This is a genomic window from uncultured Shewanella sp. (assembly GCF_947497935.1).
GTDB lineage: Bacteria > Pseudomonadota > Gammaproteobacteria > Enterobacterales > Shewanellaceae > Shewanella.
Genome location: NZ_CANMIO010000004.1, coordinates 57,672 through 173,014, shown reverse-complemented (window position 1 = coordinate 173,014; position 115,343 = coordinate 57,672). Strand labels below are relative to the sequence as shown.

At 45.8% G+C, this 115,343-nt stretch carries 92 protein-coding genes and 1 riboswitch (2 of these 93 cut by a window edge); of the genes, 50 read left to right on the top strand and 42 right to left on the bottom strand.

Annotation, left to right across the window (positions count from 1 at the left end):
* Positions 1-405, top strand: the end of a protein-coding gene (gene mrcB, locus Q1A86_RS06285) for a penicillin-binding protein 1B (protein WP_299804278.1). Its footprint begins 1,956 nt before the window's first position; 405 of the gene's 2,361 nt are visible here — the last part of the coding sequence; its start codon lies off the left edge, out of view; it ends in the stop codon at positions 403-405.
* A gap of 117 nt (positions 406-522) precedes the next feature.
* Positions 523-1,026 carry a hypothetical protein gene (locus Q1A86_RS06280; RefSeq protein ID WP_299804276.1) on the top strand — a complete coding sequence of 168 codons (504 nt, stop codon included), beginning with the start codon at positions 523-525 and terminating at the stop codon, positions 1,024-1,026.
* A 111-nt stretch (positions 1,027-1,137) separates the two neighbouring features.
* Here the strand turns inward: Q1A86_RS06280 and Q1A86_RS06275 are convergent, their stop codons facing one another.
* The 7 genes from Q1A86_RS06275 to Q1A86_RS06245 form a co-directional block, all read right to left on the bottom strand.
* A complete protein-coding gene (locus Q1A86_RS06275) occupies positions 1,138-2,319 on the bottom strand; it encodes a sugar transporter (RefSeq protein WP_299804274.1) in 1,182 nt (393 codons plus the stop codon).
* Positions 2,320-2,926: 607 nt separating this feature from the next.
* Positions 2,927-3,352, bottom strand: coding sequence for a GNAT family N-acetyltransferase (locus Q1A86_RS06270; protein WP_299804271.1), 426 nt, complete (start codon positions 3,350-3,352; stop codon positions 2,927-2,929).
* A 414-nt stretch (positions 3,353-3,766) separates the two neighbouring features.
* A complete protein-coding gene (locus Q1A86_RS06265; RefSeq protein ID WP_299804268.1) occupies positions 3,767-4,534 on the bottom strand; it encodes a PepSY-associated TM helix domain-containing protein in 768 nt (255 codons plus the stop codon).
* 445 nt (positions 4,535-4,979) lie between these two features.
* Complete coding sequence (locus Q1A86_RS06260) at positions 4,980-5,735, bottom strand: hypothetical protein (RefSeq protein WP_299804266.1); 756 nt, start codon at positions 5,733-5,735, stop codon at positions 4,980-4,982.
* Between the two features lie 288 nt (positions 5,736-6,023).
* The gene (locus Q1A86_RS06255) at positions 6,024-6,494 is read right to left on the bottom strand and encodes an FMN-binding protein (protein WP_299804656.1); all 471 of its coding nucleotides are present in this window, start codon (positions 6,492-6,494) and stop codon (positions 6,024-6,026) included.
* Positions 6,495-6,701: 207 nt separating this feature from the next.
* Positions 6,702-7,880 carry a porin gene (locus Q1A86_RS06250; RefSeq protein WP_299804264.1) on the bottom strand — a complete coding sequence of 393 codons (1,179 nt, stop codon included), beginning with the start codon at positions 7,878-7,880 and terminating at the stop codon, positions 6,702-6,704.
* A gap of 288 nt (positions 7,881-8,168) precedes the next feature.
* On the bottom strand, positions 8,169-10,358 hold the full coding sequence (locus Q1A86_RS06245; protein WP_299804261.1) for a TonB-dependent receptor: 2,190 nt from the start codon (positions 10,356-10,358) through the stop codon (positions 8,169-8,171).
* Positions 10,359-10,595: 237 nt separating this feature from the next.
* On the opposite strand from Q1A86_RS06245, the gene Q1A86_RS06240 reads away from it, so the two are divergent.
* From Q1A86_RS06240 to Q1A86_RS06210, 7 genes are all read left to right on the top strand, one after another.
* Positions 10,596-11,300 (top strand): DUF3581 domain-containing protein, encoded by a 705-nt coding sequence (locus Q1A86_RS06240; RefSeq protein WP_299804654.1) that lies wholly within the window; start codon positions 10,596-10,598, stop codon positions 11,298-11,300.
* A gap of 378 nt (positions 11,301-11,678) precedes the next feature.
* Positions 11,679-11,824: riboswitch (glycine riboswitch) on the top strand.
* Between the two features lie 209 nt (positions 11,825-12,033).
* Positions 12,034-13,404 (top strand): sodium:alanine symporter family protein, encoded by a 1,371-nt coding sequence (locus tag Q1A86_RS06235; RefSeq protein WP_299804258.1) that lies wholly within the window; start codon positions 12,034-12,036, stop codon positions 13,402-13,404.
* A gap of 442 nt (positions 13,405-13,846) precedes the next feature.
* Positions 13,847-17,521 carry an ATP-binding protein gene (locus Q1A86_RS06230; protein ID WP_299804255.1) on the top strand — a complete coding sequence of 1,225 codons (3,675 nt, stop codon included), beginning with the start codon at positions 13,847-13,849 and terminating at the stop codon, positions 17,519-17,521.
* Positions 17,521-18,174 carry a hypothetical protein gene (locus Q1A86_RS06225; protein WP_299804252.1) on the top strand — a complete coding sequence of 218 codons (654 nt, stop codon included), beginning with the start codon at positions 17,521-17,523 and terminating at the stop codon, positions 18,172-18,174. The genes Q1A86_RS06230 and Q1A86_RS06225 overlap by 1 nt, the downstream gene beginning before the upstream one ends.
* A gap of 1 nt (position 18,175) precedes the next feature.
* Positions 18,176-19,396, top strand: a complete 1,221-nt coding sequence (locus tag Q1A86_RS06220) for a phosphoenolpyruvate carboxylase (protein WP_299804249.1) — start codon at positions 18,176-18,178, stop codon at positions 19,394-19,396.
* A gap of 457 nt (positions 19,397-19,853) precedes the next feature.
* Positions 19,854-21,104, top strand: coding sequence for a dicarboxylate/amino acid:cation symporter (locus Q1A86_RS06215; RefSeq protein ID WP_299804246.1), 1,251 nt, complete (start codon positions 19,854-19,856; stop codon positions 21,102-21,104).
* 778 nt (positions 21,105-21,882) lie between these two features.
* Positions 21,883-22,581: a hypothetical protein gene (locus Q1A86_RS06210; RefSeq protein WP_299804243.1), complete on the top strand. Its 699-nt coding sequence runs from the start codon at positions 21,883-21,885 to the stop codon at positions 22,579-22,581.
* A 328-nt stretch (positions 22,582-22,909) separates the two neighbouring features.
* Here the strand turns inward: Q1A86_RS06210 and Q1A86_RS06205 are convergent, their stop codons facing one another.
* Together Q1A86_RS06205 and Q1A86_RS06200 are read right to left on the bottom strand one after the other, a co-directional pair.
* Positions 22,910-24,292: a sigma 54-interacting transcriptional regulator gene (locus tag Q1A86_RS06205; RefSeq protein ID WP_299804241.1), complete on the bottom strand. Its 1,383-nt coding sequence runs from the start codon at positions 24,290-24,292 to the stop codon at positions 22,910-22,912.
* 39 nt (positions 24,293-24,331) lie between these two features.
* Positions 24,332-26,350, bottom strand: a complete 2,019-nt coding sequence (locus Q1A86_RS06200; RefSeq protein WP_299804238.1) for a transporter substrate-binding domain-containing protein — start codon at positions 26,348-26,350, stop codon at positions 24,332-24,334.
* Positions 26,351-26,757: 407 nt separating this feature from the next.
* On the opposite strand from Q1A86_RS06200, the gene Q1A86_RS06195 reads away from it, so the two are divergent.
* Positions 26,758-28,548 carry a flavocytochrome c gene (locus Q1A86_RS06195; RefSeq protein ID WP_299804235.1) on the top strand — a complete coding sequence of 597 codons (1,791 nt, stop codon included), beginning with the start codon at positions 26,758-26,760 and terminating at the stop codon, positions 28,546-28,548.
* Positions 28,549-28,782: 234 nt separating this feature from the next.
* Here Q1A86_RS06195 and Q1A86_RS06190 read toward each other — a convergent pair whose 3' ends face one another.
* The 4 genes from Q1A86_RS06190 to dsdC form a co-directional block, all read right to left on the bottom strand.
* Positions 28,783-29,538 carry a leucine-rich repeat domain-containing protein gene (locus Q1A86_RS06190; RefSeq protein ID WP_299804233.1) on the bottom strand — a complete coding sequence of 252 codons (756 nt, stop codon included), beginning with the start codon at positions 29,536-29,538 and terminating at the stop codon, positions 28,783-28,785.
* Between the two features lie 186 nt (positions 29,539-29,724).
* Positions 29,725-29,994 carry a hypothetical protein gene (locus Q1A86_RS06185; protein WP_012156666.1) on the bottom strand — a complete coding sequence of 90 codons (270 nt, stop codon included), beginning with the start codon at positions 29,992-29,994 and terminating at the stop codon, positions 29,725-29,727.
* A gap of 312 nt (positions 29,995-30,306) precedes the next feature.
* Positions 30,307-31,641 (bottom strand): cell division protein ZapE, encoded by a 1,335-nt coding sequence (gene zapE / locus Q1A86_RS06180; RefSeq protein ID WP_299804225.1) that lies wholly within the window; start codon positions 31,639-31,641, stop codon positions 30,307-30,309.
* An 89-nt stretch (positions 31,642-31,730) separates the two neighbouring features.
* Positions 31,731-32,705: a DNA-binding transcriptional regulator DsdC gene (dsdC, locus tag Q1A86_RS06175; RefSeq protein ID WP_299804223.1), complete on the bottom strand. Its 975-nt coding sequence runs from the start codon at positions 32,703-32,705 to the stop codon at positions 31,731-31,733.
* Positions 32,706-32,925: 220 nt separating this feature from the next.
* Here dsdC and dsdX point away from each other — a divergent pair, with 220 nt between their 5' ends.
* Both dsdX and Q1A86_RS06165 read left to right on the top strand, forming a co-directional pair.
* Positions 32,926-34,263 (top strand): D-serine transporter DsdX, encoded by a 1,338-nt coding sequence (dsdX, locus tag Q1A86_RS06170; RefSeq protein WP_220758831.1) that lies wholly within the window; start codon positions 32,926-32,928, stop codon positions 34,261-34,263.
* 21 nt (positions 34,264-34,284) lie between these two features.
* Positions 34,285-35,607 (top strand): D-serine ammonia-lyase, encoded by a 1,323-nt coding sequence (locus Q1A86_RS06165; protein ID WP_299804218.1) that lies wholly within the window; start codon positions 34,285-34,287, stop codon positions 35,605-35,607.
* A 196-nt stretch (positions 35,608-35,803) separates the two neighbouring features.
* On the opposite strand, the gene Q1A86_RS06160 is transcribed toward Q1A86_RS06165, so the two are convergent.
* The 6 genes from Q1A86_RS06160 to Q1A86_RS06135 all read right to left on the bottom strand — a co-directional run bounded on the left by Q1A86_RS06160 (position 35,804) and on the right by Q1A86_RS06135 (position 45,177).
* The gene (locus tag Q1A86_RS06160) at positions 35,804-36,547 is read right to left on the bottom strand and encodes a hypothetical protein (protein ID WP_299804215.1); all 744 of its coding nucleotides are present in this window, start codon (positions 36,545-36,547) and stop codon (positions 35,804-35,806) included.
* 10 nt (positions 36,548-36,557) lie between these two features.
* The gene (gene parM, locus Q1A86_RS06155) at positions 36,558-37,571 is read right to left on the bottom strand and encodes a plasmid segregation protein ParM domain-containing protein (protein ID WP_299804213.1); all 1,014 of its coding nucleotides are present in this window, start codon (positions 37,569-37,571) and stop codon (positions 36,558-36,560) included.
* Between the two features lie 155 nt (positions 37,572-37,726).
* On the bottom strand, positions 37,727-39,412 hold the full coding sequence (locus tag Q1A86_RS06150; protein WP_299804651.1) for a pitrilysin family protein: 1,686 nt from the start codon (positions 39,410-39,412) through the stop codon (positions 37,727-37,729).
* The gene (locus Q1A86_RS06145) at positions 39,412-40,848 is read right to left on the bottom strand and encodes a pitrilysin family protein (RefSeq protein ID WP_299804210.1); all 1,437 of its coding nucleotides are present in this window, start codon (positions 40,846-40,848) and stop codon (positions 39,412-39,414) included. Before Q1A86_RS06145 ends, Q1A86_RS06150 begins: the two co-directional genes overlap by 1 nt.
* A gap of 96 nt (positions 40,849-40,944) precedes the next feature.
* Entirely contained in the window at positions 40,945-42,525 is a 1,581-nt protein-coding gene (gene norR / locus Q1A86_RS06140; protein WP_299804207.1) for a nitric oxide reductase transcriptional regulator NorR, read from the bottom strand.
* 360 nt (positions 42,526-42,885) lie between these two features.
* Positions 42,886-45,177, bottom strand: coding sequence for a nitric-oxide reductase large subunit (locus tag Q1A86_RS06135; protein WP_299804205.1), 2,292 nt, complete (start codon positions 45,175-45,177; stop codon positions 42,886-42,888).
* Between the two features lie 705 nt (positions 45,178-45,882).
* On the opposite strand from Q1A86_RS06135, the gene Q1A86_RS06130 reads away from it, so the two are divergent.
* Positions 45,883-47,229: a S41 family peptidase gene (locus Q1A86_RS06130; RefSeq protein ID WP_299804202.1), complete on the top strand. Its 1,347-nt coding sequence runs from the start codon at positions 45,883-45,885 to the stop codon at positions 47,227-47,229.
* A gap of 547 nt (positions 47,230-47,776) precedes the next feature.
* Here the strand turns inward: Q1A86_RS06130 and Q1A86_RS06125 are convergent.
* Positions 47,777-48,703, bottom strand: coding sequence for an LpxL/LpxP family Kdo(2)-lipid IV(A) lauroyl/palmitoleoyl acyltransferase (locus Q1A86_RS06125; RefSeq protein ID WP_299804199.1), 927 nt, complete (start codon positions 48,701-48,703; stop codon positions 47,777-47,779).
* A gap of 99 nt (positions 48,704-48,802) precedes the next feature.
* Here Q1A86_RS06125 and hldE point away from each other — a divergent pair, with 99 nt between their 5' ends.
* The 3 genes from hldE to Q1A86_RS06110 all read left to right on the top strand — a co-directional run bounded on the left by hldE (position 48,803) and on the right by Q1A86_RS06110 (position 51,808).
* Entirely contained in the window at positions 48,803-50,233 is a 1,431-nt protein-coding gene (hldE, locus tag Q1A86_RS06120; protein ID WP_299804197.1) for a bifunctional D-glycero-beta-D-manno-heptose-7-phosphate kinase/D-glycero-beta-D-manno-heptose 1-phosphate adenylyltransferase HldE, read from the top strand.
* A gap of 106 nt (positions 50,234-50,339) precedes the next feature.
* Positions 50,340-51,200, top strand: coding sequence for a hypothetical protein (locus tag Q1A86_RS06115; RefSeq protein WP_299804194.1), 861 nt, complete (start codon positions 50,340-50,342; stop codon positions 51,198-51,200).
* A 134-nt stretch (positions 51,201-51,334) separates the two neighbouring features.
* Complete coding sequence (locus Q1A86_RS06110; protein WP_299804191.1) at positions 51,335-51,808, top strand: TetR family transcriptional regulator; 474 nt, start codon at positions 51,335-51,337, stop codon at positions 51,806-51,808.
* A 69-nt stretch (positions 51,809-51,877) separates the two neighbouring features.
* Here the strand turns inward: Q1A86_RS06110 and Q1A86_RS06105 are convergent, their stop codons facing one another.
* The 4 genes from Q1A86_RS06105 to Q1A86_RS06090 all read right to left on the bottom strand — a co-directional run bounded on the left by Q1A86_RS06105 (position 51,878) and on the right by Q1A86_RS06090 (position 56,305).
* Entirely contained in the window at positions 51,878-53,278 is a 1,401-nt protein-coding gene (locus tag Q1A86_RS06105) for a MipA/OmpV family protein (protein WP_299804188.1), read from the bottom strand.
* Positions 53,279-53,438: 160 nt separating this feature from the next.
* Positions 53,439-54,821: an NAD(P)(+) transhydrogenase (Re/Si-specific) subunit beta gene (locus tag Q1A86_RS06100; RefSeq protein ID WP_299804185.1), complete on the bottom strand. Its 1,383-nt coding sequence runs from the start codon at positions 54,819-54,821 to the stop codon at positions 53,439-53,441.
* Between the two features lie 6 nt (positions 54,822-54,827).
* Positions 54,828-55,103: an NAD(P) transhydrogenase subunit alpha gene (locus Q1A86_RS06095; RefSeq protein WP_012153916.1), complete on the bottom strand. Its 276-nt coding sequence runs from the start codon at positions 55,101-55,103 to the stop codon at positions 54,828-54,830.
* On the bottom strand, positions 55,103-56,305 hold the full coding sequence (locus tag Q1A86_RS06090; RefSeq protein WP_299804177.1) for a Re/Si-specific NAD(P)(+) transhydrogenase subunit alpha: 1,203 nt from the start codon (positions 56,303-56,305) through the stop codon (positions 55,103-55,105). The genes Q1A86_RS06095 and Q1A86_RS06090 overlap by 1 nt, the downstream gene beginning before the upstream one ends.
* A 344-nt stretch (positions 56,306-56,649) precedes the next feature.
* Here Q1A86_RS06090 and Q1A86_RS06085 point away from each other — a divergent pair, with 344 nt between their 5' ends.
* The 6 genes from Q1A86_RS06085 to Q1A86_RS06060 all read left to right on the top strand — a co-directional run bounded on the left by Q1A86_RS06085 (position 56,650) and on the right by Q1A86_RS06060 (position 64,631).
* Positions 56,650-58,446 carry an assimilatory sulfite reductase (NADPH) flavoprotein subunit gene (locus tag Q1A86_RS06085; protein WP_299804174.1) on the top strand — a complete coding sequence of 599 codons (1,797 nt, stop codon included), beginning with the start codon at positions 56,650-56,652 and terminating at the stop codon, positions 58,444-58,446.
* Between the two features lie 90 nt (positions 58,447-58,536).
* Positions 58,537-60,234 (top strand): assimilatory sulfite reductase (NADPH) hemoprotein subunit, encoded by a 1,698-nt coding sequence (cysI, locus tag Q1A86_RS06080; RefSeq protein ID WP_299804172.1) that lies wholly within the window; start codon positions 58,537-58,539, stop codon positions 60,232-60,234.
* A complete protein-coding gene (locus Q1A86_RS06075; protein WP_299804170.1) occupies positions 60,227-60,982 on the top strand; it encodes a phosphoadenylyl-sulfate reductase in 756 nt (251 codons plus the stop codon). The genes cysI and Q1A86_RS06075 overlap by 8 nt, the downstream gene beginning before the upstream one ends.
* Before the next feature lie 675 nt (positions 60,983-61,657).
* Positions 61,658-63,382 (top strand): hypothetical protein, encoded by a 1,725-nt coding sequence (locus tag Q1A86_RS06070; protein ID WP_299804167.1) that lies wholly within the window; start codon positions 61,658-61,660, stop codon positions 63,380-63,382.
* 114 nt (positions 63,383-63,496) lie between these two features.
* Positions 63,497-63,922, top strand: coding sequence for a DUF3010 family protein (locus tag Q1A86_RS06065; protein ID WP_299804164.1), 426 nt, complete (start codon positions 63,497-63,499; stop codon positions 63,920-63,922).
* A 157-nt stretch (positions 63,923-64,079) separates the two neighbouring features.
* Positions 64,080-64,631 (top strand): redoxin domain-containing protein, encoded by a 552-nt coding sequence (locus Q1A86_RS06060; protein ID WP_299804162.1) that lies wholly within the window; start codon positions 64,080-64,082, stop codon positions 64,629-64,631.
* Positions 64,632-65,355: 724 nt separating this feature from the next.
* On the opposite strand, the gene Q1A86_RS06055 is transcribed toward Q1A86_RS06060, so the two are convergent.
* From Q1A86_RS06055 to Q1A86_RS06045, 3 genes are all read right to left on the bottom strand, one after another.
* On the bottom strand, positions 65,356-66,216 hold the full coding sequence (locus Q1A86_RS06055) for a PA4780 family RIO1-like protein kinase (RefSeq protein ID WP_299804159.1): 861 nt from the start codon (positions 66,214-66,216) through the stop codon (positions 65,356-65,358).
* A gap of 115 nt (positions 66,217-66,331) precedes the next feature.
* Positions 66,332-67,813: a hypothetical protein gene (locus Q1A86_RS06050; protein WP_299804157.1), complete on the bottom strand. Its 1,482-nt coding sequence runs from the start codon at positions 67,811-67,813 to the stop codon at positions 66,332-66,334.
* A 94-nt stretch (positions 67,814-67,907) separates the two neighbouring features.
* Complete coding sequence (locus Q1A86_RS06045) at positions 67,908-68,873, bottom strand: phospholipase A (RefSeq protein ID WP_299804154.1); 966 nt, start codon at positions 68,871-68,873, stop codon at positions 67,908-67,910.
* Between the two features lie 412 nt (positions 68,874-69,285).
* Between Q1A86_RS06045 and cobA the strand changes: the two genes are divergently transcribed.
* From cobA to cysC, 5 genes are all read left to right on the top strand, one after another.
* Positions 69,286-70,101: a uroporphyrinogen-III C-methyltransferase gene (gene cobA / locus Q1A86_RS06040; RefSeq protein WP_299804151.1), complete on the top strand. Its 816-nt coding sequence runs from the start codon at positions 69,286-69,288 to the stop codon at positions 70,099-70,101.
* A 160-nt stretch (positions 70,102-70,261) separates the two neighbouring features.
* Entirely contained in the window at positions 70,262-71,170 is a 909-nt protein-coding gene (cysD, locus tag Q1A86_RS06035; protein WP_299804149.1) for a sulfate adenylyltransferase subunit CysD, read from the top strand.
* Positions 71,171-71,212: 42 nt separating this feature from the next.
* Positions 71,213-72,652: a sulfate adenylyltransferase subunit CysN gene (gene cysN, locus Q1A86_RS06030; protein ID WP_299804147.1), complete on the top strand. Its 1,440-nt coding sequence runs from the start codon at positions 71,213-71,215 to the stop codon at positions 72,650-72,652.
* 2 nt (positions 72,653-72,654) lie between these two features.
* Positions 72,655-74,379: an SLC13 family permease gene (locus Q1A86_RS06025; RefSeq protein ID WP_299804144.1), complete on the top strand. Its 1,725-nt coding sequence runs from the start codon at positions 72,655-72,657 to the stop codon at positions 74,377-74,379.
* 98 nt (positions 74,380-74,477) lie between these two features.
* On the top strand, positions 74,478-75,095 hold the full coding sequence (cysC, locus tag Q1A86_RS06020; protein ID WP_220758802.1) for an adenylyl-sulfate kinase: 618 nt from the start codon (positions 74,478-74,480) through the stop codon (positions 75,093-75,095).
* Positions 75,096-75,203: 108 nt separating this feature from the next.
* Here the strand turns inward: cysC and Q1A86_RS06015 are convergent, their stop codons facing one another.
* On the bottom strand, positions 75,204-76,016 hold the full coding sequence (locus Q1A86_RS06015) for a TIGR03899 family protein (RefSeq protein ID WP_299804649.1): 813 nt from the start codon (positions 76,014-76,016) through the stop codon (positions 75,204-75,206).
* Positions 76,017-76,140: 124 nt separating this feature from the next.
* A complete protein-coding gene (locus Q1A86_RS06010; RefSeq protein WP_299804137.1) occupies positions 76,141-77,331 on the bottom strand; it encodes an MFS transporter in 1,191 nt (396 codons plus the stop codon).
* 360 nt (positions 77,332-77,691) lie between these two features.
* Between Q1A86_RS06010 and Q1A86_RS06005 the strand changes: the two genes are divergently transcribed.
* The 7 genes from Q1A86_RS06005 to Q1A86_RS05975 all read left to right on the top strand — a co-directional run bounded on the left by Q1A86_RS06005 (position 77,692) and on the right by Q1A86_RS05975 (position 86,120).
* Complete coding sequence (locus Q1A86_RS06005; protein WP_299804135.1) at positions 77,692-79,119, top strand: hypothetical protein; 1,428 nt, start codon at positions 77,692-77,694, stop codon at positions 79,117-79,119.
* Between the two features lie 28 nt (positions 79,120-79,147).
* Entirely contained in the window at positions 79,148-80,299 is a 1,152-nt protein-coding gene (locus Q1A86_RS06000) for an imelysin family protein (protein WP_299804132.1), read from the top strand.
* Between the two features lie 123 nt (positions 80,300-80,422).
* On the top strand, positions 80,423-82,072 hold the full coding sequence (locus tag Q1A86_RS05995; protein ID WP_299804129.1) for a di-heme oxidoredictase family protein: 1,650 nt from the start codon (positions 80,423-80,425) through the stop codon (positions 82,070-82,072).
* Positions 82,073-82,290: 218 nt separating this feature from the next.
* Positions 82,291-82,824, top strand: coding sequence for a menaquinone-dependent protoporphyrinogen IX dehydrogenase (gene hemG / locus Q1A86_RS05990; protein WP_299804127.1), 534 nt, complete (start codon positions 82,291-82,293; stop codon positions 82,822-82,824).
* 14 nt (positions 82,825-82,838) lie between these two features.
* A complete protein-coding gene (locus Q1A86_RS05985; RefSeq protein ID WP_299804125.1) occupies positions 82,839-83,369 on the top strand; it encodes a cytochrome b/b6 domain-containing protein in 531 nt (176 codons plus the stop codon).
* 400 nt (positions 83,370-83,769) lie between these two features.
* The gene (locus Q1A86_RS05980; RefSeq protein ID WP_299804123.1) at positions 83,770-84,747 is read left to right on the top strand and encodes a transposase; all 978 of its coding nucleotides are present in this window, start codon (positions 83,770-83,772) and stop codon (positions 84,745-84,747) included.
* A 359-nt stretch (positions 84,748-85,106) separates the two neighbouring features.
* Entirely contained in the window at positions 85,107-86,120 is a 1,014-nt protein-coding gene (locus tag Q1A86_RS05975; protein WP_299804121.1) for a glycosyltransferase, read from the top strand.
* A gap of 74 nt (positions 86,121-86,194) precedes the next feature.
* On the opposite strand, the gene Q1A86_RS05970 is transcribed toward Q1A86_RS05975, so the two are convergent.
* On the bottom strand, positions 86,195-86,851 hold the full coding sequence (locus tag Q1A86_RS05970) for a thiol:disulfide interchange protein DsbA/DsbL (RefSeq protein ID WP_299804118.1): 657 nt from the start codon (positions 86,849-86,851) through the stop codon (positions 86,195-86,197).
* Between the two features lie 469 nt (positions 86,852-87,320).
* Here Q1A86_RS05970 and Q1A86_RS05965 point away from each other — a divergent pair, with 469 nt between their 5' ends.
* The gene (locus Q1A86_RS05965) at positions 87,321-88,151 is read left to right on the top strand and encodes a hypothetical protein (RefSeq protein ID WP_299804116.1); all 831 of its coding nucleotides are present in this window, start codon (positions 87,321-87,323) and stop codon (positions 88,149-88,151) included.
* A 170-nt stretch (positions 88,152-88,321) separates the two neighbouring features.
* On the opposite strand, the gene Q1A86_RS05960 is transcribed toward Q1A86_RS05965, so the two are convergent.
* The 3 genes from Q1A86_RS05960 to Q1A86_RS05950 form a co-directional block, all read right to left on the bottom strand.
* Positions 88,322-89,713, bottom strand: a complete 1,392-nt coding sequence (locus Q1A86_RS05960) for a DUF4397 domain-containing protein (protein ID WP_299804115.1) — start codon at positions 89,711-89,713, stop codon at positions 88,322-88,324.
* 183 nt (positions 89,714-89,896) lie between these two features.
* Complete coding sequence (locus Q1A86_RS05955) at positions 89,897-90,415, bottom strand: hypothetical protein (RefSeq protein ID WP_299804113.1); 519 nt, start codon at positions 90,413-90,415, stop codon at positions 89,897-89,899.
* A gap of 60 nt (positions 90,416-90,475) precedes the next feature.
* Positions 90,476-91,228 carry a helix-turn-helix domain-containing protein gene (locus Q1A86_RS05950; RefSeq protein WP_299804110.1) on the bottom strand — a complete coding sequence of 251 codons (753 nt, stop codon included), beginning with the start codon at positions 91,226-91,228 and terminating at the stop codon, positions 90,476-90,478.
* Between the two features lie 452 nt (positions 91,229-91,680).
* Here Q1A86_RS05950 and Q1A86_RS05945 point away from each other — a divergent pair, with 452 nt between their 5' ends.
* Positions 91,681-92,502 carry a cytochrome C gene (locus Q1A86_RS05945; RefSeq protein ID WP_299804107.1) on the top strand — a complete coding sequence of 274 codons (822 nt, stop codon included), beginning with the start codon at positions 91,681-91,683 and terminating at the stop codon, positions 92,500-92,502.
* A 10-nt stretch (positions 92,503-92,512) separates the two neighbouring features.
* A complete protein-coding gene (locus Q1A86_RS05940; protein WP_299804105.1) occupies positions 92,513-93,046 on the top strand; it encodes a hypothetical protein in 534 nt (177 codons plus the stop codon).
* Between the two features lie 190 nt (positions 93,047-93,236).
* Here the strand turns inward: Q1A86_RS05940 and Q1A86_RS05935 are convergent, their stop codons facing one another.
* Complete coding sequence (locus Q1A86_RS05935; protein WP_299804103.1) at positions 93,237-94,517, bottom strand: hypothetical protein; 1,281 nt, start codon at positions 94,515-94,517, stop codon at positions 93,237-93,239.
* Between the two features lie 223 nt (positions 94,518-94,740).
* Here Q1A86_RS05935 and Q1A86_RS05930 point away from each other — a divergent pair, with 223 nt between their 5' ends.
* The 3 genes from Q1A86_RS05930 (at position 94,741) to Q1A86_RS05920 (ending at position 96,890) form a co-directional block, all read left to right on the top strand.
* Positions 94,741-95,340, top strand: a complete 600-nt coding sequence (locus tag Q1A86_RS05930; protein WP_299804101.1) for a hypothetical protein — start codon at positions 94,741-94,743, stop codon at positions 95,338-95,340.
* 95 nt (positions 95,341-95,435) lie between these two features.
* Complete coding sequence (locus tag Q1A86_RS05925) at positions 95,436-96,311, top strand: 3'-5' exonuclease (RefSeq protein WP_299804100.1); 876 nt, start codon at positions 95,436-95,438, stop codon at positions 96,309-96,311.
* A gap of 51 nt (positions 96,312-96,362) precedes the next feature.
* Positions 96,363-96,890, top strand: a complete 528-nt coding sequence (locus Q1A86_RS05920; RefSeq protein ID WP_299804098.1) for a DUF3465 domain-containing protein — start codon at positions 96,363-96,365, stop codon at positions 96,888-96,890.
* A gap of 45 nt (positions 96,891-96,935) precedes the next feature.
* Here Q1A86_RS05920 and Q1A86_RS05915 read toward each other — a convergent pair whose 3' ends face one another.
* Positions 96,936-97,145, bottom strand: coding sequence for a ribosome alternative rescue factor ArfA (locus Q1A86_RS05915; protein WP_299804646.1), 210 nt, complete (start codon positions 97,143-97,145; stop codon positions 96,936-96,938).
* Between the two features lie 204 nt (positions 97,146-97,349).
* Positions 97,350-98,447 carry a permease gene (locus Q1A86_RS05910; protein ID WP_299804097.1) on the bottom strand — a complete coding sequence of 366 codons (1,098 nt, stop codon included), beginning with the start codon at positions 98,445-98,447 and terminating at the stop codon, positions 97,350-97,352.
* 209 nt (positions 98,448-98,656) lie between these two features.
* On the opposite strand from Q1A86_RS05910, the gene Q1A86_RS05905 reads away from it, so the two are divergent.
* Positions 98,657-99,601, top strand: a complete 945-nt coding sequence (locus Q1A86_RS05905) for a hypothetical protein (protein WP_299804096.1) — start codon at positions 98,657-98,659, stop codon at positions 99,599-99,601.
* Positions 99,602-99,967: 366 nt separating this feature from the next.
* Positions 99,968-101,350: a Na+/H+ antiporter NhaC family protein gene (locus Q1A86_RS05900; RefSeq protein ID WP_299804094.1), complete on the top strand. Its 1,383-nt coding sequence runs from the start codon at positions 99,968-99,970 to the stop codon at positions 101,348-101,350.
* A gap of 41 nt (positions 101,351-101,391) precedes the next feature.
* Here Q1A86_RS05900 and Q1A86_RS05895 read toward each other — a convergent pair whose 3' ends face one another.
* Positions 101,392-101,532, bottom strand: a complete 141-nt coding sequence (locus Q1A86_RS05895) for a hypothetical protein (protein WP_299804093.1) — start codon at positions 101,530-101,532, stop codon at positions 101,392-101,394.
* A gap of 181 nt (positions 101,533-101,713) precedes the next feature.
* Here Q1A86_RS05895 and Q1A86_RS05890 point away from each other — a divergent pair, with 181 nt between their 5' ends.
* Positions 101,714-104,548 (top strand): TonB-dependent receptor, encoded by a 2,835-nt coding sequence (locus Q1A86_RS05890; RefSeq protein WP_299804092.1) that lies wholly within the window; start codon positions 101,714-101,716, stop codon positions 104,546-104,548.
* A gap of 116 nt (positions 104,549-104,664) precedes the next feature.
* Complete coding sequence (locus Q1A86_RS05885) at positions 104,665-104,991, top strand: GNAT family N-acetyltransferase (protein WP_299804090.1); 327 nt, start codon at positions 104,665-104,667, stop codon at positions 104,989-104,991.
* Between the two features lie 167 nt (positions 104,992-105,158).
* On the opposite strand, the gene Q1A86_RS05880 is transcribed toward Q1A86_RS05885, so the two are convergent.
* Complete coding sequence (locus Q1A86_RS05880; protein WP_299804089.1) at positions 105,159-106,025, bottom strand: LysR family transcriptional regulator; 867 nt, start codon at positions 106,023-106,025, stop codon at positions 105,159-105,161.
* 100 nt (positions 106,026-106,125) lie between these two features.
* On the opposite strand from Q1A86_RS05880, the gene Q1A86_RS05875 reads away from it, so the two are divergent.
* Together Q1A86_RS05875 and Q1A86_RS05870 are read left to right on the top strand one after the other, a co-directional pair.
* Positions 106,126-107,193: an HlyD family secretion protein gene (locus tag Q1A86_RS05875; protein ID WP_299804086.1), complete on the top strand. Its 1,068-nt coding sequence runs from the start codon at positions 106,126-106,128 to the stop codon at positions 107,191-107,193.
* A 52-nt stretch (positions 107,194-107,245) separates the two neighbouring features.
* Positions 107,246-108,304 carry a DUF2955 domain-containing protein gene (locus tag Q1A86_RS05870; RefSeq protein WP_299804085.1) on the top strand — a complete coding sequence of 353 codons (1,059 nt, stop codon included), beginning with the start codon at positions 107,246-107,248 and terminating at the stop codon, positions 108,302-108,304.
* Positions 108,305-108,426: 122 nt separating this feature from the next.
* Here the strand turns inward: Q1A86_RS05870 and Q1A86_RS05865 are convergent, their stop codons facing one another.
* A complete protein-coding gene (locus tag Q1A86_RS05865; protein ID WP_299804084.1) occupies positions 108,427-109,677 on the bottom strand; it encodes an MFS transporter in 1,251 nt (416 codons plus the stop codon).
* 100 nt (positions 109,678-109,777) lie between these two features.
* Between Q1A86_RS05865 and Q1A86_RS05860 the strand changes: the two genes are divergently transcribed.
* The gene (locus tag Q1A86_RS05860) at positions 109,778-110,566 is read left to right on the top strand and encodes a helix-turn-helix domain-containing protein (RefSeq protein WP_299804081.1); all 789 of its coding nucleotides are present in this window, start codon (positions 109,778-109,780) and stop codon (positions 110,564-110,566) included.
* A 139-nt stretch (positions 110,567-110,705) separates the two neighbouring features.
* Positions 110,706-111,233, top strand: a complete 528-nt coding sequence (locus Q1A86_RS05855; protein ID WP_299804078.1) for a hypothetical protein — start codon at positions 110,706-110,708, stop codon at positions 111,231-111,233.
* Positions 111,234-111,305: 72 nt separating this feature from the next.
* Here Q1A86_RS05855 and Q1A86_RS05850 read toward each other — a convergent pair whose 3' ends face one another.
* The gene (locus Q1A86_RS05850) at positions 111,306-111,683 is read right to left on the bottom strand and encodes a DUF2541 family protein (protein WP_299804077.1); all 378 of its coding nucleotides are present in this window, start codon (positions 111,681-111,683) and stop codon (positions 111,306-111,308) included.
* A 419-nt stretch (positions 111,684-112,102) separates the two neighbouring features.
* On the opposite strand from Q1A86_RS05850, the gene Q1A86_RS05845 reads away from it, so the two are divergent.
* Positions 112,103-113,404 (top strand): NAD(P)/FAD-dependent oxidoreductase, encoded by a 1,302-nt coding sequence (locus tag Q1A86_RS05845; RefSeq protein ID WP_299804074.1) that lies wholly within the window; start codon positions 112,103-112,105, stop codon positions 113,402-113,404.
* A 101-nt stretch (positions 113,405-113,505) separates the two neighbouring features.
* Here Q1A86_RS05845 and Q1A86_RS05840 read toward each other — a convergent pair whose 3' ends face one another.
* Positions 113,506-113,802, bottom strand: coding sequence for a DNA polymerase III subunit epsilon (locus Q1A86_RS05840; RefSeq protein WP_299804072.1), 297 nt, complete (start codon positions 113,800-113,802; stop codon positions 113,506-113,508).
* Positions 113,803-114,028: 226 nt separating this feature from the next.
* Positions 114,029-115,075 carry a GGDEF domain-containing protein gene (locus tag Q1A86_RS05835; RefSeq protein ID WP_299804070.1) on the bottom strand — a complete coding sequence of 349 codons (1,047 nt, stop codon included), beginning with the start codon at positions 115,073-115,075 and terminating at the stop codon, positions 114,029-114,031.
* A gap of 29 nt (positions 115,076-115,104) precedes the next feature.
* Between Q1A86_RS05835 and Q1A86_RS05830 the strand changes: the two genes are divergently transcribed.
* Positions 115,105-115,343: the 5' portion of a hypothetical protein gene (locus Q1A86_RS05830; RefSeq protein WP_299804067.1), read on the top strand. It continues 46 nt past the right edge of the window; only the first 239 of its 285 coding nucleotides appear in the window; the start codon lies at positions 115,105-115,107; the stop codon falls past the right edge of the window.

Here is a 115,343-nt window from a genome sequence, read left to right as displayed (position 1 = left end):
GAATCTGGCACGGCTAGACGCCTAGGTAGCTCATATCCATACGTGACCTTGGCGGGTAAGACGGGTACCAGTAATGACTCGCGAGACTCCTGGTTTGCAGGCTTCGATGAGCGGAACGTGGCGGCTATCTGGGTTGGCCGAGATGATAACGGCAAGACAGGGCTCTACGGCAGCAGTGGCGCGATGGCTGTTTATCAAGCCTTCCTTAACAACCGAGCGCCTCTTAGTTTACGAATGGCGCCAGTCGATGGCGTAGTCCAAGGCTACTTTGAGCGCGATACGGGTAAAGCGCAGGAGCCACAATGTGCCAATGTGGTCAAGGTGCCAGCCCTGAGAGAAAGCTATCAGCCAGCGGTTAACTGCGGTGAACCGCTACCTTGGTGGAAGAAGTTGATTGGTGGTTAACCTAAACGCGAGAGCAGAAAGCGCTCTGCCTCTCGCGTTAGTATTTGAGTGATAAATCTTTTAAATGGGTTACTGCTAGGTAATAGACTGTTCGTTTCAAACTGGAGCTTTAAGTGTATGGCTAAGCCCTTTCTTCCCGATACGTTCGAACCGCCACGGTGTTTTGAGTCGAGTGACTTTTACTTCAGAGAGTTAGAAGAGCGAGTCGCTGAACAAGATTTTGAAGCAGTAGCTTCTAGTCAAAAACGTCTACAAGGCATATTTGGTCCAACTTCAGATTGGCCCAGAAGCGATTTTACACTGGCTGAAAACAGATTGAGCCTACAGGTGCATAAACGTGAATTTGAATCTCGCGAGGCATTTGCCTACTCGGTGTTTAACAAAGCGAAAGATAAGTGCCTAGGCTCGATATACATAGATCCCAGTCAGTCTGCTAACTATGATAGCGAAGTATATCTATGGATGAGAGACGACAGCATCCACTTAGATGCGTTACTTTATCAGACTGTTATCGATTGGCTTGTTGAAAGTTGGCCTTTCGCCAAAGTGACATTTCCCGGAAGAGCTATCTCATGGGGCGAGTGGCATAAAGAGCTATACTCGCAGCGAGACTCTCAATAAAGAGAGCTTTCGCTGCTAACCTAGTTAATCCACTTTAGCTCAAAGAATCGCTGCTCAAACAATAGCAGCTTAATGCATAGCGGCTTTAAAAGTGGCCACTGTGTGAATAGATTAAATGGTATTCGTGACCGTCAGTGCCGCTCGGCGCGCCTGCAGCAAGAAGAACAGCGGCACCAAGGCGAGGACAATTAACAGCATTGCCCAGTTGCCATTTTGAATCACGCCATAGCGCGCGGCTATGATACTGCCTAGCAGGGCACCACCACCAATTCCCACATTAAATAGGCCTGAGTAGATAGCCATGGCCACATCGGTCGCATCTGGCGCAAGTTTTAAGGCTTTAGACTGCAAAGATAGACACATCAACATCATTCCCGTGCCCCATAAAATACACAGTGGCAGCAATAGCCAAATCTGGCTCGCTACGAATGGCAACATGGCCATGCAACAGCCTAAAATGGCGATAGCTAGGATTAACAGTTGTTGAGCATATTTGCCTTGATAGCGACTAAATAGCCCACTGCCGATTAAGCCTGCAGCACCAAAGGTTAGCAGGATCATGGTGGTGATATTCGCCGAGTAGCCAAAGTGTTCCTGCAGTAACGGTTCTAAATAGGTGTAAACGCTGTAGTGCGCGGTTACCAATACGATAGTAAGCAGATACAACCAGAGTAGGGCCTTGTTACGAGCCAATGAGGGAAGGCTGCGCCAGCTTCCTCCATGGGTTGCTGGAAGGCTTGGCAGGCCACGCCAAAGTAGTAACATCATGGCTAAGGTCAGTAAGCCTATGATGGCGAAGATACTGCGCCAACCCACGAGTTGGCCTATCACTCGGCCTAATGGAATACCGAGCACAAGAGCCAGTACGCAACCTGTGGCGAATATGCTTAGCGCCTTTGCGCCTTGACTGCCAGGGGCTAAACGTACCACCAGTGCTGGAGCTATAGCCCAAAATAGCGCGTGAGTTAATGCGATACCTGTACGGCCTGCGAGCAAGATCTCATAGGTCGGTGACCAAACGCAGATCCCGTGACTGATAATGAAAACAGCCATTAACCCTAGCAGAAGTTTCTTGCGCTCGAAGCGAGCAAACAATAGCACGGCAGGCAAGGACGCAAGCGCGACCACGGCGGCATAAACCGACAGCATAGGACCTACAGCCACTGCGCTCATATTAAAGCTTTGGCCAAGGGCGGCTAAGATGCCGACCGGTACAAATTCTGTCGAAACAAAAACGAATGCGGTGAGTGCCAGTAAAAAGACAGGAGCCCAAGCAATAAGGCGCTGTTTCATTGCGTTTTACATCCAAGATCAAAAGGGCGGCAAGTCTACGCCCAAATCGCATTTTTGGCGAGATAGGAAGTGATAGCTAGCATGAAAAATGTTTAATTTGTGAGCAGGGAGGCAGTTTTAAAAGAAGGGGCTAGATCCTAGGGCGCTTCGCTTCGAGGACGGGCTAAAGCCCTGCTAGAAAAAGAAAAAGAAAAAGCAAAAAATCACTACCTTTTGGTTTGCCATGCTTTTCCCGTCTGGGCTTTTCCCTGAAACAGATTCTAGCCTGTGACGGCATAAATGCCGACCTACAATGATACCGCCTTAGCTTGTACCGTCTTTTTTCACTAGAACCTAGAACCTAGAACGCTTCGCTGCTAGAGCGGACTTTAAACATCAGCTTCTAGGACGCTTCGCTTCGAGGACGGGCTAAAGCTCTGCTAGAAAAAGCAAAAGAAAAAACAAAGAATCACTACTTTATGCCGCTTTCCGCTTTATCTCTAAGCGCAGCGATCGGTAAGTGACGCAGTCACGTTCCCTAGGCCGTTCGGCTCTGCTAGTACCGTCTCAGTTTATCCCGTCTTTGCTCTTCCTAGGACCTAGGGCCTGCTTTTCCTAGGTCCTGCTCTTAAAACCTCTTCAATAAAAAATAGCGCTCAGGGCTTTTCGCAGTGCTGGGGACCGTGGCGATAATCTCGAAACCAAGCTTCTGGTAAAACACCGGAGCCTGAAAGGAGAGGGTATCGACTTGCGCCATAGTACAGCCGCGGCTTTTAGCTTCAATTTCTGCAAGTTGCATTAATTCTCTACCTAGGCCTGTGCCTCGGGCGGTTTCATCAATCCAGACAACGTTAATTAAGAAGTTGTCGTAAATGGTACGCCCTGCAACGCCACCAATAAGTTCGCCACTGGTATTTTTGTCACCGTTATGGGCAACGACCGCGAGAGGTTTTGAGGTTTCAGGCCCCATATGGGCAAAGTTGTGTTGTCTAACAGCCTCGACCAAGGCATCAAATACGGACGGAGCTTCTTCGTGGATCACATCTATGTTCATCTTAGCTTCCATGTTTTATTGTTTTATCGACCCATATCCGGCTTTACTCGGCTTTCTCGGTCTTGGCCTGCGTCGCCTTTACGTTTCCTCAGAGCTAAAAGCTAAAAGCTAAAAGCCTAGAGCACTCGTAACCTCGCTGCGAGGACGCTTCGCGGCTAGAGCGGACTGCGTCCTGCTATACAATCAAAGGTGTGTAAGTGATGTAGGTTGGGCTTTAAACATCAGGTCCTAGCTTCTAGGACGCTTCGCTTCAAGGACGGGCTACGCCCTGCTAGGAAAAGCAAAAGCAAAAGCAAAAAATCACTACCTTTCTTGCTTTTCCGTCTCAGCTTTCTCGTCTTTATCCAGCTGTTACCGTCTTTGCTTATTCCGTCTTTGCTTTTCCTGCCTTTCCTAGAACCTAGGACCTCTTTTTTAAACCTTCTTTTTTCTTTTTGCCGGTTTTTGCTGTAACCAGATATAGCATCCTGTAAACGCCATAATCAATAAACTTAAGGCAACCAGATCCATCAGCCAAGGGCCTAGGGAACCAAAGACGCGGCCGCTGTGAAGATCGAGTAATACTCGTTCCCAGCTCAGATGACTGGCTCTTATCTGTTGAGCAAATTCGGCGGTTTTAGTGCTTTCTACAGGCTTAATCCAGTCTATGGCGGCATAAGGTTGAGTGGCAGTCCATTCGATAAGATCGCTATCGGCGAGATATAAGCCAGTCGCGGTTTTAAGCCAAAGCTGGTCGGTTTGGCCAATGGCTTCTATGTCACTCGGTAGCCCTGTGGCAAGGCTTTGAGTCTCGAACAGCTCGCCCTGAGGAGAGAGAAGGTAGAGGTGATGGCTGTCGATGGCGACTATCATCTCATTATGTGTGACTGCGGCTAAAATAGGACCGCTAGCCTCTAAGGCTAATTTATCATTTAGCCAAAGCTGGTTGGCTGTACTGAGCAGTGTCTGAGGGCTGTTTTGATAAAGAGCTACATCGGTTGGCGCTTTAATGCCATAGTAATCCAGTAACCACGCCTGCTTAACATGGGCAGTATCGAGAGACAGATGATTACTGTGATTAATTAACACACCAGTTATGGCGATAAAAATCACTAACAAGGTTGAGACAATACCGATGCGGCGATGCCAAGGTCGTAGTTGACGCAGTAATTTTACTCTAAGGTTTGGGTGTTTACGGGTCATTTGGGCTCTATTGACCTTCTAGTTGTTTGAATAGGTTGTCATAGCGTTGCTTAACACTCATTGTTTAAGGCTAATCGCTGAATTCATCGTTTAGGAATACCAGTTAAGACGTTAAATGCGAATGCAGCTCATTTACTTTACAGCAACAGATGCGACTACTGAACAGTTAAATGTTATTGCTAACGGGATTGTTTCGTTTTCGACGTGTTTTACTTCTCAAAAAAGAGCATAAAGCAGTGGGGGGAGGGCGGATGGCGTAGATCTGGATGGAGCTGAAGCGAATAGGCCAGTCTAAGTGCGGCCTATTCAAAAGCTGAATGATGGAAATATAAGCTATTACGTTATTCAGTCTGCTAGTTAGAACCAGCTTTCTTCAATCGCGGTTGCAAAAGTGGCAGAGTAATCAGCAAAAATGGCATAGCGCTGTGTCTTCTATGCCTGCTAGTTAAAACCAGCTTTCTTCTATCGCGGTTGCGAAAGTTGTAGAGTAATTAGTAAAGATTGCGCGATGACCTGCAGTAAACATCTCAAATGAGGCATCGGCAGGTTCGGTTAAACTACTACTGGTGACATTGACGATTAACTCCGGGAATAACATGGTGCTGGCAGCATTCATTAAGTCTTGTGCGCCAGTCAATGAGTAATCATTATTGCTCATTGATGCGGTTGATATCTTGGATAGCTTTGAGTCGGATAAGCGGGTCGTTACCGATACATTTTCCAGCTTTGCAATTGACTCGTCAGCATCATTGGCGAGATCTGCAGTGGTAAAATCGGCGGGCTCTTGCCAAGTGTACTGAAAGCCATCGTTGAATTGATAAGTTCGGCTGTTTTCAAACTTAATCGTGGCTGTGGCGTTGTCTGCAGGTAGCTGAAAAATAACTCGACTCGAGCTAGTGCTTTTGGCGTAGTTATTTTTGTGGATCACATCATTGAAAGTATATTCAACTCTCACTTCTTGCTGATTGGTTATTTCATTAAACTTGCTAATGCAGTTTGCGCGGATTTTATCTGTTGCGGTACATAAGCGGATGATGCTGGCTTCAGATAAACCCAGTTGTAGGGCGTGAGTCCTGAAGTTATCGTCAACGATTACCTCATCGTTGCCATCATCTGGGTGTAAAATGTTCTCGATATATTCACAACCACTGAGATTGAGGCATAACAAGCCTGCTACTATTAGTTTGATTTTTGCATTCATTAATCGACGACTCTGACAACAAACGATAACGACAATCTAGCATTGTTTTTATTGGTGCTAATAGTGATATTTTCATTGATGTGGCATTAGCATTACGATGATATTTTTCTGGGCTGTAAGATGATAAATATCAGTAAGCATTAATGTAAACCTGCAAGGCTAAAACTGTAAAACCTGTGGCTGTCGGCAGATTCAATGCTTAATCATTAGTGGTTAATCATTAGTGGTTAATCATTAGTGATTAGTCATCCCTTGTCATTAGTGATTAGTCATCCCTTGTCATTAGTCTTAGTTGCTCGCAGTGATCTGCTGATCTAAATACAGAGCAATGCGTGACAGTTTTGTCAGCGCTCTTACCGAAAGGGTCGCACCTGTAATACCGTCGATATGGGTATCGAGCTTGAGCTCTGGGGTGAGCTTGGCTGATTTAAACTGGTCGGTAAAAAAGTCATGTCTGACTTCATCGCCGCGACTTTCTCTATAAACCAATACCTTAGTCTGAGAGATTGCTTTATCTTTTACGTGGATCCCTACAGTTATAGGGGCTTCTTTGCCGATCTCATCCATGATCCATACGCTTTCGTTATCTTGCTGCCAATAACGTAGGCGCATCTTTCTAAAACTATGGGCGAGAATCGATTCTATAACCTCTTTGGTCTCATCATCAATCCATAAAACCTTAGATTTTGGGGGAGCAGTGTTAAAGGCCTGAGTGATAAACTCTTCAGGCGTTTGATAGGTTCCGCGAGCATTCGCCATGCTACTAAATAGCGAAAAACTCAGCAGGGTGATGATGGCAATGGCTAGCTTCATAGCGGTAACTTCATACTGTTAATGTGATAGTGGTAATGTTATGACACGAGCCCTGTTGACTCGGGAAATAAATGAGTGCCCACTGGGCACTCACCTTTATGCTAATTAGTACTAACGCTTGTACTAACGCTTATGTAAAGCTCTTACTTTAGCTTAGAACTGGTAACCCACGCCTAAGTTAAAGCCGTCTGAGTCTTTAGCACCGCCCACTTTTTCATAGTCGGCTTTAAATACCACGTTCTCATGCAACCAGTAGTTGATACCTACGTTAGTTTGCTCAATTTTAGTGTCATCGCTGTTACCAGCGTTGTTGTCATACTCGTTGTAGCGAGCGAATAGACCAAAGCTTTCGTTGAAACGGTATGATGGCTCGATGTACCAACCATTTTGCTCATCACGACCCAATGCTTCAGCTTCTTTACCATCGATATCCCACTGAGCGTATAGTGCTTTAACCGTGAAACCTTGGATTGAGTAAATTGCGTGTGCCGTTAGCAAGGTTGCTGATGCCGTATCGACGCCCGCTTTGCTTTGAGTCAAATCTGACTGGTATTGTGCTGTCGCGGCTAGCTCTAAACCTGTCACGCCTGTGTATTTAACACGGGCGGTATAGGCAAGATCTGACGCATCAGCTTTAGCCACTTTTTGACGGCCGCCACGGATATTATAAGTATCATCAACCTTTAGGCCAGAAGTGATAGCACCGTCAAACGCTAGGCCTGGAGAGGCTTTCACATTAAGTGCGGCACCTGCTTCCCACCAAGTTGCTGGCAAGATGTTTTTCTCAACCGGGTTACGCTCTACACCGTAGAAAGTTGGTGGCTCGTGAGTTTCGTTAATAATACCGACTGGTACTAGGAATAGACCCGCCTTACCGGTAAACATCTCATTGAAATCATGCTCGATATAAGCTTGTTCTAGCTCGACTTCACCTGGCTTATCGTCACCAGAAAGTGCGTGCTCAATTTCTACCTCAGAGAAGAAACGCGTGTTTTCGGTAAACTCATGACCGAAGAACAGCACGAAACGGTGAAAATCGATGGCTTTCTTATCTTTGCCAGACTTGTTATCAGTAATGTTGTTGTAGTGAAGCTCACCATAACCACCGATAGTCGTCGCACTCTTAGACTCACTCGCCGATTCTTCAACAACGTCTGCGGTCTTCTCAACACGCATTTCAGTTTCATCAAGACGCTTCTCTAGGTCTTGAAGTACTTTTTGTTGTTGCTCAATAATTTTCCGTAGCTCTGCAGTATCATCAGCTGCGACAGCCCCTTGAGACGCGAACATGCCAACTAGCGCAGTGGCAAGTAAGGTTTTTTTCATCATCATTCTTTCCCTGTTGTTATTTAAGGGTTATTAAATTTGACCGAATTCTAACAATTGAGTGCGATAATGCAAATCGTTATCATTCACTTTCTTGATTGAGATCAAAAAGTGTAAATCGCTTGTGAATTTTGCTGTGAACTTAGCGTGTTGCTGTTGCGGATGTTAAGTTGTTGTTTTTAAGTGGAAGATTGGTAATAATGCGAAAAAAGGTGAGCTAGATGCTCACCTTTTTATTGCGATAAAAAAATTTAATTTTATTTTAAGGTTTGCTTAGTATAAAACTCATTTTGTTTAAAATTTATACGAATAACCGAGCGATACCGTCAATGGCTTACCTACAAAGTTAGAACCGTAGACTCGTGAGGTGACATATTTTTTATCGAATAGGTTCTCTGCAGTCAGGTAAAGCTCCTGTGCTTCACTGATAAAGTAACGACCCGATAGATCGACGATAGTTTTGGCCTCGATTAAGTATTCGGCTGCAATTTCACCTTGGCCCGCTTGAGTACGTATATCGCCAGTGTAGCGGGCTGCAAAAGTGAGTTCCCAACTACCTGTCTCTATCCCTGCCGATGCAAAAAGCATGTTTTCAGGGATATAGGGAAGGTTATCGCCCTTTGTCACATCACCCCAAGGATCGAAATCTGATGCGAAGTTATTTGCAAACTCGGCATCTGTATAGGTATAGGCCAGCTTTACTGGGAAGCTGATATCGTTTTGGGTGTTAAAGCTATAGCCTAGGCTTAACTCCAATCCTTTAACATCTACCTCGCCACCATTATATTGGTTACCGATATCTTCATCATCGCAGCCTTTAGACGCAGTGCATTCTCCATGCATGTTGCTGTAATCACTGTAGAAGAAAATAGCCTCAGAGCTAAACTCACCGCGGTTGTAACGGGCGCCAGCCTCATAGTTCCAGCTCTCTTCTTCCTTTTTATCTGCATTGCCTGGAGAGGCAGGGGCAAAGCCTTTTTGAACTCCCGCCAGTACGAGTAACTCGTTGCTTACCTGATAGGTAGCAGAGAGTGAGGGTAAGAATGCTGAGAAACTGTTATCGATATCTTTGTTTGGTTGACCGTCACGCCCTGGGTTTTCTTTACCCCAGTCTGTACGATTGGTCTTAACATCTTCATAGCGAAGTCCTGCGGTAATGTTGAAATCGCCTAACTGGATCTTATCCTGAACGTAGAGCGCGATGGCTTTGGCGCTATCGATACGGTTAGAGTCACTGCCGGGAATGCCGCTTTCGGTCAATGTCATGACTTGATTGGAGCCGAGATCATAATGATCGGCCCATTGGAACCTATCCATCTCATCTTCATGGTAACGTGCACCAAAGGCCAGATCGTGGTTATCGAAATACCAGTTCAGCTCTGTCTGAATCCCCTGAGAAATATAGCTGCGGTTATTTGCTTTAACGCGTACATCCATTGGTGCTGTTGATGGGTCTTTATCGAAGTCAGATGCGGCCTCGACGCCACCTTTACTTAATTTGAGTCCATCCACTTTATCGGCTTTATACCAGTTGCGGGCAAAATCGTTGTAATAGGCGGTGGTGCCTAGGGTGAGGTTATCGCTAAAGTCGATTATATGGTTGATCTGTAGCTGTTTATGCTCTGTATTCATCACATCTTTTTGCGAGGCCGAGTAGCGAGCATAAGGTGTCGTCTCAAAATCGGCATCAGTTAATCCCATGTAGGTTTCATTTGATACTTCATCTGAATATTTAAGCTTAAACTCTAATATCTGAGCATACTTGGCGTCGTCTGCAGAACGAATGCTCACTTTTGCCAATGCATCGTTCTTCTCAAAGCCGGTGTCGCCACCCACTGCGTTGATATCTTTAAAGCCGTCGGCTTGATAGCGATAAAGGTCGACAACAGCCCCGACTCGCTCACCTTGACCGCCAGCATAGGCATGTAGCTTACCAAAACCATCTTGGCCCGCCGCGATATCTAGCTTACCCGCCAATTCTTCTTCGGGGATCTGGCGTGAGAGCATATTGATCACCCCACCTGTAGTTCTTGGCCCATATTTGACGGTGGAGCTTCCTTTTAGGATCTCAACTGACTGCATTCTTCCTGGAGTTGGGAAGTAATAGGCGGCAGGAGATGCATAGGGAGCGGGTGCTGCTAATACGCCGTCTTCCATTATGGTTATTTTTTCTGAGCGATTCTGACCTGTACCACGCATACCTAAGTTAGGCCTTAAGCCGTAGCCATCCTCCTCTTGAACGTAGACACCCGGAATGCTCGACAATGTGCGCATGATATCTGTGTACTTGAAGGTATCTAGTTCTGCTTGATTGATCAGGTGTGCACTACCTGGCACGGTATTGAGTGGGTTTTGCTTACCAAAGATACTTATCTGTTCCATAGTCGGTTGGGAGTCGGTCTCCTGTGCCATTACCTGAGGAGAAAGCGCTGTGAGTAGTGCCGTTGAGAGTAAGCTTAAAGAACGGGTTTTACGGTGTGACATAGGAGCTCCGTATTGGCTATAACTTCGAATACCCATTAAATGTTAATGGGATTGATTATCATTTACGTAAATCCTATTCTTGTACTCTTAAAATTAACTTAATGGCGTAGTTATTTACATTTGTTAACGTCAACTTCGTGCAGGCGTGCTACGGGGCAAGTCATCGGGTGAGTCAAAACTCAATCTTGGTATAAACTGTCGGGTCATTTTTAAGGCTAACAAGATGTTTGAGTGAATATGTTTCTAAGTTATTATTTTAAAAAAGAAAACCAGTCTGTATCTATCACTCCTACCCAAGCGAGTGATTTTGCTAAAGGCGTTGCCCAAGACTTCAACCCTATCCACGATGTGGCAGCCAAGCGTTTTTGTGTGCCTGGAGATCTACTTTTTGCCCTCGTTCTCAACGAGTATGGCTTAAGCCAGAAAATGACTTTTAACTTCGCAGGCATGGTCGGTGATGGTGTCAAACTGCAGTTTCCTGACTCGGTTGCAGAAGACTTTGATATTCGTGATGACAAAGATAAGTGTTATCTCGAGGTGCATCGCAGCGGTGATGTGCGTCATTGTGAGACTCAAATCGAGTCGTTTATTCGCAAGTATGTGGCTTTCTCTGGTCTCAATTTCATGCATATCTTAGTGCCTATGATGAAGCAGCATCAAATGATGATTAATCCAGCGCGTCCGTTAGTGATCTATGAGAGCATGTCATTTGATTTAACTACGCTGGACTTTACCGAAGTGAGCTTGAAGTTAGTTGAGCAAGACTTACAGATTGAAGGCAAGCGTGGCGATGTGACCCTGACCTTTGAGCTACTCAGTGGCGATACAGTTGTTGGTACTGGGGTCAAAACCTTGGTCATGAGTGGATTGCGCCCTTATGAAGAAGAGTCTGCCCAGCAGATGTGCGAAACTTATGAGAGCCGTAGAGTCGCCTTCGTGTAGCCAGCACTAAAGTAATGAACGTCTTATAAGCCACTTAAGTGAATAGCTTAAGTGGTTTTTAGTTTCATAGCGTGTCATTTGAACTTTGGTGTGCTGGGTGTTGTTGCTGTAATTAACACCGATTTGATTTGAATTTAAGCAAACGGTTTTTCGGTATGAAAAATGTGACTTGGTTCACTTGAGGCAAACTCTAAGATGGCGCATTCTATCTGTCCCTATCACTTGCTAGCCCTAATGGTTAGATAAGGATTGGGGATCCGTTCGGATGAAGGTAGCAGGAGAGTGGGGAGTAACCCCACACCGACGAGGCAACTTTGTTAGGCTTTAAGCTGAACAAAGCACTCTTTCAGGTGCCACATAGTGGTGAGGACTGTTACTGGACGAGCCTCTGGAGAGACTGTGAGCAGATAAGCGTTCGTAAGCTTAGCCGTCACACAGCGCCGAAGGCGAAAGTGTAAACTCAGCTATTAAACCCAGCTATGAGATTACGCGAAACGCTCAGGCAAAAGGACAGAGGAGAGGATGACTGTGTCAGTTATTTTAACGATAACTGCATAAAGTCACTGTCGTTTGTCGCTGCGCCTTTTCTACCTAACTCACCTTCAGTGAAGTTAGCTAGACTCTATCGCTCGTTGCAATCGGCTAGTGCCAGCAACAGCCATTTCTTTTCCTCCTCCGATTATTAATAACTCTTATTTAAAAGAGTCTTGTTGTTTAATACTCGAGGAATACCATGAACTTTCACGCGCTTTTAGCCGATATCAATGCCATTGTTTGGGGACCTATTACCCTGTGCTTATTGGTTGGAACCGGCCTCTATCTCACCCTTAGACTTAAACTTATCCAAGTCTTTAAATTACCTATGGCCTTAGGTTTACTGTTTAAACCTGCAAGCGGTAAGGGCGATCTGTCTTCTTTTGCGGCGCTTTGTACCGCGCTGTCGGCGACTATCGGTACCGGTAATATTGTCGGTGTGGCAACAGCAATTAAAATCGGTGGACCAGGCGCGTTATTTTGGATGTGGCTCGCGGCCTTTTTCGGTATGGCGACCAAGTACGCCGAATGTATGCTAGCGGTAAAATACCGCACCACCGATGCTAAAGGTAATATTGCTGGTGGCCCTATGTACTATATCGAACGCGGCCTAGGCCTTAAGTGGTTGGCTAAGATCTTCGCTATCTTCGGTGTGGGTGTCGCGTTTTTCGGTATTGGCACCTTTGCTCAGGTTAATGCCATTAGTGATGCCATGACTATTGCCTTTGAGATCCCATCTTGGGTGACGGCTATCGTACTAACCTTAATGGTGGCGGCAGTAACATTAGGCGGCGTGAAGCGCATTGCTAACGTGGCGCAAAAACTAGTGCCAACCATGGCGCTCGGTTATGTACTCGCTTGCATGTGGGTACTGTTTACTTTCTCTGATCAGATCATGCCAGCATTTGAGTTGGTACTGCACTCCGCCTTTACCCCTATCTCTGCAGCCGGTGGCTTCTTAGGTGCAACGGTTGCTCAAGCATTGCAAATTGGTATTGCCCGCGGTGTGTTCTCCAATGAGTCGGGTCTGGGTAGCGCGCCAATTGCGGCTGCTGCCGCTAAGACTAATGAGCCGGTTGAGCAAGGTCTTGTGAGCATGACGGGAACCTTCTTTGACACGATTTTGATTTGTACCATGACGGGACTAGTGCTCATTATAACTGGTGTCTGGAGCGGTGATACCGCAGGTGCCGCTATGACTAGCGCGGCATTTGCTGCCAGTGGCTCAGCGATTGTTGGCCAATATGTAGTGACGATTGCGCTAGTGTGTTTCGCCTTCACCACTATTTTAGGTTGGCATTATTACGGTGAGCGCTGCTGGTATTACCTAACGGGTAACCGTCTGGGTGATAATGGCATTAAAGTCTACCAATTCATTTTCTTAGGTTTGATTGCTGGTGGTGCCTTCATTCACTTAGATCTGATCTGGATGTTGGCCGATACCGTTAACGGTTTGATGGCGATCCCTAACCTGATAGCGATTATTGGTCTAAGACACGTGATATTGAAAGAGACCCGCAAGTATTTTGCTAAGCAGCAGGCGCTAGCGACTAAAAGCTCACTTGCATAGACAGCTTAAGCACGGAACGGTTTAGTTTAATCGGCTCGCTTTTAATTAAAGTCGGCTAGGTTAAAGATAAGCCCGCCTCATCAATAGTGAGGCGGGCTTTTTATTTGGCGCTTTATTCGAGAAGGCTAAAGTTTTTAGATGATGCTGTCGCCTGTTAACTGTCACCTATTAACTGCCGATTGATTGAGCATCTATCTGCCTAAAAATGGCGTATGATCTCGCTTCTGTTATTTGGTCACAGAAACCGCCGCTTTAGTCACTTTGGCATAATTGCCAAGCGCTGTGCTTTCCTTTAATTTAGTGACCATCAAAATTTTTTATAGCTCTAATATTAGGCCTGACATTAGACCTAACATTAGACCTAACATTAGACCTGACAATTTTAGCTTAATGTAAGCCCAATGCGCTTACCGTTACGGCTCTGTTTGGATTAAGGAATGCAATGCCAAGCTTAAATCGCATCATACTTATCGATACTCATCTACCAGGCGTGGTAGAACTGGCCCTGGATGGCCACACCAATATTTGCGGAACAAACGCATCGGGTAAAACCACACTGCAACGTCTGGTACCGGTTTTTTATGGTGAATATCCGAGCCGAGTGGTGCCATCAACCCGTGACAGTTTTGAGCGCTGGTACCTTCCCCATGATTCAAGCTATATCATCTATGAATACATCAAGTCTGATGGTCTAGCCTATCAAGCGGTACTGGCATCGGCTGGTGACGGTAAAGGGGTAAACTACCGTTTTATCGCCAAAGGTTTTGAGCTAGAGGATTACATCAAGACGAAGCAGGGCGATAGCATTCAGTGCTTCACCATGGCAGAACTTGGGCGTGAGATGAAGCGTGCCGGTGTGGCAGTAACTAACCTGCTTAACACTCGTGAATATCGCGCCATTATCCAGAATGACCGCGCACTATTGAGCACGGGCAGCAACCGCAATGAGCTGCGTAACTATGCGCGTCAGTTCTCCTTGTGCGAAGCTGAGCATTCACTGCGTCATATCGAAAAACTCGCCAAAGCCGTGCACTCGAAAGAGGGCAAGATGGAAACCATCAAGTCGATGATCGCCGCGATTTTGGAAGAAGACGGTGTTAATCCGCCAAGTTCACGCCTTAATCCGCAGCGCGTTGAAGCATGGATCCGTGAGAGTCAGCTTATTCAAGGCTTCGAGCAAATTCGCCCTGAGTTTGAAAAGCTAGAGCAGGAGTTTGATCAACTGCTGAGCACTGAGCAGCGCCTTGCGAGTCTGCGCCGCGGTTATAGCAAAGATGAAACCACCGAAATCGAGCGTCAAGAGCATCATCAAGACTTGTCTAAGGCGCTTAACGCTCAGCTTCGCCAACTCGATGAAGAGTGGAAGGAGCAGCGTGACGAGCTTAACTTAGACCTGTCTGCAGCCAAGGGTGACGTGGCTAAGTGTGAGCATGAGCTGGATTCGATTGAAGATCAGCATGCTAACTTCCAAGATGCCGATATCGAGCAGGCTAAGTTAGATTTAGAGCAGCTACCAAGCTGGCGTGGCAGTTTAGAAAACCTAAGCGAGCGCCATAAGCTACAAACCGAGAAGCATCAAGATATTGAAGCGGCTTATAACGCCCGCCGTAGCAAGATTGGCGAAGGCCTTAACCGTGAGCTGGAAAACTTACATCAAGAGCAAGATAGCCTGCGAGAGTCCCGCGACAAGCAAAGAGAAGTCGGCCGCAACGAGTTAGCCGAGCTTGAGCAGCAGTGGCGTGAGTCGACCGAAAAAGGTCAGGCGCAGTTCAGCGAGCAAGCCTATCAGCTTAAGGTGAACGCCGCCGAGTTAAAGGTGCGCGTTGATAGCGTGACTTACTCAGAAGAAGAAAAGCTAGCCTTAGCGGTATTCGATGAGCGCATCTCCCGCGCCGATGAAGATCAAGAAGCCTCCAATGCTAAAGTTGACCGCTTAACAAGCGAAGAGCGTAAGCTTAGAGCCAAGCGCGATCAGGCAAACGAGAGCCTGCGTGTTGCCGGTATTCGCGTGACTGAGCGCCAAAGTGAGCTTGAAGAGCTGACTCATATGCTGTTCCCACAGTCTCACACCTTGCTAGAATTTTTACGTAAAGAAGCCAGTGGCTGGGAAAACACTCTAGGTAAGGTGATTAACTCAGAATTACTGCACCGCAGCGATCTGCACCCAAGCATTAGCAGCGAAAATATCGAGGCCTTATACGGTATCGCGCTGGACTTAAAAGCCATCGACGCGCCAGAGTATGCTGCCTCTGAGCAAGAGCTAAGAGTTAAACATGCCGCCGCAGAGGAGGCATTGGCTAGCGCGAAAGAGCTACAAGCCGAAGCGGAAGATATTTTAGTCGCCAGCAACACTGAGCTAGATAAGTTACTGCGTGAGCTGACGTTCGCTCGTACTGCGTATAAGAATAGCCGTGACGATCTACGTCGCCTATTTGATGACAAACGCGCCGAGCAAGAAAAGATCAATCTAGCGCTGAACGATCGTAAATCAGCCTCGCAGAAGCAGCTTGCCCGTATCGACAGCGATATCAAGCAGCTACAAGGCCAGCAACAAGAGTGGCTCGAAGAGCAAAAAGAGCAGGCACTCGAAGCGCGCATGGAAAAGAATGCCTACTGGCAGGAAGTGGTTGGTGCGTTAGACAATCAGCTAAACCAAGTTAAGGTCAATATCCAAAGTCGCCGTGATCATGCTAAGAGTGAGCAAAAGGCCTGTGAGCAGTGGTACAAAGACGAGCTTAAATCTCGTGGTGTCGACGAAGCTAAAATCGTCGCCCTTAAGGCTGAAATTCGCACATTAGAAAGCAACATCTCTAAGGCGGAGCAACGCCGTAGCGAAGTGCTGCGTTTTGAAGATTGGTACCAGCACACTTGGCTGCAACGTAAGCCTAAGCTGCAATCTGAGCTGAGTAAGGTAAAACACGCCAGCCTAGATCTAGAGCAGCAGCTTAAGAGTAAGGCTAACGAAGTTAAGGCCAAGCGTAATGAGCTCGATGGTGAGCGTAAGCAGTCTGATGCGGTGCAAATTGAAGCCTCTGAGAACCTAACCAAGCTGCGCAGCGTGATGCGTAAACTAAGTGAGCTTAAGTTACCTGCCAGCAATGATGACGCCCAAGGCAGTCTGACTGAACGCCTACGCCAAGGTGAAGATCAGCTGCTGAAACGCGATTCAATGATGGGCTCGGTCAAGCAGTATGTTGAGCATTTTGACTCGGTTATTGCCAGCAAGTCTGGTTCAGGCTTATCTGAGACTTGGGAGCGTGCCCGTGAAGAGTCGAGCTTTGTTAATGACAAAGGTATTCGCATCCTCGATTACCGCAAGCTAGTGCCACAGCTGGAGCAGCTACTAAATGTGATGGTGCCGCAATCTATTATGGCGCTGCGTGAACAAGGGCGTATCTTTGGCGTCGATCTAACCGCATTCTACGATGTACTGGCGGATATCGACCGTCGTATCGCCTCACAAAGTGCGCGTATTACCCGTGAAGTGGGTGAAGAGTTGTTTCTCGATGGCGTATCAGAATCGGCGGTTAAAATCCGCTCGCGCATTAGCGAGTTAGAGTTCTGGCCGGAACTAGAGCAGTTTGTAAAAGCCTTTAAACGTTGGAAGGCTGACGGTTTTAACGACTTGCCGGGAGAGGATTACACTAACAGCATGCGCCGCGCACTCGATATTATCGGCCGTGCAGCACTGTCAGGTGGTATTGCTAAGCTGCTTGAGATTGAGCTGCGCCTCAAAGAGGGCAATAGCGACCTGGTTATCCGCACCGATAGACAACTAAACGAGTCATCGAGTCACGGTATGGCTTACCTGATCTTGTGTAAGTTCCTGCTGGCGTTTACCCGTCTACTGCGTGGGCGCGCAGAGGTGACCATCCACTGGCCAATCGACGAGCTCGGTACCTTGCACCACGGTAACGTGAAGAAGATTTTCGATGCCTGTGAAAACAACAATATCTCAGTATTGGGCGCATTCCCTAACCCTGAATCTGAGGTACTGAACCTGTTCTCAAACCGTTACATCATCAATAAACAAACTAAAAAACTGCAGGTGGTTAAGCCTCAAGTTAATCCGATCGCCGACAAACTCAATCAGCGTCGTACTCAGGAGGCCGTGTAATGAGCCAAGCAACCGAAACAGCCATCGTAGGCACTAGCGCCCTTATTGAACGTTTGTTAAAAGGTCAGTTTATCTGTCGCACTACCGATGAAGACGGCTGGCGCGCACTGAAAAGCCCATCGACTCGCGACCATGTTGAGCAGTACTTAAATCAAATTAATCGCACCATAGGCTCGGCTGGCGAAGGCGAAGTGTTTTTCTGTGGTTATCAGCAGTTAGGCGATGGTGAGCGTAAGGTCATTTCATCGCAGTTTAAAGATATCTGTAATGCGCTTATTCCGCTGGTGGAGTGGTTAGTGTTAGTGCAAGAGGGCAGTGGTCAAGATGCGCCGCTATCTGAAGGCGTAGCGGTACGTTTAACTGAGTTGCAAACCCGTATCGAAGATACCCCAGCGTTTCGTGAGCAGTTAGCAAAGATCAGCCATTACCGCTTATTTGGCTCAACCAGTACTAACGTCGATGCGCAAATCAAATTGGTGTTTAAGCGTTTGGTGGAGCTCGGCTATCTGACTCGCCCTAACAGCGAGAAGCAGATTTATATCGCCACAGGAAAGCTCGATTACCTTTATGAGGTGATCCGTTTTATCGATGAGACCGAAGGCTTAAGCCTTGAAGCCCAAGCCGAGACCGCTACCCAAAGGGATTTGATCTAATATGAGCAGTAACTTACACCAAGCCGGTGTTAAGCTGCTAAAACAGCTTGGACGCCATGCAGAGCTGGTGATGGACGTTTACTTGTCGGGCTCAGTTTCAATCGATGAGAGTAACGCTCAAGCTATAGATAAGCTGCAAAAGAGCGACATCCTGTGGCGACCAGAGCCTGAGCAGGAGCTGCGACTAAAACGCTCGGTACGTGCTCTGCTAGAAGAGGCCCTGAGCGATGAGCGTAACCGTCAAATCGACTCTAATGTTGGCTCGTCACTGGCCACCATTAAGACCTTGGCGGATCACTATAAAGAAGCGCGCCACAATGTGGATTTCAGCGCATCAGAGGCTTATCTTGCCGATTTAAGCGAGCATGTATATAGCTTTGCCGATGGCCTGCGTTATTCAATCCGTGTGCTGTGGAGTCGCATCAACAACGAATTTGGTTATGTGGGCAGCATCAACGCTAAAATTCGTGAGAATGAGTTGGCCCAGAGTCAGGTATCTGAGCTGCTAAACGGTCTAGAGATGTTCCAGTTTAGCGAACTTGGTGAGATAGCTGGCGATATCCGTGAACTAAGAAAACTGTTGGTGACGACACTGCAAGAGACCTTGAGTGACTGTACGCAGGAACTCAGTGTGGTGCAGGCGCGCTTGCTAGAGCTACTGGGTCGTTTCCGTCAAATTCGTGGTCGTACTCGTTTGCTAAAAGGTTGGTTGCTGTATACCGACTTGCATCCAGACTATAAGCCTGCGGATCATGTTAGTCACAAGCAGTTGCCAGCGCTATTTAATATTGCTGAGCCACTGTTGGCACCGGCGGCAGTGGATGTTCATAATCATAGCTTAGAGCCTGAGCTACTTGAGTTAGTCTCAAATATTAAGCGTATCGATCGCTTGAGTGAGACTGGTGCGCAGCGAGAGCAAGATGTTTCGGTCGATCTGACTCAAGCTGAAGACTTCGATATTCCTGACAATCCGCTTAAGTTAGCGGTAGATGGCTACTTCTGTGCTGTGATTGATTCGGGTAAGAGTCAGTCTGCATTGGATTATCTGGATGAGCATGCTCTACCTTGGGATAGAGAGTCATGGCTGTATCAGGTGATTTGTGGCTATGAAGGGCTTCCAGAGGAGCATCGTAGTTACTTTGAATTAGAACATATTGGTGAGCCAGACCCGGTTTATAGCGGTAACTTCATCATTAAAGACGTAGAGTTATGGCTGGCGTAATCTGGCAATAATGGAGCTATAAACGGCTAAGAAAAAGCACCTTTAAAGGTGCTTTTTTTATGAGCATTAATCGGTGTAATTGCTTGGCGGTAATTGTTATCTCTATTTTTGCTTTTCTATCTAGTTTTAAGTTTTTGGTTGTTGCTCGCTTTTAGTGTTTTCAACTATCCTGTTTTTAACTTTCTGTGCTTAAAATGATGCGGGAATGTTGCCAATGTAAAAGTTACGTCTAACTGTAGTTTGTGGTTTTTGAGGTTAACTTTAATTAAAACAATAATTTATTTCAGAACGCCTTGGGCGGTTACCAAGCTGTTTCAAAAACTATTTGTCCCTTTTAGATTGAAATTCTTGCCAGCATGTTTCACTATCCTTGCCACAACGAGATGGAAATCAAGTTTTCATCAACATTGAAGGCAATAGAAGGCATGCGTTAAGACATGTCCAATAAGGCAAGCAAATGACAAAATCACTTTCTACACGGATCTTTATCGGTCTGTTTTCAGGGCTCATTTTTGGCTCTATCATTCAATACTTTCTCGCTGATATCAGTTTATTCTCTGGCACAGTCGTCGATTTAGCCTCAGGCGCAGGCACCATGTTCGTCAATATGATCATGATGCTGGTAGTGCCGTTAGTATTCGTCAGCATCGTCTGCGGCGTGTGCGAGCTTAAAGATCTCAATAGCTTCGGTCGCTTAGGCGGAAAGACTTTCGGCTTCTATATCATCAATACCTTAGTGGCTATCTTCGCAGCACTTGGCGTGGCGTTACTGTTGACTCCAGGAAAGGGCGTGGATATGTCTAGCGGTGGCGGCGTCGATATCGTGGCGACTGAGCTACCTAATCTGGTCGATTTAGTGGTCAGTATCGTACCGAGTAACCCGATTGCCGCATTTAGCTCGGGCAATATGCTACAGGTTATCTTTATGGCGCTGTTGCTTGGCGGTGTGATTAAATCCTTAGGTGATGCGGCGCAAAGCGCTGTAAATGGCTTCCAAGTGGCTAACAAAATCATGATGAAGCTGATTAGCGTCGTCATGCAGCTAGCGCCTATCGGTGTCTTCGCGTTAATGCTAAAGCTTGGTGCGACGCTAGAGGCGGCAATCTTTGGTAGCGTGGTAGAATACCTAGCACTGATCTTAGGCTTGTTGCTGCTATGGATTTTTGTTGTCTACCCATTTGCGGTTGGCCTATTTACTCAGACTTCGGCAAAAGAGTTCCGCGCTAAAACTCGCGAACAAATTCTATTTTCGCTATCGACGGCGAGCTCAAACGCAACAATTCCGGTGACCATGCGCACGCTTACCGAAAAACTTGGCGTTAATCGCTCAATTGCGGGCTTTGGTGTGCCACTCGGCGCGACCATGAACATGGGCGGTGTATCGATATACATTACTATTGCTATCTTCTTTGTGGCAAACGCATTTGGCGCCCCAATCGCCATGGAGCAGCTACCGGCATTGCTATTTAGCATCTTCTTATTGTCTGTCGGTGCGGGCGGTGTTCCGGGCGGTGGCATGGTGATGATTGGTGTGCTTATTCATCAGATGGGTCTACCGGTTGAAGCATTCGCGATTGTGGCGGCCCTTGACCGTCTAATCGACATGGTATTGACTTCATGTAACGTAGTGGGTGACACAGCAGTACTGACAATCGTTAACGAAACAGAGAAGGGTGGTGAGGCTAAGTTGGCACCAGCTCAAGCTTAAATCGTTTAAGTGACTCAATAAAAATGCCAGCATTATGCTGGCATTTTTGTTTTTATTCTTACTTCTTACTTCTTATTTTGCCTTATCTTGCTCTTATTTTTCTTTAGTGAACAGTGGGCTCTAAGCGCATTGGCTTATGCATTGCATCTGCGCCGCTGCAAGTAGCATCGGAGACAATACCCTTTAGCTCATGCTGGTTGCTAAGGAAATCACATTGACTGAGTTAATGAGTAAGGCAAATGGTTTGCAGGTGGGGCATGATTTGCTTGGTTTTATACTGTTGTTGCGATAGTGCACAGTAGGAACCTGTGAGCACCTACTTGGGCTGTTTTTTTACTAAGCGTTAAATCAATATGATTTACCGTCCTTCATTACACTGCCATGAGCGCTAGATATAGACTATACCCAAGTGTCTTAATGTTTTAGCTAACTCCCTTTAATATTATTTTTTTCATATTAATCTATGTGATTCGCATCAATGTTGGCGAATTGTTATGCTTCTGCGTGTCAAATTAACGACTTACGATTAGTATAGGGAATCACTTATGAAAAAGGTATTTATTAGAAATCGTGATAGTTAGCTCGTTAGCGGCTCATGGAGATTTGCCTGATATGAGCTCTTCTTGTGGATCTGGGCCTAGAACTGTCACACATAGCGGTGTAAAAACTACCATAAAGTGTAGTGGTGGAGGTTGGCTTTTATGTACTCTTAATTAGAGTTTGTTTATGTAGGAGAGTCATTCTCCTGCTTTAATCGTTTTAAAGGAATGAAACAATTATGCTTAACAAAATTATCGCTTTAGGTTTATTGGGAGTCGTAGGTCTCGCTTATTTATATCAAACCAAACGAGCTGATGAATCAGTAACAACGACTCGTTTATCTAACAAGCAGCTCATAAGTAGCGCTTCGACTTCAGTATCTTCAAGTGATGCCATTATTTCCACCCAAGACGTTGAAATATCCCCGTTATTAAATAGCAATACAGCCGATGTTAAACTTAACTCTGAAACAAACCTCGAAGAAGAGGATTTGTTTTTCTCTCAATTTGAGCATTTGACCCAAGGTAACTTTTCAAATGCAGACAGACTTACATCCGCATATGTGCTGGAAAATGGAACCGTTTCTAAAGGTGCGATTGTTGATACGTTTAATGTTGGTGATTTTGATGAGTTTGTCAGACGGGTAAGTACAATAGAACAATCAGAAAATGCCGCTTTGCGCGAAAGCATTTTGGTTGAAAAACTGCTTGATATGGACGGCATTGAAATTTATTCAGAGAATTATTCATGTGCCGGTAAAATTTGTGTCGTATCGTTTGATTTTGAAGGTAGCGATAAAGATGTAGATGAGCTCGCTAAGTTTGCTAAAAATTATAGCTTTAAAAATATTGTAGAAGACGAATACGGCAATAAACACTTTAAAGCGCTTTATATTGAAACTGATGATCCGTCCACATTGACGTTAGATCATTTTTGAGAAGCAAGAGTCTTGGTTAGTCTATTGTTTGGCTCAAGCAGTGCTTAAATTGGTTGGTAGCAGTACGAAGTAGCGTTTAAATGAATCATGACTATTAGCAAATGTAGTTTTGGCGGCGTGGTTAATGCTCTTGAATAAGTGGTGCAAGGCGCGGTAATTAGATTCCAAGAGCAAACTTTGCCCCGTTCCAAGCCTTGGTTTAATCGCCATTGATTAGCACGATTGATTAATGTGAATGACGAGCGATAATGATTAACAACTAAAAATGCCAGCAGTTTGCTGGCATTTTTGTTTTTAGATTAAACCGCCGAAGTTGTTTATTTCTTTACTACTTTTCTTTAGTGATGCGCCGGCTCAGCGCGCTTTGGCTTATGCCAAGCATCTGCGCCGCTGCCGTTTGGCTGTTGGCGGTGCGATTCATCGCTTCTTGAATCAGTGCATCGCTCATCTGCGCCAGAGTGGGTAAATTCTTAGGAAAGATAATCTGGTCGCTGTCAGTGGGAACGCTCGACTTACTCTGATTAATCGCTTCCATAAACGGGGTGATATTAAGCGAAATCCCGTCGCTGCGACTCACTGCATCAAACACCATGCCTTTGAGCTCATGCAGGTTACCGGGAAAGTCATAATCTGATAATTGCTGCGCCAATGAGCTAGGTTGCTGTGGCTCAGACAGCCCCATATCCTTAGCTGCTAAACAAATAAAGTGATTGATAAGCATAGACAGGTCTAGCTTACGTTGTCTCAGTGGTGGCAGCTTGATGGTGTGTGAGCGTAAGCGATACAGCAAGTCACTTCTAAACTTACCCGTTTGATTCAGCGCCAATAGGTCGTGCTGGGTGGAGGTGATGATTTTACATAATATCGGATAGGCTCTGTCGCTGCCGATAGGATAATACTGTTTATGCTCAATTACATCCACAAGCTTTGCTTGAGCCTCAATCGGTAAGTCACCAATTTCATTTAAATACAGCAGTCCAGATTGTACTTGATGCAGCACGCCTGCCTGGGCGCTAACCTTGCCATCTTCGCCTGTGTGCAGTTGGCCAAATAACTGTAGCTCAAATGCCGAGGTACTGATCCCCGCTAAGTTGACGTTAATAAAAGGCGCATCGGGGCAGATCAACTGATGGCACGACTTGGCAAATTCATCTTTGCCTGTACCACTTTCACCTTGAATAAGAATAGGCTCAGGGCTTAGGGCCACCGCCTCAAGATAGCGAAACTGATCCAGCAGAGCGGGCTCGCAGGTGAGGATATTATTGAATACCTCTGGGCGGGTTAGGGTGCGGCTTAAAAAGCTCTCTTTGATGCGTAGATAGTTACGCTCAAGGCCTACCACCTCTAATGCACGGCGCACGGTGCGGGCTAAGTCGTCGACCTTGTCGGTTTTGATAAAGTAATCATAGGCGCCATTTTTAATGCAGCGCACAGCAGTGTCGACTTCGTTAACACCTGTCACTATCAACACACGGGTTTTAGGAAACTCACTGCGGATCATCTCTAACAGATCTTCACCAGAGTGAAACGGCATGGTCAGATCCAGTAGCACTAGCGCATAATCTCCAGTTTGCAGTCGACTCATCACCTGACGACTATCGACGCAGGTATCGATTTTGGCTTCAGGTACTAGACGATTAAGCGTAATTGAGAGTGTTCTAAGCCAAGAGGCTTCGTCGTCAACAAGGAGAATATTTCTAGCAAGTTTCATGTGATACTAATCCTATTAAATATCTGCTCAGTCACAATATTAATACGCCAACGGAAAGCGTATTTTTATCACGGTTCCTTCGCCAAGGCGGGAGGTGATCTGCATATCGGCTTTATGCTCTTTAATGATGCGGCTACACACAGATAATCCAAGCCCCGTGCCACCACTCGAGCGGCGAGTGGTAAAGAAAGGTTCGGTAATTCTTTGCAGTGTGGCTCTGTCCATACCTGCGCCTTTATCGCTAACAATTAAGCAGATATGGCTAGCTTCGACACAGGTTTTAATATTGATATGCTCACCGCTTTCGTAGCAGTCGGCATCTTGCCTGATGGCATGGCAGGCGTTTTGAATCAAGTTGATTAGCACTTGATGCAGTTGCTGTGCATCACCGATAACAACGGGACTTGGGCTCAGCAGATCGGTCGTCACGTTAAATATCTTGGTCTGATTGGCAGTTAGGCGCAGCGACACTTCAACCACTTCATTAAGGCTAATGGGTTGATATTCATTCGTCAGTGTTGGTAAGGCATAACGCTTAAGATCGTTAACGATTCGGCTTATGCGCTCGGCGCCTTCGTGGATCGACTGACTGCTTAAGTCGAGCTCGTTTATCGCTAATTCAGGCGCCATACCAGCAACTGACCAAAAAGGGTTTTGCAGCTGATAGTTATGGCTCGCTTCAGACAAGTCTTTTAGGGCGTCACTGATAAAGGCGATTGAATGAATGATGATCCCCGTCGGGTTGTTGATTTCATGGGCAATACCGGCTGAGAGCTCACCGAGTGAAGCTAGGCGACTGGCTTCGTCATTAGCTTGGCGCAGCCTGTGCTGCTCGCTGGCTTCTTCTAACAATATGACCACTTGTTGATTGCTAATCGGGTGTAGCTGCAGTTGCCAATACTGATTATTAATTTGCATGTCGGCTGTTTGTGACTTTTGTTCAACCAACGCCCCAGAGAGGGCATGGCCTAAGTTAAAGGTTTCGCCATCAATATAGTGAAAATCTGGGTTATTGAGCAGGTCGTTATTATTGTCGTTACTCCACAGGCATTCGCCTTGTTGATTAAACAGGGTAACGCCATGGGGAATACCATCGAGTACCGATTGGAACTGGCTCGACAAATTTGAAATTGCCTCTTCGGCCTTTTTACGTTGTGCTAATTCTTGCTTAAGTGCTTTAGAGCGTCTGCGTAGACTCAGGCTGATATAACCAGTTAACAGCATGCCGACAGCCGAGAGTAAGCTGACAAAAATGGCTAAGGAGAGCATTTTCTTCTGCGCAGAATTAAGGTCGACTTTTTCGCGGCCGGTACCAAACCACTTATTAACTAACTGGTCGTACTCGCCTGACAGTTTTAATTGTCTAAGGGCATCATTGATCTGGGCCATCATATCAGCATGTTTATAGTTACTGACAAAGTTAAAGGCACCATAGATCAAGGGATCGCTAGAGCTTCTTATCGACGGGTACAGCGGCATGAGTCGTCGAGCAACAAAGTTTTCGGCAATCACAACATCAACTTCGCCTTTTATCAGTAACTGAAAACCGGTTTCATACAAGTCGACATCGACACGGGTAAAGTCCTGCTGTTTACCTGAGATATACACATCGACAAAGGCGCCTTTTTTAATTGCTACGCGCTTACCTTCCAAGTCGTTCCAGCCATTGATAAATGACTTTCCCTGTAAGGTATACGCTTTGGCGTGGGTCGCATAAATGGGATCGGACTGACTGAGCTCGCGATCGATAGTGATGGGACTGACCACTGCGATAACATCAATGAGTGAGTCGCGGTTATGTACATCGTTTAGCAGTTGTTGAAAGCTCTTGCGACGGATCACTATGCGTTTGCCCATGAGCTGACCGATGCGGTCCATCAATTCAAGATTAAACCCTTGATCGACCCCGTTGTTGCGCCACTCTAATGGAGCCGTCTTTGAGTGAACCCCAAACACGATACTTTGCTTTTCATGTGTCGGCTCGGCATGGACGGCAAAAGAGAATGCCATTAGGTAAAGAGTGCACAGACTGTAAACTAAGTTAACAAATGTTTTCATAATGAAATCTTAGCATGAGCTTATACACGATAACTGTGCGGGGTTTCTCGCTTTTAATGCATTGCAAATTGGTTTTAAACTCTGTCGAGTCCTTGGTTTTGCTCGTTTTTATATTCCTTCGCATAGACTAAACTTTGCATTTTAGTCAGTTTGTGATCTTGTTAACTTAGTCCTATGCATTTTTGCATAACTGGCTATCAGGTTATGCATGTTTGCATGAGCCGTTTCGCAAGCTGTGATCGACTGTTCAGTTTCTCAAGTGATCCGGACTCTGTTGTTGATGGCTTTTGTTAATGGGCAGACAATTACCTCGAATTGAGTATTTAAGACGGCGTTAACGACCGTTGAATATAACGTGATAGCTTTTTGCGCTGCCGATAGCAGCAATAAAAAGGCGAGGAAATGAGATGAAAAACTTTAAAAAAGCAGTGTGTATCGCAACACTTCTTGGTTCAGCAGGCTTTATGTCTAACGCAATCGCGGCTGACAACTTGGCAGAATTCCACGGTGAAAACCAAGAGTGTGATAGCTGCCACATGCCAGACGGTGAGCTTTCAAACGACAGCCTAACCTATGAGAACGAGCAATGCGTTGCTTGTCACGGTACGCTCGCTGAAGTTGCTGAAGAAACTAAACATGAGCACTACAACGCCCATGAATCTCATTTCCCTGGCGATGTGGCTTGTACTTCTTGTCACAGCGCTCACGAAAAATCGATGGTTTACTGTGACTCTTGCCACAGCTTCGACTTTGACATGCCATACACTAAGAAGTGGGAACGTCACGAGCCAAGCATCGATGAGTTATTAAAAGACCAATCAGACCGTGCAGCGGCACTAGCCGAAGCACCACGTGACACAGTTGATGTTGTGGTTGTAGGTTCTGGTGGTGCAGGTTTCTCTGCTGCAGTATCTGCACATGATCACGGCGCTAAAGTGATTCTAATCGAGAAAGAGCCTGTTATTGGCGGTAACGCTAAGCTAGCAGCCGGTGGTATGAACGCTGCTTGGACTGATCAGCAAAAAGCCAAAGGTATTAAAGATAGTGTTGAGTCTATGTACAAAGACACTATGAAAGGTGGTCGTGACCTAAACGAGCCAGAGTTAGTCGAAGTATTAACTTCACACTCTAAAGGTTCTGTTGATTGGTTAACCGCTATGGGCGCAGACCTTAACGACGTAGGTCGTATGGGTGGTGCTTCTGCAAACCGTTCACACCGTCCAACTGGCGGTGCAGGTGTTGGTGCTCACGTAATCCAAGTGCTTTACGATAACGCGGTTAAGCGTGACGTTGATATGCGCATGAACACCCGTGGTATTGAAATCCTTAAAGACGACAAAGGCAACGTTAAAGGTCTACTCGTTAAAGGCATGTACAAGGGCTACTACTGGATTAAAGCTGACGCCGTTATCCTAGCAACTGGTGGTTTCGCTAAGAACAACGAGCGTGTATCTAAGCTTGATCCTAAGCTAAAAGGCTTTATCTCTACTAACCAACCAGGTGCGACTGGTGATGGTATCGATGTAGCAGGTAATGCTGGCGCGGCGATGACAGATCTACAATACATCCAGGCTCACCCAACACTATCGGTTAAAGGTGGTGTGATGGTAACTGAAGCGGTTCGTGGTAACGGCGCTATCTTGGTTAACCGTGAAGGTAAGCGTTTCGTCAACGAAATCACCACACGTGATAAGGCATCTGCAGCGATTTTGAACCAAACTGGTAAGTCTGCGTTCCTAATCTTTGATGACTCTGTACGTAAGTCACTAAGTAAGATTGATAAGTATATCGGTCTAGGTGTTGTTCCAAGTGCTGACTCGCTAGTTAAACTAGGTGAGATGACAGGTATTGATGGTAAGAACTTAACTGAAGCTGTTGCGCGCTACAACAGCCTACTTAAGAGCGGTAAGGACACTGACTTTGGTCGTCCAAACCTACCTCGTGCCCTTAACGAAGGTAATTACTACGCAATCGAAGTTACTCCTGGTGTTCACCACACTATGGGCGGCGTAAAGATTGACTCTAAAGCTGAAATCATGAATGCGAAGCAGCAAGTTATCCCAGGTCTATACGGCGCGGGTGAAGTGACTGGTGGTGTTCACGGTGCTAACCGTCTAGGTGGTAACGCTATCTCTGATATCGTCACCTTCGGTAGAATGGCTGGTGAAAATGCAGCGGCTTACTCTAAGAAAAACTAATCTTAGATTGTTAGTCGGGGTTGGGATTTGAGTTAAGTTTCAGCCTCAGACTAAAAAACAAAAGCCTTCATCTTATCGATGGAGGCTTTTTTGTTTTCTCAATTTCAGTTGAGAGTGATTGATGCCAAGGGTTAAAGGCTTGAAGCGGGCAAAGCGCCGCGACGTTAGGTGAAGGCTAACTCCAAGGTCAAGCGCAGCTTGATTGCCTACCCCAAGTTTGAGGGTGACTTAACCTTATAAGTCACCTATTGCTTCTAGAAACTCTTCATCGGTGAGTTCTCTAGGTGGTTTTTTCTTGCCAAAGCCTTTAATCGGTCGGCCCCTTAACGGATTATTGATAAAGGCATCGTCACCCATGTAAGTGATCGATGTCGGGAGCAATACATAGCTTATAGCATTGCTGGCAAACGCTTCTTCACCAACTTCAGTTACTGACATTGGAATACTAATCTTGTTGATGGCATTGTTAGAAAATGCTCTGTCGCCAATCATGGTTACTGAGTTTGGCAGCACTAAATGGGTTAACGAATTATCTTGAAACACTCGCTCATTAATTTCAGTCAATGAATTTGGCAGAGTCACGTGAGTTAAGGCATTTTTGGCAAATGCACCCTCTACGATTTCTGTCACTGAGTCTGGAATATCGACGTGAGTTAATGCGTTTTCTGCAAAGGCATAATAGCCGATCCGAGTGACCGAAGTAGGAATATCAATCTGGGTTAGGGCATTGCGTCGAAACGCACTTTCGCCGATTTTAGTTACTGTATTAGGAATAACGATGCTGGCGATTGGGCTCTCTGGGAGCTCTTCGAATTCTTCGCTTAACTCCTCAGCCTCTGAAAAAGCATAGTCCCAGATCTCAGTAACCGGGATACCATCAAAATTATCGGGGATAATGATGTGTTGATAATTACCATGATACACATTAATTCTGCCTCTACTTTTATCAAACGATACATCATCTAATGTCAGTATATGTGGCTGGCTCACGGTTAATTCTCTGTTTGTTGTAGCTATGGTTTTAGTTGTAGGACTTGGTGTCAACTTAGCTTGATGCGCTGGGCTTTCTTGTATAGAAAGCCCAAACAACGTAGCAACGAGAACACCACTTAACATGCGAGATAAGTTGATACTACAGCGATTGGTAATAAGAAGGCTGATATTAAGAAGCTTATATCAGTCTTCCATCCAGTCTAAATTTGGCATGGCATCTAAATGTTGGTTGTAACGCTTTTCGTTAAATGACGCGCCATTTAGCATCACATCGCTAACTTCAATGGCTAGCGCACAGGCCATCCATTGAATTGCTTCTTCGCGTGGCGTGCCTGTCATCACCAAACGCATTAGCGTTTCTTTTACCTTTTTAGGCTCACCGTCGGCGATTTGATTTTCGACTGTTTCAATTAGGGTTTCTTCAGTCATGTAACTGTCTTGCTGATTGTCCATTTTTACGACTCTGTAATGTAATTGGCGCCATTATGCCGCAAGCTTAGCGTGAGCAATAGATTTGATATCGAGTTTGTTGAGCATTCTGACTTTAACAGCATAATTGGGAGAGTACGCTTTTCTAACTTAGTGTAGATACAGCTGAGGCCTTTGGTGGCAAGGACGCCACCGTGGAGCGGTCATGGACGACGAAAAAAGAGTCTCGGCAGTGTTTGCACATACGCTGACCGCAGGTCATTGAAACCACTGGTGGCGGGCTCCTCTGGGGCGACGAATGGCATCGCATACCCGTTGCTTCCCATTATTGAATCATCAATATTGTAAACTCTGCATCTGGGTCAAACGACTCAAGGTACGTCTGAACTCAAAGCTTAACGCGCCGCTGTAGAGTTCATCCATCGGCACTTCTGCTTGAATGTATAACTCAACTCCTTGGTCATATAACTCATCGACTAAACTGATAAACCGCCGCGCGGGGTCATCACTTACCGCGTAAGACAGTTGCCTATTACCAGTTTCAAAAGCAGCAGTTTCAAAAGCTGCATTCTCCATCGCCGCAGTTTCTGACGTGGCGCTCTCAAGAGAGTGCGCGCCATCTTCGGTGCCGCGGGCTTTAATCCAGCTGCGGGGTTCACCACCTAGAACCGGAACGTGCGTAAGAATGAGTGTGCTAAAGCGGCTGGCTATTTCGATATAATCGAGCTGCGAACGTGGGCCGTCACACAGAGCGTCGAACTCAAACCAGGCCACGTTTACGGTGTATTTAACGGTATCAATGACTCGGTTATGCACTAAAAGCGGTTGCTTGATGCTACCTGCTTCCGAGTCTATTTGTGTGTCTGCACAAGTTTCAAAAATCTGCTCAAATTGACTGAAGGTATCATTTGAAATGCTGAAGTCACTGACAAAGTATCGCTGCTTGCTAACCTGAGAGTTGAGTGAGTGCAAGCGATGGTCTTGCTCACCGCTTAAATGCAGCTCTTGGGTAAAACGATTAAGCAGGTCGATAGTCGGCAAGAAGCGCTGGCGCTGCAGGCCATTTTTATACAGTTCATCGATAGGAATGTTTGAGGTGGCGACTAAGATAATGCCCTGCTCAAATAGCGCTTCAAATAGCTTAGCTAAGATCATTGCATCGCCAATATCGCTGACAAAAAACTCATCGAAACACAGTACGCGGCATTCCTGTGCGACCCGCTTGGCAATGCGCTTAAGAGGATCGCGGTTACCCGACTCGCCGATAAGCTCTTTATGAATACGCGCCATAAAGCGATGAAAATGCAGCCTAAGTGCGGGCACGTTAGATTCACTTTCAAGGCATTGATAAAACAAGTCCATCAGGTAGGTTTTACCGCGGCCGACATCGCCCCACATGTAGAGACCCTGACACACAAGATTTGCATCGTCACCGACTTGAGGCGCTTTGGGCATTTGGGTCAGCTGCTGATGCAATCGCTCTAGCTCTTTGATGGCTTGATGCTGCGCGCCGTCGTCGACAATCTGTTGTAGCTGTACCTGCTCAAGGTAGCGTGCAAGCGGACTGGAGCGTCCAGTACTCACTGCAGCACTCACTACTGTACTGGCATCGGCAGCGCTAGCAGTTAATTGCGGGTGTTGGCTTAATTGATTCGCTGCTTGGCGGGTCATAGCATTCCATTACATCTCTTTAGGTGGCGCGATTATATCAGCTCAAGCTTATTTATTGGGGATCGGCCTATATTAATCGTCTTCAGCAGTTAGAGGCTGTTGTGTTTTGCTTGTTGTTTTAACCAAGCCACAAACAGCTTAGCCTTGGGGTTAAGCTCTTTATCATGGGAAGCCACATAATAGGTTTGTTCGCAGTTAACTTGCTGCCCTGCAAAGGGGGCGATGAGTTCACCTCGAACGATACGCTTACTTACCAACTGGCCGCGTCCCATGGCGATACCTGCATGGTTCATGGCGGCGATGACGGCTAAGTCAGAGCGGTCAAAACCGATTGAGCGCTTATCTTCGATATTGAGCCCTTGAGTCTCGGCCCAATACTTCCATTCATCACAGTCTGAGTCATATTCCCAGGCCTGATTATCGTGTAGCAAGGTGCAACGGCTCAGGTGCTCAGGTTTGCCGATAAGATCGTGCTCCGCCGCATACTCTGGGCTACACACCGGCATGATGGTCTCGTCCATCAAGTGCTGGCAAAACAGTTTGCTGCGCGGGTGATTGTCGTAATAGATCGCGAGATCAATATGAAAGCTATTGAAGTTAACGTTTTCATTGCCGGTCAAAATATTAATGGCGATCGCCGGATACTGGCGGCTGAAATCGGCAATCTTAGGCACCAACCAACACTGTGCGATAGAGGGGCGAGAGTAGATAGTTAGCTTACCCGACACCTCTTGGTTTTTAATCTCAAACACTTCCTGATTCAGGCTCTTTAAGCTGTCCTTCAACTTTGAAAACAGACGCTTGCCATCTTCTGTTAGCTCTATTCTGCGATGAAAACGAGCAAACAGCTTAAAGCCTAACTCACTCTCTAGTGCAGTAATTCTATGGCTCACCGCTGAGGGACTGACGCAAAGCTCCTCGGCGGCGAGCGAAAAGGACTGGTGACGGGCAACCACTTCAAAGGTATGCAGTTTTGCCAGTTGATAGCTGCTGAGTAAACGGTTTCTGCTGAATACATCTTGCTGGGAATACATGACTGACTTCTCAATTTGTGATGTGAGCATTTTACCCTAAGGCGCTTTTTAGTGCTGATTATATCAACGCAGTTAAGGCTTGTGTCGTGTAATCGGTGTTTTTGTGATGAGTAAATATCTCTTGCCACAATCTGGCTCAACTGAACTGCGATTTATATCTTTTGTCAGCCTCTCAGAGATTGGCTTTAATAGCGCAACTTTTTACTCCTTTTCATTCCTTTAACTCCTGTTAACCAATAAGAGAAATACAATGGAATCACAACTGTGGATTATCGGAACTTTACTTAGCAGCATCTTGTTGATTGTTGTCAGCATCGTAAAGTTCAAGTTGCACCCTTTCCTTGCGCTACTATTAGCCAGCTTCTTCGTGGGCGGCATGATGGGCATGGCCCCACTTGAAATGATCAAGGCGATGGAGTCTGGGATCGGCGGAACATTAGGCTTCTTGGCTATCGTTATCGGTCTGGGCACCATCTTAGGTAAGATGATGGAGATCTCAGGCGCTGCTGAGCGAATTGGTATCACCCTGCTAAAATCTCGCTACCTAAGCCCTGATGTGATCATGGTGCTGGTGGGCCTAATCTGTGGTATCACCTTGTTCGTTGAAGTAGGCGTGGTATTGCTTATTCCACTGGCTTTCTCTATCGCCCGTAAAACCAATACTTCACTGCTAAAGCTTGCCATTCCACTGTGTACAGCATTGATGGCTGTGCACTGCATTGTGCCGCCACACCCTGCTGCGCTGTTTGTGACTAACGCCTTAGGCGCTGATGTGGGCTCGGTGATCATCTGGGGTCTGCTAATTGGTCTATTAGCCTCGCTCATTGGCGGTCCGCTGTTCCTTAAGCTGTTTGGCGATAAGCTGCCGCACCTTGCTGTACCTGCTGAGTTTAGTGAAGTTTCGACCCGCGAAGAGAGCGAGTTGCCATCACTTGGCACGACCTTGTTCACCATTTTGCTACCAATCATTTTAATGTTGGTTAAAACCGTGGCCGAGCTGTATATGGAGCCGGGCAGTGCGTTGTACACCACGCTAGAATTTGTTGGTAACCCAATCACTGCGATGTTTATCGCTGCGTTCGTGGCGTATTACCTACTGGGTCTGCGTAACAAGATGACCATGGGCACCTTGCTGACTAAAACTGAAGACTGTTTTGCCTCTATCGCCAATATCTTGCTAATTATTGGTGCGGGCGGTGCATTCAACGGCGTATTAAGTGGCAGCGGCATGGGCGACAGCTTAGCGCAGATTTTGGCGAATCTTGATATGCACCCAGTGCTACTGGCTTGGTTAGTTGCCATTATTTTGCACGCTGCGGTCGGTTCGGCAACTGTGGCTATGATGGGCGCAACAGCCATTGTGTCGCCATTATTAGTGCTTTATCCAGACTTGAACCCAGTTATCGTCACCTTAGCTATCGGCTCTGGCGCTATCGGTTGCACTATCGTCACCGACTCATTGTTCTGGCTGGTTAAGCAGTACACCGGCGCTACTATGAAACAAACATTTATGTATTACACCACAGCCACCTTTATCGCCTCGCTTGTGGCACTGGCTGCGACATTTGCACTTTCTTATGTTATTTAATCCTAAAGGGGAACTGAAACTATGAACACTAAGCAACTGATAAACGACTTCCCTTTGCTGGCTCAGCTTATCAAGCTTGAAGAAGTTAGCTGGTTTGAAACCAAGGCGACTCACTTAGCCGAAGCGCTACCTTATGTGGGCTTAGATAGCACAGATGTGGCCGATGCCAGCGCACGTTTGCAGCGCTTTGCTCCTTACCTAGCGCTAGCCTTCCCTGAGACTGCAGCCTCTAATGGCATTATCGAATCTGAAGTGGTTGAGATCCCGCAGATGAAGCAGGCGCTAGAAGCTAAGTATGGCCAAGCTATTGCCGGTAAGTTGATGCTGAAAAAAGACAGCCATCTGCCAATTTCTGGCTCAATCAAGGCGCGCGGCGGCATTTATGAAGTACTGACCCATGCGGAAAAACTGGCGATTGCTGCGGGTAAGCTTAAAGAGTCTGACGACTATCAAATGTTGTTCACTGAAGAGATGCGTAACTTCTTTAACGGTTACAGCATCGCGGTAGGTTCGACCGGTAACTTAGGTATGTCTATCGGCATTATGAGCGCCAAACTTGGCTTCAAGGTGAGTGTGCATATGTCAGCAGATGCTCGTCAGTGGAAGAAAGACAAGCTACGTAGCCACGGCGTGTCGGTACATGAATATGAGCAAGATTACGGTGTTGCGGTTGAGCAAGGTCGTAAGGCGGCAGAATCAGATGCGAATTGCTTCTTTATCGACGATGAAAACTCACGCACGCTATTTTTAGGTTACTCGGTGGCTGGCGAGCGCTTAAAAGCACAGTTTGAGGCAGCTGACATCAAGGTCGATAGCGAGCATCCGCTGTTTGTTTACCTTCCATGCGGTGTGGGCGGCGGCCCTGGTGGTGTGGCATTTGGTCTTAAGTTAGCGTTTGGTGATAACGTTCACTGCTTCTTTGCCGAGCCGACCCATTCTCCTTGTATGTTATTGGGGGTGCACACAGGCCTGCATGACGAAATCGCGGTGCAAGACTTAGGGATCGACAACGTCACGGCTGCCGATGGCTTAGCGGTAGGCCGCGCCTCAGGTTTTGTGGGCCGCGCCATGGAGCGTATGCTTGATGGTTACTACACCTTAAGCGATGAGCACATGTATGACCTACTTGGCTTATTAGCTCAGAGTGAAGGCATAGAGCTTGAGCCATCAGCACTAGCAGGTATGCCGGGAGCACTTAGAGTGAGCGGTGATAGCGACTATCAAGCACGTATGGGCCTAACTCCTGAGATGATGAGCAGTGCGACTCACCTAGTGTGGGCGACAGGCGGCGGAATGGTACCAGCTGAAGAGATGGCTAAGTACTTGGCGCAATCGGCTAGCTAATTTTTTATAGAACTAGTTGAGTCAGATTGCTAACGCCAAAAGGGCTGAGCTTGTTAGGCCGATGATATTCGGCCTCGGCTCTGCTTTTTTATAGCCTCTACTTTTTATTAGCTTATAGAAGGTATCGAGCAAGCAAAAAATCCACCCTAATGAGGTGGATTTTCTATTTCTAAAGCTTTCTAGTTTCCCAAAAAGGCTACCACAGCCCTTTGGATTTCACTCGTCTGGCTCGCTCAAGTTGAGTATCTAAACTTGGGGCTATGCTCGCAGAGTCATCATTGGCTGGAGCATTGACTGAGGCGAGGGAGAGTTGGCTAGATAAACTTTTCATCTGCGCGATTAACTTATCTTGGCCCTGCTTAAGTTGACTAAGCTGAGCACTAAAGTCCGCATGATGCTGCTTAGTTTCAGCGCTGACTTCTGTTTGACTTGTCTCTTTATTACTAGCCTCTGACTGACTTGCCGCGGATTCAGTAAGCGCCGAGTTTAGTTGTTCTTGCCCTTCAAGCATGAGCTGTTGTAACTGGGCTAACTGTTGTTCAATGGCAGTTAATTTAAGCGACTCGCTTTGCTGCTTAGGCAAATTGGCGGTTTCAAGCATAGTGCTGAGTTTTTGCCACTGCTGCTCTGATAGACCATTCTCAGCGGCAGGCTCCAAACTCAGGCCCGCAGATTTGATTTGGCATGCCAAAGTCTGGCTGTTAACTTTATCTTGCAGCAGAGTTTGAGTGAGCAAGGACGGCAACTGCGGCGCTAATTCATGCAGGAATAACCCTGACAGATAGAGATCGCGATGAAACTGAATACGGCGCTGCAGCACGATATCCGTCTCATCATTACGCGCCTTTTCCTCTTGCTGCCAATGCCTGAGTATTTTAATCGCGTAGCTGTGGGAGTCGAAGAGCTCAGGTTCCAGACCCACATTGAATCGAATGCGCATAAACGTCCCTTTAAGCGGCGTCGCTAGTCTCTGCCGCGTGGTAACAACAGATCTCTCGTGATAGTGCTTCTTGCGGATCTTTAACCATGACAATCTTGTCGCCAAGCGACGGGTAAGCATCGCGGATCGCGCTTTCAATCAGCATAGCGCCACCGCCTACTAAGTAGATGCGGTTAGGGTTGCGAGTGAAAGTCTTGGCCTCATAGGCGACGGCGGCACCTAACTCGGCAATCTTGTCTTCAATGCGCTCAAGTACCCAGTCAACTTTGCTGATATCGTTGATCACTTCTTCAACAAACTCGCGGTTATGACGACGCTTAATTAATTCATTCGCGACTAAGTAGCTGGCGTCGCTGTCTGCAGCAGATAAGGCTTTTCTCGCTGCGTTGGTAACCATAGATACGCCAATTTCAGCATTGCCATACACAGCCGATACATCGTCGAATTCGCCAACAATAACGCCCATGTCTAGGGTGGTGCCACCGCAATCGATAACCAAAGATTTTGCGAACTCGTTGACGCCTGAGTCCATCAGAGTCGTTAGGACCGCGGGTAGGCTTTCGGGTAGCACTTCAACATCGACAATGGTGAACAGCTCGCCCTTGTTGAGGCTGATCTCTCGCATCAGGTTGGCTTTCTTCCTAGCGATATTTTCTTCGTTCTTTTGGCAGTCATCGGCCTTGTAATACTCGGTGATAGGCAGGGTAACCAGAATGCTGACAGGACCAGGTGTTACACCCGTTTGCAGTAGTGCATGGTGAACTGATAATAGGTTTAAATCATCATATTGAAAGGCAACATGGGTAGTTGAAAGCGCTTTATCTGAAGTGGCGTCGTAAGTGTATTTAGTCGATGCCACTTGGTAGTTAAATACCTTGCGGTCATTCAGCAAAGCTGCACTTTTCCAGTCTTTACGAAATGAGTTTGGTGAGGTAACGCTGCGAACTTGACCGTTTTCAATCCAGCTAATTTTTACGTTGGTAGAGCCATCATCGATAGCAAATTTCATCATGCTAGAATGCATTACAGATCCTTTAAATAAACCCAGTTTTGCAAGTTAATGCGACCCCATTGCGGCAGAACTGAAATCTTTTTGTGATTTATTTTTTAAGGCTGCTAGCTAAGTTGCAAACTTAGCTGTTTATCGCCTAAGAGCTCCTCAAATAGCTATCATTTTGCTTAATCTGCACTGACCTCGGTAATTGTCCACTCGGGTAACTTATCTGTTAAATCGCTTTTAATCTTATCCATATCCCCTCTAATTACGATATAGGGAGTGTTGGTAAATATAGAGCGAGCAATCTGTTGTAGTTGCTCAGGGGTTAAGCCTGCTAGCCGAGCAGATGTCTGCTGCTCTTGCTCGGGTTGATATCCCAGTATCAAGCGTTTGATGCTATCTAGCTCTACGTTGTGATAGTTGGCTTGGTACAGCATCTTTTGACTGGTGAGGTAGTTTTTTAATGCCGTCACTTCAGCGTTAGAGGCAGGTGTTTGTGCCGCCAGTGCTAAATGATCCAATACGCCGCTAATAAATGCCCCTGTGTGTTCAAGCTTAGTGCTGCCATAAAACTTGAGCGTGCGTGATAAGGGATTATTAAAACAGCGGCCATAAATGCCGTAGGTTAAACCACGCACTTCGCGTAAGTCGTAATATAAGCGCCCAGAGAAGCTGCGTCCCAGCCAGCTGGCCAGTAGCTTACAGTCTTGAATAGAGTCGATATTGTTATCGCTAGCGTCTAGTGGATAACCTATGCGTACTTGCGTTTGTACGCTGGCGGGCGCATCAATCAGATATAAGGTTTTATTATCGTTGCTCGGAGCAGTGTGGTTCTTGGCTGTCGGGAAGGGAGTGAGTGTTTGTGATTGTTGAGTGGCTATTGTCTCAAATTGCTTGTTTAGCATAGGGAGAAGTGCTGAACTTTGCTCAGGCTCTTTATGAGAGCCTCGCTCAAGCTGTTTATTAAAGCCTCGCTCAAGCTGTTTATTAAAGCCTTGCTCAGGGCTGTTATTAAAATCTAGCTCAGGCTGCTTATCAAAGGCTCGTTCAAGGCTGTTATTAGCAAAAAATGCCCATTTAGATTGAGCTAAAATAGTGTCTCTAACCTGATTAAGCTTGGTTAAATCCAGCTCATCGGCAAGGGCTTTATCGTTGAGAGCTTGGTTATAGACATGCTGCTCACCGAGAAGCTTCTTGGCCCACACCTGATCAATTTCGGCGCCGCTATAGGCATTGATATGTTTAGCCAGTTTCAGCTGGCGGCGCACGTTAGCTATATCTATTTCGTCAAAGCTGCCAACTCTATCAGGGCTTTCAGCTTGCCAAAATTGCATCAATAGCTTGGTTGCCGATCTGGCTGAACTTGGCGAGTAAGGGCAGTCAATACTAATGGTCAAGCTGTGCATACTGACCCTAATGCTAAGGGTTTCGGCACAGGCCAAGCTTGACTGCTGTACTATCCAGCGTCTTTTTTCGCGAAATGCAGCCACCAAGACATCAAGGTTTGCCATGGGGGCTTTACTGTAAGCGACTAGCGACAGGTGGGTTAATCCCGATGGTGTATCGTTAAATAGATACAGCTCAAGCTCTTGTTTCGGTTCTTGTCCAAGCTGTACTTTTAATTCAGGCGAGAGCACTAAACGCTCCGCTGGGGCGCTAGCTTGGTAGTCTAGTGCTGCGATTTCTGGTGCGCCCTGCAACTTGTCGAACACCGGTAACTGCGGCTTCGCGGTTGGGGTAAACGTAATCTGAGTTTGCTGGCAGCCAAGTAGGCTTAACATAATACTCAACAGCAGTGTGCTACACACAAGCGGTTTCATCAGTTGTTTAGTCGGTGATTTTATCCATGGCTTGATTAATAGCTTCATCACATCACGCTCTCTTCAAGGCTGTCGGTCATGCCCTTAGGTAAAGATTCCAAAATCGACTTTGTGGCTCGGATATACCAAGGTGGCAGCAGATCGAGACGGACAGTGTTTTCAGCGAAGTATTTTTGGGCGATAGCTTGAAGTTCTTTTGCGCTAACCGCATTAATTCGCTGCCAAGGTGCAGTAAGTGGATGCCATTTATCACTAGGTTCAGTGGCCGAAAGCATTCTTGCCAGATTAGATGGTGAATCTAACCGCGCTAAGGCTTTATTGAGCCAAATTTGCTTTAACTTACACAGCTGATCTTCGGTGATAGGTTGTTTAGTCACGGTGTCGATGAGCGCTGCAACATTATCTGTTAACGTGTCTAACGAGGTGCGAGCGCGGGGCACTAATACCAAGTTAGTCACGCCGTGGTGGGTCATGGTTAGTGGAATGGAGTAACTCAGCAATTGGTCGGGATCGGTAAGACTGGTGCCTTGAATTAAGCTGCTTTTGTTTTGAAACAGGTAGGCTTCGAGTAATGCAAGACCTGCGGCATCACTGGAGTGACGTCCGGCGGTGTGCCATGCCAATAACACCGCAGGCCAAGGGCCCCGTTCATCGATGATCTCACCATGAACCGGCTTTGGAGTAATGTTGAGATCGCTAAGTTGAGTCTGCTCGATATCTGGTGCTTGCCAGTCACCAAACTGCGCGTTTATCCAAGATTGAGTCTGCTCGGGAATATCGCCAACTAGGCTGAGTTGCATGGCATCGGGTCGATAATAGCGTTGATGAAAGGCATTTAAGCTCATCGGAGTGGCGGCTTTGATATCGGCTATGCTGCCAATCACTGCATGGCCATAAGGTGTGTTCTCAACTTGGGCGAGTAAAAACTCCATCGCTTTGCGAACATAGGGTTGGTTATCTATGCTAGTGGCCATCTCTTCGAGCACGGCACCTTGCTGATTTTTAACACTGGCCTCATTTAGTCTTGGGTAGCGGAAGCGGTCTGCCTCTAGCCATAAGCTCAGTTCGAGTGCTTGCGAGGGGATGGTTAAGTAGTAATTGGTAAAATCAAAAAAGGTACTAGCATTAAACTGGCCGCTTAAGGCGCTCATGGTCTGGGTATAGCTATCACCCGGTGCATGCTTACTGCCCTTAAATAGCATATGTTCAAATAGGTGGGCGTAACCAGTTTGGCCCTTAACCTCATTGCGAGAACCCACATCAAACTGGCTTGCGATGGATACGGCTTGAGTATTTTTTATCGAGAGAGTACGTACCTGAAGCCCATTATCGAGCTGTCGATATTGAATTTTCTGCTCTGTATCATATAACGGTTGGGCAAGCGTGTTTAACACACAGCTATTTGGCTGATGATTGTCTTGTGCGTTTGCCGAGAAAGAGGCTGCGTATATCACTGTCAGGCAACTTATTATTAATCGCTTCAATTTAGGTTCAATTCCTTTTAACGGCATATAGCGCGAATAAACAAGTTAACTTATATCAGCTTAATTAGTAGCCTTCTATAGTCGTTAAGTATTGGATCACTTGAGTCCAATGCGCTTGGCGAGGCGGTGTAGGTTGCCAGAGTCGAGGTCGAGCGCCCTTGCAGTGGCTGCCCAGTTATTACCGTTAGCGGCTAACGCTTGACGAATATATTGCGCCTGAAATGACTCGGTAGCTTGCTTTAAGTTTTGACCCAAAGCGACAGGGGGGGGAGATGTTTTGCCTGTTGTGGTTCGCAGCCCGTGAGATACATGTGCAAAGCGCTTGTCTTGTGAGGCCTGATCATGAAAATCCTTCCCCTGAAAATCAAAATGCTGAGGGGTGATCATCGCAGTATCGGACTGAGCTTGTGCGCGGGCTAATACCGCCGCACGACGCAGCACGTGTTCGAGCTCACGCACGTTGCCAGGCCAATCATAATTATTTAATAGGCTAATACTGTCAGGGCTCATGCTTAAGCTCTTTAAACCTAACTTTTCTCTGCTGCGCTCAACAAAGAAACCGCTTAATAAAATCACGTCACCCTCACGCTCGTTTAGCGGTGGCACTACGATGGGAAATACGCTTAAGCGGTGATAAAGATCGGCTCTAAAGCGCCCGGCAAGTACCTCTTGTTTCAGATCTTTATTAGTGGCGGCAATAATGCGTACATCTACCTTAAGGCTTTTATCTGAGCCGACTTTTTGCAAGTCGCCATACTGCAATACCCTTAATAACTTTGATTGCAATGGTAGGGGTAACTCACCAATCTCATCTAAAAATAGCGTACCCTTGTCGGCAATTTCAAATTTGCCGCTGCGATGGCTGATGGCACCGGTAAAGGCACCTTTTACATGACCAAATAGCTCACTTTCGGCGACGGATTCTGGTAGCGCAGCGCAGTTAAGATAAACCAGTGGTTTGTTTGCGCGAAGAGAGTGCAGATGAATAGATTTGGCAACCAGCTCTTTACCGGTTCCGGTATCACCTAAAATTAATACATTAAGGTCGGTACTGGCTACTACGCTCAGCTCATTTTGCATCGCCTGCATGGCGGGAGATTGGCCAATAATCTCAACTTCACTGTCGCTGCTGTGATTAAAAGCTGATGGCTCCTGCGACTGCACAGCCTGTTTTTCTAGCTTCTCGATTAGCAGCGCGTTACTTAAAGACGCCGAGGCGATAGCGCTTAAGGTGCGTAGCTCTTTATCGCTAAAGCTGTTGAACTGCTTAGGGTCGAAACCATCGATAGTGACCGCGCCGATAAGCGCGCCGTTAGCAACTAAAGGCAGGCCAATACAGGCGTGAACCATTAGGTGGTCTTCTTGATGGGGGATCAAGCCATCGTAAGGGTCGGGCAGTTCACTGTCGGCTGGAAAGCGTACCACGTCACCGGCGCGAGCAATGGCTTCAAGGCGAGGGTGCTCGCTTAAGATAAAGCGTCTGCCAAGCACATCAGGGCTTAGACCATCAATCGCCAGCGGGGTAAATTGTTTACCGCTAAATTGTAATAGAGCGGCCGCATCACAGTGTAGAGTTTGCCTCACGGTATCGAGTAGCCTTGAGAATCTGTCGTGATCTGACAGCCCTGAAGTGATGTCCAGTGCAATACGGGTAAGGTCGTTTTGGCTGAGTGCCATGTTACTTCTCCATTGAGGGGCTGCTTCTGAATAAAGCTCCTAACCTTGCAGTGGCATTTAGCTTGCTAGGCAGTGTCTTTTTAACAGTATTGAATGCTGTTGTTTATCTGTCAATTGTACACTCTGACTAGAGTGTATAGCTGATTAGGCTGCAATTGGGGCCGGTGAGCAAGCTGCAGCCGGTGCTGATCTAAACCTGATGACAAGATGGCAATTAAAAATAAGGGCCTCCAATCTGAAGGCCCTGATTCTGAAATCCTAGTTCTGAAGACCCTAGTTTAGATCTTGGTCGGCATTTATGTTTTTCCAGTTTTTCTTAGGCTCTAGAACCTTATTTCAATTCTAGAGCCTTCTTTAAACTTAAGCGTTTACCGATTGTTCATCATCAATTACGGCAACCGCTTTTTTCTTAGCGATGGCTTTTTTGATGATATCGAATAGGAACCAGCCCATAAATATTCCACCGAAGCTGAACAGTACGTCACCAGGCATACGCATCCAGACTAAGGTTTCAACTAGTGGACTATGGATCACTTCTGGCGAGCGAGCAAACCAGTAACCGTTATCGATAACCGCAAAGAACTGCACGATGCCAACGGGAAGTAGTGAGATAAATACCATCGCCGCAAGACCGATATTTAAAGTCCAAAACGCGCCTTTTAGTAGCTTCTCGTTCCACTGAATCTGACCAGTTAGCCCGCGTAGACAGAACAGCATCAGCCCCATCCCCAGCATGCCATATACCCCCATAAAGGCTGCATGAGCGTGGGTTGCTGTGGTATTTAAACCTTGAATAAAGTACAGCGCGATAGGTGGATTGATTAAGAATCCTAGTATGCCTGCACCGACTAGATTCCAGAACGCGGTCGCGACGAAGAACATAATGGCCCATTTGTAACGGATCATCCATGGGGTTGTTGCTCGTAAACGATAGCTTTCAACGGCTTCGAAGCCGATAAGAGCAAGTGGCACGACTTCTAGCGCCGAGAAGATAGCGCCCCAAGCAATTACTGAGGTTGGTGTGCCGGTAAAGTATAGGTGGTGCAGGGTACCGATTAGCCCACCCGTTAAGAAAATGACCGTGGTAAACAATACCGCTGCATTGGCACTTCTTGCGCGGATCAGCCCAAGGCGCACTAACATCAAGGCAATGACTGAGGTGGCAAAGGTTTCAAAGAAGCCTTCTACCCATAGGTGAACCACCCACCAACGCCAGTATTCGGCAATGGCTAAGTTGGTGTGTTTGCCCATAAATAGGCCGGCACCGTAGAACAAGCCGATAGCGACACAAGAGGCATATAACACCCAAATAACCGGGCGCATTTCACTATCGACCTTTAATGCAGGGCGCATCGATGCTGTTACCAGCGCTAACCAGATGAGTAGACCAGCCAAGAGTAGTATCTGCCATACACGACCAAGATCAATGTACTCATAACCTTGATGACCAAACAGGAAGTTCATATCGAGATCGAAGTACTGTTGTACACCAATCCATTCACCAGCCATAGAGCCAAGCACTACAACAACCAGTGCAACCCAAAGCACATTAACGCCTAAACGCTGGTACTTAGGTTCATATCCCGAAAGCGCAGGAGCGATATAAAGTCCAGTGCCAAGCCATGCGGTGGCAATCCAAAATACTGCCAACTGAGTATGCCAAGTACGAGTTACTGAATAGGGCAGGATTTCAGCTAGTGGAATACCGTAGAAGTTTTGCCCCTCAACCGCATAGTGAGCGGTGAGCCCGCCTAATAAAATTTGCAGCAGGAATAGACCTATCGCAGTGACGAAGTACTTTCCAACGGCGCGTTGAGAAGCGGTTGGTTTGTTGTAGAACAGCGGATCTTGCTCAGCGGGTGTCGGTAAGCTTTCGTGTTTACCCGCGGCGTGGTACCACACCAGTGCGCCGATACCTGCAATCAAGGTGACGATACTGAGAATCGACCAAACGATGTTATCAGAGGTTGGTGTATTACCAATCTGTGGGTCAAACGGCCAGTTATTGGTATAGGTGTAATCGGCATCAGGGCGTTCGGTTACCGCAGCCCAGGCTCCCCAAAATAGGAAGGCATTTAGTTGTTCACGACGCTCAAGGCTAGGTACCGTGCCCTCTTTCATCGCGTATTGTTCACGCAAGGTCGATAGTTTAGGGTCGTCACCAAATAGCGCGAGGTAATGCTGTTCAACCTGTTTAATTGCCGCGATACGGATTGGTGAAAGGCTAATTTCTATGTCGCCATTGGCTTTAGTGATGACACTATTCTTACGAATGTCTTCACGTAGCGCCTGTTCAAGCCCAGCATGTTGCTGGGAGTTAAGCTTTGCAAATTCGGTGTTATAGCTTTGCATAGCGCTAATATTAAGCCAGGCTTGGGCTTCTCTGTGAAGCCAATCGGCAGTCCAGTCCGGTGCCACGTATGAACCATGCCCCCAAATCGAGCCGAGTTGGTGACCTCCCATAGATCGCCAAACGAGTTGCCCTTGTTCAATATCGTTTTGACTAAATAGTGTTTGTCCTTGGTTATCGATAAAAGCCGTCGGGATAGGTGGCTTTTCTCGATAAATTTCACTGCCGATACTCAGGAGTACAGTGAAAGAAGCAATTAGCACTAGCAGCAGTGCGATTGCGGTGATTTTTTGTTTGCTCATATTTCCTCTTAGCGCAAAGTCTTTTTGATACAGGCGAGTCCTGTTATAGCTAGACTTATGCCAAGTTTGTTAGTCTTTGTTTTTAAGGGTTTTGTTAAAGGTGTTTGAGTTTTTGGTAGGATTTGTCGTTGTCATTTAGACAGCTCTTTTGTTGTTTGTATGACACTGATTTGTCGAATTGACACTGAGAGGTGAAGGGGAGGGGCTAGATATCAGGTACTCGGTCCTAGGATAAGATAATCAAGCTGCGCTTGACGAAAGTCGTGGCGCTTAGCCCTCTGCTTTTGTGAAGAGTCGAGCAAGGAGGGCTGTACGCATCCAGCATGACGCGAGACGGAGCTGTTGACCCTCATACTCGGATGGGCAAATGGTGTTTTCTGTAAGTTTTGTAACTTTCTTTTGCCGCTTTGTGAGTTACAGGCGATAAGTAGACCTGACAAGTCACAGGTTAGTTGACCTACTTCTATTAATTGATACAAGAGAGTTATTGAATGCTTTCGATAAGGCATCAATATCAATGCTCGCTTTTCATCCTCTCGTGCTCGTTTATTCATCACTGTTCTGGTAGAGTGATTGTTAATCAATGACTCTGTTAAAGTGCGAATTAAATAATAGGTTTATTAAATGTCTAGCTGAAGATACGCATTATCTATGTGCTAGTTTTTATGGTTGCGTCAGTAATTTAAACTGCTAAGGATGGTTTAAGTGATTAAAAAAGTATTATTAGCATCTTTGTTAATTGTATCAACCTCTGTTTCTGCCAGAGAAGATGTAGATTCCCCTCATAATTTATCAAATGAAGATAAATTGTATGGTTTATCTTTGTTTTGGAAAGAAGCTAGCTACAACTTCGCATTTTTTGATCAAGTACCAAACTTAGATTTTGATAGTGCTTATAGAGAATATATTTCCAAAGTTTTAGCTACTGAAACAACTTACGAGTATTACCGTGAGCTAATGAAATTTAATGCGCTATTACAAGATGGACATACTAATATTTACTTACCTAAAGGGCTTTCAGCAAAGCACGTAGACTGGCCTGCTTTAAGTTTAACGGAGGCAAATCGCCAAGCTGTAATTACTAAAGTACCAAGGGAGTTACAAGCTGAAATCCCCTTAGGTTCTAACATTACTTCTGTTGAAGGTGTTGATTTAGATACCTTTTTGAAAACTAGTATCATGCCCTATATAGCTAGTTCAACTGAACACATTCTATGGAATGATGCTGTAAGGTCTATGTTAGATGGTGAACCTAATACTGAAGTTCGTTTTACTATACAGACCCCCTCTGGGGAGCTTAAAGATGTAAATCTACCCAGAAATTCACGTCATCAAAAAGTAGATAAGGTCTCTTTAAAACAACCAAGCTCCAATGGCGAACTATTTGAGTTTAAATGGTTGGATAGTGAAGTGGTTTATATTGCTTTGAATGGATTTCATGATGAGGAAATTCTGAAACAATTTAATGCTGCTTACGAAAACATTAAGAAATCTAAAGCTCTAATTATTGATTTGAGATTTAATGGCGGTGGCAACTCAAGTATTGCCGCTGAAATATTGTCTCATTTTGCACATAAAGACTTAGAAGGCTCTATTTGGAAAACTAAAAAGCATATCGCCGCATACAAGGCATGGGGGAATTATAGTAAAAAGTATAAGGAATATGCCGAGAACGATGCATGGGAATCAGGTTCTATGGAATTACTTAAAGCAAAAGAAAGTAATAATCACATAGTGCCTACTTATGTGCTGATAGGAAGGTATACGGCATCTGCGGCAGAAGACTTTTTGATTTATGCGGATGAGTTGAAGCATTTTACAACTATTGGCGAAAAGACATATGGCAGCACAGGGCAGCCAATTTTCTTTGATTTACCCGGTGGCGGTTCTTTAAGAATTTGCACTAAGCGTGATAGTTACCCTGATGGAAGGGAGTTTGTTGGGTATGGAATTACTCCCGATGTTACCGTTAACCGTTCGCCCGAAGACATAAGAGCAGAGAAAGATATTGTGCTTTCTGTCGCTATTGAAAAGTTGAAAGAAAAGTTCTAACAAGACAGTAAGTTGTGACTTTTAATGCTGCAGTAAGTGCTTGCTGTTAAGGTGCCAACGGGTTTTGGTTGGGGCAGTTTCTGAGATAGGCAAATACTGAGCCTAAGCTTCACGCAAAATTGCAGAAAACATCCATTCCTCATCGAAGTTGCCGAAGTGCGTTGGAAACTCTTTATAAACCAGAATCGCGTGATGCCGACATGGATGTGGGTATAGTTTTAGCGGGGCAGGCCGTTCCATCGGAAGCGTTAGGCTATTTCGAATAAGTATGAGGAGGAGCAACTTCGTCGGGGCGGCTTGGACTCTTTATGAAAGAAATGGCCAAGAGGGGAAGCTGTTGTCCCCCTTTTGCTCGGGTGTGAGTTGGAGGCTCACGACCCTAGTCAGGCGTAGCCTGATACCTTTAGCTTTGCTAGAACCTAGAACCTAGAACCTAGAACCTAGAACCTAGAACCTAGAACCTAGAACCTAGAACCTAGAACCTAGAACTTAGAATCTAGAACCTCTAAAACCTAAGCCTAGAACCTGCTAACACCAGTCCTAGAGCCTACTTATACAGCGAAGCATCGCCCTTATTAGGCCGTGTCTTAAAGCGTCTATGTAGCCACATGTACTGCGACTTGTTGCGGCTAATAATCTCCTCGATGATCTTATTGCCGCGTTTGGCATCTTCAATCTCATTTTCACCAGGGAAGTTATCCAGCGGCGGTTGGATCTCGATATTGTAGCCTGTGTCATCACTATTACGTTCGACGAAGAAAGGTAATACCTTGGCTTTGCCCAGTCTGGCTAGGGTGGTAGCGCCGGTGATAGTCGCGGCTTCGGGAACATTGAAGAAGGGGATGAAGATGGCGCTTGAGCGACCGAAGTCTTGGTCGGCTGTGTACCAGATCACATTGGGGCTGCGCAGGCTGCGTACCATCTGGCGTAGATCCCGCTTTGGCACTAAGGCCTTGTTTGAGCGTAGGCGACCTTTAACCTGTAGATACTCCATCAGTGGATTATTGTGCGGGCGATAAACCCCAACACCGGGCTGGAATTGGCCAAAAATGCGGGCGCCCATCTCAAGGGGCAGGCAATGCACGGCAAACAGAATCACACCCTGGCCATTGTCTAGTGTTTGCTGGACATGCTCTTGGCCTTTAATGGTCATGTGCTTTTGGATTTTTTCATCAGACCACCACCAAGCATTGGCGGTGTCGAAGATGGCTTTACCAGTTTGCTCAAAATTTTCTGTGACCAGCTGCTGCATGTCTCTGTCGGACATCTCGGGGAAGCACAGCTCTAGATTACGTCTGGCGGTCTTGACTCGTTTGCTTACTAGCTTCATGCCTAAGCGTCCAAGTGCTGCGCCCATTTTCATCTGGACTCGCAGTGGGAGTAGTTGCGTTAACCGCATAAAACCGACTCCTAACCATAAGAGCCAGTACTTGGGATGATAAAGGTGAGATGAAAATTGAGCTTTTTCTACCACGTAATTCTCGAATCCATTGAAAAATTACTCATTATTCTAACTCAAAACCGATTAAAATTAGGTACAATCACCATTAAATTTTGTGAAAGATAAGACGTTATGAAGATTTCTCTGCCAGCATTTGAAAAAGCCAAGGTTCTCGTTGTCGGTGACGTGATGTTAGATCGTTACTGGGCGGGGCCTACTGCGCGGATCTCACCCGAAGCGCCAGTACCTGTTGTAAAAGTTGAGCAACTTGAAGACAGACCGGGCGGCGCGGCTAACGTGGCGATTAATATTGCCACCTTAGGCGGTGCAGCGAGTCTTGCTGGCATTGTAGGAACTGACGAAACGGCTGACGCACTAACTTTGGGGGTGCAAACCCTTGGGGTTGAGCCTAACTGGCATAAAGTGGCGGGTAAACCAACCATCACTAAGTTACGTGTTATGTCGCGTAACCAGCAGTTACTTAGACTCGATTTTGAAGAAAGCTACAGCCAAGCTGAAAGTGAGGAGCTGCTAGCTAAGACATTGCCTGAGCTAGATAAAGTCGATGTTGCTGTATTGTCTGATTATGCCAAAGGTGCGCTTATCTCGCCGCAAGACTTTATTGCTGCGGCTAATGCTAAAGACGTAAAAGTCTTGGTCGATCCAAAAGGCAGTGATTTTTCTAAGTATCGCGGTGCTTACTTGCTTACGCCCAACATGAGTGAGTTCGAAGTGGTTGTGGGTAAGGTCGAATCTGAGGCTGACTTAGTGGCTAAGGCCCAAGGCTTGTTAGAGGCGTATGACTTTACCGCCATGCTGGTGACTCGTTCAGAAAAGGGCATGACCTTAATTACTCGCGATCAACCTGAACTGCATATCCCAACCGTTGCCCGTGAGGTATACGATGTGACCGGCGCAGGTGACACGGTTATTTCTGCATTAGCGACTGCAATAGCTGCTGGCAGCGACCTGCCACAAGCTTGTGCTATCGCCAATACCGCTGCGGGTATTGTCGTTGCCAAACTTGGAACGTCGACAGTGACCCGACTTGAACTTATCGAGGCGTTATCGCTTAGCCATAGTGAGTCAGGTTTTGGCGCGGTAAGTGAAGATCAACTTGTTTATGCACTCGAGCAGGCAAAGCTGCGCGGCGAACGCGTGGTAATGACCAATGGTTGCTTCGATATCTTGCATGCTGGCCATGTGAGCTACCTGCAGCAAGCCAGAGCATTAGGTGATAGATTGATTGTTGCGGTGAATACTGACGCATCGGTTAAACGCTTAAAAGGCGATGGTCGTCCGGTTAACACCGAAGATAGACGTATGACGGTATTAGCGGCCCTAGGCTCTGTCGATTGGGTGGTACCGTTTAGTGAAGATACGCCGCAACGAATTATCGCGCGTTTATTGCCAGATTTATTGGTTAAAGGTGGCGACTATAAGGTTGAAGATATTGCCGGTGGCGAAGAGGTGTTAGCCGCTGGTGGTCAGGTTAAGGTCTTGTGCTTTGAAGACGGTATCTCGACTACGGCGATTATTCAAAACATCATGGCTAACCAGTAGTCATTGATGATGAGTCACTGTTGATTGACTGTAAACCACAATGATTAGCTCGCTCGCCTCGACTGCCGCTACTGCTATTTTTGCTACACATATGACAGCGGCAGCCATGACTGAATTAGACATGACCGCAGTAGATCAGACAAGTGGCTTTTTTTGGACCGATATCGGCCCTAAACAAGCCCTTGTTTGCGAGCTTAATCAACTCAGCTTATGTGTCGCAACACTCCCTCATTCAGCTCGAAGCCAACTGCCTAAAAAGCTAGATGAGCTGCATCATCTACTCGGTCAGCGCGGCGCTATGGTGTTGCCGCTGCAACATGCTCGTATTGCCGGGCTTGTGATCACCGACTTTACTCAAATCCCTCAAAGCCAAACCATTAACTGGGGTGTTGGTCACTTTTCTTTGCCCCTTGAACAGCAAGCGCGGCTGACTTATTGGCATGAACTCGGGCATCTGTACGCCATCGATGTCTTAAGCCGTCAGGGGCAAACCATCGATAGCGAATATCAGCACGAGTGGCTGGCGGACTTGTATCTACACTGGCGTATTGCCAAGCAGACTCAGAGCTTAGATTTGGCTTGGCAGCAATATCATAGACGCAACTTGGCGGTGATGGCGGACAGTGAGTTTATGTCTCATTGGTCGGTGCCTGTATTGGCTCAGGCATTTGAGCTTTACTCTGTCGAGCAGTTGGGGCTGTTTGCCAGCTTTGAGCAGTTTTGGCTGAATATTTACCCTAAGCTGCATCTACATGATAGGGATACAGTCGATGAGTTTTCCAGCCTGATGCAGCGCACCTTTGGTGCTGGAACGGTGCAGCCTCTGCCGGGCTATATGTATTGGCGCAAGCCCGCATTGGGACGCTACCTTAAGCCGACCTTAGTCGAGGTGATGGGGTTGCGCGCGGCTCAAGCTTGGTTGAGTTCACAGCAGATGACAGCCGAGGAAACATCGGATCATTATTAATTGGCTGCGATAGTTTCTATTTCTATAAGAGCTTGATAACAGCTGAACGAAAGCTGAATGAAATTCATTGATTTAGGCATTCATGAAATGCTTTTGCTAGAGTAATCCCATGTCGATTACAGCGAAGTAGTGTTATGGCCAAGCGTTCTAAAATCCAAACCGAGCAGACGGTGCAGCAGATCCTCGATGAGGCGATGAAGCAGATCTTAGAGATTGGCTATGATGCCATGTCTTACTCGACGCTCTCTCAAGCAACGGGCATTAGCCGTACTGGGATCAGCCACCATTTCCCCTATAAAGTCGATTTTCTTAAGCAACTCGATAGCCGTATTGGTCATCTGTTTATCGACCGCCTCGACTTTAGCTGTATTCAGTCACTGCAAAACTCCTGGAAGGCCTCTTTAAAGCTGCCGTACTTTATCGCGATTATCCGGCTTTATTTCTCCATTTGTGGATCCCAGCAGGTGAATATTAACCGCTATAGAGCTATTAGTTTAGCCAGTGAGAAGGCGTTGACGGAACTCGGTGAGCAGGGGCGCTTATTAGTGAATGCTTTAGTGGGACAGAGCGCTTTACTTCTGTGTAATCAGCCTAGCGATAGTCATTAAAAAAGCCTGTTATTTAGCGATAAATAACAGGCTTTTTAAGCTTTGAGGTCGTGTTTATCTAGTGGGTAATTAGAAGTGCCACTGCAGGTAAATAGTCTGGTAATTACTGCCGCCACTAATCCGGCCGAAAGCGGAGCTAGACTCAAAGATCCCCGATCTATGGTGAATGCTATAACCAAACCACATCTTGTCGAACTTCGCAGAGTTAAAGACATCGCCGACGTTGACGTCGAGCGAAAAATCTAAGTAGTTCAGCAGTTTTGAGGGCTTATAGTCCTTTTCGGCCAGTTCACTTCCTTCGATATGGGTGACGTTGCTAACATAGGACAGACCTTCGCCGACACCGAGTCTAAAGCGTGGCCCAATCTCGAAGGTGTAGAAGGCTTTCACCGCGATCACCGCCTCGGCAAGATTGTCCTGTACCTCTGAGCTATGGTGCCATACCAAACCTGGCGTTAGGTATAGGTCGATAGGAAAGTTAAACAGGCTATCGGTCAGTTGAGTACCGTAAAATGCCGAGGTCATCTGGTTGTTGTAAGGATCCGTTTTGGTTTGCCATTTCAAGATGGCATTCAGGTTTGACGGCGTTGCCCAGCCGTGGGCGATACGAATAAATTCGCTGCCCTCTTTACGCTTACTCGGTGCTGGTTGCGCCGAGTACTTCTTTGAGTTTGGCTCAGGGAAAAAGCCGAATCCTAAGAAAGACTCATACTGAAAGCGGTTATTGATGGTTGGCAAATCATAGACATCGTCTTCGAGACGACCCACACCGAACTGCCCCAGTAGATATAAGTTACTGAACACATGGTAGCGCGCCTTGACGCCAGCATTAAAGTCTACGCCTCCACCTATTTCGTATTGCTCTAAACCGTAGTAATAGTTATTAAAGTCGGCGCTCTTCCACTGAAATTCGGCATAGGGTTTGACCTTCCAGTCAGCAGACTCCCAGGTGTACTGGGTGCGACTGTAACCATAACTGCGTTTGTTTGAATCTGATAGGAAGGCTAAGTCGAAGTCCCACTGGTCTTTAACGAAACGGTATTGCAGACCAAAGTCAAAGGCTTGAGATTGAGATTCGTTTTGTAACTCCTTAGGAATATCGACAAAACGAAAGCGGGTGTAAAGGTTGATTTGATGATTGTCGTTTTTCCAGAGATGAGCCGCCGCTTCCATGCCATTGATATAGAAATAGTCATTTTCAAAGTAGATTAGAGGCAGGGTGTCATAGACCTCATCTTCCTCGGTGGCATAGGGAATATCGCCACGGCGCATACCTATACCTATGCCCCAGTTATCACTCCACTGTATGCTTGTTTCTTGTTGCTGTTCTTGGCTGGGATCTTCACCTAGCTGAACGGGAGGCGGTGGCATTTTGCTGGCGAGCTCACTGTTGTCTGCGGCTTGCAGAGCTGAAAAAGGAGCGAGTAAGACAAGGCTAAGAGACAGTGTCGAAAGCATTTTTAGAGTCATATTGTTTTTCTTTTAGCGCGGGGGACTGAGAACAAGAATAGTGGTTTTTAACCATGAATTACATAATTTTAACAAGAGTGGGTTAAATAGAACTTAAATAATAGCCAAATAAAAGGCCGCAATAGCGGCCTTTTAGAATAGAGGGGGTTAACAGTTAGCCTTAATCAGCTTCTTTTAAGCTCTGGGTTAGCTCAACAATCGCTTTTTTACCGTCGCCAAATAACATCAATGAGTTATCCATAGCGAAAAGCGGGTTAGGTAAACCTGCAAAGCCTGGGCTCAATGAACGTTTAACCACAACCACGGTTTTAGCCTTGTCGACGTTAAGAATTGGCATACCGTAGATTGGGCTACCTTTGTCTTCACGGGCCATAGGGTTAGTTACGTCATTGGCACCAATAACGATAGCTACGTCAGTCTGCTCAAACTGTGGGTTGATCTCGTCCATCTCAATCAACTGCTCGTAAGGCACTTCAGCTTCGGCTAGCAACACGTTCATGTGGCCAGGCATACGACCCGCAACAGGGTGAATCGCATAAAGTACTTGTGTGCCACGGGCTTCCATCACAGATGCCAGTTCACGCACTGCGTGCTGCGCCTGCGCCATGGCTAAACCATAACCTGGAACAATCACTACGCGCTCAGCTGTTTCAAGTAACATAGCCACTTCTTCAGGTGAAGAAGAGGTCACTTTACCCGCATAGACTTCGTCAGCATCGACAGTTTCGCCGCCTTCAGCCATCACACCAAAGAGCACGTTAAACAGCGAGCGGTTCATCGCCTTACACATGATTTGTGTCAGGATAATACCCGATGCACCAACGAGTGAACCCGATACAATCAGTACCGTATTGCCTGTGATAAAACCTGTGGTCGCAGCTGCAATACCCGAGTATGAGTTAAGCAGGGCGATAACCACTGGCATATCGGCGCCACCGATTGGTACTACAAGTAGTAAACCTAGCACCAAAGATACGGCCACTAAGGCGTAGATCAGGTTGATGTTGCTTGGATCCATGACAATCGCGATAGCAAGACCGATAGCACTGATAAGCAAGATAGCGTTAAGCGCCTTGTTACCCGGTACTTTAATCGGGTTACCCGAGATCAGCTCTTGTAGCTTAGCGAACGCCACAAATGAACCCGATAGCGTCACGGCACCAATAATCACAGTGGCGGTAATCGAAACCAATGCCACGGTATGAGTTGCCGATTGTGGGTCGATAAAGTTAGCCAATGCGATAAATAGCGAAGCACCACCACCGAAGCCGTTTAGCATAGCGACCATTTGTGGCATAGAGGTGACTTGGATCTTAGTTGCCATGATGGCACCGATGGCACCACCAAGTAGCACACCAGCAATAATCCACTCATAGCTAAGAATGCTTTGGTCAAACAAGGTCACGACCACAGCGATGAACATACCTAGCGCGGAAAGCTGGTTGCCTCGAACCGCAGTACGTGGCTTAGTCAGCCCTTTAATACCTAAAATAAATAGGCTTGCCGCTACAAGATAGGCGAGGTAAATAATCGTCGTACTCATAGTGGCTTATTTCCTTTTAAACATAGCTAGCATGCGGTTAGTTACCATGTAACCACCGACAACGTTAATGGTGGCAAGTACCACGGCGATAAAGCCTAATACGTTGACCCAAATACCTGCGCCAGAACCTGCAGAGAGTAATGCACCCACAAGCGAGATCCCTGAGATTGCGTTCGAACCTGACATGAGTGGAGTATGCAGAGTCGGTGGTACCTTAGTGATCATCTCGACGCCTAAGAACACAGCAACCACAAATAGAGTTAATAGCAGTAAAATTTCCATTATTTAGCCTCCGGAGCCGTTTCAATCTGTACTTCGGCTGGGACTGCAACTTCAAGTGCAGGCAAGCCTAACAGTTCACGTAGTCGAGCACTTGCGACTTCACCTTGGTGGGCAACCACTGTGTCTTTTACGATCTCATCTTCGAAGTCGAGGTTTAGCTCGCCTTCTTTGCTGACGAGTAACTTAAGCAAGTTTTCGATGTTAGTACCGTACATCTGGCTGGCATGATTCGCCGCTGTGCCCGGTACATTTGATGGCCCAAGAATCGTCACACCTTTATAAACCACTTCTTTATCAAGCTCAGTTAGTTCGCAGTTACCACCGGTTTCGGCAGCAAGATCGACAATGATGGTGCCGCTCTTCATACCATCGACCATCTCTTTGGTGATCAGAATAGGAGCTTTACGGCCTGGAATAGCAGCGGTCGTGATAACGATATCTTGCTGAGCAAGCACGTTAGCCATTGCTTGCTGCTGACGCTTAAGGAAGTCATCTGATTGCTCTGCTGCGTAGCCACCTTTGGTTTCGGTGTTTTCTGCTTCCAAGTCGAGCTCAACAGGCTTGGCGCCAACAGAGATGATCTGCTCGCGTGCAGCTGGACGAATATCATAGGCCTCAACCACTGCGCCTAAGCGTTTTGCAGTCGCACAAGCTTGCAGGCCTGCAACACCTACGCCCATGATAAAGGCGCGTGCAGGTTTTAAGGTGCCTGCAGCCGTCATCATCATAGGGAATAAGCGCGGCGCCTTATGGGCGGCGAGCAATACCGCTTTATAGCCAGCGATGGTTGCCATTGACGACAGAATATCCATGCTTTGTGCGCGAGTGATACGAGGCACAAGTTCAAGTGCGATTGCAGTAGCGCCGGTTTCAGCAATAGTTTGGGCGTTTTCTGGATGCGCTAGCGGATCCATCATGCCAATCACAATTTGCTCTGGCTTGATGACAGACTTCAGTTCTGCAAGCTGTTCGTCCTTGGCATTCACAAGGGTAATAATGTCCGCGTCACTTAACACTTGTTCGCGAGATACTATGGTTGCACCTGCCTGAATATAATCTTCATCGGTAAAACCAGCATTACTACCAGCGCCACTTTCAACAAGAACTTGTAGATTAATTTTAAGCAGTCGGGCCACATTGGCAGGGATGATCGCAACGCGACTTTCACCTGCGTGACTTTCTTTGGGTAGACCTAGCTTCACAAAGGTAAACCTCTCAGTTGAGGACATTCGTAGGAACAGATGTCATTTATTGATTAGGGGCATATTGTGGCGACTCTAAATCCAGACACAAGCGCATATTTTTCAATATCCTATTTTTAGGACTGGTCAGACTGAAAACTTTGCGCTGCACCACACTTTTTAATAGAAGTTTGCACTCGCAAACCCTATGGAAGTTGGATTATTTGACTCACTAGCTACTTTTGTAGCTTAATTTTTGAGCTTTGTATATTCCAAAATCGAATTAAAAATTATCTTTTATTCTTTTTTTCTTTTTAAGGGAGGGGATAAGCTTGCCTACATTACACTGATACAGGGCCGTTTCCATGTTGTTAAAAGAGCTTTCGTCGTTTGCTTCGCCGCTATCTGCAGGCCAAGTAGATAAATTAAAGCAGCTCACTGCAGAGCTGAGTGCCGTTCAACTTGCTTGGGTTAGCGGCTATCTTGCTGCAACATCCGAGCAGGGAGTGGCTGGGGGGCCTCAGGCTAAGGCTGGTTCGCAATCTGGTGCCGAACAAACCATCACCATTCTTTATGGTAGTCAGACCGGTAATGGGCGAGGTATTGCTACCGAGCTTGCCGAAAAGGCGCAGGCGCAAGGTTATGCAGTCAATCTAGTGTCTATGGGAGAATATAAGACACGTCAGCTTAAGCAAGAGAGCCTGTTGCTTTTGGTTGTTAGCACCCATGGTGAAGGTGAAGCGCCAGATGATGCCATTGAACTGCATAAATTCCTAAGCTCTAAACGCGCTCCAAAACTGGATAACCTTAATTACTCTGTGCTGGCACTGGGTGATTCAAGTTATGAGTTTTTCTGTCAAACCGGTAAGGACTTCGAGTCTCGCCTTAATGCTTTAGGGGCGACATCTATTGCGCCTCTGGTTGAGTGTGATGTGGATTACGAGGAGCAATCACAGCAGTGGCAAGCGGATGTGCTAGAGGCGGTTAAGCCATTAGTACAGAGCGCCGGAGCGAGTGTGGTCTCTATCGCTAGCTCGCAGGCATCAGGCTCAACCTACAGCAAGCAAAAGCCATACACCGCGGAATTGTTAGTGAGTCAAAAATTAACGGGTCGTGACTCAGATAGAGACGTTCGCCACGTTGAAATTGAACTTGGCGAGTCAGGAATAAACTACCAAGCGGGTGACGCACTAGGCGTGTGGTTTACTAACTCCCATGAGCTGGTTTCTGAGCTACTCGAAGCCTTGGCGCTTGATGGTGATGAGTCTGTTGCTATTGGCAGCGATAGCTTGAGCCTGCGTGAAGCGCTAACCAATAAGAAAGAGCTAACTCAGCTCTATCCTGGCTTAGTTAGTGGTTGGGCTGAATTGAGTCAGAATGCCGAGCTACTGGCTATCAGCGCCGACAAAGCCCTAACCCGTGAGTTTGTGAATAGCAATCAAGTGGCTGACTTAGTTCGTCAGTATCCGGTTAAGGTGACTGCTGAGCAGTTTACTTCCTTGCTGCGTGGCATCACCCCAAGACTCTACTCAATTGCATCGAGTCAGGCAGAAGTTGAGTCTGAGGTGCACTTGACCGTGGCACAGGTCGAAGATGAACGTGATGGTGTGACTCGCTTTGGCGGTGCATCTCAATTCTTAGCAGCCGCCGAAGAGGGTCAAGAGGTACAGGTTTATGTCGAACCTAATAACCACTTCCGTCTACCAGAAAATCCAGAGACTCCAGTGATCATGGTGGGCCCAGGTACTGGTGTGGCACCATTTAGAGCGTTTATGCAGGAGCGCTCAGCTCAAGGTGCACAGGGTAATACCTGGTTATTTTTTGGTAATCCTCACTTTGAGCAAGACTTCCTCTATCAAACCGAGTGGCAGCAGTACCTGCAAAGCGGCGAGCTATCGCGTATCGACTTGGCGTTCTCGCGCGATCAACAACATAAAATCTATGTCCAGCACAAGATCGCCGAGCAAGGTGAGGCGCTATGGCAGTGGTTAGAGTCTGGGGCGCATTTCTATATCTGTGGTGACGCCGAGCGCATGGCCAAAGATGTTCACCAAGCACTGCTAGATGTGGTCGTTAAGCACGGCAACAAAACCCAAGAGCAAGCTGCCGAGTACCTAGAAGATCTAAGAGCGGCTAAGCGTTACCAAAAAGACGTCTACTAAGACTCAGCTTGAAACGAGTAAAGCAATGATGAGCGACGCTAGAGTTAACTAGCGCGAGTGCAGAAAAGAATTTTAAGAGAGTACCTAGCTATGAGTGAGCAGAAGTTAGCAGTAAACGAATATTTAAAAACCGACAGTGATTACCTGCGCGGTACGATTCAAGAAGGCCTAGATACCGCGGTCACTGGTGCATTTAGCGAAGGCGATCAGCAGCTGATCAAGTTTCACGGTTTTTATCAACAAGATGACCGCGACTTACGTAATGAGCGTAAAGAGCAAAAATTAGAGCCTTTATACAGCTTTATGTTGCGTGCCCGTGTAGCTGGCGGCGTATGTTCACCTGAGCAATGGTTAGCGGTTGATAAAATTGCATCGAACCTCACAAGCTCGAACAGTATTCGTCTTACTACGCGTCAAACGTTCCAGTACCATGGTATTCCCAAGCGTAATTTGAAGACCATCATTCAAGATCTTGACCGAGAAGCACTGGACTCGATTGCAGCATGTGGAGACGTTAACCGTAACGTGATGTGTAATCCTAACCCTGTCGAGTCTAAGCTACACCAACAAGCTTATGCTTATGCCAAACAGTTGTCAGACAACATGTTGCCGCATACTAAGGCATACGCCGAGATCTGGTTAGATGATGAGAAGCTGGTGACCACAGAGGGGGAAGAGGTGGAGCCGGTTTACGGTAAGAGCTACCTGCCACGTAAATTTAAGATGGCCGTTGCCGTACCGCCAGATAATGATGTGGATGTGTACACTAACGACTTGGGCTTTGTGGCCGTAGCCGAAGGCGATGAGCTAGTGGGCTTTAATATGGTGGCTGGCGGTGGCATGGGCTCAACCCATGGTGAGGTGTCTACCTTCCCGCGTTTGGCTGATGACTTTGGTTACATTAAGGCCGAGGACACATTGAAGTTTGCCGAAGCTGTGATGACCATTCAGCGCGACTGGGGTAACCGAGAAAACCGTAAATTGTCTCGTTTGAAGTACACCATAGTAAAACATGGTTTCGAAACTTTTAAGGCGGAAATTGAAGCGCGTACCGGTATTAAGTTTGAGCCAAAGCGTGATGTGGTGATTGGCGATCGCGGTGACCGTTATGGCTGGAAGCAAGGCGTCGATGATAACTGGCATTTAACCCTATTCATCGAGGGGGGGCGCGTAAAAGACTTACCCGGTCAGCCATTGCAGACGGGTCTTCGTGAGATAGCCAAGGTACATAAAGGCGATTTTCGCATGACCTCGAACCAGAATATTATTATCGCTGGTGTGCCGAGCGCTGACAAAGAGTTGATTGAAGGGCTAGCAAGGCAGCATGGATTACTTGGCAAGCTTATCACTGAAACCCGTGGCCACTCTATTGCGTGTGTGGCGTTGCCAACTTGTGCCTTAGCCATGGCTGAAGCTGAGCGTTACTTCCCTGACTTTTTAACTAAGGTTGAAGCACTGCAAGAAAAGCACGGTTTCCTCGACCAAGGTATTGTCATCCGTATGACGGGCTGCCCTAACGGCTGTGCTAGACCTTTTGCGGCTGAAATCGGTCTAGTGGGTAAGGCGCCAGGTCGCTATAACCTTTATCTAGGTGCCAGTTTTGAAGGAACTCGTTTGAATAAACTCTATCGTGAGAATATTCAAGAAGCAGAGATCCTAGCAGAACTCGATAGCCTATTCGCGCAATACGTTACTGAGCGTCAAGCGGGCGAAACTTTTGGTAACTATACCGTACGCAGCGGCGTTGTTGCCGCAGTACTCGATGCGGCTAAGGATTTTCATGGCTAAAGACTCTGTGATTTCGGCGGACGCGCTCGAGGCGTTATTGAGCGCTCCTAAGGTCGAGCAGCAAGCGGAACTGGCACGAGTGAATGCCTTTTTAACCGAGCTAAGCCCTGCACAGCGTGTACGTTGGGCGCTAGAATATCTGCCAGGAAACCATGCTCTGTCATCGAGCTTTGGTATTCAGGCTGCGGTCATGTTGCATCTGATGAGCAGCGAAAAAGCCGATATTCCAGTGCTCTTAACCGATACGGGTTATCTGTTTAGCGAGACTTATCAGTTTATCGATGAGTTGACCGAAAGGTTAAAGCTAAATTTAAAGGTGTTTTCATCGCCTTTCAGCGCCGCCTGGCAAGAAGCACGCTTTGGTAAGCTGTGGGAGCAAGACTTAGATGGTTTGGATAAATATAACCAGATCAATAAAGTGGAGCCGATGCAACGAGCCTTAGCCGAGCAAGAGGTCGGTACTTGGTTTGCAGGGCTGAGACGCTCGCAATCGAGTACCCGTGAAGCTCTGCCAATTTTGGCTATTCATGGCGAGCGCTATAAGATCTTGCCGATTATCGATTGGAATAATAAACAGGTGCATGAGTATTTAACCGAGTTTGAGTTGCCGTATCATCCTTTATGGGAGCAAGGGTATGTCTCTGTCGGTGATACTCATTCGAGTAAACCTCTTGAGCTAGGGATGAGCGAAGAAGAGACCCGTTTTAACGGATTAAAGCGTGAATGTGGTTTGCATTACGACATCTAGATTGGTGATTTAATTAAGGGTTTTTAAAGTGGTACAAACGTACCACTTCGTGGCCCTGTAGTTGTAATATTGTATGCAAAAGTGTGTTGTGTAAGCTTCTGTTACTAAAGGGGTTTAGTTCTTTAGTATTAATTTTAGTTTATTTTTGTACAAATTTGCTCACAGGGTTATGCACAGGTAATTTTTTAGGCTATAGTTTTAGATTCCCGTAGATGGTTTTAGGGAACTGTTCTGTATTGGCCTATTTAGGATACGCAAGATTTAGTCTTCCACTGATTGGGTGCAAAGCATCGGTCAGCTAAACTTTGCAAGCAGAGCCGTCAGTAACCAGATAAACCAAACTCATTTTTTATCGTCAAGGGACGAAAGAAATGAGTGCTTTGATTGGCTTGCTAGCGCCTGCTTATCAAGCGAGTTGCCCCCCAGGTAATCCAGCTATGTTGGGTTATCTGGGGTTTTAAGTTTCTAGGGTTAACATTCTGCAGTTTCAATCTTTCTTCATCTCTTGTTTACTTTCATTCTTCAATTGACCTGAGTTTCCTTCCTCCGCTCGACCACTGTCATTAAGTGATTGGTATAAAACAGCAACAATGATGTAGTATGGTTCGGTAACCTAATGCGATTAAGTTACAGCGCTTTATATCGGAATAATTGAAATATCAAATGGAGCTTTGAATGAATAAGATGCTTATTGCCGCAGTGGTTGTCGCTGCTGGTGCTGGTGGTTATTGGTATAGCCAACAAGCAGATCAGGTATCAACCAATGACAATACGGTACTAAGCTATGTACCTGCAGACACCCCAGTGTTTTCTGCCCAGTTGCAGCCTTTCCCGATAAAATCTTATATCAACTCTCTATCAGAAACATATCGCCAATTCCCGACTGATGCTATGGGTGAGTTTGAGCAAGAAAGTGATGTGAGAGCCAAGTTTCTCGTCAGCCTTGCCGAGTCATATATGGCGTCGATGAAAGATGGCAGCACCTTTATTAAAACTTTTGGTTTAGCTGAAGAAGTTCGCAGTTACTTCTATACCTTAGGCGCAATGCCAGTGCTTCGAATTGAAGTTGAACAGCCCGACGCTATTTGGGCATTACTCGATAAAGCAGAAGCCGACAGCGGTTTTACTCATACTAAAGCTAACTTAAAAGGTGTTGATTATCGCAGCTATCGACTCACAGATGAGGGGGAGAAAGATCAGATAAACCTGGTCATCGCTGTTCATGATGGCCTGCTAACCACAACCTTAAGTACTTCCTTTAGTGATGCCGTACTACTTGAAACGGCATTGGGCTTAACGCCAGTCGATAATTCAATTGTCGATGCGCATATTATTGAAGATATTATTAACAAGCACGGTTTCCTCAATGAAGGGATTAGCTACATTAATCACCAGGAAATTGTGACTGCGTTAACCAGTACTGATGGCAATCAACTTGCGGGGCAACTTTCTAAACTATTTGAAATGAGCAACGAAGACCCTTTTGCCGAGCTTAAAACCCCTGCATGCCAGCAAGAATTAGCCTCAATTGCGAGTAATTGGCCGCGCACCGTAGGCGGATACGATCAGTTAGAGATTACCGATACAGAAAGCACCTTTGGCTTTAGAACAGTCGTAGAGAGTAATAACCTAGTACTACTCGATGCTTATCAAAAGCTGCGTGGCTATATTCCTACTTATGTGCAAGACCATGATAATAGTGTGTTTACCTTAGGTGTCGGTATCGACATTAACCAGATGGTGCCATCTTTAACGGCGATTTGGGACGACATGCTAACGCCAGAGTATCAATGTGGACCTTTAGCTGAGATGCAAGCGCAAATGAGTCAGCAGAGCCCAGGCATGTTAGGCATGTTCACTGGTATGGCTAATGGTGTTAAAGGTGTTGGAGTGTCGCTGATTGACTATCAAATTAGTGATGATTTAGATAACCCACAGCTAGACAGTGTTGATGCGGTTGTGACTTTATCAGCCGAAAACCCAGCTATGTTATTTAATTTGGCTAAGTCATTAGCGCCTGAACTGGCCAACGTTCAGTTGCCAGCCAATGGCGATGCGATTGAGCTTAGCAGTTTGTTCCCTATGCCGCCGGAGATGGATATCTCGGCAAAAATGGCGATAAAGGGCAATCATTTAGTCTTGTTTGCGGGAGCGAAAGGCGAGGCGATTGCTAATAGTTTAGCTAGCGAGCAGCTGGTTAATAATGGCTTGATGGTGATGTCAGCCGATTATATGAAGATGTTTAAACCACTTCTGACCTTTATCGAGTTGACGGGGGAGCCTGTTCCCGAAGAGTTAGAAATGATGAAAGACTATGATATGCGCATTAAGTTTAGTGTCGATATCGACCAGAAAGGTTTCGAAGTCGACTCGAAGATGAACTCTCGTTCAAGCGAATAAGCCATACATGGTATTAGGCAGTTGAGTTAGAATAGCAGTGTAAGAAACGCCAGCCATTTATGGCTGGTGTTTTTATTTTATCAGCAGAATGATAGGTAATAATGTGGAGCTAAGATGACTGAGCAGTGCGTGAGTGGTATTTTTTTAAAAGCGAATGAAGTTAGGTTGGTCACCTTGAGAGGAAGTAGAATTGAGCACCAAGTTATCGCACCAAAGGTAACCAAGTTCAGCCTAGTTAAAAACCCTAGCCAAGCAGAAACACGAGATTTTGTTACCCAGCTACAGGCTTACATCAGCGAGCATTATATCGCTAAACTAGTACTCAATCGCCGCGCCACAACAGGGCAAGGTGCGGGTGGTGCTGGGACTTTTCTAATGGAAGGGGCCATTTTAGCCAGCATAGATGTTGAGGTTGAGTTTGTTCATCCTGCAACAATGCGAGCCACTGATAAACGTTGCAGTGAACTCAAACAGGTTAAACCTAAAACAGTCGATTTAGGTAAGGCTTATGATCTAGCGTTTGAGTGCCTTGCTGAGTAACTTGCTTTACAGTGAATTAGCCAAAGAATTGATCCTCAGCTGGAATATGGCGTATAGCAAAGCATTAAGATAGTTTGTAACAAGCTAAAAAAACAATACACAGGGAATACCTGTTTAATTTGAGCAGGTAATAAGACTATTTATAAGGTGACAGACAATGATTAAACAGCTTTCAAGACTCGGATTTATCGCATTACTACTCCTGCCTTTTAGCGCACTAGCGACCGATTTAAAAGTCGGTGATATGGCACCAGACTTTAAGTTGCAGGCAACCGATGGTCATTTTTATCAGCTCAGTGATTACAAGGGAAAACAGACCTTAGTGCTGGCCTGGTACCCGATGGCGAATACCCATGGCTGCACATTAGAATGCAAATCTTTAGTGGAGAAGGGTCATCTTATTCGCGAATTCAATGCCGTCTATATGATGGCCAGTGTCGATGATTTAGAAGATAACCAAGCGTTTGCTCGTGAGCAGAAAGCCGATTTTCCAATGCTCAGCGACCCAAGTAAAGAAACGGCCAAGGCCTATGATGTGCTGAACTTCGTTCGCGTTGCCAGTCGTGTCACTTTTTACATTGGCCAAGATGGCAAGATTTTGAAGATTGATGAAGACATCAATAACAAAACGGCTGCCGAAGATATTGCAGCAAACTTGGCTGAATTGAATATCGACAAGGTTAATCAAGATTCTGCAATACAAGAGTAAACCGCAAATTCGATTAGCCTTGGAATGAAGGCTAATTACATTTATTTGGGTAGCGCTATCTGATAGCGAGTTATGAATTGCACCTTCATTGCTATCAATCGCCTCCAGCGGGGTATGTGCAGACATTGCCGTGACACGCAGCAAGTCCATCCTTGGAAGCTCAACGAAAACATCCATGTTTTCGACGGCTTCAGCCGTATCTACACAGGGTAGTTGGTGCTTACGTTTAGGCTGTAATTGTTCGATTTCTAACTTGGAAATGTCCAGAAATGAGTTTGTAACATCTGAAGTAGCTAATTCGGAGAGGTGAATAGTCAGATGTCGGTACGGCTGTGGGCTTCGGTTTCAGGGATGAAACCGCAGAGTGGCCAAGGACGGCTTTACAGCGTTCCACAGAAGTAGTGACATCTGAGCTTACTGCGAACTGTAGCCTTTCTTCGTGTCCTCTATGTTCCAATGACATCCGTGTTTACCGGCCTGTTCGCTATCTCTCGCTTATTAGCGCATGGCTTAGCCATATTCGCCGTGGTGAATTGCTTTTGTCCAGAAGTGAGTAAACTCGATATTTATCGCAAGCAATAGAGGTATGTTGATGAGGTCAGTGATCAAGTGTGGGTGTACTTTGACGAACAAAACTAAGGTAGTATAAAGCCCTGCAATGATGACATCGCAGGGCTTCTTTAAATCAAAATCAGTTGATTGGCATCAGATAACTAGATTGCTATTAAAACTCATCTTCTGTTTCAGCTTGAATGCGCGCTTTGCGATCTTGCTCTTCTTCAAATGCTGCTTGGATCTCAGCCAATACAGATTCAATGTCTGCGCTGTGTTCACTTTCAACAAACTGGCCTGTTAACTCAGTGTCAGGCAATAAATCACCTGATTCAAATTTAAGCCACATCTCTTGAGCGTATTTACTGCCAAGCAGTTCTGGCGCAAATTGACCGTAGTACTGGGTCATATTGTTAACGTCACGCAGCAGCATACGTTTAGCATTATTGTTTGCCGCGGCATCGACAGCTTGAGGCAGATCAATAATCACTGGACCGGTATGATCCAGCAGTACGTTAAACTCAGATAGATCGCCGTGAATAAGGCCTGCACAGAGCATACGTTGCACATCTTTCATCACCAAAGCATGGTGAGCGGTGGCCATTTCAGCAGTGAGGCTCACATCGTTTAGTCGTGGCGCAACGTAACCCGCTTCATCGGTGATCAACTCCATCAATAACACGCCGTCGAAACAACCGTAAGGTGTTGGTACGCGCACGCCAGCATTCGCTAGGCGAAACAGCGCATCAACTTCGGCATTCTGCCAAGCCTGCTCTTGTTCTTGACGACCGTAGTTGGAGCCTTTCTCCATGGCGCGGGTGCGGCGAGAGTTACGACCCTTACGGCCTTCTCTATATTCCACGGCCTTCTTAAAGCTACGCTTATCGGCTTCTTTATAAATTTTGGCGCAGCGAACATCATCGCCACATCTGACAATGTAAACATCGGCCTCTTTGCCGCTCATTAACGGACGAATCACTTCGTCAATCAGTCCTTCATCAACCAGAGGTTGGAGTCGTTTTGGGGTTTTCATGGGGCTCTTATACCTTAGTTAGCCGATTGATGGAATGAATTCGTTTAGAATCATGGAAAAAGATCTCCGAACTTGCCGACTATTGTAGCTCAAGGGATTTTCAGTCACGGCTTGTTCACTCTGGGAGCGCGGCTAAGGGGCCCATATTTGGTGAGGACATTTTGGCTAATAATTTTTCGGTAATAAGTTGGCCAATATTATCGTTTCTGAAGGCCTGCTGCTGTAGCTGTATGGCAGGGGAAACTCCTACACCTGAGATCAGCTGGCCATTAGTTTTGTAGACTAGCCCAGAGCTAAATTGAATTTGAATACCGCTGTTTGGCAAGGTGAACTGATAACGTGGGCTAAGGCTACCACGGCTTGTTTCACCGATTAGAGAGACTCTAGGCCAACTTTTTGATGCCAAAGCTATCCACTCACACTCTTGCTCGCAGTTGGCATCTATTCGCAGCAAAACGTGTAATGGACTTACCCCCATCGGCGCCTCATCGAGTGCTGGGTGTTTACGAACAAGGTAATCACTAAATTGCGAGTCTTGTTTTAATGCATTATCAAAGCCTTTATTGTTAAGTTCGATCTGCTCAAAAAAGCTTAACTGCTCCATGGATGTGTATTGATTCGCGATACGGTCGGCTCTGGCGCTGGCAAAGCGTTTGTATTGCAGTACAGCCATGACTTTTTGTCTAGGCTTGCTGTTGTTATCGCTAAGGTGCTTACTTAGCCAAGCTGTCAGCAACTGTTGTGGCTGCTTAATCCCACGAATGTCGATAATGAGTGGTGAAGTCGACGAGCCGCTGTGGTTAGTCGATTGTTGTGAGCTCAGTTGCTGGGTAAGCATCTGTAAGGTTTCGGCATCGACCTGTGAGGGTAACCGAAACATCCGACCTTGGTATACGCTTGTCTTCGCTTTGTTTACAAGCGCGTACTCTTGCTGCTTGCCATGTAGCACTAAGGTTAGGGGACGCTGCACACTGGTTTCACCATTGGTTAGCGTCACAACCGAGTCATTACTAGCCTTAAGACCTATCTCACCTCTAAGTTGCCCAATTCGCTTTAACCAATTAGCCTGCGCAGCGCTAGAGTGTTTTAGGGAGTCTGCCAAATAGTGCTGGCTTGCCTGTACCCAGCGGCTAATAGGGATGCCATCAATGTGTGACAGGTAAGGGAAATCTGGATCCATTAGCCAGCCCTGATTGGTCCATGCCTGCCAGTTATGACCATCAAATACCGGCTCGATAGGAAGTCTTTCGAGCTCAGTAGAATGATGAGAGAGGGCAAACGCGCCGGGGTCATTGAGCAGGCATAACAGTTGTTGTAGTTGCTGTTGTAGCAGGGCCGAAGAATTAAAGCCTCGGGAGCTTTGCTGCAGTCTGTTTACGGTTTCGGTGATTGTTATCAGGCGCTGAGGTTCAATGGCGGCAAAGGCTGAGTGTTGCTTAGTCTCCTTTAGAAATAGGCGAAGATCTTGCTGATATTGCCTATGATTGAGCTCGTTTGTGACTTTATCAGGGAAGAACGACAGGTAGCTGAGTAGCGCGCCACTCATGCAGATAAGTAGGGTGAAAGCGCCAAATATGCCTTTATAGCTCAACGTCATAACCATCCTTGTAAGGCAGGCTTAAAGCTTTTACTTTTAGCCTGTTAAAGACGCTTTTGATATCGAGCTAACCTTGTCGATTAGAAAGTGTCGACTATAAGATGTCGTTAATCGAAACTCCGATACCTATGCGTTGGTTATGTACATTGTAGTCGATTAAACTTTCACCGTAGCCATTAAAATACTGAGTATAAAGTCTTAAGTTCCCCAAAATCGGGTAGCTCCAAGTGAACTCAAGCGCGCCATAGTTAGGTTTTTGAATATAGTTACGTACCATCAGGCTGAACCTGTGATCGTCAATACCGTATACTCCAGTAACCTCTAGATTGCCCATATAGTCGGTGATATCAGGGTTGTCATCGCCTTTAGGTGACTGAGGCGTTTCCTTTTCATCTTCAGGAATGCGCCACCATGCTCTAGCTTCTAATGCAAAAGGGCCATTATCAAAAACCATGGTGCCATATAACCGATTCCAGCTGCGTGAACGTGAGCCCGATTGACCGTTTGATTGGTGCACTGCGCCTAATCCCCAAAATGAGTTTTTCAGCGGGCCAATTTGCCAGTCGTTGGTAAAGAGCATGAAGATCTCGGGTTCGTGATTGGTTTCCCTGAAGGGGGAGGAGATATCCTTGTTGTAAACCTGCCAATAGGATTGGTTGGTGTAGGCTGCAAATAGGTGGCCATTGTCGCCAAACACGTTATGCCAAAGTGGAAACTTAAAGCTGATTTGAAACTTGGCTTCCATGTTATCTAAGGTAAAAGGGTGCTCGGCAGCTTCTTCTGCAAAAGGCGCCATATTGGGCGATTTGCTGTAGGTGACTGGGAGAATATAATTAACTTTATGGGGCGTGATGACATAAGGCAGTTCATCGGTCGCACGTTCTTCCGAGATCCGTTTATCTAAAAGGGACACCTCTTTGTTGGGTTTCACTTCAATATCGGAATCACTTACTTCAGTCTCGCTTTCTTTACCCTTGTTCGTTTGGGTCTCACCTTGAGCATAAAGGCTAAAAGAGCAGCACAAGCCAGAGGCTAACAGTAGCACAGCTAATTTGTTCATCGCATTCCCTGAATTTGTTTAAGCAGTTTCATCTTCTTATGCGAAAGATTCTACCTAGCCATCTTAGCTATTAACAGTTATTCAGCAAATTAGTAACTGAGTCGTTATCGGTTTTGCTGTGGATTAACTTGGACCAAGCTCATATTTCGCAATTAAAATACCGCCCAGATTAGATCTAAATGCAATAAGTTAGTGCTAAAAGTCACCTTAGTATTAGCTCATCGGAACAAACGAATTGGATGAATGGATTTAACTCTTTTTATACAATGCGTTACATAGGTCAATTCAGTTTTTGTCTCTACACGCACACCTCTTAAATAACAAAAAGTTATAACAACTAATAAATATCTATTTATTATGGAATAAGGAGGCGGCTATATTTCACTACAAGAAATCAGAGTGAGGTAGCGCGATGGAGATTGTAACTTTACCGGGTCAAGCCGCTGGAGGAAAAGTATGGCTAGTGGGAGCCGGTCCTGGTGATGTCGATCTGCTGACGGTAAAAGCCTATCGTGTGCTGCAAAGCGCCGACGCGGTACTTTACGATGCACTCGTCAGTGACGATATCCTTGCGTTAATCCCTAAAAATGCTGAGAAAATCGCCGTGGGTAAACGGGCTGGCCTTCATAGCGCCGCGCAAAGCGAGATTAATCAGCTATTAGTGACCAAGGCCTACACTCGCAAGAATGTGGTGCGCTTAAAAGGCGGCGATCCGTTTATTTTTGGTCGCGGCGGTGAAGAGCTAGAAAGCATAGTCGAGGCGGGTGTTGATTTCGAAGTTGTTCCTGGGATTACCGCTGCAAGTGGTACGGCGGCGTATGCAGGTATTCCCCTCACTCACAGAGATTATGCCCAAGGCGTGAGCTTTATTACCGGTCATTGCAAGTTAGAGAGTCGCCCTATGGATTGGCAGAGTTACGCCAACCCTAACAATACCTTAGTGATCTACATGGGGATCTTAAACGCTGGACTAATTAAGCAGGGCTTGCTCAGTGCGGGCAGAAAAGCCGAAACGCCAGTTGCCATCGTATCGAAAGCGACCACGAGTGAGCAGCGGGTGTTTATCGGTAACCTAGACAATATTGATGAGCTAGCCAGTCATCCAGAGCTTGTAATGCCCGCTTTGATGGTAATCGGTGAAGTGGTTGAGTTAGCCGATAGCCTAAATTGGTTTACGCCACAGGCAGAGCTGATTAAGAATTCTGATTTAGCCGCACAACTGAAATAAACTCAGATCAAATGATGACTGCATTGACAGAGTTGGCGACACAACCGAATGAATCGATAGCTTAAATTGGTTACGCCTTAACGTAACGGCTCGGCTAACTCAATGATCTCGAGTGAGCCGTAATAACAAAATATTTGATTGAAGAAAACGGAGAATTAGCATGGGCGCGAAAGAGTTAAGCCATTTGCAACAACTGGAAGCTGAGAGCATTCAAATTATCCGCGAAGTGGCGGCTGAGTTTGATAACCCAGTGATGATGTATTCCATCGGTAAGGACTCTTCTGTGATGCTCCATCTAGCTCGCAAAGCTTTCTATCCTGGAAAGATCCCATTTCCCTTGTTGCACGTAGACACCGACTGGAAATTTAAAGAGATGATCGCCTTTCGTGATGAGCAGGCGAAAGAGTTTGGCTTTGAACTCTTGGTTCATAAGAACCCTGAAGGGCTCGAGATGGGGATCAGCCCATTCGAACATGGCAGTGCTAAGCACACAGATATCATGAAGACCCAAGGCCTAAAGCAGGCGCTGAATAAGTATGGCTTCGATGCCGCATTTGGTGGTGCACGCCGCGATGAAGAAAAATCTCGTGCTAAAGAGCGTGTCTATTCGTTCCGCGATAAGCACCACACTTGGGATCCTAAGAACCAACGCCCTGAATTATGGCGTACCTATAATGGCGCGGTGAATAAAGGCGAAAGCATTCGAGTATTCCCTCTGTCGAACTGGACTGAGCTGGATATTTGGCAATATATCTATCAAGAGAATATTCAGCTAGTGCCGCTGTATTTTGCTCAGAAGCGTCCAGTTGTTGAGCGTGATGGCATGATGATCATGGTTGATGATGACAGAATGCCATTGGCTGACGGCGAGCAACCTAAAGAGGAATTGGTTCGGTTTAGAACGTTAGGGTGTTACCCGCTGACCGGCGCGATGCATTCAGAGGCCGATACTTTAGAAAAGATTATTGAAGAGATGTTGTTGACCCGTTCAAGCGAGCGTCAAGGACGTCTTATCGATGCTGATCAAAGTGCCTCTATGGAGCTTAAAAAGCGTCAGGGATATTTCTAATATCCCGTAAGGGATGTGGCTAAAGAATTCTAAGGGATCATTATGAACCAAGCAGTAAACAATAACGCCCGATTAGCGGCAGAACTTGAAGATTTAGGTGTGAAAGAATACCTGTCACAACAGCAGCATAAAGGGCTATTACGCTTTTTAACCTGTGGCAGTGTCGATGATGGCAAGAGTACCCTAATTGGCCGTCTGCTACATGACAGCGCCCAAATTTATGAAGACCAGTTAGCTAGCCTAAAGAGTGACAGTGCCAAGCTAGGTACAACAGGTGAAGAAGTCGATTTAGCCCTATTGGTGGATGGTCTGCAAGCGGAGCGCGAGCAAGGCATTACCATTGATGTTGCTTACCGTTACTTCTCAAGTGACAAGCGTAAATTCATTATTGCCGACACGCCGGGCCACGAGCAATACACCCGCAACATGGCAACCGGTGCTTCAACTTGTGACTTAGCAGTGCTCTTGGTTGATGCTCGTTATGGGGTACAAACTCAAACACGTCGTCATGCGTTTATTGCCTCACAACTTGGTATTCGCCACTTTGTTGTTGCCGTTAACAAGATGGATTTACTTGGCTTTGACGAAGAAGTGTTTAACAACATTCGCGCTGAATTTGCCCAGTTTGCCGAGCAGTTAGGCGATATTGATATTCGCTATGTACCCTTGTCAGCCCTTAAGGGTGACAACGTGGTTGATAACAGCAGCCAAACTCCTTGGTATAGCGGCGGTACGCTATTAGAGCTACTTGAAACGATTGATACCCGTCGTGAACTTAATAGCCTACCAGTGCGTTTCCCTGTGCAATATGTACAGCGTCCGGATCTGGATTTTCGTGGTTTCTCGGGCACGCTAGCATCGGGTGTGATTAACGTCGGTGATGAGTTGGTGGCACTACCATCGGGTAAGCGCAGCAAGGTTGCACGCATCGTGACCTTCGATGGTGATCTGCCGCAAGCGATTGCCGGTCAAGCGGTGACCTTAACCCTTGAAGATGAGATTGATATTTCAAGAGGCGACCTGTTGTCGCAGGTGCAAGATGCGCCTGCATTGGCTAACCACGTAAGCGCCGATATTGCATGGATGGATGAAAAACCATTACAAGTTGGCCAGTTATATGATCTGAAAGTGGCAGGCAAAAAGCTGCAAGCAAGCGTAGTAAAAATTGAATATGTGGTCGACGTTAATACTTTAGAGCGTAACGACAGCAGCGATATTGGCCTTAACGATATGGCACGCGTTACCCTTGAGCTTAATGAGTCTATTGCAATCGACCCTTACACCTTAGTGCGTGATACTGGCGGCATGATCTTAATCGATCGCCTGTCTAACGCCACGGTTGCAGCTGTGATGGCCGTTTCGAGCAGCAAAGAGCAGAAAACAGCGCAACAATACAGTGACTTTGAGCTTGAGCTTAATGCGCTAATTCGTAAGCAGTACCCTCACTGGAATGCTATCGATATCAGTAAGGTTGAGGGCTAACTGTGCCTGAGTTGTGGGTGTTATCGTGCATATTACTTGCCTTAGTCGCCGCCTTAATGGCGGGACTATGGACACCCGCTGCGCTATTTTTTATTGCATCGTTAACCACCTACCTGCTGGGCATGGTGGAGCTTGAAACTGCGCTTTCGAGTTTTACTAATGCCAGCTTAGTGACCTTAGTGCTGTTGATCATGTCGACGGCAGCGTTAGAGAAGACATCACTGCTAGGCAAATTGAGTCAAGTGGTGGGGCGAGGCTCATTGGCATCGACCATGGCAAAGCTGGGGTTTTCCACCGCCTTGCTGTCATCTTTTACCAATAACACCGCCGTAGTCGCTTCGCTGATTGCTGTAGTGCGTAGAAACCAAGCGCATGCGCCAGCTAAGTTGCTACTACCACTGTCTTATGCGGCGATTTTAGGGGGGACCTTAACCCTCATCGGCACTTCGACAAACTTGATCGTCAACTCCTTTGTGGAGAACGCGGGCTTAGTGCCACTAGGCTTTTTTGAGTTCTCCATGATAGGCATGGTGATTGTCACTGCAGGCGTGGGTTTATTGGTGCTATTGGCCAATTTGCTACCCGATAGACGTGATGAGAGTCTAGATGAGTCTTTGCCCTATTTGCTCGAAGCTAGAGTGGCGAAAGAGTCCAAGCTGATAGGCAAGAGCGTGCAAGATAATCGCTTACGTGCGCTTAAAAAGCTTTACTTGGTTGAGCTTGAGCGTAGCGGTATTCGCATCTGTCCGGTGCCGCCACACTTAGTGCTGCAAAGCGAAGATGTTTTGCGCTTTAGTGGCGCGGTAGAGTCGGTTGAATTACTGCATCAGTTTGATGGGCTTGAGTGGTTTGGCAAGCAGCAAGCAAAAGGGCAGAACTTAGTCGAAGCGGTGCTTGCACCTAGTTCTAGCCTGGTTGGTCGCTCATTAAAAGATTCGACCTTTAGAGAGAAGTTTGACGGCGCAGTATTGGCTATTCGCCGAGGTCATCATCCGCTAAAAGGCGGGTTGGGAGACATCGAGCTTCAAGCCGGGGATGTGTTGCTAATTACCCCCGGTGATAGCTTTAGCAGTAATACTAAGTTGGCATCAGAATTTGCCGCCGTGAGTGGTCTAGATTTGAGTGTAAGACTCGACCCTCGCCGCAGCAAATGGGTACTAGCTGGCTTTTTAGTGACGATTTTTGCCAGCCTCACTGGCGTCTTACCTTTGGTAAAAGGGCTTATTTTACTGCTGATGAGCTATATCGCCATAGGAGCGGTGAGTTTGTCTGAGCTAAAGCGGCGCTTTCCGTTTGAGCTGGTGGTGATAGTCGGTAGTGCCTTGAGCCTGGCAAACCTGATGTTATCGACCGGGCTTGCCGATGATATTGCCTCATTTATATTAGGCGCGATTAATGGTTACGGGGTATTTGCAGCGTTTGTAGCTGTGTATTTTATGACACTGATCCTAACAGAGCTAATTACTAATAATGCCGCAGCGGCGCTGGCTTTTCCGGTCGCCTATGCTATCGCCTTGAATTACGGTGTCGATACTCGGCCGTTTATTTTGGCTGTGGTATTTGGTGCCAGTGCGAGTTTTATTTCGCCCTACGGTTATCAAACCAACCTAATGGTTTATAACGCGGGTAATTATCGATTCAGTGATTTTGTACGTATTGGATTACCGTTGTCACTGCTGTACTCGGCAATCGTGTTGTTATTAGTACCCGTATTTTTTCCGTTTTAGCTTTTCTCCATCTAGGGGAGGGGCTGGATAGACGTATGCTTGGATGGTGTGAGCGCATCTAATTAGCTATTGTATAGATTATATTTTTGGAGTTTTTTATGTCTGATATCGTTTGGCACCAGCATAGTATTGATAAACAGTCTCGGGCAGACCAGAAGGGGCAAAACCCAATCTTGTTATGGTTTACAGGGCTTTCAGGATCAGGGAAATCTACCCTCGCAGGCGCATTAGAGCGCGCATTATTCGACGCTGGCTTTCACACTTACCTGCTTGATGGCGATAATGTACGTCATGGTCTGTGCAAAGATCTTGGCTTTAGCGCGGATGATCGCGATGAGAACCTGCGCCGTGTCGGCGAAGTGGCTAAGCTCATGGTCGATGCAGGCCTTGTGGTGTTGTCAGCCTTTATCTCGCCAACACGGGAAGAGCGTGAGCGCGTACGTGCACTATTTGATGAAGGCCAATTTATTGAGGTCCATGTGTCTACGCCGATTGAAGTGTGTGAAGCTCGAGATCCAAAAGGCTTATACAGTAAGGCTCGCGCCGGCGAGATTAAGAACTTCACTGGGATCTCGGCACCTTATGAAACCCCTACGGCAGCGGAGCTGACCATAGATACTAGCAAGGGAGATTTAGCCACTCAGGTGAGTGCATTGCTAGATTATCTCGCTGCGATACAAGTGATTGATTCAGAGAAGCTAAAGAAAGTGGTTTAGTTTCTTCACAGCTAGAATTCTCGAATGACAAAAAACCACCTTTTTCTAGGTGGTTTTTGACGTTTTAAGCAGGATAAAACCTGTCTATTAAACAGCTACAGGTATGAGTTATTCAATCTTAAAGTCACGGGCAAACAGGGCTCTCATCGCCTTGATATAGCTTTTATCGGTACTGAAAGGAATAAGCTGAGCTAGCTCATCGCCAATAGGAGTAAAACGATAATAACTGAAGAATAGCTGGCCACTCTTAGGGGTGAGTTTGAGTTTTAAATCACTCAAGGAGAAACTGATTGGCGTCTTATTGCTAAGCAGACCTGTCTCTAATTCGCTGCGATGCAAGATCCCCGCCTCGACTAAGGTCAGAATATTAGAGTAGGGTAGGCCAAACTGCGATAAGCCAATATTGCTCGGTGTTGGTTTCTTGAATAGTTGACCTAAGCCTCCAGCATGTTTACAGCCGATAATCAGCTTTAGGCGCGTCTCATTGTTGACCAGTACCGACATGCCGAGCGCCTTTTCTAAGATCTGCGCCTCTTTATGGGTCAATTGTTTGAGGGTGCTTAAGGTGCGCAGGCTAAAGTGACCTGGTGAGGTAATTTCATTAGCTAAGATCCGTCCCCACAACTCTTGCATTTTACGATTATGAATTTGCTCGGCTAGCTTAAAAAACTGATGTGCCCAGTCGGGATCTAAGTCGACACCGGTCACGTCGGACGGGGTGTGGCTGATGGCAATTTTGTAGATGGTTTCAAGGTTCTCTTGATACTGGCAGGCAAGTTTTTGCGCCCTAAAGGCGGCGCGCTCGCCAATTGAGGCATTGCTGGCGCGGTAGTCATCTTCACTGGCTAAACCTAACATACGCCCAAGCAGCAAGGCCTTCTTACGGGCTGATACGTCCGAGGTCTTGCTGCTGTCTTTCATTGTCGGTTTGACTGCCTGTTTGGCAGCATCTGCTACTGTCTCAACCATGGTCTTATTATCACCATTAACAAGTTATGCTTGTTGTTATCGGGGCGGTTTATATGACTATCTATTTGATAAGCCGCTAATTTATAGAGTTGGCTCTAGTTTGCACTACTTTGCCAAAGTGTGCGACCTCATCGCCTCGCTGTGGGTGGCGGGGCACATTAATTGCCAGCAATAGTGAGCAAACCGCAAAGCCGGCGCCGATATAAAATACCATCTCAGGTGAGCTTAACCACAAGAGACCGAGTAAGGCTGGGATAATCACAGCGGCAATATGATTGATTGTGAAGCTGACTGACATGGTGGCGGCGATATCTTTGGGCTCGGCAATCTTTTGGAAATAAGTCTTTACCGCTATGGCCATGGCAAATAGCAGATGGTCGATGACATAGAGAGCGGCGGCAAGCTCGGCATGTTCCACAAGCGCATAGCTTACGAATACGGCAATCAAACCAATGTATTCGATAGTCAGTGCGTTACGCTCGCCAATTCGGCCGATAAAGCGACCGATGGCGGGGGCAAATAGCAAATTAACCACATAGTTAATTAAGAATAGCGAGGTGATCTGAGTGATGCTATAGCCAAACTTCTCCACCATCATAAAGCCTGCAAACACCATGAAGATCTGCCGTCTCGCGCCGGAGAAGAAGGTCAGCATATAGTAGAGCCAATAGCGTTTTCTGAGCAGTAACTTCTTATGTTGTACCTCGCCCTGGCTAAAGTTGGGAAAATACTGCCACACACTGAACACCATGAGTAATCCAAGGCTACCAATAATGGCGTACATCCATTGATAATCGAGTTTTAGCCAGCTCATGATAAGCCAGATACTGGCATATCCGCCTAGGGCTGCGGCGCTGCGCCATGCTAAGGCGCGTCCTAAAAATGCTGGGGCATCTTTTTTATCGACCCACTGTAGCGTGAGTGACTGATTGACTGTTTCAAAGTAATGAAAGCCGACAGACATTAATACCGTAGTGATATAGAGCCCTAAGACTTGTGGGAAAAAGCCTGTAATGGCCACGCCGATACACAAGACGGCAAGAGAGAGCAGGGCAAAGGCTTGCTCACGTATAAGCAGTAAGACAAACACGGCGGTAAAGGCGAGGAATCCGGGCACCTCTCGCAGGCTCTGTAGTATGCCAATCTCAGCGCCGGTAAATTGCGCTCGCTCAATAACAAAGTTATTGAGTAGTGCCTGCCAAACGGCAAACACCAAGGACATGATAAATGTCATCCATAGCAGGAGTTTTTGTGGGTCGTTCTTCATCTAACTGTCCCTGTATTTATCGTGGCTCTGTATTGCAAATCGCGAGCTGAATCTAGCTGCTTCAATGTTGTGCAGTATACCCAATTCAGTTTTGATAATGAAAGACGCAAGGTGAGATTTAGTGCTGAGCAATTTGTAATAGCCGCTGCTATTGGCTGTTGTATAACGACTGAAAATATCTGTCGATTATCAGAGGTTATTGCTACTTGTTGAGCATAAGCAATAAATGTAAGTGCTTTGTAAAGGTAGGTGTAAAGATTAATGTAAATCATTCTCATTTGGGTTACTTTGTCCGCGAATTTAGGGGGAGCGGGTCAATATCGAACTATTGGCTGCGCAGAATCAAAGTGAGAGACGTTTATGAAATCTATATGCAAGCATGCCAAGTTGAACATGTTAGCGATGACTATCGCCAGTGTGTTTAGCGCCAATGCCATGTCAGCGACCGAACCCGAGGCATTAGCCGCTGCCATAGCCAAGCAAGAGGCTGAGCTCACAGCATTAAAGACTCAGTTGCAACAATTGGCAAAGCAGCAACTTTTGCAGCAAGAGCAGCAACAAGATCAAGTAGAACAACAGCAAGCCGAAAACCAGCAAGCACTGCAAGCGGTTAATGAAGCAAACTCGGCGCCTAGTGGTTGGGATAAGTTTTCATTTAAGTCGTACGGTAGCGTAATTTATACCAGTGACGAGTATTACGACAATGTACAGGACACCTCTCCTGAGCGCCGTAGTCGCTTCGATCTTGAGCGTATCGTGACAGAGTTTGGTTATCAGTTTAATGACCAATGGGACATGGAAGTTGAGATTGAGTATGAGCATGGTGGTACAGGCTCCGCGTTAGAATATGACGGTTTCGATGAGTTTGGCGAGTTTGAAGCTGAGGTAGAAGCGGGCGGCGAAGTGATGATTGAGAAGGCGCAGATCCGCTACCGTCCAAACGAGGCCTTTGGGGTTAAATTCGGTAATATCCATCTGCCAGTAGGGCTAAGCAGTACGCTGCATAAACCCAGTCAGTATCTAACGGTGCAGCGCCATAAGAGTGAAGCGGCAATGCTACCTGCGGTTTGGAACGAAAACGGTATTGGGGTCTTTGGTGAGGTCGAGAACTTCCATTATCAGGCACAAGTGGTTAGCGGCTTAAACTCTGAATACTTCCGCACCTTTGACTGGGTCGCGTCAGGCCATCAGAAACGTTTTGAGCATGTGAATGCCGACGACCTCGCCTATGTGGTTCGCCTCGATTACGGCAACTTTAAAACGGGTTCAGCCATCGGCGCGTCCTATTACTATGGCAATACCAGCGGCAATCGCCATAAGACTAACAAGCTAAGTGCAGACGGCAGGGTTGAGATCTTGTCGGTCGCGGGAGCCTTTGTTGAAGGCCCGTGGATCTTACGTGGACAGTATCTTTATGGAACGCTGAGCGATAGCGACGCCATCACCCAAGCTAACAAAACCACTCCGGGACTCAAGCCGGGCAACTTTGCTCAGTTAGGCTCTAAATCTGAAGCCTTCTTCGTCGAGGCGGGTGTCGACCTTAGCCATTTCACATCCATTCCAATCACGGTTTTTGCCAATATCGATTATTCAAATCCACTGAAAGAGGTGGAAACAGGTATTGCGACAAAACGCTATGAAAACACCTGGATCAGCGCGGGTGTTAACTACTTCCCCATTCCTGAAATTGTGATTAAGGCCGAAGCTGGGGTACAGCAGGTGGCAGTCGCTTCAATTCCTGATACCAACTTTTTCGCCTTAGGCGTCGGTTACCAATTCTCACTTTAATTTAATGACTTATTACATGGAGTTTTCAATGAAACATTTTACCCATTCGGCACTTACCATCGCCCTTATTTCTGCTCTGACTGCCTGTGGTGGTTCAGGCTCAGATGACTCTACCCCCGTGGTTGTGCCTGAAACAGGCTTTAGCTTTTCGGCTACTGAGATGGTAACGAACCTAACCGATGATGTGATCGTGGCAGGTTACTCAAATCTTGCTGCGAGCGGCGAAGCTATGTTACTCGCGACTCAAACACTGGTGAATACACCGACCCAAGCAAATTTAGAGGCGGCGCAAGAGGCGTGGAAAGCGGCGCGTCAGCCTTGGGAGCAGGGAGAGTCGCATATCTTTGGTCCAGTCGACTCACTGGGTATCGATCCACACCTAGATAGCTGGCCGCTAAACACCACCGATCTAACGACTGTGTTGGCCAATAACACAGGCTTTGATGCAGACGCCATTAAAGTCTGGAACGATGATGTACAGGGGTTCCACACCATTGAATACCTGTTGTTTGGTGACGGTGTTGCCGACAACACTAAGACCATTAGCGAGCTAACAGTGAACGAGCGTGACTATTTAATGGGGCTAGCGGAAGTCTTTCGCGATTACACCAAGACACTCGATGATGCGTGGCAAGTGAGTCACGACGGCCAAACAGGCAAGGCTTACGCCGAGCTAATTAAAAATCCGGGCACAGATGGCAATACCTTCTACAGCTCAGAAGTGGGCGTGGTAGAAGAGCTCGTGAACGGCATGATCGGCATTGTCGATGAGGTGGGGAACGGAAAGATTGCCGATCCATTCGGTGAGTCACTCGATAAGGCCGATACCTCAAAGGTTGAGTCGCAGTATTCTTGGAACTCTCTCACCGACTTTAGCGACAACATCAAAGGCGTTCGCAACGTTTACCTCGGCGAGCTAGAAGGCAATGCAGATAAGCAAGGGATTATCGACTTTGTCGATGCGGCGAAGCCTGAGCTAGCGACCCGTGTGAAGACTGAGATCGACGATGCAATCAGCAAAATTGAAGCGATAGCTGGCGAAACCAATATGCCTTTCCGTCAAGCTATCTCGGATAGCGACGGACGTATGCGTATTCAAGCGGCAGTCGATGCCCTTTCTAAGCTACAAGCGAGCTTAGAGTCAGATGTTCTGCCACTGCTTAAAGAGTGGGATATCTAAGTTGTCGGCGGTTAAGGAGGCCTAGCGGTCTCCTTTTTTACTGGAATAAATCCCTTGATTTTTAAGTGGTTAAATAACTGTGTGGAAGTGAGCCATTTTACAATACTGTGTGTGGGACAGCCGATGACAAGTGAACGAAATAGAAAGAATAGCCTAAATTTTAGATCAAACCTGCTTAGCTGTTTAGTCTTGTTAGGCGCCACGAGCTTAAGTGCTTGTGGTGGTTCGGGTGATGATAAAACGCCAAAGCCAGAAGAGAAAATTTACCCAGCTTATACCGATATAAAAGCAAGCGGCGGTGACACTACCACCTTCGATGCATCTGAGTCGGGTCATGGTTTCTCAACGCCAGCACCTAACTTAAGTGCCGAGGAGTTGGCCCTGCACCTTGAGGGGGATTTAAGCTTTGAAACCGCCTTTACCACGGCGCCTAATAGCGCTCACCCTGAGCTAGATGGTCTTGGGCCGGTATTTAATAATGCCGACTGTAACTCTTGCCATCAGCGTGATGGTCGTAACTCGACCCCCGTAGTCCCAGCGGGTGAAACGCGAGTAAAGCTGGGGTCAGATGCAGGCATATTCTTAAGAATTAGTTTGGCGCCAAACGAGCCGTGTGTAACAGGTTCGGCGGCTAACGATTATTGTGCGCCTATTCCTGTGCCAGGTTTTGGCGGTCAATTGTTTCACCGTGGTGTGTTACAAGCACGAGCTGATTGGCTGCAGAATCAATTTATTGGTCAGGCAGATGTCTATCTCTCCTATGAGACTAAGCGAGTTACCTATAGCGATGGTAGTAGCGTGACACTGAAAAGGCCTGTGTTTGATGTGGAAAACCCCTACGATGCGCCAGGAGAGAGTAAGGCGAGCACTAACGTGACCTCTAACCTGCTGCAAGACGATGTGTTAATGGGGTGGCGCAATGGCATGCCGGTGTTCGGTTTAGGTTTACTCGAGGCGATACCTGAAGCGGATATCCTTGCCAATGTTGATGCCTTAGATAGCGATAATGACGGTATATCAGGCCGCGCTAACTATGTGTTTGATGCGGTTAAAGCGCAAGCGGGCGAAGCAACGCCAGTATCCTTAGGGCGTTTTGGCTGGAAGGCTAATACGCCGAGTGTTAGGGTGCAATCGCTAGGGGCGCTGCGCGGTGACATGGGGATCACTAACCCATTATTTCCGGATGAGAGTATTGCAGGCACTGCGCTACATGACTCCTATTTAGTGCGTACAGGCTTTGTTGATTCCGGATCAGGCGTTGATGGCGAGCCAGAAGCTAGCGCCGAGTTTAGTGATTCAGTGGTGTTTTACGCCGAAACCTTAGCCGTCCCAGCTAGGCGTAATGTTGATGATCTTGATGTTCGAGAGGGGGCAAGGTTGTTCGAGCAGTTAAACTGCACCGGTTGCCATACGCCAAGCTTTGTGACGAAAACATCTGGTGATTTGGGCGGCGCTATTATGAGTGATAGCCATAAGAGTCAAACCATCTATCCATTTAGCGATATGTTGCTGCACGATATGGGTGATGAGTTGGCCGACGGTCGCCCGGATTTTTTAGCCGATGGTAACGAGTGGCGCACGCGTCCATTGTGGGGAATAGGCCTGACACAAACTGTTAATCCGCAAGCGGGTTTCTTGCACGATGGCCGCGCTGCGACCTTGGAAGAGGCTATCTTATGGCACGGTGGCGAGGCGCAAAAAAGTCAGCAAGATTTTATGGCATTAACGGCGGATGAACGTACGCAAGTTATTGATTTCTTGATGTCCCTATAACGAAATAGCTATCTATTCAACCACGTTGGCCATACGGTAAAAAACACAGAGATTTCCTTAAGATGGGAGTCTCTGTGTTTGTTTTGTGAGGTAGGTAAAGCAAATTGGCTTTCTAGCAGCGCACCTCGTGATCTGTTTCATGTAATCTTCTCGTTAAATACCCTATGATTTATTGATAGATTTCATTCATTTCATTTTGATCCTCAGGGGGATGTCTGGTGAGCAAAATTCTTATCGTTTACTCTAGCGTACATGGCCAGACGCGCAAAATTTGTGCTTATTTAGAAGATAAACTAAAAGCGGTTGGTAACTGTGTTACCGCAGTGAATATTGCAGATAAAATCGACTTAGGTGAGTTTGACAAAATTATTATCGGGGCCAGTATCCGCCACGGTAAACATAACCCAGCAGTTTATGACTTTATTGAAGCGCATCAGGCTGAATTAGAGCAAAAGCCAAGCAGCTTCTTCTCAGTCAACTTAGTGGCACGTAAGCCGTTAAAGAATACCGCAGAGACTAACCCATATATGCGCGCCTTCTTTGAAAAGTCACCTTGGGTTCCAGATATCGCCGAAGTGTTTGGCGGTAACCTGAATTATCCTAGCTATGGTGCTATGGATAGAAACATTATTCGTTTTATTATGTGGATCACTAAAGGTCCTACAGCGGCTGATACTAATATTGAGTATACCGACTGGAATAAAGTTGATGCCTATGCCGACTCGATCAATCAATTGGTGGTAACGGCTTAAGCAGGGGAAGAGATATGGCGCAGTCTATGTTTAAACGCTTAGCGAGAAAGTATATTGATTTGCAGCATGTGCTAATCATAATTATCAGCGCCTATCTTATTTTTACCAGTGGCTCGATATTGATTGGGCGCCAGTTACGCACCCATGCATCGTTTTGGGATCAGAGCCATGTGTATCTCGGGCTTATTGCTGCTTTCTTATCGATTACCTTTGTTATCACCACTTGTCTCAAGGGTAAGTGGCGACAGTATTTCCCTTGGCTGATAGCCGACTTTTCCCAGCTTAAGAGTGACATCCTAGGACTCTTTAAAGGCAAGATCCCAATTGCTGGTGGCCGAGGCCTGTTCAGCGTGGTCGAAGGGATCGGCATGTTGCTATTCTTAGGCGTTGGCCTTACGGGCATCGCCTGGTTTGCGACTCAAGGGAGCACAGACGCCCTGATGTGGCGTGGCTACCATATTCAACTAGCACAAGGTTTTATCGGTTTTATTGTGCTGCATGTTATTTTTGCCTGTTTGCATCTGCTGGACTTTTTTAGAAACTAATCTCGTCTCACGTCTATATGAATACAAAGTTGGTTAGGCTTGGAACTATCAAGCTTCGTTTGACGAAAGCCGTGGCGCTTTGCCCACACCAGAGATTTAAAGCATCAGACTTCGCCAGACCAAAGTCGTGAGCTTCCAGATCACACTCGGGGACAACAGGGACAACAGCCTCCCCTCTTGACCATTTCATTTATAAAGGGTCTTAGCCGCCCGACGAAGTTACATGCATTAGATACGAGCCTCGTACTATGGATAAACCCCTAACGCTTCCTATGGGTTATCTGAAGTGAATGGATTCACTGATTCCAACACTGATGATTCCAACACTGACACCCATCATAAATGACATGTTTTTGGCTCTCCGACTAAACTTTAGTGAACACTGAAGTAGGAGGTTGTTATGCCCCGTGCAAGAAGTACCTTAATTAGCCTTGAAGACACGCCGTATTATCACTGTTGTAGCCGTGTCGTTCGGCGCGCCTACCTGTGCGGAGACGATAAATACACTGGCAAGAACTATGACCATCGCCGTGGTTGGGTTGAGTCGCAAATACTAAAGTTAACAGAGGTGTTTGCGATTGATGTCGCTGCATATGCTGTGATGAGTAATCATCTACATGTGGTGCTTTATATCGACCTAGAGACCGTGAACAGCTGGACTGATAGGGACGTTGTTGAACAGTGGCATAAGCTGTTCCGAGGTACAGATTTAACCCAGAAATTTGTTAAAGGTGATGTCATTGAAGAATGTATGGTCGCAACCCTAAAACACTTGATAGCAACTTATCGTTCCCGCCTGAGTGATATCAGTTGGTTTATGCGTTGTCTTAATGAACCTATCGCAAGACAAGCTAATTATGAAGACAACTGCACAGGGCATTTTTGGGAAGGACGCTTTAAGTCACAAGCATTACTTGATGAAGCCGCAGTACTTGCCTGTATGGCCTATGTAGAGCTTAATCCCATTAGAGCCAAGGTGGCTAAGACACCTGAAAAATCTGACTATACCAGCTTGCAACTAAGAGTTAAGGCAGCATTAAAGGGCAAGCAGCCTGCCAAGTTACTGCCCTTTATTGGTAATGAAAAAAAGTATCAACCGAAAGGCATTAACTTCTCGCTTGAAGATTATCTCACGCTTGTTAATGAAACGGGTCGAATCATTAGGGATGACAAACGAGGAGTCATTTCTGCTAATGCAGAAAGCATACTGAATAGACTCAATATCCCGAGTGACAACTGGATAAAGCTCACTTCAGAATTTGGTAAGATGTTTCATGGACCTGTAGGTAGTCTACAAGAGCTAACTCATTATTGTGAACATCTAGAAAAGCGAAGACGGCATTTCGCACACTGTTGCGAGTACCTCCAGGCAGGTTAAGCATTGAAACAATATTCATATTAAGTTTATAGAGCCATTCTATGAACTAATTCTCTTCGTTTAAAATCTATCACTTTTCAGCAAAAAGCATCGCTAATGGTATTTTCTCATCTTTAAACCGCCAATCTGAAAATATGATTTGATAATTTAATCTGGCTTGGAGCCTAAAATGGGCAAGTGGTACTATCTTGCTGATTTAAAATGGGTGGCTATAGTTTTTTTGGTGGCTATAGTTTTTTTTCTGCTGTTTTGCTAAATCAGCTTTGGGACTCTGGGTAAAACAATGCTTTCAAATGAGTAGGTTTTTCTTTAACTTAATTAGTATTAAGTTAAAGAAACTGATTAAGTAAGGATTCGCTTTGCTGCCAACCGTTATTCACCTTATCGATGATAACAAACTTGGTGGCGTCAACTTGGCGCTAGAGAGTCTGGCAGCCTCAAAGTTGAATAAATGCTTTAGGTTTAAGTTAATCCATAGATCTTTTTCTCTGCCCTCATTTAGGCGCTACACCGCCGATATTATCGTGGTGCATGGGGCACTAAGTTGGCGAAAATTCCCTGCTCTGTTAGCACTTAAACTCGCGAACATTGGCACGCCTCTTCTCTATCAAGAACATCATTATAGCCGTGAGTTTGTGACTCAGTGTGTGTCTCATCCTAGACGCTTTTACACCATGCTTAAGTTTGGCTACGGCCTGATGGATAAGGTGTTACTGGTGTCGCAAGCGCAAGTGCATTGGCTCGATGAGCTTAAGATCCTCGCAAAAAATAAAAGGGTTTGGCTCGGTCAGGCAAAAGAGCTGAGTCAGTTTCTATGCTTGCCTCAAAGGCCTGTCTCTGCGCCGCTTAAGCTGGTGGCCTACGGGCGGCTAAGTCGGCAAAAGGGCTTCGAACTGCTTATAAAGGCGATGGCAAGGTTACCTGCCGATAGAGTGAGCTTAACCTTGGCGGGGGAGGGAGAGGATGCACAATTGCTGTCAGAATTAGCCGAACCTTTACTCCATGTTCATTTAATCGGTGAGGTGCAAGATGTGCCGCAGTTTTTAGATTCGGGCGATGTGGTGGTCATCCCTTCTCGTTGGGAGCCGTTTGGCTTGACCTGCTTAGAGGCTATCGCGGCTGGTAAGCCTGTGATCTTGACGGATGTCGATGGCCTAGGGGATCAAATCCAATGGCTCCAGCAAAATGATGGCGGTTATCAATTAATTGAAGGTTTAACGGTAAGCGGGATAGAAAGGGCTATTACTCAGGTGTTAAATGCTGAGCCGTTACGGGTCAATTGCCAACAGCGCCAGTCGAGTGAGCAGGCGTGGGAGCAGATGCTGATTAGGTGGCAGGCTGTTCTAGAAAAACAGTTGCAGTCTCGTAGGTAGCAGCTGACTGTAATACTCATGATCAAAAAAAGGCGCTAATTAGCGCCTTTTTAGTTTCTCAAATGGGGTTGAGGTTACTTATGCTCTAGAGCTAAGTAGTTCATTAGGTCGATTAGCTCACCTAGTGTACGGATAGAACCCATGTTGATTTGGTATTTATCGTTAACGATGAACGAAGGTACGCTTTGTACTTTAAATTCACGCTGCTGTGAACGCCATAGCGCCAATTTCTCATCAGTTTCTTTGCTGTCAGCGACTTTATCGTACTGAGCTGAGTCAACACCGAACTTAGCAAATACAGCCTTAATGTCGTCACGGCTTTTCAGTGGCTCATCGTGCTTATGGCCTGGAGCGCTGTGATCATGTTTCTCACCGTTATCGCCTTGGATCACTTTAAACATAGCGTCAGTTAATGGCTTTTGGTTATCTAACGTTTGGATAACCGCAAGAGAGCGCATTACTTCAGTATTAATTTCTGTGTTGGCAAAATCAACGTGCTTGCTGTCAAAAGTAACCTGCTTATTAAGGTTCGCTTTGATATCGGCTAAGTACATTTTTTCCATGTTGAAACAGTTACCACAATAAAACGAGTAAAACTCAGTTAGTTTTGGCTCGCTGCTTGGTGCTTTATTTGAAACAACTGTGAAGTGTTTACCTTCAACAAATTGTGCGGCAAAGCTGCTCAATGGAGCAACGGCAAGTGTTAACGCTAAAGCAATATGTTTAATCAAACTAGTGTCCTCTAGGTGACGTCTGTATAAGTAGTCGAGCGATAACGAATAATACAAATATTATTCATCCGTTACAGCAAATTATAATGTTGTTAAGAATAAAACCAGATGCTTAATTATGACTGAATTTGGTGCCCAATACATGCCCTAGAGTGTGACCAATATGGTGATTTTAAGCGGAATCTGCAGTTTTCATTTTAAATTTTGCCAAGCTTCACAATCTGAGTGAAATTTTCGAATAAATCGGCATTTTAAGGGAACTAATTCGATTTTTTAAGCGATAACGATCTTGAGCTGTAAAACCAAGTTAGAGTTAAAACGGTAATTTTTAAGCGTTTAGCCAATTTCATGACTAAGATTAATCAGATGCTCTTAATGAATAATATTAGATTTTACTATCATCTAAATTTAAATACTTACTATTCAGTTGGTTACGTTTTAACTTCTAGCAGAGGTTGGGGGGAGGTAATTGAATCATCAATCACAGCTATTCATTATTACGCTAGGACTCTTAGGCTCTGGACTGTCTACAAGTTCACAGGCTGCCGATTGGCGCATCGCATTCGGTGCGCATGACACCATAGTCGATCAAGCTGACTCTCAAACATTTGGCCTTCATGGCGGATTCTTTATTGAACATAGAACCCAGTGGGATCTGCTGTGGAAAGCAGAGCTCGATATCTTTATCGATGACGATAAAGATAAACTCGACCCCGATCATATTCCGATCTGGTTTCAAAGTGCTTTTTCTGTCGATGGAAACTTATATCGTTTTTCGGATCTGATGAACCTTCAGTGGCAAGTCACCTTAAAGGGCAAGAGTAATACGGTAAGCTCGATCGAGAGGCAGATTAAACTTTTTCCTGGCATAGTAGCTAGATTCGATAATGAAAGTGTTTACGCAGGCTTTGAGATCGCTGCCGGTTATTACATGTTGGAAATTGACGATGATGTGCCGAGGGAACGTGGCTATGATCGCGGAGATTTTCAGAATAAAACCGGGGCCTATTCAGTCGCATTCGATACTCGGCTGCCACTGGGAGATTGGTTTGATATTTATGCGGCAGCGCAAACTTGGAATGATGGCGGTGATTGGTTGGAAAATAAGGTTTCTACCGAAGTGAGTTATCACTCAGACGGCTGGGTTGATGGCAGCGAAATTAAGCTGAGGGTGGAGCATACTGAATACAACCTCGACCCCTATGATAATAGAGATAAAAATTCTCCTGACTATAAGCCTATCTTACCTTGGGATAGAGACACCTTAGTCAGGATCTATGTGGATATGCCTTGGGGCTAACTGAGGCCCTATTACAGGTTAAGGCGAATAAAAAGCCATGCGTTACATGGCTTTTTACTAATGAAACCGAACTTAAATTACTTACTCAAGAAACACAAAGGCGACCGAGATAAGTATCCGGTCGCAAATTTTGCATAGGCTGAATTAACGTGCGTGCCTTTAAGGCTCGCTTATTCGGTGCTGACGAAGTCATCCAATAAGATTACATCAAATACACCACTGGTATCGGTATCGACTGCGGCCACACCGTAGATGCCGCCGCTATCTAAACTGATGGCTAATGGGCCTATGGCAACGTTTTTGGTTCCCGCCACTGTTACACTAACCACATAGTCACCCCCTGCGACGCTTAAGCTGCCTGAAGATGCTTTAAAAGGCACGTCGCTTAGCGCTGGCGTTGCATTAGCAATATCATCGCTTGCTGTTAAATAGATATCGACATTAGGTGCAGAGTAAGCGGCATGTGAAACGGTTAGCTTAGCCTCGGTTGCTACCTTTCGAGGGCTTTCCATTATAATCCAAGGCTCAATGTCGTTATCAGTTAAAGAGCCTACAGCTAAAATCGAGTAGCTATCACCAAGTGCTAGCTCGAACGGAGCTTTGTCGATGACAATGATATTGTTGTCGACATTGGCTGCTACTGTGGCGGTATGCTCACCTTCAGGAATATTGACGTAACCTGCAATCCCTTTAAACATCAGATTGGTTACTGCAGCTGTTGTGCTGCCATCTAAAAATACATCCACGGCTGGCGCATCGGCTACGGCATGCACTACACGAATATCGCTGCCGCTAGATTTGTCGTTAAGCAATAATTGCCCCTCGGGTAGCGCAACGAGTAAGGCGACAGGTGACATGCCTGAGCCGGTATTTGGGATAGCTGAGATAAAGTAATCCCCTTCATCGGCTAACGGTACGCTTCCTGAGTCATATACCACGCCTTTGTCACCTGAAGCTGTAATGCGTATTTGATAATCTGCAGCAGGGATCTCAAGCTGTGGACTGGCATCCATATAGTTGGCAGATAAGGTGGGCTGCATCATAGAGATATCGGCACCGGGCTCGGTAACATAGATATCTACAAGGCCGACAGCGGGGGAGGCGTGTAATACCTGTACACGGGCATAGTTATCTGCAATTTCTTGCTCTGGATTGGCGATAAGCTTGAGCATAAGCGAGTTGTCTGCCACGTTACCTAAAGCCACCGCCGTGTATTCTACGTCGGCTTCAGCGTCTAGGTCAGCAGTCAACACTGTGGTAGTGGTGCCATCTGGTAGCTGGGCATCAACAGCAACCGCGTAGTTACCGCTCGGTACAGTGGTTAACCCACTCGACATTGCATAATCCACATCATCGACAAAACTACTGCCATTGGCGAGGACATCAACGAGAGGTGCATCGCTCCCCGCGTGTATGACCCTAATTTCAGCTTCAGATATTTCAACTAGAGGGGGGGTGATGCTGGTATTGTCATTGTCGTCATCGCTACCACAGGCAGTTAAGCCCAAAACAGAGAGAGTGATAATGGAGATTGAACGGGAGAAAGATGTTAAAAGTTTCATTTCCGTATTCCTTGATGTTTGGTTTCGACAATCACTACGCAGACGAAATTTCATCAGATCAAAAAATGAATAGTTTTTATATATTGTACAGAGGCAATGCTAAAGAATCCCTAGCAGAATAGGAGCAAGGTGGTAGCCTTGCCCCTTTATCAATATGGGGTTTAGTTGTGACTGGGTTTTGATTTAGTGGACTAGTCGACAACCACAAACCGTATTGCTGGGCTGAAACAAGACCACGGCAAAATCTTTATTTTCATCACGCTCTAATACTTGAACGCTTAAATTATGCATTCCTTTCTTATTCAGGTTTAAGCTGCTGACATAGGAGAGGTATTTATAATGCTCTGGCGCTTGATTGAGTTCTGAGTGAGGATATTCCTGCTTAGTCTTGACCGAAATGTCATAGAGCATGTTATCAAGATCGACACTGTTGACTTGTCCCTGCATCGACACTGAGCCTGCCGAGTTGCCCTCCAAGTCGAAATAGCGATAATTTATCTGTGCCTGTCCCTCTTTAGAAAACAGGTCGACCAACAGGTAGTGTTTGCTGTCCTGGTCGACTTGTTGCCGGTTAAATAGCTCTGAACTGCAGCTCAGCATAAAGCTTGGCTGTTTTGCGGTAAGTTTATATATCACTCCAACGCAAACCAGCAAAATGAGTAGAATAATGATGTTAATCGCCCAGCGCCATGTTCGGCTCATTATCAGTTCCTTGTGTACTCTGTTGTTAGTCTAACCCTGTGACCTAGGGGATTGATTCTGTTAGTCACAAATGTCCACGCCCAGCAGCCATTGCTGATTAATAAACTGTTTAGGTTGGCGTAGGTCGCTAATTTTTAAGTTGCGAATAATGGACTGGCCAAATTGTTCTCCACGTAAAGTGACATTGAGAACCTGTTTATCGTGAGATAGAGATAAGTAGGCATTCTTCCAGTTGGTAAGTTTGCACTGACTGAAACTCTGCAACATGGTCTGACCGAGCTCGGTTAATAAGCCATTGTTAGTTTTGGAGTGGGCATAGAGGATTACGTTGACCGTATCTCCTGAGAGCGTCTTAATCTTGTTGCTCTGCAAGGGAGTTGGAGTCGATACCGATAAGCGAGAGGAGTCGTAAACTATCCAACCACAGCTGAAGATGACGAGTAAGAACAGTGTCACTCCCGCCAATAACTTAGCCGAGAGCCTAGTTTGAATAGAACCCGGATGTGTCTCTTTGCGGCAGCGGTGATGTCGTAACAGGTAGCCTTGGCCTTTCACTGTTTCGATGAGTGACTCATATTGTGGGCCAAGAAATGATCTCAGTGTAAACACCGCGCGCGTTACAGAGGAGTCACTCAGTGGTGCTTGTTCACCATTGCCTTGCTTCAATAACGGCTTCGCAACAACTTTGCCCTGATAGTCTATCAACAGACTTAAGACTTGGAATTCGGCCCTAGGCAGGTGCCAAACATCACCGGTCAGGGTGTTGACCAGCTCTTGTTTATCAAAATCAAATCTGCAATGCCCCAGTTGCATCCTCGTCGCCTCATAATGACCATCTACACTTGAGTCTATGAACTTAAACTAATGAAGTCTGTGATCCTGATGCTTAAGTTCTGTTGTCGTGGCAAATTTGAGTGCTATGCAGGAGTGAGTATGGCTAAATGAGAAGTTAGTCACACTAATTCATACAATTAATTAACCTGCTGAAACATAAATATTAGCGCAAATGCCCAATAATAATGTGACATTGATCATGAAAATGCTGGGATTGTCGGTTTCCTAGGCCGTAACCTTGGCTAAAACCTGTCTTTATAATCGGCATTTTTATCCTCCTGCTTCATCAGCTTTAAATCACACTTTTATTTTTCTCACTTCGTAAAGTTAATCCATCGAGTCGTTATCCAAATTGGCACTCGTGAACTAACCGTAATAAGCCTTGAGGCTTATGACCAAAATAAAATAATGATGGATATAGGGTGATTATTATGAGTATTGATAGACGTCAGGCATTAACCAAAATTATCGGATTAAGCACGGCCGCAGCAGGTGCTGCTCTTGTTGGAACATCGGCTTTTGCTGCCACAGATGCAGACGGTAACTACCGTTTAGAGATGGGCGAAAAACTTAAGTATGTGCCACTCGATGCAATGGCGACAGCTAAGCTTGCCTATGAAACTGGCGGCGGCTGTATGCATCAAGTATTTCACTCGATTGTGACCATGCTAGCGCAATCAGACAGTGTCGATAAAGATAAGTTTGCCACCATCCCTACAGCGCTTGCAGGCTATGGTTGGGCGGGGATCGTCGGTCAAGGCACCATCTGCGGTAACCTAAACGCGGCGGGCATGTTGATTAATATCTTAGATGACATCAATGGCCAGAATAGTGCTGTTATCGGTGCATCGTTCCGTTATTACGAAACAGAAGATCTACCACTTTCATCTGATGAGTTTGTTGAAGGAATTGGTTCAACAGCAGAGAAGAGCCTGGAGGTCGGCAGTAGTTCTATCGCCAATAGTCCGCTTTGTCACTCTTCTATTAGTAATTGGTCGGCGGCCTCAGGCAAGGTATTTAAAGAGAAGGGCGAGCGTTGTAAGCGTCTATCGGCCAGCATGGCCTATCATATTGTCGAATTGCTAAACCGTGCTCACGGTGGTGAGGATATTTCCCTCCTACCAGAAGCTAAGCCTTCTGCTGAGGCGCAAGCTTGTCAGTCTTGCCATGGTGACGCGGCAACGATGAGTTCAGCTGCGAGTGTGAAAACAGATATGGAGTGTACTACTTGTCATACAGGTCACTTTAACTAAGGAGTAAGCTATGAAGGTCAAATTACTGAGTGCCCTCTTGGCAAGTTCTGTGCTCCTAATTGGGTGTGGTAGCGACAATGACAATGACGTAACCGAGCCACCAGTGGTCGTGCCGCCACCTGTTGAGGATGCTATCGATATTGATGAGGCAACTAGTATCGTGATGAATCTAGACAGTGTTGATGCTGCTACTGGAGCACTAACATTTAGCCTTAAAGACGGTGACAATAAAGCGATTAGCAAGGCGACTGACTACGATATTTTCTATTTTGGGTTTCCAGATCCAGATTCACCTTCGACTAAGGCCAAGGCGTGGAAGCGCTGGCATGTAACCCAAAGCTACAAATGCGATACAGCCTCTAATATCGAATGTGCTGGCATATTGACAGAAACGGCCACTAAGGGCCAATACACCTTTGATGCCACTGACTTAGATTTAGATTCTAAAGCCGCAGCAGGGGCGGTGGAGCTTTATAAAGTGGCTATTCAAGTCCATGGTGCACAGGCAAGCAATGAGATGGAGCTAATCGCTGCCGATGAGTAATAGGCAGAGGTATGAGTACGCTTTTTTAGGTGCTCTTTGATATTAGCTTCCTTTTTAACTGACTTAGATAAGTATAAGCACCCTGCCTAATCTCAATCTATGCAGGAGGGGAGTTTCTTCCCTGGATTGAGTTAAGCCTTCAAAGCCGTAACACCCTCTGAGTTACGGCTCTTTTTTGTTTGTCTACCACTTACCATTCAATTGACTGGGCTTGATTGAACTTGTGTTGCCTGAGCAATCGCCGCTCGATAATACTTGAGGCGATAAACATGCTGAAGTAACCACAGCCAAGGGCTAAGATCACCGCAACCACATTATCGGTATACAGTCTGAGCAGGTAGAACATGATTAAAAGTGTCGCCACGCCAAGAAGGCGGATCAGCAAACTTTGCAAGAATAGACCGTGGGATTTGATATAGGCTATCTGATAGGCATTAAGCATCATAAAGCCGAAAAACAGGCCGAAATGCAGCAAAATAGGCGCGGCGTTAGCGTAGGTTTCAGGAAAGACGAAATCAACCAGTTCATGACGAAACATCAGCAAGCTAATGAGTAACACTGAGCTTATTGTCAGGCTTAATTTGATAAACCAACGGCGGATCAGTGCAATTTGTCGATGATCTTTATTGCGGATGCACTGAGCCAGCTCAGGTAAAATATAGCGATATACCGGGAAAACAAATAGCATGGTTAAGTAGGCTATCATCGGCCGAACCACCACTTGGAAGTCACCGAGTTCATCTATGGTGAAGTAGCCAATCGTCAGTAATACAGTGATATAGACCATCAAGATACTGGCACCGACTTCGAGTGAGGACATCACGCTCTTTTTGACAAAGTTTTTCATATCAGGATTGAGCTGAACTGGTGCTAAAGGCGTAGTGGCAATCAGCTTTCTGCGCTTTATAAACATATAGGCGGCAGCGGCCAAGTTCGACAGCATTAAGCTGAAAAAGAGTGAGGCGGTAGGGGTCTGCGCGAGTAGGTAGTAGCAAACAAGAAACAGCACTATCTGCACTAATGGCTCAATCCAGATGGTCTTATTGGCGATGTCGTACAGGCGATACATTCCAATCTGGTTGGTAAAGTAAACTTTAAAGCCCATCCCGAGAATAATGCCCACTAACTGAATGTATTCGACATCGATATTAAGTTGGTGCTTGATATAGGGCAGAACTAAGCCCCAGGTAAATAGCACCATAACAATCAATGAGTAGCGGAATATATTAGTAATGTCTCTATCGTTCTTAGTCTGCGAAAAACTCACCACCATGGAGGCGCGAAAGCCACTGAGAAGAATAAGCGACATGGAAATAATATCGACAACAGTGTGGTAGAGCGCTAAGTCATTTTTTTCGACCCACTGGGCTAACCAAATCTTAAATGCCAAGCCTAAAGACACACTGGCAAGTGTTGCCCAGATGGCATTAATAAAGGCGCTTTTAGCACGTTCGAAAGAAGACTCTGTCATGATATATCTTTACTCGATAGAAGGCTGTATGTTCCATGGCGGTAAATACTAACCATTAACCGCTGATGCGTCAGTTCTGTTGCTAAAAGCTGTGAAGTTACAACTGTAATGTCTAGGCTTGTTTTCCCTTTCATTGTTATTATGTGTGTTGTTTTTACTTCGCTATTTTATTAATACTAATCTTAAAATTATCCTGTTCAATTCAACTGTTAATGGAGCCAACATGGCGCTATGTCTAAATGTGTTGTCATTACCAGATAAGCACATTCAATTTTTAAAGCACGAGCCGCATACCCTGCAAGATTACCTGTTGGGGCAAGTACCGACAGAGCAAACGTTTACTGCGGCCAAGCCGCAACCTCTATTGGTGCAGTTTGTTCGGTTTTTGACCTGGGCTAAAAAGCCGAGCTTGCCTCTAGATTGGCCAAGTACCGAAGTGGAGATGATAGGTCCTGATGTGAACCATAGAAACGTCGATCTATACCATTACATCTTGAACAATACAGAAGAGCGGGTGAAAGGCGCGGGTAGCTTGTTTCAAACCTGGCTCGATATCAACAATCATGATGCGATCAAAATGGATGCAGACAATGAGTCTTTTGCCTTTCATAGCCAGGCGTTACCTGAGTTATCGACCCTGCTAGCAAAGCTAGATGAGCAGACGGTTAGGGATAGATTTAATGCTTGGCTGCTTGAGCATAATCCCGATTACTTTCCTAAGGAAGATGAATACCTTGAGATGTTCCAAGGTTGGCAGCGCTTTAGCGCTAAAGTGAGTGAGGCTAAGAGTAACGGGCTTGGGTTGCTCTGGGTTGCTCGGTAAGCTATTGATTTTTTGGTGTATTCAAGTGCTTGGCATTTCTAAGCATTCGCGAGTCCTATAAACTAGCAAGTGAAAAACAGATATAGAGTATATCGATGAGCTTATTTAAATTTGGTCTATCCCCAGACAAGTCTGCCACCATTCGCCGTGAATTAGGTCGAGATGCCGATGGCTATTTTGAGGCGATGCAGGCGGCCGAGAAGGCCTTTTTTAGCTCGATTATCACAGCGGATAATCGACTCAAACTCGACTGGTTGCAGCTACGCACAGACTTGAACACCCGTATTGATGATAGAGAGTTGTCTCGATTACGTGAGTTCAATGTTGAACAGGCTCAAAATGTATCGGATGAGCTGAACGGTCAAGTTCGGCATGTCATCGTGGTGACGGCAGACTCTTTAGCTGCGGCTGTTGCCGATATTGAGACGCAAACTTGCATCGGCTTTGATACCGAGACCGCCGCCACCTTTGAGAAAGGGCGACGCAATCCGAATCCCATCTCATTGATCCAAATTGCGACTCCGACACACTGTTACCTGTTTCGTATGCAGGGCGAGAATATCCCTCTGTTTACTGCTGCGTTAGCCCCCATTTTGAGTGGCGAGAAATTGCTGAAAGTGGGCATAGGCCTTAGGAGCGATCTTAACGCCATGAAGCGAGATTTTGAGATCACTATTGGCTGCATGTTGGATCTTAATTGGTTGATGAACCAACTCGGTGCGCCCAAGCAACTGGGAACTCAACAGATGGCTGCCACTGTGCTGGCTTTAAAGCTACCTAAGAGTAAAAAGGTCACTCTGTCTAACTGGGCTAAACCCTTAGCCGAGCCGTTAAGTGAGCTACAGCTGCAATATGCGGCAGCCGATGCCTTTGTGGCGCTGGATATTTTGTATGGATTACTCGAGCAGTTAATGCCCTATCAGTCGCTATGGCCTATGCCGCTGCAACAACGATTAACAGATTTGCTATAGTAGCCAAGGCTAGCAAAGGGGAGTCACTCCCTTATTAATGGATCTAACGCAATGTCGAAGAGAGACCCCATGGAGCATGAAAAAAACGTAAATCCGATTAAAGGTATTTTATATCGAATCGCTATCATGCTGGTGGTGCTTGCGGCTGCAAGCTTTGCCTATAACCGATTTTTTACCGATGCCGTTGGTTTACAAGCTGCTCCAATAAAAGGTCTATCGGGATCGTTATCTGAAGCGCCTAATGGCAGTGCAGAAATTTTGCAGCACGCTTTTGAGCAAGAGCGGAGTAACCTACAAGTACAAGGTGTTGGTTTGGTGACTAAGGTTCTCGCGGATGACAATCAAGGTCATCGTCATCAGAGGTTTATTCTGAAATTGCCTCACGGTCAGACAGTTTTGGTGGCTCATAATATCGATCTCGCGCCGAGAATTGATAACCTATCTGTTGGCGATAGTGTTGAGTTTTACGGCGAATACGAGTGGAACAAGCGTGGTGGTGTGGTGCATTGGACTCATCATGATCCTAGTGGGCATCATATTGGCGGCTGGCTAAAACATAATGGCCAAATCTATCAATAGACCTGAGTGCAGTGATATGTGAAAGGGATTGAATTGAGTAACCATTTAAGCGAACGCTAGATAGTCAAAAGGGGCAAAGCCCTTCAGCTTTTGCCCCTTCTGTTGTTTGCGGTTGTAAGACCCTTTGCCTTTTTTCGGCTTCTCGGTACGCGTTCTAAATAGGGTACTGGTGACGATAGCCTTTAAGGCGTTATCTCGTATCACGCCGCGGCCACTTTCGTGTTCGACAGCGGTTGATTGGCGATGTTTTGCCATCATGATTCTCCATCTGGACTGGGGTTGGACTTAGATTGGACTTTAGTTGGGTTATGAATTAGTTGGGTTATGAATTAGTTGGATTATGAAAAAGTCCCGTTCAATTTAGCTGTTGCTAAACTTAACGGGACGATTATACGCCTATTTATGTATGCTGCCAGTGTTTATTGAACGTTTTTTCAACAAATCTGCGAGTGTTAGCGATTAGAAAATCAACGTGTATAAGTAACCTGCACTAATCGCCATACCTAAGATGACAGCTAAGAATGCGGCAATCATCTGATTCTTAAAGATAGACTTCAGTAAAATCACTTCGGTTAAACTTGCGCCAGCACTACCAATAATCAGTGCCATAACCGAACCTAACGCCATACCTTTAGCCACTAACGCTGAGCTTAACGGAATAACCGCTTCTGCACGAATGTACAGAGGAATACCAATAACTGCAGCGATAGGTATCGCATACCAAGTGCCTTCGCCAGCATATTTAGCGATTAAGTCTGTTGGAATAAAGCCATAGATAAACGAACCAAGCAAAATACCAACCATTAAGTAAGGCAGAACTTGTTTAAAGTCTTTCCAGGTTGAGCGCCATACTCGCATCCAGCGGCTATCTTCTTTTACAGCAGGGCTTGCACAGCATCCGCTAGAGGCAGGCTCAACTTTTGGTGCGCAGCAGCTTGTTGGAGCTGCAGCCACAACAGGCTCTGTGCAACAGCTAGTCGCAGCAGCTACAGGCTTAGCTTCAGTCTCTTGCTTAGGCGCTGTGCAGCAACTGGTTTCAGCTTTTACTTCTACTTTAGCGCTATCACCGCAACTCGTACCACAACTTGAACTATCGCCAGCTTCATAAGCTTCAGGTTTAACGTAACGCTCAAAGCCCAGTTTTTCTAGTGCATAACCTGCCGTAACCGATACCACCATAGCAACAACGAAGTAAAACAGTGCCACTTTAAAACCAAAGGTCACAATAAACAGACCGATAATAATTGGGTTCAATAGTGGGCTAGAGAATAGAAATACCATCATTGGGCCAAAGCCAGCTTTCGCTCTTAACAATCCTTTTAAGAAAGGAATAGTTGAACATGAACAAAAAGGCGTAATAGAGCCTAATAGCGCTGCAATGATGTAACCCTTACCTTTTTTTGAACTTAAAATTGATTGAATTTTTTCAGGCGGAATATACTCCTGCAGTAAGCCAACAATATAGCTAATCGCGATGAATAGTAGAGTTAGTTCTGCTGCAAGGAATAGAAACATTCCGGCAGTGTCTTTTGCCATTCCAATGATTTCAGGACTCATAATCTTTACCTTAATGTCTTTTGTTTGTTATTTCTGGTTTTACCGAAATAACGAATTTGCAGAGATAATAATCCGATTGGAAAAATAGTCAATAATTATTTCGGTAAATGTCGAAATAACATGTTTACTGCTTTGGTTGAACCGGGTTAACTTGTCGCCGCTAATGATATTCACTATGATGAAAAAATAATGCAATTGAGAGAGTTAGCATGCTTGACGCCATATGTTTATTCGATGAGTTGAACCCTGTCACTTATTCTGTTTTCAAGTTTCAAAAACTCAGTGATCTCGATATCGAGAAGTATCGTCAAGTATTGGTATGTCCTGCCTGTGCGGGGAAGGCCTATTATCGTAAGGCCTCTAAAGACGGCAAGGCGGCTTGTTTTGGTTCTCGCTATCATCAAGCAGATTGTCGTGAATTTAAACCTTCAGCAGCCCGCACGCGTGAGGAGTTACATGCCGTAGAGGTGAACCAGTTATTAGTTAATAGCGATGCGATGATTATTGATTTTTGCCGTCAGCCAAGTCAGAGCAAAAAAAGTATTAACACAAGCAAGCCGCTTGGGGCTGAGCTAATGCCAAATGAGTGCACACAGAAAGCTGAACAGAGTTCTACATCAACCCCAGAACCTAAGCTGACTGGTGGGCCGAACCTGAATACTGGCACCGAGCAAGTCGCTATTAACGCGTTAAACCAAAGCGCTGAACAAACTGAAAAACGTATTGCGAAAGAGGGGCTAGAGAAGTTACTCCACAGCTTGATGCGTGGCAGTGAACTTGCAGAGTCTGATCTTTGGGTATACACAGATGAGAAGTATCGTTGGCGAGCCAAGAATTTGTTTGTCAACTTTGCCGATGCCGATCCCACCGAAAACGGTTCACCACGTATGTATTGGGGCACGGTATCTCATATCGACAAAGAAGAGTTGTGGCTCAATCCCGCCGATACTAAAGACGTCGGTATTCCTATCGATAAGGTAGCAGAGCCACTAAAGCTGCGATTCGGTTTGAGTGAACGTCGAGATTTTGAAGGGGCGGCGATTATCTTATTCGGCAAGTGTTTTTGGAATAAAGCGAAAACCCGCAAGATTATTCAGTTATGGAGTAATGATCTCAATCGGGTGTTTATTTCTAAATCTGATGAGAATGAATGACATAGTTTATAGGTTATGAATGAAAAATCGCCATTAGCGGTCTGGTTTTTACTCTTTTAGCGTCGAAAACGAAACTTATTTGTTATTGAATTTCACTTTATTAACGCCTATAAATTCAGATGGTTGCGAACTGACTCTCTTGTGATGTTATAAAAATTCAGTAAAAGAGGATATTTATGATTGACTCAGGGGGCAATGGGGATTATTTTTCTGCCGATGTTTTTACTAGGGCCCAAAAAATTGCCCGTAAAATTAAAGGTATCGGCAGGTATCTCAACAGTAGAGCAGCAATTAGACTCGACAAATAGTTGTTTGAGTTTGGTGATTAATTGCCATTTTGGCACTTCATTATAAGGACCTTAGCGCATGTCTGAACCGACAGCCTTAAGTCTTATCCCACCTGTGGTGGTATTGGTGTTAGCGATTGTGCTGCGCCGCCCAATTCTCTCTTTAATTATCGGTGCATTAGTTGGTTTGGCCATGTATGAGCCAGAGAACTTATTAACTAATTTTGCTGATACTTCTCTGTCAGTTATGGCCGATGAAACTATCGGTTGGTTGATTTTAGTCTGTGGTGGCTTTGGTGCCTTGATTGCTCTGCTTGTACGGACAGGTGGTTCGATGGCATTTGGTCGTTATGCGTTAAAGTTTGCCAAAGGACAAAAGTCATCGCTATTTATGACCTTCATATTAGGCGTTGTTATCTTTATTGATGATTACCTCAACGCGTTAACGGTCGGCTCTACCATGAAGCGAGTGACCGACAAGTTTAAGGTGTCTCGTGAGATGCTGGCTTATGTGGTGGACTCAACTGCAGCACCCGTTTGTGTCTTAGTCCCTTTATCCACCTGGGCGGTATTCTTTGGTGGCTTGCTTGTTGATAACGGCATTGCGGCGGAAGGCCAAGGCATTGCCGTTTACATGCAGGCGATCCCTTACATGCTTTATGCATGGCTTGCTGTTGCTATGGTGATGTTGGTGATCTTAGGCGTAGTGCCAGCGTTTGGACCGATGAAAAAGGCCCAGATTGCCGCCGCGAAAGGTGAGCCTGCTATTAAACAGATGGATTTAGATGAAGTACAAACCTCTGATGAATATGCACTAAAAGCCATTGAAGATGAGTTTAAGCACGCTGATGACGGTGGCAAGCTGCATAACTTCTTTGTACCTATTCTATTATTAGTTGCCTTTACCGTGTATTTCGATATCGACGTACTGAAAGGTTTATTGGCCACATTAGCGATTACACTGCCATATTATGGCGTACAAAGGCTGATGCCATTGTCTGAGATGATGGAGCAGATGATCGATGGCTTTAAGAGCATGCTTCCTGCAATCGGTACGGTTATCGCGGCGTTTATCTTTAAAGACGTATGTGACAAGTTGATGTTGCCACAATATGTTATCGACAGCCTAAGCCCGTTTATGACACCGCAGCTACTGCCTGCCGTGGTGTTTTTAAGTATGTCGATCCTGGCATTTGCGACTGGCTCTAGCTGGGGCATTTTTGCGGTATCGATTCCAATCGTGATGCCATTGGCACAAGCGGTAGATGCCAATATCGCATTGGTAATTGGTGCACTACTGTCGGCATCATCATTTGGTAGTCAGGCGTGTTTCTACTCCGACTCCACGGTGCTAGCGGCGCAAGGTTCGGGTTGTAACTTAGTCAGTCACGCAGTGACTCAGCTACCATATGCTCTGATTGCGGCGGGCATGACCTTTGTTGGATTTTTACTGTTGGCGTAAGTCTAACTCAATTATTGGTTGTAGAAGTAACTTGTCATGAGTTACTTCTCATTAAAAGAGGCTGCACTTTGTGCAGCTTTTTTTTCATCTATAGAAACCTTATAGCGTCTGATTTTTTTATCAATATTTAATAACCAATTAATTTCATGAATGAGGTTTTTGCTCGGCTGTAGTGCTGACATGCTTGTTAGCAAATTTAACTTTACACAGCTTTGGTTAACAAAAATGCGACAAAATGTTGACGCAGATTAACAAACCTGTAAGTTTGTTGCTTAGTTAAGGGTAGCAACCTTGGCTTCAAAAATAGAAAACTCAACAAATTTGTATCAATTGAGTTCGCAATTAACAAAGGGAATGTTAAATATGACGTCAATAAGCCGTTTATCTAAAGCTGTCAAAGTTGCATTACTTGCAACGACGAGTGCAGCATTAATGACAAGTGCTGGAGCTTATGCTGAAGAGCAGGAAGGCGATAGTATTGAAAGAATCGAGGTGACAGGCTCGAAAATTAAGCGAATTGGTGAGCTATCTCCAACTCCTGTAACAGTGATTACTGGTGCAGATATGATGGATATGGGTATCACTAACGTAGCAGATATTTTAAACAAACTTCCATCATCAACTGTTGGTATCTCTCCAGAGACTTCTAACAACACTATTTTTGCTAACGGTCTAAACCAAACCAACTTACGTGGTTTAGGGACTGATAGAACGTTAGTTTTGGTCAATGGTCGTCGCTTTGTTGCCGGCTCAAATGGTGACTCTGCAGTCGATTTGAACACCATTCCTACTGCTATGGTTTCTCGCATTGAAGTTATTACAGGTGGTGCATCTGCAGTTTATGGTTCAGATGCCATTGCTGGTGTAATTAACATCATCACTCGAACAGATGTTGAAGGTGTTGAGCTTGACGCTTCTTATATTCAGCCTGAGCAAAGCGGTGGTGAAGAGAGCCAATTCTCGTTAACAGCGGGTGGCAACTACTTAGATGATAAGCTATCGACGGTATTTAACTTTACCTATGCTGAGCAGCAAGAGCTACGTAATACAGATAGAGACTTTTTAGATAATCCTGTAACCAGTATTTATAACCCTGATACTTCAGAAGGTGCGCCTGCACGTATTCCATATGTGGGTCGTAAGCCACTGTCTTGGATCAATGAAGCGGGTACATTCTTTGCAAATGACGGAGGCCAATATACCTTCGGCTCAGACGGTGCCATGAGAGAGTTTGATTACGGTGAAGGCTTAATTCCTGGTCCAGGAACTAACGGCAACTATTGTGGCCCAAGCTGTGAAGGTTATGATCCAGTTAATTACGGTTTGGTACGTACGCCGCTAGAGCGTATGGTATTTACCCTAAATACCGATTATGAAATCAATGACGATCATAAGATTTTCACTGAAATCACCTACGTCGATTATCAGTCTAACGGTGAGAGCACGCCGGTATTCCATACTTGGAACCCTGTTATGGCAGACAATGCTTTCTTACCACAAGAAACGCAGGATCTAATGGCTGCTACTGAGATGGATTATCTAAACCTTTACCGTATTGATAAAGAGTTTGGTAACCGTACTTATAACCAAGACCGTGAAACAATGCGTTTCTTAATTGGACTTGAAGGTTCTATTAGCGATGACTGGGATTACTCTTTCCACGCCCAGCGTGGTCAGCTAAAAGAAACCACGCTATGGAAAGGTCAAATATGGGATGAGCGTTATGAGCAAGCCAAAGACGCAGTCTTAGTAGATGGTGAAATCGTTTGTCGTGATGCCGATGCTCGCGCAGCGGGTTGTTTACCTATGAACCTACTTGGTGAGAACCAAGCAAGCCAAGAGTCCATCGATTGGGTTCAAACTAGTGCCGGTCAAACGGCTAAGACGACACAAACTAGTGCAGGCTTAGTAGTTAGTGGTGCACTATTTGACCTACCTGCGGGCTATGTCAGTGCGGCATTCAGTGCTGACTACCGTAAAGAAGAGTCTGAAACAAATCCAGATCAAGCGCTAATCGATGGTACTATTTTTGGTAACAGTGCTAACCCGATGCGTGGTGAGTATGATGTCACTGAATTTGCAGCTGAATTTAACATTCCATTACTTTCTGATATGTTCCTTGCTCACGACTTAGCTCTAGACTTAGCGTATCGCTGGATGGATTACAGCACAGCGGGTCAAGATGATGCTTGGAAGGTTGGTCTAAACTGGGCGCCAATCGAAGATCTTCGTCTTCGTGCAACACGTTCAAAGTCAGTTCGAGCACCAAATATCGGTGAGCTATTTAGTCCAGCGGGTCAAACATTTGAGAGCTTTACTGACGTTTGTGACAAGATCAACGTTGAGCTAGGTCCAAATGATAACCGTAAGAAAAACTGTCAAGCATCAGGCTTGCCAGAAGGCTGGAACCCATCAGACTCTTGGTACTTGAGTAACCACCCAGGAAGCAATGCGGGTAACCCAGATCTAAAAGCGGAAACCTCAAACGATTACACTGTTGGTGCCGTTTACACCCCTAGCTACCTAGACGGTTTCTCTATCACAGTCGATTACTGGGCATTTGAGATCTCTGATGCGATTCAATACATAGGTGTTGATACGGCAGTTCGTTATTGCTATGACTCAGAGTCGTTAGATAATGTTTATTGCGATCGTTTTACTCGTGATGCCGCGACGGGTGATATCGTCGATTTCGTACAAAGCCCTGTAAACTCAGCATCGTTTGATGTGAAGGGCCTAGATATCGAAGGTCAGTACGATATTCCGACAGACAGCTTTGGTGACTTCCGTGTTCACGTTATTGCGACTTACCTAGAGCAGTGGCAAACCAACCCAACAGGCTTTGCTGAAGATTTACAAGTTGATGTGGGTGAGTACACAGATCCACGTTGGAAGGCGATGTTCAGTTTAGGCTGGAAGTATGACGCACTAAGTTTAGAAGCGCGTTCTAACTACCGTCATTCAGCCGTTGCTAGCAACGACTGGAAACCAGAGAACAACAACTATAACGATATTCCATCGCACACAGTTTGGGACTTCACTGGTTCGTATGCCTTTAATGATGACTTATCTCTACGCTTCGGTGTATTGAATGCATTTGATCTTGAGCCACCACGTAATCCATATGTATACGATGGCGCAGGGTACTACGATACAACGGGTCGTGCATTCTTCCTCGGTGCAAACTATAAGCTTTAATATAAGTTAGTTTTATCGTGTTTTAATAAACATTGATATTGATAAAAGCCAGTAGCTTATCGCTACTGGCTTTTTTATTATCTAAAGTGAGCAGTCAAATTAAGAAAGGATTATTTATGATACGTTTCGCTCAAACCTCAGATACAGGCAAAGTGTGGCAGTTGCGGACCGATGCCATCTTGAGTTTGTGTGTGCCTGATTATCCAATTGAAATAGCCGAGAAGTGGGCGAACTCGTCAATGCCGCAAGAGTTCGACAAGGTATTGCTCAAGCTTAAAGCTATCGTGTTCGAGCAAGATAGCAACCTACTAGGCTTTGGGTTTATCGATGTGGAGACAGCCTGTCTCGAGTCTCTATTTGTGGCACCTGAAAGCTCGGGTAAAGGCGTGGGCAAAGCAATCGCCACAGAACTTGAACGACAAGCCATTGCTTCAGGGTTATAGCAGTTATCCTTATCTTCAACTTTGAATGCGGTGAGCTTCTATCAAGGTCTGGGCTATATGGCGAGTGACTCGAGTACTTGGAGGCACCCGCTCGGTTTTGAGCTGGCTTGCGTACCTATGTCTAAAACTCTTATCTCATAAGTGCTTATTGATTGAAATTATTAGTTTCAATTTAGCTTAAAGGTATCTCTGAGCAGTTCAATTAAGGCGCGGGTCTTTTCCGGTAAAAACTGCTTAGAAGGATAGATGAGCGTCAGTTTTATCTCTGGCAACTTTTCTTTGGCCAATATTGGCTCTAGCTCAAAGGATTTAAGGGCATCGCTGACTAAAATTGTCGGCAATAGAGCAATCCCTTTACCTGTGGTCGCCATATGCTGGATCAAGCGCAGATCATCGGAGCAAAGCCTAAGGGTAAGGTTATCGGGTAGAGATGCTTGGTTGTAGCGACTGACCATTAACGGATGGGTGAGAAGATCACTGAGGGCGTTAATTGGAGCGTGGCTTTGTAAGTAAGCGGGTGAGGCGACTAAGCTACTTGGGAATCGAAGTAGGGTTTGCTGCACATAATCTTCATTAATCACTTTTACTCCGTCGGGTAATATTTGAATATCGACGTTATCTCTTTTTAGATCGACGCTCTCCTGACAATGCAACACTTCTAATAACACACCGGGAAATTGATCCAGATATTTTTCGATGAGTAAGGTAAACATGTTGGAGGTGATCAGCGCTGCAGGCACCGCGACTCGTAACACGCCCTGTAAGGATTTATGTTGATTGCTAAGTAGCTTGGCGGCTTGAGCGACGCCACTCAAAGGTTGGCTGATCTGTTGGTAAAGCAGACGACCATTTTCCGTTAGCTCAATTTGGCGAGTCGTACGGATAAGTAACTGACATCCCAAGGCCTTCTCCAGTTCCTGTAGGCGTCGACTCACTCTTGAGCGCTGCAGGGAGTGTTGTTTTGCGGCGGCACTGATCCCGCCATGTTGAACCGTTAATACAAATAGATGTAGATCATCTAAGCTAACATTCATTGTCCTACCTATAGGTTGTAAGTGCGCTATTTGTCATTCTATTTAATCTAATTAGTAATATCTATAATAGCCCTCCCTCAGATAGACCTTGGACTCATTCATGCAAACCGCAGAACATGCTTTTCGTCGTTGGATGCAAAGCTTGATAGTTATCTTCATTATTTTGATTGGCTATATCGTTATTGCCGATCGCTATGCGCCGCTCACCACAGAGAGTCGAGTGCAAGGTTACGTGATTCAAATTGCCCCTGAAGTAACAGGAAGGGTTACAGAAGTTCAAGTACACAATAATCAGAAGTTAAACAAGGGCGATAGGCTTTTTAGCATAGATACACATAAGTATGTATTGGCAGTAGAGAAGGCTCAGCTCGCATTGGAGCAAGCCAGCGAGCAAGAAGATGCTATGTATGCCAAAGTGCAGGTGGCAGAAGCTAAGGTGGCTACCAATCAAGCGGCCTTCGACAATGCCAATAGTGAATACAAGCGCATCAGTAAGTTGGCGAAGCAGAAGTTAGTCTCCGTTTCCATGCTGGATAATGCATTGGCTAACAATAATGCCTCCCGCTCGAATTTACGCGGAGCGCAACAGGAGTTGCGATCCTTGACGGTGCAGCTCGGCAGTAAGCCTGGCCAGAGTAGCGCGGTGCGCGCGGCCATCAATAACTTACAGCAAGCTCAGCTAGACCTGTCTCATACTCAAGTCGTTGCACCGAGTGATGGTGTAGTCACCAATTTGCAATTAGAGGTTGGCAGTACTGCTAATGCCAATATGCCGTTACTGACTTTTATTCCAACGGACTCACTCTGGGTTGCGGCAGATTTTCGTGAAAAAGCTGTGGCGAATATAAATGAGCAATCAAAGGCTTGGGTGGCATTTGATGCGTTTCCGGGCAAAGTCTTTGCCCTTGATATCCACAGTCGAGATTTTGGTGTCGCTGCTGCTCAGCAGAGTCCAAATGGCCAGTTAACCCATGTTGAAACCAGTAACCGCTGGGTGCGAGATGCGCAGCGGGTACGTATTAACCTAAGCAGTCCTATTGCGCTCCCAGAGCCGTTATTTGTGGGCTCACGCGCTACTGTTGTGGCCTATCCAGCAGATGATAGTTTGTGGGCTTGGCTGGCTAAGAGTCAGATTAAGTTGGTGAGCCTGCTGCACTATATCTACTAACTATATCGACTAATTTTATCGACTAACTTCCTTCAAAGTTAAGGAGCCGACTGTGCAAAATGAGACGTTGAGAAAGACCCTGCGGATCTGGTTTGGGTGCGTGTTTGGACTGGCGATCACTTTGGTGTTTGGGTGGGCAAATGGCATGTTTGCGGCACTATTACCCATGTTTGTGCTAACGCAGCTTGAACGATGGAATAGTGGCATCATAGTGCAGCTTATTGTTGGGGTTACTTGGGTTTGTTTACAGGTGACCTTTATTGTTGGCTTCTTTCAGCCTTATCCACTACTAATGACCTTAGCCGTCGCGATTATGTTGCTGTTCAAATGTATCGCAATGACACATAAAACCAGCTATCTTTTTGGCTATATTGGGTTATTGATGGGATCGATTTTACTAAATTTTGCTAGTTATCCAGGCTTTGATTTAGAAGATTTTGTGATGGGATTAATCGCATCGGCTCTATTAACCGGGCCTGTTGTAGCGCTTGCTTTCTATCTGTTTCCTAAACCTAACGTTAAACTTCCTAAGGCAAGCTTAGCACCGTCTCAAGAAGCACAAACTCATATTGATAACCAACGCAAAGATCATATCGGTATGATGAGACAAGCAGCCCTGGGGTGGATCATCGCTATGGCGGCATTTATCTTGTTTCAGGTAGCCGACCTGAATGACTCCCTATCGGCACAAGCCTCAATTATTATTGTGTTAGCGCCGATGACGTTTGTCGGCTCAATGGCAGTGGCTAAAATACGCATTCTTGGTACATTTTTAGGTTGTCTCGCGGGCATGATCTTACAATTAACCTTGTATAGCTTGGCGAACAATATGATTCTATTCTTGCTGGGTTTTGCCATCGCAGCAGGTGTTTTCTGCCGTTGGCTGGCAATCGGCGGCATAAAAGCGGGGCTCGGTTTCTCTGCCATGTCTGCGCTCACAGTGCCGCTGACAAGTAGCTTTATCCCTGAGCAACAAGATGCGTTCTTTTCTATCTGCTATCGTTTTAGTTCTATTGTGGTGGCGGTTATTGCTACCTCGATGCTTATTTGGATAGTGCATCATTGCTTAGTTCGGATAATAAAGATCAAGCCTGTGGCACAAACTATTTAGTTGAGTAGGGATCTTGCTGATTGATGACAAAGGTGTGATAGGAGGGAGCTTAATGCTCCCTCGCTTTTTATGGCTTACGGCTATGTAATGCAAATCTAACTCAACACCTGATAGGTAAACCTTTAGGGTTGGGCTTGTGCGAATACAACATTGTCATGATGAGCGGTGGGTTTAATTAACTCATCTTTTGCAGCTAAAAATGCGAATACACTCCATAGGACGGCACAAAGAGCACAGATGATTAATGGTAACTGCCAACTTGCAGTTTGTTCGTGTAGTTCACCCATTATCATTGGGCCGGAGGCTCCTAATAAATAACCTAAAAACTGCGCCATGCCAGACAGGGTAGCTGCTTGATGTGCACTAGAGGTACGTAGGCTTATTAAGGCCAATACAAGAATGAAACCACCACCGGCACCAAAGCCAAATAACATGCCCCAAATCATGGCAAGCTCAGGTTTTAGTAACAGCCCAATAATGCCGATAAATGCCAAGAATGTCAGGCCAAAACTGAGAAAGCGTCTGTCTTTAATTTTGCTCATAAATGGAATTAATACCAAAGCGGGTACCGCTGTGAACAGTTGCAGCATGCCATGGATCACCCCAGCCTCATGATGGTTGTAACCGTTGTCGACTAAAATTGTCGGCAGCCAACTGATAAAGATATACATCAAGAAAGAGTTTAGGGCTAAAAACAGAGTGATCTGCCAGGCACCAAGGCTACGCCAGAGATAGCTGTGACTATCAAGTTTTTGAGTTTCTTTGCTTGGTGATGTGTGATTACGCATCTGTGGCAGCCATACCAAGATCGCGATAAGCGGGAAAATGACTAAACTGCCCAATGAAAACGCCCAACTGGGGATAAAACTTATCGATAACTGCTTAGCCATGTCATCTAGAGGAATAGCTAAACTTGCCGTGATAGCTGAGCCAGCTCCCATCATCAACACATACATGGAGGTCATGGTAGCAATTTTAGTTGGAAAGTCGCGCTTCATTAAGCTTGGTAGTAGTACATTAGCAAAGGCGATACCGGCACCTATGATCACGGTTCCGAGAAAAAGAGAGCTTACAGAACCCAGCGATCTGATACTTAAGCCGATGATAATAAAGAGTAACGACAGCATCAGGGCTTGCTCAAGACCACGTTTGCTGGCAACTTTGGAAGCGACTGGCGAGAAAAACGCAAATGCTAACAGCGGGAGAGTTGTGAGCATTCCAGCTTGGGTTGCAGTAAGGTGCAGTTCGGCTCTTATGGAATCAAGTAAAGGACCTACACCGGTAATAGGGCTGCGTAAGCTGATGGCGATTAAGAGTACGCCAAGTAGTAAGAATGCACTGCTAGCAAAACGAGAAGGATGCGATAACGTCACAATAGGCTCCTTTGATAATGTGAAAGTGCGCTAGCTTACGCTTCTAAATGCTTACTGTATTGAGCTATAGTGACTCTATGTTGCTAAAAACGGTCATTCTATGAAGTTTTATACTCCATCGTTACCCGAATTCGATTCAGATCAATATCCTCAGCGTGTGGTTGCATATGGATGGGTTGGTGAAAAGGGAGATGCAGAGACACCTTTTCATCAGCATCGAAAGTGCCAGTTAGTATTGGCTTTGAATGGGTTTGTGAAGTGTAAAATTGATGATGCTATCTGGATAGTACCGCCTAATTGTGCTGTATGGATCCCAAGCCAGATCCCCCACAGCAATCAAATATCTAAGAATGCAAATGTATGTATGCTATTTATTGATCCCGATGTTGAAGGCATGCCGGAACGCAGCTGTACCTTGTCAATAACCCCCTTGATCAGAGAGTTAATCGTGCACTTAACGGGGCTGGATCAAGGTTATCTGCAAGCTAGTGCAACTGACAACTTGGTTGGTGTGATTATCGAACAACTGCGTACTATGCCAACACAGCACTACGACTTTCCAATTCCAGCGGAGCCAAGACTAAAGGCAATAGCCAAGGCATTGATGGACGCGCCTGAAGATAGGCGAACCGTGGCCCAGTGGGCAAGCCAGTTTGCAATGAGTGAGCGAACATTAGCGAGGTTAGTTAAGAGTGAAATCGGTCTTACCTTTGGCCGCTGGCGTGGACAGCTACACATTGTTTTAGCATTGCAAAAATTAGCAACAGGGGACTCAGTGCAGCGCATTGCTGATGAGTTGGGTTATGAGTCCGTTAGCGCGTTCATTACTTTTTTCAAAAAGACCTTGGGTCAATCACCTAAGCAATATATCAGGTCGAAAGAGTTATGAGTTTTATCACTGAACCAGTGTCATGTGATTAGAAAATTAACGACCAGTTGAAGATTAATTAAGTTTAAAAGTCGTCATTTAATTAACTCGGTATACTAGCGGCAGTGGCTAATTAGCCTTTGATTTTTGGAGTATATAAATGCAGTTAAAGACGGTAATGGTTCCGGCTGTTTTGGCGTTTGCCCTAAGTAGTTGTGGTTATTTTGGTGGTGATGAAAAGCAGCAGTTAGAGCAAGCTTGGCTAGCCAAAAATGAGCAGTTACAGCAAGTAATTGAACAGATCCGTAGTCAAGGTATTGAAGCGGTTGCAAACGGTGCCGATGTGGGCAGTGTTGCCGCTTGTGTTGCCAGTAAGCTGGAGATGGATCCCGTTGGTGAGCTTGTTAACGTTGAGGGCGCTTTAGTCGAGTCGGCAAAGATTGCTGAGCTACTTAGTGAACTAGAAGCCTTAATGGATCAAGATTTTAGCCTAGATAATATGTCTAGCCTACTACAAAAAGGCGCCGATGCAGCGGCTTATGCTAAGCAGATCATTGCCGAACAAGGTGTAGAGCAGGGATTGCAGCACCTGCAACAGATGGCAACGGCTAGCGAAGAGTTTGCGAGTCAGGATTTAGGCGCACATTTCCAGCAGTTATTATTAGAGTGCCAACAGCAAGCAAATTAATCCGCTGTTTGCAGTTGCGATAGTATAAAAAAAATGACCACATTTATGTGGTCATTTTTTGTTTTGAAGCGATTATTTGCGGCCTAATACTTTAACGCCAGCCTTTGAACCGTCAGAATTACCGAAGACTTCTAGCTTCTTTACACAGCGAGGGTAAGCAAACTTACGCCAGTCGGTGTATTTGTTTTTCTTTAGGTCACGATAAAAGTGAATCGTCTTAGTTTGACCGTTGTTAAATGTCACCTTAATCTTTTCTAGGTGAAGGTTACGCTCTGCTTTAACGCGGATAGCATCTGTTTTACGGCAAACGAGTAGCGGGATCTTAGCGCCGTGATCGCCAGCGCCTAATAAGATGGTACGACCTAGAGTGATTTGTTCATCAGCCATGGCAACATTGCTTACTGCTAGCATGCTTGCAGCCATCATTAGGCCTGCCACAAAGGATTTCATGTTCATATGTTCAATTGGTGATTCAAAAGGGCGGCTAAAATAGTTGTTTGCTTGCTTTAGCGCTAGTTTATCTTGAGTTAATTTTGATCTCGCTAGCAAATATTTAGGCCTCGTCGTCGCGTATTGGCCTTCCTTGTCACCTTGGTTAGTAATTAGGTTTTAATGTTATTAACTCGGTTGTTTATATATTTTATATTTAATGCGGTGATGCTGTAGAACTTCATTGTAAATCTTGTTGCGATTCTTGTTGTTGCTGGTTAAATCAACTGATTTTTGTCAAAAAAACGAATTTATTCAACGTGACTTAGGTCATGTTTTCCGTCAACATATGCTCATTAAAGAAGAGATTGTTAAATTAGTATTTAGCTCTATTGCAGCCATCAATGGACCAATAGTAGCCCCTTGTGAGGAATCAAAGAATGAGATCGGCAAATCCAAAAATCGTGATTGTTGGTGGTGGTGCTGGTGGTTTGGAATTAGCGACTCAATTGGGTCACAAGCTAGGTAAGAAAAACTTAGCGCAAATCATCTTAGTCGATAGGAACCGGACTCATATTTGGAAGCCATTACTTCATGAAGTGGCAACCGGCTCACTTGATTCTGCACTCGATGGGGTGGTGTATTCAGCTCATGCGGCTAAGCATGGCTACCAATTTCAACTGGGCACTTTCTGTGGCTTAGACGAAAGTACACAGTCAATTTCAGTGGCTCCCATTGTTGATGAAGCGGGTAAGGTGATGTTACCTGAACGCCAAATTCAATATGACAAACTGGTGATTGCTATTGGTAGCGTCAGTAATGACTTTAATACCCCGGGCGTTAAAGAGAACAGCTTTTTCTTAGACTCGCACCAGCAAGCAAACCGCTTTCATAATGCACTTTTAGATAGTTTTACTCGGGTGCACCAGTCAGAAAGCATTAATGAGCTTAATATCGCCATTGTTGGTGGTGGCGCAACGGGTGTTGAATTATCAGCTGAGCTTTACCATGTAACTGACATGCTTAAAGTCTATGGATTAAGTAAGATGACCGCCGATAAGCTTAATATTCACTTGATTGAAGCTGGCGAACGTATCTTGCCTGCGCTGCCAGAGCGGATTGCCACTTCAGCTAGAATTGAATTGAGCAAGCTTGGCGTTAATGTGATGGAGAATACCCGTATTAGTGAAGCGACCGCTGCAGGTTTTGTGACTTCTGAAGGTCAATTGATTGAAGCCAATATTATGCTTTGGGCTGCAGGGGTAAAAGCACCTGACTTTATCAAAGATATCGGTTTGTTTGAGCTTAACCGTGCTAACCAAATTATGGTTAAACCAAACTTACTAAGTACCGTTAGCGACGATATTTACGTGATAGGTGATTGCTGTGCCTGCCAACAAGCCGATGGTAGTTTTGTACCACCGCGCGCGCAGTCTGCACACCAAATGGCGCAGTGCGTCGAGAAGAACATTCTTAATGAGCTTAAAGGTGCGCCGCTGCACGATTATGTGTATGTCGACCATGGCTCATTGGTTAACTTATCGCGCTACAGTACTGTTGGTAGTTTGATGGGGAACTTAACTAAAAGCAGCATGTTCGTAGAGGGTAAGATTGCCCGTTTAGTGTATATCTCGCTTTACCGTATGCATCAGCAGGCGATTCACGGCACGTTTAAAACTATCGGGTTATGGTGCGCTGAAAAGGTAATGCGTGTGGTGAGACCGAGAATGAAATTACATTAATGTGTAATAAGCTAAAGTGATAAAAAAAGGGAAGTACGTTTAACTTCCCTTTTTTACTTATTGTCTTAGCTCGATTTTTACTAAGCTAAGTTTGCAGAGCCTTAGTTGCTCGATGTTGAACCGTCTTCATCGGCTTCAAATGTTGCTTCAATTTGTTGCAACTCTTGCTCTTGTCTAAGTTTAAGCTTTTCTTCCGCTGTTAATTTTACTTCATTGAGCAGAGCGGCTTGTCTTTGCTTAAGCTCGTATCTCTCAGGTTTAGTCAGAAACTTATAGGCTTTTGCATTGGAAAGTGCGTAAGCAACAACGTCTTCGCCCTTGGTTCTGCGCTCATCTACCCGTTGTGAAAAACGTTCGTTATCTCGGGCTTTGCGCTGTTCGGCATTTAATTTTTTCATATCTCGTATCCTCATTAGTTTATTTTGGTAGGGTTTCACTACCTTCAGTCAAACAAATGAGATCTGTTACACATTCATAAAGCTGATAGGGGATTTTAACATAAAATGCGGTGTGAGCCCTATGCTATTGCGCTTTTGCTAGGCCAAAGGCTTTAGTTTAACGCTGCTTCTACTTTGGACAAAGGCGAACAGGAGCGACCTTTGCTGCAAGCATGTCCCATTTTTGTTATGCCGAAGCCGCAAGTGGTGCGTTGTGGTAAATCACTTGATTTCGACCTGTGTGTTTAGCGCGATATAACCGCTGATCGGCTTGGCGTAATAGACTTGGTAACGCCATACCTGGTTGATAATTGCTAAGTCCTATACTGACGGTGATATTGATATTCTCATGTTCTGTGAGCTTAAAGGGATGCTGTGCGAGTTCTGTTCTGATTAATTGAGCAAGGGCTATTGCGTCATCTTGTTTTTTGTTTTCAATCATCACACAAAATTCTTCACCACCGATCCTAAATGTCTGTTTATCTCCGGCGATGCGGCTGATAATTTTGGCACTTTGTTGTAGAACAATATCGCCCGCTTCATGGCCATATTTATCGTTTACCTGCTTGAAAAAATCGATATCTAAAATCAGTAGGTGTACTTCATCAGCAAACTCTTGCAGAGATTGCTTTGCAACGACATCCTCGAAATACTTTGTTAGTGCTAGCCGATTAAAGCTTAATGTGAGTGGATCTTGCAGTGCCAGATTTTGTAATTTAGCTTCTGAATTAGCACGGTTTTTCTCGTAGATATGAGAAACCGCCCAAATAAGTAGATAACTAAAAATGAAGTTAATCAGCAGCGGGTTAACGGTAAAACCATATTTACCAATGATATCTGCAACTACTGCAGAGAAAAGAATAATTACCGGTAAATTCGCAAATTTCTTACCTAAAAGAAGATAGTAAACCGTGGGTAAAACCAGTACCCAGCAGATCATTGAGCCTATGGTTTTTGAGAGAGATACGGCGTAAATAACGATAGCGGTTAAGGCAAAAATATACAGGATAACTTGCCAAAATTGGTGTCTTCTTTTGACTGCTAGTACCGCCAGTGTGAATGAGCACAGTGCGTAGAATAGTTCAATAAAACCAAGAGTTATCCACTTTGCAGCAATAGATAAGTTGATAATACCAAGTAGAAAGCTCAGGCAGCCTAAAAGCGTGCACATGCCAATTAACACAGCCCTCCTTAAGTTGTAGGTACTATTTAATTCTTTGCTATCCATATCCATATTAGGTCCAGCTCCATTATGTTGCTTATATGTTATTGTATTTCTGTTTGATTTCAAACAACCCAAGTAAAAAAGAGCAAGCAACCGGCACCCGGTGGACCAACCTTTGGGAGCATAAAGCTGGTCTTTATTATTTCCTGAATCCACTGAATATGATGTCTGTTTGGTTGCAGCTCAATGCCGATGTTAGCCATTGCGCAAGAGTAAAGCTGATTACGGTTAACAACATCAGTGGCGAACTCGATAACCATCCTGAGCTTCAGGGAGA

Excerpts from the sequence above, each read along its gene's own strand:
- Q1A86_RS06280 (WP_299804276.1), top strand. The coding sequence starts at position 523 with ATGGCTAAGCCCTTTCTTCCCGATACGTTCGAACCGCCACGGTGTTTT.
- Q1A86_RS05885 (WP_299804090.1), top strand. The coding sequence starts at position 104,665 with ATGATACGTTTCGCTCAAACCTCAGATACAGGCAAAGTGTGGCAGTTG.
- Q1A86_RS06055 (WP_299804159.1), bottom strand. The coding sequence starts at position 66,216 with ATGAAAACCCCAAAACGACTCCAACCTCTGGTTGATGAAGGACTGATT.
- cysC (WP_220758802.1), top strand. The coding sequence starts at position 74,478 with ATGTCTGATATCGTTTGGCACCAGCATAGTATTGATAAACAGTCTCGG.
- Q1A86_RS06220 (WP_299804249.1), top strand. The coding sequence starts at position 18,176 with ATGAGCAGTAACTTACACCAAGCCGGTGTTAAGCTGCTAAAACAGCTT.
- Q1A86_RS05935 (WP_299804103.1), bottom strand. The coding sequence starts at position 94,517 with ATGACAGAGTCTTCTTTCGAACGTGCTAAAAGCGCCTTTATTAATGCC.
- cysD (WP_299804149.1), top strand. The coding sequence starts at position 70,262 with ATGGGCGCGAAAGAGTTAAGCCATTTGCAACAACTGGAAGCTGAGAGC.
- cobA (WP_299804151.1), top strand. The coding sequence starts at position 69,286 with ATGGAGATTGTAACTTTACCGGGTCAAGCCGCTGGAGGAAAAGTATGG.
- Q1A86_RS06065 (WP_299804164.1), top strand. The coding sequence starts at position 63,497 with ATGACTGAGCAGTGCGTGAGTGGTATTTTTTTAAAAGCGAATGAAGTT.
- Q1A86_RS05860 (WP_299804081.1), top strand. The coding sequence starts at position 109,778 with ATGAAGTTTTATACTCCATCGTTACCCGAATTCGATTCAGATCAATAT.
- Q1A86_RS06135 (WP_299804205.1), bottom strand. The coding sequence starts at position 45,177 with ATGAGCAAACAAAAAATCACCGCAATCGCACTGCTGCTAGTGCTAATT.
- Q1A86_RS05840 (WP_299804072.1), bottom strand. The coding sequence starts at position 113,802 with ATGAAAAAATTAAATGCCGAACAGCGCAAAGCCCGAGATAACGAACGT.
- Q1A86_RS06250 (WP_299804264.1), bottom strand. The coding sequence starts at position 7,880 with ATGATGATGAAAAAAACCTTACTTGCCACTGCGCTAGTTGGCATGTTC.
- Q1A86_RS06095 (WP_012153916.1), bottom strand. The coding sequence starts at position 55,103 with ATGGAAATTTTACTGCTATTAACTCTATTTGTGGTTGCTGTGTTCTTA.
- Q1A86_RS05890 (WP_299804092.1), top strand. The coding sequence starts at position 101,714 with ATGACGTCAATAAGCCGTTTATCTAAAGCTGTCAAAGTTGCATTACTT.
- Q1A86_RS06010 (WP_299804137.1), bottom strand. The coding sequence starts at position 77,331 with ATGAAGAACGACCCACAAAAACTCCTGCTATGGATGACATTTATCATG.
- Q1A86_RS06110 (WP_299804191.1), top strand. The coding sequence starts at position 51,335 with ATGGCCAAGCGTTCTAAAATCCAAACCGAGCAGACGGTGCAGCAGATC.
- Q1A86_RS05875 (WP_299804086.1), top strand. The coding sequence starts at position 106,126 with ATGCAAACCGCAGAACATGCTTTTCGTCGTTGGATGCAAAGCTTGATA.
- zapE (WP_299804225.1), bottom strand. The coding sequence starts at position 31,641 with ATGACCCGCCAAGCAGCGAATCAATTAAGCCAACACCCGCAATTAACT.
- Q1A86_RS06230 (WP_299804255.1), top strand. The coding sequence starts at position 13,847 with ATGCCAAGCTTAAATCGCATCATACTTATCGATACTCATCTACCAGGC.
- dsdX (WP_220758831.1), top strand. The coding sequence starts at position 32,926 with ATGGAATCACAACTGTGGATTATCGGAACTTTACTTAGCAGCATCTTG.
- parM (WP_299804213.1), bottom strand. The coding sequence starts at position 37,571 with ATGCATTCTAGCATGATGAAATTTGCTATCGATGATGGCTCTACCAAC.
- norR (WP_299804207.1), bottom strand. The coding sequence starts at position 42,525 with ATGGCACTCAGCCAAAACGACCTTACCCGTATTGCACTGGACATCACT.
- dsdC (WP_299804223.1), bottom strand. The coding sequence starts at position 32,705 with ATGCTCACATCACAAATTGAGAAGTCAGTCATGTATTCCCAGCAAGAT.
- Q1A86_RS05905 (WP_299804096.1), top strand. The coding sequence starts at position 98,657 with ATGCTTGACGCCATATGTTTATTCGATGAGTTGAACCCTGTCACTTAT.
- Q1A86_RS06275 (WP_299804274.1), bottom strand. The coding sequence starts at position 2,319 with ATGAAACAGCGCCTTATTGCTTGGGCTCCTGTCTTTTTACTGGCACTC.
- Q1A86_RS06000 (WP_299804132.1), top strand. The coding sequence starts at position 79,148 with ATGAAACATTTTACCCATTCGGCACTTACCATCGCCCTTATTTCTGCT.
- Q1A86_RS05995 (WP_299804129.1), top strand. The coding sequence starts at position 80,423 with ATGACAAGTGAACGAAATAGAAAGAATAGCCTAAATTTTAGATCAAAC.
- Q1A86_RS06045 (WP_299804154.1), bottom strand. The coding sequence starts at position 68,873 with ATGAACAAATTAGCTGTGCTACTGTTAGCCTCTGGCTTGTGCTGCTCT.
- Q1A86_RS05950 (WP_299804110.1), bottom strand. The coding sequence starts at position 91,228 with ATGCAACTGGGGCATTGCAGATTTGATTTTGATAAACAAGAGCTGGTC.
- Q1A86_RS05910 (WP_299804097.1), bottom strand. The coding sequence starts at position 98,447 with ATGAGTCCTGAAATCATTGGAATGGCAAAAGACACTGCCGGAATGTTT.
- Q1A86_RS05880 (WP_299804089.1), bottom strand. The coding sequence starts at position 106,025 with ATGAATGTTAGCTTAGATGATCTACATCTATTTGTATTAACGGTTCAA.
- Q1A86_RS06240 (WP_299804654.1), top strand. The coding sequence starts at position 10,596 with ATGTTTCTAAGTTATTATTTTAAAAAAGAAAACCAGTCTGTATCTATC.
- Q1A86_RS06265 (WP_299804268.1), bottom strand. The coding sequence starts at position 4,534 with ATGACCCGTAAACACCCAAACCTTAGAGTAAAATTACTGCGTCAACTA.
- Q1A86_RS06075 (WP_299804170.1), top strand. The coding sequence starts at position 60,227 with ATGGCTAAAGACTCTGTGATTTCGGCGGACGCGCTCGAGGCGTTATTG.
- Q1A86_RS05980 (WP_299804123.1), top strand. The coding sequence starts at position 83,770 with ATGCCCCGTGCAAGAAGTACCTTAATTAGCCTTGAAGACACGCCGTAT.
- Q1A86_RS06150 (WP_299804651.1), bottom strand. The coding sequence starts at position 39,412 with ATGAAGCTATTAATCAAGCCATGGATAAAATCACCGACTAAACAACTG.
- Q1A86_RS06015 (WP_299804649.1), bottom strand. The coding sequence starts at position 76,016 with ATGAAAGACAGCAGCAAGACCTCGGACGTATCAGCCCGTAAGAAGGCC.
- cysN (WP_299804147.1), top strand. The coding sequence starts at position 71,213 with ATGAACCAAGCAGTAAACAATAACGCCCGATTAGCGGCAGAACTTGAA.
- Q1A86_RS05855 (WP_299804078.1), top strand. The coding sequence starts at position 110,706 with ATGCAGTTAAAGACGGTAATGGTTCCGGCTGTTTTGGCGTTTGCCCTA.
- Q1A86_RS06195 (WP_299804235.1), top strand. The coding sequence starts at position 26,758 with ATGAAAAACTTTAAAAAAGCAGTGTGTATCGCAACACTTCTTGGTTCA.
- Q1A86_RS06210 (WP_299804243.1), top strand. The coding sequence starts at position 21,883 with ATGCTTAACAAAATTATCGCTTTAGGTTTATTGGGAGTCGTAGGTCTC.
- Q1A86_RS06245 (WP_299804261.1), bottom strand. The coding sequence starts at position 10,358 with ATGTCACACCGTAAAACCCGTTCTTTAAGCTTACTCTCAACGGCACTA.
- Q1A86_RS06235 (WP_299804258.1), top strand. The coding sequence starts at position 12,034 with ATGAACTTTCACGCGCTTTTAGCCGATATCAATGCCATTGTTTGGGGA.
- Q1A86_RS06185 (WP_012156666.1), bottom strand. The coding sequence starts at position 29,994 with ATGGACAATCAGCAAGACAGTTACATGACTGAAGAAACCCTAATTGAA.
- Q1A86_RS06100 (WP_299804185.1), bottom strand. The coding sequence starts at position 54,821 with ATGAGTACGACGATTATTTACCTCGCCTATCTTGTAGCGGCAAGCCTA.
- Q1A86_RS06060 (WP_299804162.1), top strand. The coding sequence starts at position 64,080 with ATGATTAAACAGCTTTCAAGACTCGGATTTATCGCATTACTACTCCTG.
- Q1A86_RS05900 (WP_299804094.1), top strand. The coding sequence starts at position 99,968 with ATGTCTGAACCGACAGCCTTAAGTCTTATCCCACCTGTGGTGGTATTG.
- Q1A86_RS05930 (WP_299804101.1), top strand. The coding sequence starts at position 94,741 with ATGGCGCTATGTCTAAATGTGTTGTCATTACCAGATAAGCACATTCAA.
- Q1A86_RS05985 (WP_299804125.1), top strand. The coding sequence starts at position 82,839 with ATGGCGCAGTCTATGTTTAAACGCTTAGCGAGAAAGTATATTGATTTG.
- Q1A86_RS05955 (WP_299804113.1), bottom strand. The coding sequence starts at position 90,415 with ATGAGCCGAACATGGCGCTGGGCGATTAACATCATTATTCTACTCATT.
- Q1A86_RS06205 (WP_299804241.1), bottom strand. The coding sequence starts at position 24,292 with ATGAAACTTGCTAGAAATATTCTCCTTGTTGACGACGAAGCCTCTTGG.
- Q1A86_RS05920 (WP_299804098.1), top strand. The coding sequence starts at position 96,363 with ATGTCGAAGAGAGACCCCATGGAGCATGAAAAAAACGTAAATCCGATT.
- Q1A86_RS05850 (WP_299804077.1), bottom strand. The coding sequence starts at position 111,683 with ATGAAATCCTTTGTGGCAGGCCTAATGATGGCTGCAAGCATGCTAGCA.
- Q1A86_RS06225 (WP_299804252.1), top strand. The coding sequence starts at position 17,521 with ATGAGCCAAGCAACCGAAACAGCCATCGTAGGCACTAGCGCCCTTATT.
- Q1A86_RS06050 (WP_299804157.1), bottom strand. The coding sequence starts at position 67,813 with ATGACGTTGAGCTATAAAGGCATATTTGGCGCTTTCACCCTACTTATC.
- Q1A86_RS05845 (WP_299804074.1), top strand. The coding sequence starts at position 112,103 with ATGAGATCGGCAAATCCAAAAATCGTGATTGTTGGTGGTGGTGCTGGT.
- Q1A86_RS06005 (WP_299804135.1), top strand. The coding sequence starts at position 77,692 with ATGAAATCTATATGCAAGCATGCCAAGTTGAACATGTTAGCGATGACT.
- Q1A86_RS05915 (WP_299804646.1), bottom strand. The coding sequence starts at position 97,145 with ATGGCAAAACATCGCCAATCAACCGCTGTCGAACACGAAAGTGGCCGC.
- Q1A86_RS05895 (WP_299804093.1), bottom strand. The coding sequence starts at position 101,532 with ATGTCAGCACTACAGCCGAGCAAAAACCTCATTCATGAAATTAATTGG.
- Q1A86_RS05960 (WP_299804115.1), bottom strand. The coding sequence starts at position 89,713 with ATGAAACTTTTAACATCTTTCTCCCGTTCAATCTCCATTATCACTCTC.
- Q1A86_RS05925 (WP_299804100.1), top strand. The coding sequence starts at position 95,436 with ATGAGCTTATTTAAATTTGGTCTATCCCCAGACAAGTCTGCCACCATT.
- Q1A86_RS05835 (WP_299804070.1), bottom strand. The coding sequence starts at position 115,075 with ATGGATATGGATAGCAAAGAATTAAATAGTACCTACAACTTAAGGAGG.
- Q1A86_RS06165 (WP_299804218.1), top strand. The coding sequence starts at position 34,285 with ATGAACACTAAGCAACTGATAAACGACTTCCCTTTGCTGGCTCAGCTT.
- Q1A86_RS06085 (WP_299804174.1), top strand. The coding sequence starts at position 56,650 with ATGTTGTTAAAAGAGCTTTCGTCGTTTGCTTCGCCGCTATCTGCAGGC.
- Q1A86_RS06200 (WP_299804238.1), bottom strand. The coding sequence starts at position 26,350 with ATGAAAACATTTGTTAACTTAGTTTACAGTCTGTGCACTCTTTACCTA.
- Q1A86_RS06270 (WP_299804271.1), bottom strand. The coding sequence starts at position 3,352 with ATGAACATAGATGTGATCCACGAAGAAGCTCCGTCCGTATTTGATGCC.
- Q1A86_RS05945 (WP_299804107.1), top strand. The coding sequence starts at position 91,681 with ATGAGTATTGATAGACGTCAGGCATTAACCAAAATTATCGGATTAAGC.
- Q1A86_RS06260 (WP_299804266.1), bottom strand. The coding sequence starts at position 5,735 with ATGAATGCAAAAATCAAACTAATAGTAGCAGGCTTGTTATGCCTCAAT.
- Q1A86_RS06160 (WP_299804215.1), bottom strand. The coding sequence starts at position 36,547 with ATGCGCATTCGATTCAATGTGGGTCTGGAACCTGAGCTCTTCGACTCC.
- Q1A86_RS06115 (WP_299804194.1), top strand. The coding sequence starts at position 50,340 with ATGACTGAATTAGACATGACCGCAGTAGATCAGACAAGTGGCTTTTTT.
- Q1A86_RS06105 (WP_299804188.1), bottom strand. The coding sequence starts at position 53,278 with ATGACTCTAAAAATGCTTTCGACACTGTCTCTTAGCCTTGTCTTACTC.
- Q1A86_RS05940 (WP_299804105.1), top strand. The coding sequence starts at position 92,513 with ATGAAGGTCAAATTACTGAGTGCCCTCTTGGCAAGTTCTGTGCTCCTA.
- Q1A86_RS06070 (WP_299804167.1), top strand. The coding sequence starts at position 61,658 with ATGAATAAGATGCTTATTGCCGCAGTGGTTGTCGCTGCTGGTGCTGGT.
- Q1A86_RS06255 (WP_299804656.1), bottom strand. The coding sequence starts at position 6,494 with ATGGCGAATGCTCGCGGAACCTATCAAACGCCTGAAGAGTTTATCACT.
- hldE (WP_299804197.1), top strand. The coding sequence starts at position 48,803 with ATGAAGATTTCTCTGCCAGCATTTGAAAAAGCCAAGGTTCTCGTTGTC.
- cysI (WP_299804172.1), top strand. The coding sequence starts at position 58,537 with ATGAGTGAGCAGAAGTTAGCAGTAAACGAATATTTAAAAACCGACAGT.
- Q1A86_RS06215 (WP_299804246.1), top strand. The coding sequence starts at position 19,854 with ATGACAAAATCACTTTCTACACGGATCTTTATCGGTCTGTTTTCAGGG.